Origin of the sequence: Chryseobacterium cheonjiense (assembly GCF_012927265.1) — a bacterium.
GTDB lineage: Bacteria > Bacteroidota > Bacteroidia > Flavobacteriales > Weeksellaceae > Chryseobacterium > Chryseobacterium cheonjiense.
On sequence record NZ_JABBGF010000001.1, the window covers coordinates 370,502 to 485,844 of the forward strand.

Genomic DNA, 115,343 nt, shown 5'->3' on the forward strand with positions numbered 1-115,343 from the left:
TATACATTCAACTGGGGTGGAGGAATCACGACAGAAGACAGAACAGGATTAGCCGCCGGAACGTATACCGTAACCATTACTGATGCTAACGGATGTACAGGTACAGTTAATGCAACTGTAACGCAGCCAGCAAGTGCAGTAAGCGGAACAACGGTAGTAACAAACGTAGCCTGTAACGGAGCTTCCAACGGAGCTATCAACTTAACTCCAGCCGGAGGAACAGCACCTTACACATTCAACTGGGGTGGAGGAATCACAACAGAAGACAGAACAGGTTTAGCGGCCGGAACGTATACCGTAACCATTACTGATGCTAACGGATGTACAGGTACAGTTAATGCAACTGTAACGCAGCCTGCCAGTGCAGTAAGCGGAACAACGGTAGTAACAAACGTAGCCTGTAACGGAGCTTCCAACGGAGCCATTAACTTAACTCCAGCCGGAGGAACAGCACCTTATACATTCAACTGGGGTGGAGGAATCACGACAGAAGACAGAACAGGGTTAGCGGCCGGAACGTATACCGTAACCATTACTGATGCTAACGGATGTACAGGTACAGTTAATGCAACTGTAACGCAGCCAGCAAGTGCAGTAAGCGGAACAACAGTAGTAACAAACGTAGCTTGTAACGGAGCTTCCAACGGAGCTATCAACTTAACTCCAGCGGGAGGAACAGCACCTTACACATTCAACTGGGGTGGAGGAATCACAACAGAAGACAGAACAGGATTAGCAGCCGGAACGTATACAGTAACCATTACTGATGCTAACGGATGTACTGCAACAGTTAACGCAACTGTAACGCAGCCAACGGCTCTTAGTGCTACTACTTCCCAAACGAATATCGCATGTAATGGCGGATCTACAGGAGTAGCAACAATCAACGTTTCAGGAGGAACAGCACCTTATACGTATTCATGGTCACCATCAGGAGGTACCGCTGGAACGGCTACGGGCTTATCTGCCGGAACTTATACAGTGACTGTTACTGATACTAACGCATGTACGTTAACAAGAACATTTACTATTACGCAATCAGCTCCGGTAGCTGCTCCTACAGGAACTTCACCTCAAAATTTTGCTCCGGGAAGTACATTGAGTGCTTTAGTAGTAACAGGTCAGAATATTAAATGGTATTCTTCATCTGTAAATGCACAGAACCATGTAAACAGCCTGCCGCTAAGCACAGCCTTGGTAAACAATACTACTTACTATGCTACGCAAACAGTAGGATCATGTGAATCAACGGCTTCTCTGGCAGTATTGGCAATCAATAGTACACTTAGTGTTGCTGATAATACAAAATCAAAATCTCAGCTTCAGATTTATCCTAATCCGGTAAGAGATATTTTGAATTTCAGCGGACAAGAAGTTATTACCAGAGCTATAATTATTGCTGCCGATGGTAGAAAAGTAACTGAAAAGAAAATGCAGTCAGGAGAAAGAAGCATTGATGTTCATGCATTGCCTCAGGGTATGTATCTGATTCAGGTATTTACAGATAATGGTATGCAAACTTTCAAGTTCATTAAAAAATAATTTTAAAACTTTTTTTAATAGATCTTATTACAGGGACTGTCTAATTTAGACGGTCCCTGTTTTTATTTACAGTTTAATTCCAAAAGATAACTGACGATTACGATATAACAGTGAATAATCTTGCTCCGTACAAAAAACAATTGCTAACTTTAATCATCTATTCATTTGATATGACTTACAATATACCTGAAAACTTAAAAGGACTTACGGAAGCTGAAGTTGAAATTTCCAGAAAAAAATACGGATACAACACTTTGGGAGATGTTCGGAAGGAGACATGGATCAATCTGCTTATTGGTATTTTGAAGGAACCGATGCTTATTTTATTGATCTGCGTCTCTTTTATTTATATTCTGATAGGTGATTATGGGGAAGCCCTGTTTATGTTTGCAGCTATTGTTGCTGTGACAGCTGTCTCTTTTTATCAGGACAACCGCAGTAAGAAAGCACTCAAAGAACTGGAAAAGCTTAATGAACCTTTAAGTAAAGTAATCAGAAATTCAAACATTATAGAAATTCCTACTTCTGAAATCGCTGTGGGAGATTTATGTATTACTGAAGAAGGAAGTCTGATTAATGCAGACGGAAAAATAGTGCACAGCAATGATTTTTCGGTCAATGAATCTTCGCTCACCGGGGAAAGCTACTCCGTATTTAAAGACGGCAGCTCGGAAGATAATGAAGTCTACAGCGGAACGGTTACCATTTCCGGTCTTGCAGTCTATAGGGCAGAACACATTGGTAAAGAAACTAAAGTAGGCAAAATAGGGCAGTCTATCATCAATATTAAAGAAGAAGAATCACCGCTGCAAATACAGATCAGGAACTTTGTAAAAGGGATGGCGATCATTGGAATCATTATTTTTCTGGGTGTTTGTATCTTCAGTTTCATTAAAACGGGAAATTTTCTCAGCAGCCTGCTGAACGGCCTTACCCTGGCTATGTCTGTACTTCCTGAAGAAATTCCGGTTGCTTTCACGACTTTCATGGCGCTGGGAGCCTGGAAGCTGATGCGGAGCGGCATTATTATCAAACGCAGCAGTATTGTGGAAACACTGGGAAGTGTAACGGTAATCTGCACGGATAAAACAGGAACAATTACCGAAAATGCCATGCAGCTAAAACACTTGTATGATTATCAGTCAGACACAGTGTACGATCAGGACGGGTTTAATTCGGAAAAATTAAGCCGGCTCATTAATTATGCCATGTGGAGCAGCGAACCTGTCCCGTTTGATCCCATGGAAATCACACTCCATAAAACCTATGAGCAAACCCAATTTACTGATGAAAGAAAAAACTACAAACTGTTTCATGAATACCCGTTGGAAGGCAAACCACCGATGATGACGCATCTTTTTGAAAATGAAAACAAAGAACGGATTGTTGCCGCTAAAGGAGCTCCCGAAGCCATCATCAGCGTTTCCACCCTTTCAGAATCCGAAAAAGATAAAATGCGCAAAGTGGTTAAGAAATTCGGAGAAGAAGGATATAGGGTACTGGGAGTAGCCATGTCCCGCTTCGAGGGAAATGATTTTCCCGACAGACAGCAGGATTTTATCTTTGATTTCCTGGGACTAACCGTGTTTTACGATCCTCCTAAAAAAGAAATAAAAAATGTACTCAAACACATTTACGACGCCGGCATAGAAGTAAAAGTCATCACCGGAGATAATGCTGATACAACGCGGGCCATTGCCTTGCAGGCCGGAATAAGAAACAGCACTGCCGCAATCAATGGAAGTGATATTGCAGAAGTTCCAGAAGAAGATTTAATAAAAATTTCTGAAAAGACAACCCTATTTACAAGGATGTTCCCCGAAGCAAAACTAAAAGTGATCACAGCACTGAAAAAACAAGGGCATATTGTTGCGATGCTCGGAGATGGCGTAAATGACGGGCCTGCCTTAAAAGCTGCCCACATTGGTGTAGCGATGGGTAATAAAGGAACGGAAATTGCAAAATCTGCCGCCGCATTGGTGATAATGAATGACGACCTGGAAAAGCTGGTCATCGGGATTGCCGCCGGACGAAGAATTTATGCCAATATTAAAAAAGCAGTTCAGTATATCATTTCCATTCATATTCCGATCATACTTACCGTTTCCCTTCCTCTGTTCCTCGGATGGGCATTTCCTTATATCTTCACTCCCGTGCACGTTATCTTTCTCGAATTGGTGATGGGACCCACCTGTTCCATTGTTTATGAAAATGAACCAATGGAAAAAAATACTATGAAAAAACCGCCAAGACAGCTTACAGACACGTTCCTGAACTGGAAAGAACTTGCCATAAGCATTATCCAGGGATTGGTAATAATGGCCGGATAATATGGATCTATCAGTATTCCGTATATCTTGGGAATGATGAGATAAAAACCCGCGCACTTGTTTTCAGTACCCTGATTTTTGCCAATATACTGCTCAGCCTCGTGAACAGATCTTTCTATTACAGCCTCATAGAAAGCTTTAAAAACCGGAATTTACTCCTTACCGGAATTTCCGTATTGGTATTAGTGCTGCTGGCCGTTATTTTATATATAAATCCTGTTTCCATGTTTTTTAAGGTGACCGATCTTACCATTCATGAACTTGGTTTGGCAATAGGTACAGCTGCAATTTCAGTACTCTGGTTTGAAATCTATAAGCTTTTTAAAAGAAAGTCTGATAATTTCTAAACACCATATTTGTTTGGTTAAAATTTAATACTAAAAGATGATAATTTTCAGATGTAAATCTTTGGCTTGTTGATATTTATTGCAGAAATTTGATATATGAAATTGATGGTAAATAGTAATCGAAAGATTATGCAAATAAGGATATCATTTTAAAATCATCTGCTCTCATCAATAAAAGTACCCGTTACAGGTTTTGTGGTTGATATTTTTATAGAGAAGTGTGCTCAATGTAATTAACAAATAATCATATCATGAGAACAATTGTTGTGCCTACAGACTATTCCGACCCTGCAAAAAATGCTGCTTTGTACGCTCTTCATCTTGCAAATGCACTCAAATCTGATCTTCACCTTTGTCATGCTTTCGGAATACCGATTGAAAGTCCTTTGTTGGGACAGACAGCATGGGCGCTGTACGAATATCCTGCCCTTCAGGAGGAAAACAGCAGGCAGCTGAAAAAACTGGGAACAATGCTTGAACATCAATCTAAACTCCTTTGGGGTGATGAAGCCTTTCCGTTTCATCCGGGCATACATTACGTATGTGAAGGCCGGGATGTTGTTCAGGTAGTCAATGATACGGCGGAAGAACAGAATGCTCTGCTTATTGTCATGGGAATGCATGGTACCGCGCCACTGACCCGTTTTTTCTTTGGAAGCACCAGCATTGCCATGATTAAAAATGCAAAACACCCTCTTCTTCTTATTCCTCAGAAACATCAGTATAAAGGTCTCAGAAAGATTGCTTTTGCAACAGAACTTCACAGGAAAGATATCAAAACGGCTCAGGCATTGTTGAATTTTGCCGCGTATTTTGATGCTGAACTTCTGATTACCCATATTATCCAAAGCAATAATGACGTAGTACAGGACCAAAAATATGAACATGAAAAAGAAGCGTTTCTAAAAGACCTTAACGGCAGATTCTGTTATGACTGTATCTACAGCGAGAATGTCGATTATGGACTTGACATACTTAAAAATAAAGATATTGATATGCTCATTATGGGTCATCACTACCGAAGTTTTTTTGAAAGCTTCACCACGAGCAGCCATGCCGTAAGACAGGCTGGGGAAATGGAAATTCCGTTAATGATTATCCCTGAAAACGGAGCCCTTAACTTTTAAGCTTTATCAATGTATGCTTAACCTGAATTGGCTTTTAGTTAATTGATCTTTACTATTATAAAAGATTCGGGCGGAACCTTTGGTTCCGCCCGAATCTTTTGAGAAATTTTTATTTCCCGAAAAATATTTTATCCTGTTTCCGCTGATCATCGTAGATCTGCTGAAAACTTACCGGCATATACTGATAAAGAAGCTTCCAATGATGTATTTTAGCATGTTTCTTAAAACTTTCAAAAGAACGTACAAAAAGATTTTCAATAATATCCCTTACATAAGAATTGCCGTTTCGGTAAATCAGGTGCATGAGTTTCATGTGGTGGGAAATGATGTTTATTTTTGCCTCCAGCAGAAGACTTTTCAAATAATTGATAGTGGCCTGAATAATGCCTGCGAAATTATCCTGTCCGGAAAGCTGGGAGATTTCGGTGCGCAATGGCGGGTAAAAAAACTTTAAATATTCAACAGCTATTTTTTGATCAATAGTTTGCATCTGTGCATTCATCATAATTAATCTAAGTGTTTTTGTTTACGCGAAAACTGTACCAAAGTTTACAGACATGCTGCAAAAATAAATACTCCGATAATCACGGCAATATGAGTTGCCAAAATCTCGAAATTATGTCTTTTTATCGTAGTTTTGCAGGTTTTCCAGTCAGATATTCTTCTTATTTTTGATTTCATAAATACTTGATTTTTAATAAATTGTTTTTCAGTGATTTTTGATTCGTTTGTAACGAAACAGCCTAAAAATGTAATAAATCAGATATTATGACTGTAAATCTGACGTACATACACTTCCTGAAGCGCCGGCGAAAGGTGACTGAAGATTAGATCACGGTATTCCTGACCGGAAAAAGCGGTGCAGCTGTCCAGTGAATACACAAAAGAATTTTCAATCGCATTCTTTATCATCTCATCACCGTCACTGTATAATTCATTCATTTTTCCGAGACATTTAAATAAGCATGTGGTATTATTCTGGCGGATCATGGTTTTCACCTTATCAGTTAAAAAGCCGATGATGTGATACGAATTCTGTATTCTAGTTTGCTGCAGATCGTTGCATATTTCCGGAATTGCAACAGATATTTCCTGGGTAGCTTGTAAATAGTTCATATAATTAGTGATTTGGTTGTGTTGTTTTAATTAATACACTTAAGTCCTCTGCCTCTGATTCCTGTTAATCTATTAAGGTTTTTAAGTCTATTGTCTGTCTGTAAATATTCACAACCATAATGCCAAATTCTGTTCCCGTGTGGGATGTTGGTGGTTATATTTTTGGTTATCAATATTTTATTTATAAGCCTTTAATAATTCAGAAAGAAAAAACCATCTCATATTGATGCGCTATTTATCAGAATGAAAGCGGTTGATTGTCTGATATAATTAATATCTTTGCAGTCCAAAAATATTCAGGAGATGTTTTCAAAAATTGTAGTACACAGAGTAGGAAATAAAATCAACGGAGAATCATTAATGCTTTCTCAGGAAGAGCTGCAGCTGGATGAGGGAATGGCAGAGCTGTTGGAAAATTATTTTCTGGGATCTTTCAAATCCGAAGAAACATTCCATTTTTACAGCGATTCTTACCTGGTAAACAATCCGGTGTACAGTTCCGTATCGGAAATTTTTGATGATAAGGCTAAATTTCTCTGGGAAGCGGAAAATATCGCCAAACATCTCTTTGAAGCAGCCGAAAATCCAAGGGTTCAGGGAGGAGAATTATTTATCGTTTATTTTGAAGACGAAAGGGAAGGCACCGAGAAAGTAGATAAAATCGGGATATTCAAAATGGAAAAAAGAGAATCTTTCCTTAAGATTTCTCCTCAGGATGACAGTTTCATAATCGAAAAAGATCAGGGAATCGGCCTCTCCAAAATAGATAAAGCAGCTCTGATTTACAATAACGATAAAGAAACCGGGTATGTACTTTCAGTAGTCGACAACAATAAAAATGGCGATATGTACTACTGGTTTGAAGATTTTCTGAAGGTAAAGCAGCGAGACGATGAATATTTTCACACTCAGGAAGCTCTGATGGTATACAAAGATTACATCACCAAACAGCTGCCTCAGGAATTTGAAGTCTCAAGAGCGGACCAGGCAGATTTCCTGAACAAATCAATCAATTTCTTCAAAGAAAAAGAAGAATTTAATCTTGACGATTTTAATAAGGAAGTGCTTCAGGACGAGCATGTTATTGAAAGCTTCGTAAATTTTAAAACCGATTACGAGCAGGATATGCAGATCAATATTGCTGAAGAATTCCCGATTAATGAAACGGCCGTAAAGAAAACCCAAAGGCATTTTAAAAGCATCATTAAATTAGATAAGAACTTCCATATCTATATCCATGGCGACCGCCAGAAATTGGCGCAGGGAGAAGATGAAAAAGGGAAGTATTATATGCTGTACTTCGAAAAAGAAGTTTAATTTTAAACCGGAAATTAATCAATAAACCACATTTTTATGCACGCTAAAATCGTAGATCTTTCAAAACCGATTCAGTATAATGCAGGAGATCCGTGGTTTATGAAAGTGAAAATAAAGCACAAATCCCATAAAAAATCGCATTGGCTGATCCGTCTGGCATTAGGACTTCCGGCCAGGCTGTTCCCAAAAAACTGGACGGGCTGGGCAGACGACAAAATCACAGGCATGGGCCTTCATGCAACAACGCACATCGATGCGCCGTGGCATTTTGGTCCGGTCGTAGAAGGCAAACCTGCCAAAACTATTGATCAGATCCCGCTGGAGTGGTGTTACGGAGAAGGGATCGTAATCGACTGTAGCCATAAGGAAGATTTTGTAGCTATTACCATTGATGACCTGAAAAACGATCTGGACAAAAACGGCATTTCCATTAAACCCGGAAATATTGTCCTGATAAGAACGGACCGCGATAAACTCATGGGCACCCCCGATTTTCCCAATAAAGGTACCGGGATGAGCCGGGAAGCAACAGAATGGCTGATTGATAAGGGAGTAAAAGTAATGGAATCGATCAGTGGGGATGGGATCTGCCGTTGAAATTTATGGCTAAAAAGGCCAAGGAAATCAATGACCCGGAATATTTCTGGGAAGCACACCGTGTAGGAATTGAGAAAGAATACCTCCACATAGAGCAGCTCACAAACCTTGCTGCACTGCCTCCTTCAGGATTTGACGTATGTGTTTTTCCCTTAAAAATTGTCGGAGGATCTGCTGCACCGGCGCGCGTGGTAGCTATTTTTAAATAAGTTAAATAAAAAGCCTTACGGCTATAAGTAAATCGATTATATTAAATCAGAGAGAGTTTTTTTAGTTTTTTGATTTTCGAATATTTTTTTATTTCAAAAATTTAATAACTTTTATGTGGTATTTGTTTCCCCCGAAAAAATACCACAACTTTAAAATTTTCTTTATATTTGATTGATCAAAGTATAATATGAATTTTGTAGAGTGTCATGAAGAGCCTATCCATATTCCGGGCTACGTACAAAGTTTTGGGTATCTGATTGGCATTGACGCAGAATCTCATTCCATCACTTTTTTCAGCAAGAATATTGAGGATATATTTAATATCGAGAGCCTGGAGCAGCTTTTCGGTAAGAAACTTATGGATTTTCCGGAAGTTTTCGGCAGTATTATCAGCTCTGATATTTTTAAATCCCTAGCTAACTTTACAAGAAGGGATAACGAAACTTTTTTTGATAAAATCTTCATCGGAAAAGAACAGTACCATCTATCCGCATTTAGAAATAAAGGCAATATTTTCCTCGAATTTGAAAAAGTTCTGGTAAATCCCCATAAGCAGATTTCTAATAAATATGATAATTTTTACATCGTAGAAAACGAACAGGAAATCTGGGATCAGCTTCTGAATATATTATCGAAAATCGTGAATTACGACCGGATGATGATTTATAAGTTCATGATGGACGGTTCCGGAAAAGTAATTGCCGAGAAAAACAATGACAATCTGGAAAGTTATCTGGGACTTCATTATCCCGAGTCGGATATCCCGATTCAGGCCAGAGAGCTTTACCTTAAAAAAAGAAAAAGAATTTTCAGCAATGTGTATGCGGAAACAGTACCCCTGCTAAGCAAAACACTTGAAAATATTGATCTTACATATTCAACTTCGCGCGGAATGTCACCTATTCACGGGCAGTACATCAAAAATTCGGGGGCTTCTTCAAGTTTCAGCGTTTCCATTATCATTGATGATTATCTGTGGGGTCTGGTAACCTGCCAGAACGCCGAACCGAAACATATTGATTTGGAAGACCGTGTACAGGCCGGAATCTTTACGGCATTGGCGTCCAATGCTTTTTCATCTTTCAAGGCCAAAAATGAACTGAATTACCGGCTTCAGCTTAACGAAGATGCTTTACGCTTAAAGGCCGAATTTTTAAAATATGACAGCCTGCTTGAATCTTTGACTGAAAACAAAACAGAGATTAGAAATTTTCTTGATGCCGACGGTCTTGCAGTTGTGGCGGAGGAACAAACCATAACAGATGGAAGTACACCCGATACAGCTACTATTGAAAAGATCACGAAATGGGCCCACGAAAACATTGAGGATCATATTTACCTCAGCAGAAGTTTTCTGAAAGACCACGGTAAAGAACTGGGACTGGATGAAAAGGCGGCAGGTGTTGTCATCTATTTCATGGAAAGAAACAAAAACAATATCCTGATCTGGTTCAGGAGAGAGTTTGATGAGCACATCAACTGGGCAGGAAATCCGGAGAAAAAAGTTGAAGTGGTAAATGACCATGGAGAAGAGAAGATGATGGTTTCACCAAGAACTTCTTTCAAAATATTTACGGAAGATATTAAAGGGAACTCCAGGAGATGGAACTCCAGAAATATCTTGGCTCTTCAGGCAGTTCGGGATCTTATTTTGGAAGCATTACACAAAGATTATAATACAATTAAAAGGCTCAATGACGAGCTTAAAAAGGTGAATGAAGAACTCGACAGTTTTTCCTACACCATTTCTCATGACCTCGGAACTCCGCTTACGGTAATGAAGCTGAATGCACAGATGCTCCTGAAAACTCTTATCGATGAGTCTGAGAAAAGCCGCAATAAGATCAATTCCATTATCGAAGAGATAGACAATATGGCGGAAATGATGCATGACGTTTTACAGCTGAGCCGTGCCAAGCACAGCGAAATTCAGCTTGAAAGACTTGAAACGGCACAGACTATCGAGAAAATTTGTGAAAATGCAAAAATTACTTTCGGTACTCCGACAAGTGAAGTCATCATCAAAGAATGTCCGGCAGTTCTTGCAGATAAAACCATGCTGCACCAGGTGTTTTTAAATATCATCAACAACGCGATCAAATATTCCTCCAAGCAGGATAAACCGGTAGTGAAGATTGAAGGAAATGCGAAGGGAGATATGGTCATCTACAGAATTTCAGACAACGGAATCGGTATTCCTGTAGAAAATAAACATAAAATGTTTAAAATTTTCAACAGAATGGATAATGCCAAAAAGTTCAAAGGAAATGGAGTAGGGCTATCAATTGTGCACAGAATCATGAAGAGAATTGGCGGAAATGTAGACTACGAAAGTTCCACAGAAGGCACTTCATTTATCCTAACTTTTAAAAAACCTTAATTATTTTAGTGGAATATCAAATCCTTATGACGGTATCAGAATATCTTAAACAAAATACGGCAGTGTATCATGATGCTGCAGAAAAGCTCTTCAACTCAGGTAAAATCTTTAATAAAACATTTACTCTTGAAGATTACAAAAAAATTATCCATACCAATTACCTTATGCTTCTGCATTCTGAAGACAAAATCTTTCACAAACTTGATAGGTACTCAGAGAAACTTCAGCTTAACAACAGGAAAAAGCTTCCTTTAATCGAAAAAGATCTTAAAAGTCTTTTGTTGGAAAAAACAGCAGCCGGTCATGAACTGGAATTGCTCAGCCATCATGAAGCATTGGGAGCCATGTATGTGATCGAAGGTTCTACTTTAGGAGGGAATGTCATTGCCAAACAACTTTCCAGGACAGAAGGCTTTGATGATGTTACATTCAATTTTTTCGGATGTTACCATGAAAATACGGGAGCGATGTGGAAAAATTTCAAAGAAACCCTGGATGCTGAAGTTCATGAAAACAAATATGATGAGGTATTATCCGGAGCCAAAAAACTCTATACTTTCCTGCTAAATGTCAATTAAGCAGCTTTTATATTCTAAATAACATTTTTAAAGATATTTAATTCCTGAAAGATTGCTCAATTTTTCAGGAATTGTTAAATTTGGGAGTTTTCAATTTTAAACTAAACAAATAAATTTAAAAGTTATATTATGAAACGATAAAGTTCCATAATATCTTTAAAAACAATAAATAAATATAAAAATATTATGAAAGTAACTGTAGTAGGTGCAGGCGCTGTAGGAGCAAGCTGTGCAGAATACATCGCTATGAAGAACTTCTGTTCAGAAGTGGTTTTGGTAGACATTAAAGAAGGATTTGCTGAAGGTAAGGCAATGGATTTGATGCAGACGGCATCTCTTAACGGATTCGATACGAAAATTACCGGAACAACAGGAGATTACAGCAAAACTGCAGGTTCTCATGTAGCCGTTATTACTTCAGGTATTCCAAGAAAGCCGGGGATGACGAGAGAAGAACTGATCGGTATCAATGCGGGAATTGTGAAAGAAGTTACTGAAAATTTAGTAAAACACTCTCCGGAGGTAATCATCATCGTGGTTTCTAACCCGATGGATACAATGGCTTACCTTGTACACAAAACTTCCGGTCTTCCTAAGCACAAAATCATCGGAATGGGTGGTGCGCTGGATTCTGCAAGATTCAAATACAGATTGGCTGAAGCTTTAGAAGCTCCGATTTCTGATGTAGACGGTATGGTAATCGCTGCTCACAGTGACACGGGAATGCTTCCTTTATTGAGCAAAGCAACAAGAAATGGGGTTCCTGTAACCGAATTCCTTGATGCTGAACAGCAGAAATATGTAATCGAAGAAACTAAAGTGGGTGGTGCAACACTTACAAAATTATTAGGAACTTCTGCCTGGTACGCTCCAGGTGCAGCTGTTTCTGTAATGGTTCAGGCAATCGCTTGTGACCAGAAAAAAATGATCCCTTGTTCATTAATGCTTGAAGGTGAGTATGGGCAAAACGATATCTGCCTTGGTGTTCCTGCAATTATCGGAGCAAACGGTGTGGAAAAAATCGTAAACGTAACGCTTACCGCTGAAGAGCAATTGAAATTCGCTGAAGCTGCAAATGCAGTGAGAGAGGTGAATGGAGATTTGAAGTTTTAATTAAACTTACCATAAAGAAAAGCCTGAAAATTATTTCAGGCTTTTTTATTTAAAATTTCCCTTGATTTTTAAAACTCTGTTTCTTTCCTGAACAGCAATTATTTTAATAAATTACTGTTTGTGTAGCCACAAGCTATAAAAATTGATATTTAATCTGCGATATAAAGATTCGTTTTATTGATCTTTAGCGCATTTCCATCGGTCGTATACCAATCAACAAATCTTTTATATTCCGCTTCATTCTTTTGTTTCCAGTCTGCAAACGCTTTTTCATTACCGATCTGAAAAACATAATGATTATAAGCATCGAAAACTTTATTGTCTTCCATTTTTTTGAAATAATCCATAAGAACGTTCGGATAATCTTTCTTAATCCGTGAAAGATACTCTTTTAAAAACTTATTTCTTATTTCAGCGAAACTATTAAGATTAAATTCTTTCTGACCGAGAGCCGAAAGCAGCATACTGGCTTCAAACATCATACACAAAGGCACTTTATTTCTATTGATTGAATTAACGTCTACAGAAATTACTTTGCATATCGAAATACTATTTGATTTTTCATCTTTTATATCAATTGCATCTTTATAGGTATTATATAATTTTTCACTCATTTCCTGGGTTCTTTTTGTTGTTCTTTCCAGGTTTACAAAAATTTCTCCGTACAGAAGACCGGGCAATTTATTATTGGATCTTAAATATAAATTGGAGGCTCTGTAGTAATTCGAGGGATATGTGGGATCCGCTTTAATGCCTTTCTCATAAATTATGATGGCTTCTTCAGGTTTATCGAATTCATACATTACTCCTTTTTCAAGATATAATCCGCCGGAATTGGGAAATTTTTTTAGGCCCTCTTCATACGTAGCAATGGCTTTTTCGGGATTATTATCATAGTCGTATGTATTTCCCAGAAGCTGATAATAATCTGCCTGGATTGAACTGTAATTTTTTATTTTTTCCAGCTGGGAAATCGCACTTTTATAATCTTTCTTCTTAAGTTGGGCGTACGCTATTTCATAAGGATACGTATAATCCGCAGGATCGATTTTCTCGCATTCTTTTAAAATCGCAATTCCTTCATCAAATTTTGAATCGTCAATTAATTTAACAGCATCGTACACTCTTTCACATTTAAAAGTTTTCTTCTGGGCGTTAAAAACCGGAGATGAAATTATTGAGATGATCAAAAATAAGGTATATTTCATGGATTTTACGGTTAGCTTTTATTTTTCAAAGATGCTGTATTTTTTTTAAAATTCATAGTTTCATAAACAAAAAAGAGCTGAAAAACAGCTCTTACTATATTGAAATTTTTACTTCATTTAAAATCAGACCCTAAACTTTTTGTCTTCCTACTTCCGATGGCGAAACTCCAAATTCTTTTTTAAATACAAAAGAAAAGTGGGAAAGGTCTTCAAAACCTAGGTCTATATAAATGTCAGTTGGTTTTTGATGTTGCTTATTTAAAAGAAAGTATGCTTCATCCAGTCGTTTTTTCATCAGCCATTTTCCGGGTGTCGTATTGAAAATTGCTTTAAATTCTCTTTTAAAAGTTGATAAACTTCTGCCGGTCATGAAAGCAAAACGTTCCAGACTGATATTGAACTTAAAATTCTGATTCATAAAATGTTCCAGATCAATTTTATGAGGAACATTGAAGTTGAAGAAGATATTTTTAAGATCAGGATTATTTTTAAGTAAGATCATCAGCAATTCTTCCCTTTTAATATCAACAAAAGCATCGTCGAGTTGCTCTGTCCCATTGTAGTAAGGCTCTAAAGAATGTACAAAATTATGGATCAGTTTATCTTCCTCGATAAATAAAAAAGAATCTGTATTCTCTGTCGGTTCTGCCTGATAAGGATGCCGCTCAAGAAATTTTTTTAAAAACTTTTCATCAAAAGCGATAATTACTTTTTCAAACTTCCCGTCGTCTTTGTATTTGGTGTACCGCACAAGATGATTCTTTCTTGCAATGCAGTAATCGCCGGGTTTCATTTCATAATGTTTGTAGCCGTCGTACGAAACCATTGAGCCTTTAAGTAAAAACAAAAAGAAATGCTCCGGAATAAACTGTTCCGGAGATATTTCGGGACCGAGATGACAGGATTGTATATTGTTGAATTTCAATTTTTAATAATATTATTAATCAAATTTATGATTTTTTCATCAAACTATCCGCGCTGGCCAATAACGCTTCGTCACGGCTTCTTGGGTTCCAGTTGAGAACGGTTTTTGCTTTTTCGTTGGACATTTCTTTGTAGAATTCCTTTTCGATGGGTTCCAGTTTTTGAATATTTTCTGTGTATTGAGGTCTTTCTTTTCTAAATAATTCGGCAACATCATAGAAGCTCATCACCCCTTCGGAAGTGGCAATAATACGTTCACCGGCAGCTTTTGGATTCACCATTGCTTTAAGATGAATATCTGCAACATCTCTTACATCAACAACGCCCATTGTGAAAGTCGGAGTATAGTTCAATGTTCCGTTCAGAATTCCTGTAACGGCAATATCTAAAGACGCAGAGGTAATTCCGCCAAGTGCAGGACCGAATATTCCTACAGGATTGATTACTGAAAGTTCCAGTCCGTTTCCTTCTTTTTCAATAAATTCCCAGGCTGCTTTTTCAGCTAGGGTTTTCGATTTGATATATGCAGGAAGTTCCGCATTTACATCCGTCCAGTCCTCTTCTGTAAAAACATGATTTTCTACATTGATGCTATAGCCGACTGCTGCAAAAGAAGACGTAAGAACCACTCTTTTTACACCGGCATCACGGGCAGCTTTCAGTACGCGCAAAGCACCATCTCTTGCGGGAATGATTAATTCATTTTCATCTTTCGGATCCTGAGCCGGAAATGGCGAAGCAGCATGAAGCACATAGTCACAGCCTTTTACAGCTTCACCCCAATTATCGTCACGGGTGAGATCTGCTTCAAAAAAAGTGAGCTTCGAAAAATCTGTAATTCCGCCTTCTTCAAGCGCTTTAATGATGTTGTCCTTTTTCGAAAGTGAACGAAGGGTTGTTCTCACTTCATACCCCTGCTGTAAAAGTTGCAGAATGGTGTGAACTCCCAAAAATCCGGTTCCTCCCGTTACCAGTACTGTTGTTTTTGTATTTTCCATTGTATTTAAATTTTACAATACAAAGTTGAGGTTTATCTAAAGTTTTCACTTTGTTGTAAAGTTCAAATTTTGTTTGTTGAAAAGTCCGGGTTTTTTAATGAATTATTCATGTATTAAAATATTCAGAAAAACTTTGGAGGAAAATATGAAATAAAGCTTCGATCACGAACAATAAAATTAGTTTCCAAAAGACAAAGCGCTTTCAGGCTAACAAAGAAATTGTTGCATAAGTCTTATTATACGGATTCGTAAAATTAATTAAGATAATTCAATACTCTTTCAAACTCAAGATCCCGGTTATCTAGAATATCCTGATCCTTGTATTTTATCAATTCGTTGATTCTGATCCCTATTTGCTGAGTTTGTGTATTATCAGGATAAAAGATTCCATTTCCGGTAAATTCCAGAAGGTAGTCTCCGGGAAGATTGATTTTAACCACATCTCCATCTGCACCTGAAGTTTGCTGTCCAATTGTTATAGATTGTGGAAAAATTTTCTGCAGGCTCATAGAATACCATTCACTAGCACTGCGCGTATCGGGATTTACAAGTATGAAGACTTTGCCGGAATAGGAATGTACGGTTTTATCTTTAATTTCAGGAAAATTATATTTTGGATCCCTGAGACTAAAGGTTCCTAAATTTTTCAAATTAGGTTCATAATATTTATAAAAATAATTTTCGACAGGCGAGAAGTATTTATAAACATAATGAAAAATAAAGCCACCCCAATCCGGATAACCACGCATATCAAATACAATAGCCTTATTACGGGAGGCATCTTCTAAAATACTGTCCATTTTGGCATCTAATTTATCATCATCAACATTCTCCATGAAATCCATCGTTGCATCAGTTTTAAAATAGGCAATATCCTTATTAATTAAACGCCGGTTTTTTATTTTATTGTATTTATTGTTGACATATTTAGAAATTACAGAAACTAATGATTTATCTGTAGCATTAATCAATTCAATTTGTGTGGAAAATCGTTTGGAACCGGATTGTACAGTTAACGTTTTTTTTGGAAGATTATCCGGCCAGATTAAATTGTATTCGTAGGTTGACAGAACGTATGTAAGCTTTTGATGATTGGAAACCGAGATCAGTTTACTTTTTTCCTTAATAATATCAGAGATGCTTTTTCCATTAATTTCCGTTATTTTATCTCCTGTTTTTATATGGGCCTTACCACATATCTCAGGAAAAATAAGATTCGTCACCAAAAGATGATTGTCTACAATCTGAAAATCAAATGGTGAATAATAAGAAACGTTGAATAATATCTTGTCTTTGTAATTCAGCTGACGGTAAAAAGAAAAAGCGTGACTGTCCTGAAATTGTGAAACTGCTTTGGCAAGAACAGTCTCAAAATCCTTTCGTGTCGGTGATTTTACAGCTTCCTCCAATAAAGTATTAAAATAAGAGTCAAAATTTTTATCCATTAAATATTTGTGTGGGAAAAGATAATCAACAGTGCCCTGTATTTTTGCCATTGTCAGCAGCCTGTATTTCAGCGGAAGGTTTTCTTCTTTTGAAAACGGATATTTTTTCTCATCATTGACTGATTTTCCTTCTTCTAAAAGCCCGTAATCAAAACGGTTCTTATAGATGTCATTCAGTAATTTCTTATTTTCAGGACTGATTTTCTTATTTTTTTGAAACCAGTCAAAATTTTGATTAACGGAAAGTATATCTTTTTGATCTTCAACAATAGGTTTTGAAGAAGTTTTGGTATCTAAATTTCGTGTCAGTAGGGTAATAATTTCGTTGAAATTTTGTTTCGGGCTTACGTTCTCTATGTTTACCAAGAATAAACTATCGGCATCTATTTTTCTGCTGGCAAGATCATGATGATAATATTTGATGAAATTCCATGTTTTAATGAAATCTGCATATTGATTTTTCTGGGCGAAAATAGATTGCTGAATTATTAAAAATAGTATAAAAAATGTTATTTTTTTCATGATAATAAGTAGTTTATAAATATAACATATATTTTTTGATTAAAAATATTTATTATCATTATCGGCTAACAGTTTCTATATCAATATATCAAAGCTCATGAACAAAGCCGTTTCCACAGAATCATTATAAAGCTTAGTGTTAATACCGGTTATTGCAAACCCTGCACGCTGAAAGAATTTTATAGTATGGAAATTGGTGTTCTGAGTTTCTAACTCTACCAGCCTGCACTTAAGATTTTTTGCTTCCCGGTTGATTGATTTTATAAGCATTTTACCCATATTCTGTCCCCTGAATTCTTCACGTACCATAAAGCTTTCAATAAACAGACTGTTGTTTTTCGGTCTGAAGTCGCAGATTGCCCAGGCTACAAGCAGATCTTCATGATAGACTCCGAAAGAGTGCCCCTGATTGATAATGGAATTCAGCCGGTCGAAATCTTCCTCACTGGTATGCCAGATTTTACGGTAGTGCTGTTTTTTTTCTCTTAAGCTGAATTCAAAAACGTTTCCGGTTTCAATAGCAGATACTACAAATATTTTGTCGGTATGGTAGCCGTTCAGTTCCCATTCAGGAATAAAATTGAGTGACAGTTTTTCAAGTTTTCGGATTTCCATTGATATCTTCAGGAATAGGTTTCTAATTTATGATTTATGCGAAGAAGAGCTGGAAGTTTTGGTACTGAACATATTACCGGCGGTAGCATATAGTAAAATCTGTAAAATAATGAGAACCGAAATAACAGCGACCCTGATCATCGCATTTTCAGCAAACCGATTCCTGATGGTTTCCATGTAATTGATCTTTTCGATTGCGAATTCTTTCAGACGGCTGATTTCTGTAAACTCGTTCACTTTTTCGATCTCTGAGCTGATTTCAGCTTCATTAAGCGTGGTAGCTACATTGATCAGGTTGATATTGCTGATAAAAAGCCAACCGAATAAAATGATGGAGACTAATAAAAGGAAAGGGCGGAGAAGTTTCATTTTCTGTCTATTAATAAGGATTTGATATTTTCAAATTTAAATAATTTGAAACAAATTCCATACAAATAGTATACCTTAAAGTTTTTTAAAACAATTATTTACAATTTCAATATCAGGAAAAATAGATATTATACACAATATTAAATAATCCGGGAATGAAATTTAAATAAAATTTCACATACCAAAAAATCAAAACCCGTAAATTTGCTCACAATAAAATGTTACTCAATGCTTAGGAAAATTTCGATTGCAGCAGCAGTTATTCTGTCTGTCACGGCAATCAACGCGCAGAAGATTAAAAATTCCCGGTTGGAAAGACCGAAATTGGTAGTAGGATTAGTGGTAGATCAGATGAGATGGGATTACCTGTACCGTTTTTACGATAAATACGGCAATGATGGTTTCAAAAGATTATTAAATACAGGCTATTCTCTGAATAATGTTCATATTCCTTATGTGCCTACGGTTACGGCCTTGGGACACACCTGCATCTATACGGGATCGGTTCCTGCCATTCATGGGATCGCCGGAAATGACTGGACCGATAAGGAAACCGGCAAAAATGTATATTGTACAACAGATGAATCCGTAAGACCGATAGGAACGACCAATGCAAAAGTAGGGAGCCATTCTCCGAAAAATCTTTGGTCTACCACCATCACCGACGAATTGAGAATAGCTACCAACTTTCAGGGAAAAGTAATCGGTGTTTCTCTGAAAGACAGGGCTTCCATTTTACCGGCCGGCCATACCCCGAACGGCGCCTTCTGGTTTGACGATTCTACCGGAGATTTTATCACAAGCAGCTGGTATATGAATGATCTTCCGCAATGGGTAAAATCTTTCAATGCACAGAAGATGCCGGAAAAGCTGGTTGCCAACGGATGGTCTACACTGCTCCCGATTGACCAGTATACAGAAAGTTCGCCGGACAATTCAGCATGGGAAGGATTACTGGGAAGCGCAAAAACACCTGTTTTCCCATACAGTAATTTAGCCGCAGATTATAAAGATAAAAGAGATAATATCCGTTACACGCCATTTGGGAATACATTAACCCTGAAGCTTGCCGAAGCGGCTGTAGAAGGAGAAAAACTGGGAAGCGATGATGTAGTGGATATGCTGGCGGTAAATCTTGCTTCAACGGATTACGCAGGACATAAATTCGGACCCAACTCCATTGAAGTAGAAGATGTTTACTTAAGACTGGACCAGGATCTTGCCCGGTTTTTCAGCTATCTGGATTCCAAAGTAGGAAAAGGGCAGTACACGGTTTTTCTTTCTGCAGACCACGGCGGGGCACATTCTGTAGGCTTTTTACAGGAACACAAAATTACCACAGGCTTTTTCGGTGATGGAATGGAAAAAAATATGAATGAAAAACTGAAAGAAAAATTCGGGGTTGATAAGCTTATTAATGCCATTGATAACTATCAGATCTATTTTGACAGAAAGCTTCTGAAAGAAAACAATCTTGATCTTGATGCTGTAAGAGATTTTACCGTTAAAGAAATCGAGAATGATCCAACTGATCTGTATGCTGTTTCGGTAGTAAAAGTACAGGAATCTACCATTCCGGAACCTATTAAACAAAGAATCATCAACGGAATCAACAGACAGAGAAGCGGTGATATCCAGCTGATTTCACATGACTCCATGCTGCCGCCTTATTCCAAAACTGGGACTACGCATAGTGTATGGAATTCCTATGATTCGCATATTCCTTTGATTTTTATGGGATGGGGAATTCAGCATGGTGAGAGCAACAAGCCATACTCAATGGCAGATATTGCTCCTACGGTTTCTTCTTTGCTGAAAATACAGTTCCCGAGCGGAAATATAGGAAATCCTATTACAGAGGCCATCGGAAAATAATTTTTTTGAAAAACTGTCTAAGCTTTTTACCGCAAAAGGTACAAAAGGATAATATAGTTTTAAAGCTTATCATTACGTAAGATTAAAAGAATCTCAAAGTTTTAAAATCTTTGGCTTTATTCTTTTGAAAGCTTTATTAGCGAAGATTTGCAATAACTTGTCTCTTTTGCGGTTAAAAATAAATTAGCATAAAAAATCCTTAGCATTTTTGTTAAGGATTTTTAATTCAAACAAATATTTTAGTGCCATCTATTTTCAGCATATTCTGTTTTTCCATCTTTTTAATGGCGCGGATGACGGTTTCTATCCGCATTCCCGTGAGTGAGGCAAGCTGTTGCCGGGTATAGGGAATATGAAAAGAAAATTTATCGTTAAATCCGAAATGATTCTTTACGTGATTCAGGATAAGGTGAAGCTTTGTCACAGGATCCTGAAAAGAAAACGGAGCAGAGGTAATGTGTTTGTACCGCATACGGTCTGCCGTATAAGAATACATATTAAAAATGAGCTGTGGTTTTTTCAGGAGAAGCTCAATCAGTTTATTCTTTTCCAGTTTTATAATTTCACAGTCGGTAACGGCAATTGCGCTCACCGCATATTTCCTGTCCTGAAAAAGGTAAGTCTCGGCTAGGCAATGACCATCGAAAGGGATCCCGTGGATAAACTCTTTGCCGTCTTCCAGGAAGCTGCTTATTTTTACGGTACCGGTTTTTATCTGCAAATAATACTTCGGAGTACTCTCTTCTTCAAAGATATAATCACCGGAATTATAATTTTGTTGTTCAGCGCCATGGGAAAACAAGAGGTTTTCGCATATGATCATAATCTAACTGTTATTTGTTTGAGATAAAATTAACAAATAAACATGTTGATTAAAAATTTATTAATACCACATACATGCCTTATACAGGGAGATACAGAGAATAACTCTAAAATTTATGACAATGATTATTAACGGTATGATAACAGGCTGTTTATACGAAAAGGCGAAAATTAAAAGCAGCATACAAACTTCTAAAATTCTGTATACTGCTGTTTATGTTGTGCTGTCTAATATCTTCCGAAATGATGTTTTAGACAATTATTCTTCCTGCTCTGCCTCATCCTCCTCATCGTCATACTGTTCCAGAAAATATGTAAAAGTAAACTCATCCATTTCATCTTCTGCATCCTCAAGTACCGTAAGAAGATCTTCGAAAATTTCAAGCTGATCTACGGTCATATTGACAAATTCAATATGCAGCGGCATTTCGAGCCCGCCGGTAATCACGTCCGAAAGAGCATCCAGATTATCACCGAAATGTTCCGGGAGCGGCAGCTTTTCTTTTAGCTGTGCATAGAAGTCCTCATAATCTCCTATGTCTGTAAAATCAATATATATTGTTTTCATATTCAACTGAATTTCCAGTTTTTATTAATTAAAATTTGCTTGCATTTTTCGCAAAAATCAGTTTCTTCATCCGTGGGGTTTTTGCCTTCCGCACTTCTCATGAAACACTTTTTTTCAGGGCAATGTTTCAGCCCCTGTGTATGTCCAAGTTCATGTATTGTAACTTTAAACAGCTGTTCATTGCTTCAGTCTGAAACTTGAAGCAACGCAGGACGTGCCTGGCCTGAACCCCAATCCCATAATACCGAAATCTTTTATATTCCCTTCGTGGTACTGATATCTTTCGTCGTTAGCCCGATCGTTACAAAGCTTTTCCTTGTATTTTTGCTTAAAAAAGAAATAATGGAATCTGCCCGGTAGCGATTTCTTGGCTTGTAATAACTTTTTGTAGGTAAATCAACAGGCTCAAGTACTTTTACTTTCGGATAAAGTTTTCTGATCTCTTTTGCCACCTCAGCTACATCTCCGGAATTTATATCTTTAAAAGGCTGAACCAGGATTGTAATCGCTTCTTCACCATTTATTACTTCTTCTTTTTTTTCTGAACACGAAGATAAAACATATATAAACAACAGATAAATTAAAACAATCTTAAATCTGAGAATTTCATTAACGCTGTTCATTATTTTTATTTGAAATTTACTGCTTTTCAAAACTTCTGTAATGGTTCTTTGTAAGATAAACATCACCGTTTTCTGTAAAAATAATGCGGTCGGCATTTCTGTTTCCGCAATGATAATTGACGTCTGCCTCGAAATAGGCTTGTCCTTCGGGCAATGCTTTTTCCCTGTTCCCGAATCGGTCTCCGCCAATTGCTTTTCCCGGTAATACTTCGCAGAGGTTTCCTTCAGAAGGATTCCAGCCCATTTTTCGGGCTTCATTTTTTGTAATATAATAATCGGGAAGTTGGTGATTTTGTTTTACGAAACGAATCACAGTACTTTGTTCTGTAAGTTGATCTATAGACTGCTGCTGAACGGGTGGCCTATTTACCGACGCCGGTTTAGCACTACTATACTCAATCACCGGCTTTGAAGCATCTGCTTGCTTATCTTCAATAAAATTCCGGTACACGTACATCACAGACATGCCGAAAAGAAGCCCGAGACAGATAAAAAACAGAGATCTTGTTTTACTGTTCATAGTTTTAATTTAAAAAATACAACAATCTAAGAATGTAACAATCTAACAATTAAAAGAGCTAATAATATTTAATAAAATAACTAAATATCTCAGAGTTTGAAAACTCACTTTATTACATTGGTAAACTGCTACATTGTTACATTATCAAATTGTTACATTAAATTATACTCTCCATTCTTCCGGAATATCACAGATTGGGATGGGCACCATTTTATGTTTAGCGGCCTTGTGCATTCTGTCAAAAATCATGAATACCTCCTTATCGCGGCCTTCATAATCTTCTGCTGTTTTTGTTCCGTATTCTTTCTGGATTTTTTCCAGTTCAGGATATGTGGCTCCAATTTGGTCTTCATCAGTTCTGTCTGCATCCCAAAGTCCGTCCGTAGGAATAGCATTCTGAATGCTTTCAATAAGATTCAGGGCTTTTGCCAGCTCATACACTTCAGTTTTATACAGATCAGCGAGAGGAGAAAGATCTACGCCTCCGTCACCATATTTTGTATAAAACCCGATTCCGAAATCTTCTACTTTATTTCCGGTACCGCAGACTAAAAGTCCATGAAGCTGCCCGAAATAATAAAGGGTAAGCATTCTGAAACGGGATCTTGTATTAGCTAAAGCAAGATTATTGCTCCATCTCCCTTCTACATGATCGTGAACGATTCCTTCAAAACTTTCAAAAACGGGTGTTAAATTGATAGTTTTTCCCTGTACGTTAGGGAATTTTCTTTTGAGATCTTCAATATGATCCTGTGCACGGTTTACCTGGTCTTCTTTCTGTCGGATCGGCATTTCAAGGAGTAAAACTTCCAGGCCTGTCATCGCGCAAAGGGTAGAGACCACTCCGGAATCCACACCTCCGGAGACACCGATTACATATCCTTTTACATTCGCTTTTTCCGCATAATCTTTCAGCCAGCTGACAATATGATCTATTACTTTTTGTGTCTGCATTGTTATATTTTTTAATCTGTTTATTTAAGAATTTTCAAAATTAAATGTTTTGAAAACATTATTAAAGATAATCTTTACGATTCAGCTCGTACCAGAAGCAGATTCCGTCGGGTTCGGAAAATTCTCTTGTTCTCCTGAATCCAAGTTTCTCCAAAATATGATTGGAAGCATGGTTTTCGGAATGAGCATGAGCGTAAATAATATCAATTTTTAAACCATTAAAGCCAAAATCCAGCGAAGCCTTTGCAGATTCTGAAGCATAGCCTTTTCCCCAGTATTCAGGCAGGAAACGATAACCGAGGTCATAAACATTTTTATAGCCGTTTACTTTTTGGGTGAGCAATTTCAGTCCGCTCCATCCGATCAGAAGTCCGCTTTCCTTTTCAATCACGGCAAGTCTTCCGATGCCATATTCTGCATATTGCTGCCGGATCATTTTGATATTATTTTCAGTCTCGAGAATGTCGGAAAGTGGAGGAACTCCGATATATTTCATTACTTCAGGATGAGAATCCATAAGAAACATACGTTCCGCATCAGTTTTTTCAAATTTTCTGAGGATTAATCTTTCGGTTTCGAGGTGCATGTTTATTGTTGTTGAAATCCAAAAATGGTCACGTCTTTAGCTCCTTTTTTAATATCGGTTTCCCGGATGGGATTTTGTTTTACATTTAAAGTTTCTAAATTTTGATTTTGAGAAATGTCCAGTTTCCGGATCTGATTATGTTCCAGGTTTAAGTGTTTAAGATTCTTAAGTCCGCTGATATCAATGGCTTTAATTTTATTTAAAGATACGGTTAATTGATTAATTGCAGGAGTAGATTTCAGCGAAATATTTTCAATATTGTTATTATCGAGGTATAGGGAAGTGAGGTTTTTGAGGTTTTCGGCAGTAAAGGTTGAAATTTTACAGTTGGTACAAGAAAAGAGTTGGAGGCGATCTGTATTTTTCACGGAAACTACCGGGATATTGTTGTCGTCCAGAACAATTATTTTCACATTTTTAAAATAACGCAGATCATCTGTTGCTCTGATGCCTTTCCCGACCAGGAAAAGGTTTTCAATACGGTCGGCTTCAGATTGAATGATGTTCCCGTCTTTGTTGAGGTCAAAATTTTCAATAACGGCTTTCTCAAAATTTTTGTCTTTGAATACAAGTTGTTGGGCATTAAGATACAGGAGTCCCCAAAAGAAAACCACAGAGGATATTATTTTATTTTTCATCATCATATTATGTTTAAATCACTATTTTTGTAGACTTAATTTCATGTAAAAATATGAAGATTTTCAGAATTATTGCACTTTCATTAGTATTCGTTTTAGGATTGGATTCCTGTAAAAAAGAGGCTGAAAATAAATGGAAAATTGAAGTGAAAAATCCTGCGGAAAAAGTAGAAATCACTGATATTTCCAAAAAGTTTTATGATCAGAATTTTCCTTTGGCACAGTTTCAGTCGGAATTTCCGTGGTTCCAGGGAACGGTAAGTGATGCTGATTTTGTTAAGCGCAGAGCAGATAAGGAAGAAATAAAAATTTATAAAGAAGCGATTGCCAAAATAGATGAGAAAAAGCTTCAGGCAGATCTTCAGGATCTTTTTTCTCATATAAAATATTATTTCCCGGCATTTAAAAGTCCTAAGGTTTTTCTCTTTTCATCAGCCTTACAGATGGTTCAGGATCCTATTTTTTATGATCCGAAAGGAAATCTTCTGTTCATTGATGTTACAGGTTTTATGGGAGAAGGAAATCCTAATTATAAAGGGCTTGAAATGTATTTCCAGAAATCAATGAACCCCAACAATATCGTTCCGAAAGTGGCGCAGATTTTTGCCGAAGGTTTTGTAAAAGAATCTCCCGACCATCAGAAATTTATCGATATGATCATCCTCAACGGGAAAATCATGATCCTGAAAGATGCCTTTCTGCCAACCTATCCGGATTATCTCAAAATGAACTATACCCAAAAGCAATATGAATGGGCGTCAGCCAATGAGGCCAATATCTGGAACTATTTTGTAGAGAACAATCTTATTTTCGGGGACGATCACCGACTGGAAGACCGTTTTATCGCTCCAGGACCCTTCTCGAAATTTTATACGGAAATCGATAATGAATCTTCACCACAGATCGGAATTTTTACGGGGTGGAAAATATGTAAAGAATATCTGAAACAAAAACAGGATGTTAAGCTTCAGGATTTTCTGAACACCGATGCTACGGTTATTTTTAATCAGTCCGGATACAAACCGAAATTATAAAAAACAACATAAACGAAGCCGGCAGATGTTCGGCGCATCAATATAAATTTTAGAAAACAGAACGTTATGAGAAAAACTCAGATTACCATAGATGTTGAGCTGGATGAAAACCATATCCCTGAAAATATCACATGGAATGCTCAGGATGGAGGAATTGAAAAAGAAGCAACAAAAGCAACCATGATTTCAGTGTGGGATGATAAAACAATGGAAGCATTAAGAATCGATCTCTGGACCAAAGAAATGCCGGTAGACCAGATGAAAATGTTTATCCATCAGATTTTAGTTTCTCTTGGAAATACCTATCAGAGAGCAACAGGTGAGGAAGACGTTGCACAATGGATGGAGGAAATAGCAGAAGAGTTTGCTGTAAAATCGGCGATAAAAATGTAAGAAAGCTATTAGCATTTGGCAATCGGCAATTGACTTTACTAAATGCATTATAAGATAATTATAAATTTTTGGTATTTGGTTTAATGCTAAATGCCAAAAGCAATAAGCTAAAAGCAAAATTATTATGAATTTCAATACAAAAGTAATACACGGTGGGCAACACCACGAATCGGCAACGGGATCTGTAAACGTTCCTGTATTTTTAACGTCCACTTTTGCTCAGAAAAGTCCAGGCGTACATTCGGGATACGAATATTCAAGAGCGGCGAACCCTACAAGACAGGCTTTGGAAGATTCTCTGGCAAGCATTGAAAACGGGGCAAGAGGCCTTGCTTTCGGGTCAGGTTTAGCGGCTATCGATTGTGTTTTAAAATTATTAAACCCGGGAGATGAGGTTATTGCAGTAGACGACTTATACGGTGGAACCTACAGGATGTTTACCAGGCTTTTCGAAAAATATCAGCTGAAATTTACCTTCGTGAATTTTGATGATGCTTCAAAAATTGCCGATGTCATTACTGATAAAACGAAGCTAATCTGGGTGGAAACACCAACAAATCCTTTGATGAAGCTGGTCGACATCAAAGCGGTGGTTGAACTCGCAAAAGGCAAAGATATTTTAGTAGCGGTTGACAACACTTTCGCAACACCTTACCTTCAAAGACCGATTGACATGGGTGCTGATATTGTAATGCACTCTGCAACCAAATATCTGGGAGGACATTCTGACGTTATTGCAGGTGCTTTGGTAGCGAAAGATGCTGAATTAGGTGAAAAACTTCACTTTATCCAGTTTGCGAGCGGTGGTATTTTAGGACCTCACGATTCTTATCTTGTATTAAGGGGAATCAAAACATTGGCATTAAGAGTTCAGAGACACTCGGAAAACGGAATGGCTGTTGCCAAATATCTTGAATCTCATCCCGCTGTAGATAAAGTGATTTATCCGGGCCTGGAATCGCACCCGCAATATGAGCTTGCCAAATCTCAAATGAAAGATTTTGGAGGAATGGTTTCTTTTACGTTTAAATCAGGAAAAAAAGAAGATGCGATTAAATTTTTAGAAAAAGTAAGAGTGTTCACATTAGCTGAATCATTGGGTGGAGTAGAATCTCTGGCCAATCATCCTGCTTTGATGACCCATGCTTCCATCCCTGCAGAAAAACGTGCAGAACTGGGAATAACCGATGATCTGGTACGTTTAAGTGTCGGAATCGAAGATGCGGAAGATCTTATCGCAGATCTGGAAAGAGCTTTTTCGTAAATTAAATTTTGTAACCACAGACTTTGTCTTCCTGAAAGATTTAATCCAGTGTTTGCACTGAATTTCTTCAGGAGGGCAAAGTTTTAAATTAAAAAAATGACAAGAAAAGCAACCATTCAGGATGTAAGGCAATTATCTGAATTGTTCGATCAATACAGAGTATTTTACCATAAAGAATCTGATATTCCTGCGGCCGAAAAATTCATAACGGAAAGAATCGAAAATAAAGATTCAGAAATTTTTGTTGCCGAACATGAAGGAGAAATGTTGGGTTTTGTACAGCTGTATCCTTTGTTTTCATCTACGAGAATGAAACGGTACTGGCTGCTGAATGATTTATATGTGAACGAAAATCATCGTGGAAACGGTTATTCTAAGCAATTAATTGAAGAAGCGAAGAAAATGGCGAAATCTTCTGATGCATGCGGAATTCTTCTTGAAACCGGGAAATCCAACGATATCGGAAATCAATTATACCCATCCTGTGGATTTAAAATCTACGATGAAGTGAATTTTTATGAGTGGACGAATGAATGAATTATGTAACAATGAAATAAATTGCTGCATTGATAAATTATAAACAATGACTAATTTTCAAAAATACATACAACGATATTTAGACTTAATTCCTTCCGAAAACTGGTTGGAAGAATTGAAAAAAACCGGAGAAGAAACGGCTGAACTTTACGCTCAGCTTTCGGAAGAACAATCTTCGTTTGCTTATGCAGAAGGAAAATGGACATTGAAAGAACTACTTTTGCATTTATCAGATACCGAAAGGGTATTTCAATATCGAACTTTAGCATTCTTAAGAGGTGATCAAAATGAGTTGCCGGGTTTCGATGAAGAACTATATGCGAGCCAGTCTTTTGCCAATGAAAGAACCATAAGCTCACTGTTGGAAGAATATCAGCTGATCAGAAAATCTTCCCAGATTTTACTGGAGACCGCTCATTTATCGGCATTGAAAAATGTTGGTACGGCAAATGGAAACCAAATTTCCGCAGAAACCATCGGAAAGTTAATTGTCGGACACAATTTGCATCACCTGAATATTATTAAAGAAAGGTATTGGCCGGGATTATGAGAAAGTTTTCACCAAAAGATGCATCCATTCTCATAAGCCTGATCATTTTTATATCTTCTCTTTTCTTTACTGCATTTAAAGTGATGGAACCTAAAGAAATTAGAGATTATCATTCTTTAGAACTTTTACTAGTAGGTAGTATTAGTTTTTTAGGTGGCGGGATTTTAGAATTTTTTATATGGTCTGCAAACATCTGGTTTATCCTGTCACTGACTTTCGCCTTTTTTAATAATTTTTTTATTTCCATTATTACAGGAATAATTGCATTATGTATTTCGGGATCTTTTATATTCTGGAATACAGTACTAGTATCAGAAAGTGGTAGAGAAGCTGAGATTTATAGCTTCGAAATGGGTTATTTTCTATGGTTAGCTTCAATCTTATTTTTAACTATTTCCTCAGTCTATTTCAAAATTAAAAATAACAGACCTAAAAGCATCAATAGCAACGGGCTTTAGCCCGTTTGCCTTTTCAATACAATTCCGAATGGCTTTAGCCTAAACTTAAAATAAATTTTTATTTTTGGCAAAACAACACAAATGCCTTTTATTAAAGTTTATATCCACGTCGTTTTCTCAACAAAAAACAGGATTCCTTATTTAAATACTACAGCATTAAGACTAAAAGTATGGAAGCATATTAAAGAAAATGCTTCAGAAAAAAGAATTTTTGTAGATGTTGTCAACGGTTATTCTGATCATTGTCACTGTTTAATTTCTTTAGGTTCAGATCAGAATATCGGAAAAGTTATCCAGCTCCTGAAAGGAGAATCTTCTTTTTGGATCAATAAAAACCAACTTACAAAAACTAAATTTGCCTGGCAGGAAGAGTATTTTGCAGTTTCCGTTTCGGAATCTATGGTTGATACGGTACGGAATTATATTATACATCAGGAAAAGCATCATCAAAAGAAAACATTTGCTGAAGAATGTCAGGAGTTTTTAGACAAATTTAATTTTAAATAAGCTTTGGCTGAAGCCAATTGAATTTTTATCTTTGGAAGACGGGCTAAAGCCCGCCCCTATTCATTATGGAAAAGATCATACAAATACTAAAATCAGGCGGTACCATATTATACCCTACAGATACCATCTGGGGAATCGGTTGTGACGCCACTAATATAGAAGCAGTCAATAAAATTTTTGACATTAAAAAACGGGAAAAGAACAAATCCATGATTATCCTGGTAGAATCTGAAAAGAGGCTGCAGGATCTCGTTGATGTACCGGAAATGGCTTGGGAAATCATCGATTTGAGCGAAAAACCGGTTACGATCGTCTATGAAAATCCAAGAGGTCTGCCAAAAGAACTGTTGGCAGAAGACGGCAGCATCGGGATTCGTCTCGTTAAAAATGATTTTTGTAAGAAGCTCATCACCAAACTCAATAAGCCATTGGTTTCCACCTCTGCTAATTTCAGTGGTGAAAAAAGCCCTTTAAAGTTTTCGGACATTTCACAGGAGATGATTGATCTGGTAGATTATGCAGTGGAAGAAGACAGGGAAAAAGTGTCTCAGTATTCAGGCTCTTCAGTTATCAAAATCTGGAGCGACAACAGAATAAAAGTACTTCGCGAATAAGAAAAAAGATTTAATTATCTTTGCAAAATCATTCAGCCATTAAGAAGTCGGAAACTTAGTTTTACACTAAAATCTGATTTCTTAGTGGTTTTAAATTAAATAATAGTTGAGCTTTAATCTATTATTGATCAATATCATCTAACATCTATAAAAATGTTCATTAACCTTAATCAAAATAAAAACCTTAAACTTTTTAAAATAATTTCTGAAGTCGCAGCAGGAAAGGAACAGTCGGTGTACATCGTTGGCGGTTATGTCCGTGATTTGCTGATGAAAAGAAAAGCTTCTACCGATATTGATTTTGTAACTGAACAGAGCGGAATTGAACTGGCCCAAAATGTCGGAAAGGAAATTGATCCGAAGATGAAAGTTTCCGTCTTTAAAACGTATGGTACGGCAATGATCAGGTACAAAGACCTTGAACTTGAATTTGTAGGTGCCAGAAAAGAAAGTTATACAGAAGACAGCCGGAAGCCGGAAGTGGAAGGCGGTACCATCGAAGACGATCAGAAGCGAAGGGATTTTACCATCAATGCAATGGCAATTTCTTTGAATAAAGATAATTTTGGTGAATTAATCGATCCGTTTAACGGAATGGAAGATCTGGAAAACGGAATTCTGCGAACACCGTTGGAACCTGCGCAGACATATTCTGATGATCCGTTACGAATGATGAGAGCCATTCGTTTTGCTTCTACTTTGCAATTCAGAATCGAAGAAAAATCACTGGAAGCCATTAAGCAGGAAGCAGAGCGTATTAAAATCGTTTCAATGGAAAGAATCATGGTAGAATTTAACAAAATCATGCTTTCCCAAAAACCTTCAGTCGGGCTCAGACTGATGGAAGAAACCGGTTTGATGAAACTGATTATCCCCGAACTGATCGACCTGAAAGGAATAGAAGAAATAGAAGGGCAGACTCACAAAGATAATTTTTACCATACCCTGGAAGTGGTAGACAATATTTCACAAAATACCGACAATCTATGGCTTCGTTGGGCGGCATTGCTTCACGATATCGGAAAAGCACCGACCAAAAAGTTTGTGGAAGGAACGGGCTGGACATTCCATGGGCACGAGTTTTTAGGTTCTAAAATGGTGAAAGCTTTATTTCAGAGACTGAAACTTCCTTTAGGTCCGGATATGAAATATGTTCAGAAAATGGTAAAGCTTTCTTCCCGCCCTATCGCACTGATTACGGATGATGCTTCAGATTCTGCGTTAAGAAGGCTCTTGTTTGATTCCGGGGAAGATATGGAAGATCTTTTTACCCTTTGCAAAGCCGATATCACAACGAAAAATTCTAAAAAGCAGGAAAAATTCAAAAAGAACTTTGAATATGTAGCGGTAAAAATTAAAGAAGTGGAAGAAAAAGATCAGGTAAGGAATTTTCAGCCGCCAATTTCCGGAGAAGAAATTATGGCTCTGTTTAACCTGAAACCCGGCCGTGAAATAGGAATTTTAAAAGAAAAAGTAAAAGAAGCTATCCTTGAAGGCGAGATTGAAAATGACAGCGAAAAAGCAAAGCAATTCGTCATTGCAGAAGGAGAAAAACTGGGCTTAACACTTGTTTAAATGTTTTTTGGACCATTTGATTATATCATACTGATAATCATTGTAATTTTCAACATTGTAGTTTGGAAATATGAAATTATAAAGAAACGCAATTGGATATTTTATTTGATTGCGTTTTTTCTTTTCGGCTTTATTATTCCTGTTTTTTCTATTTATTTCGAAGTTCAGAGAGCGATAAAAGGCCAGCCGTTTGTTGATAATTTTACATTGTTGTATACGTATTTCAGATTTCCGGTCTGGTGGCTGATAGGATTGCTTGAGGTAATTTGGTTAAAATTTTATCTTAAAATAAAAATCCGGGCGGTTTCGAAGAAACCGCCCGGAAAAAAACACAAATGATGAAAAAATAAATTGTATTGGTATATCAATACAAAGTTGTTAGTTCCAGTATGCTCCGTTGGTACCTTTACCCGCAGTAAACGTTTTCATTAGAGAACCGCTCGTAGAATAAACGCTGATTTTACTGTCCTGAGTAAATCCGTTGGCGTCAGAAACAAAAATTCTGTCGTTTACAACGCTGAATCCGTACAGATTAGAATAAGGATCAACGCTGTTGCTTACCGTAAACAATGGAGCAGTAGGCACGGTAGAAGCTGTTAAATCCATCGCATATACTTTTAGCCCTGAAGTAAAGTAAAATTTACCCTTTTCAATTTCAAGATTCGTAGCATCGGTAATTCCTGTTAAAGTAAACGTTTTAGTGATGTTTCCGGTATTGGAAATCTGGTAAATATAAGAATCTGCAGTTCCTGCGGCGATCGCATATACCGTTCCGTTGCTGGAGATCATCTTATTGATATTTCCGTTCGGTATCGTGATCGTAGACTGTATTTCGTTATTAGATGTTGTAATATAAGTGATTTTATTTCCGAAACCGAAAGAAGCATTTTGTACGAAAATATTATTTCCTGCTTCCACAACTCTTTCAACAGCGTCTGTGAAGTTGATTTTCTTAACAAAAGATAGGTCGGAAGCTTTATAAATGCTTACATATTTGTCACCTCCGTATTTGTCATTGGTTACGTAGATATTATTGTTGGCAAAAGCCATGAAACGGGGCGAATTCAGCTGAGCAGTAATTTCTCCCGTTCTCTTAAAGTTGAATCTGTTGACAATCTGAATTTTATTAGAGTTATTCAGCAACAGATAAGCATGATCTCCATTAAAGCTGATCATCTGTAAAACATCACCAAGGTTAGAATCACCATTGTTGGCAGAAAAAATATTATCCTGCTTCAGGGTCAGGTCAGAGGTAATATACGTTACATCTGCATTTGGTTTTCCGAAATTTCCCTCGTTGCTTAGTAAAAATCCGTTTCCGTAATACATTTCCTCGCTTATATTCTCATCACTGCTACAAGAAATATTGAAAAGCAATGCAAAAGCAAAAGCCAGGGTCAGAAGTTTAGTTATTTTCATAATATGTTAAATGTTAAAAATTAATATTGATGTAGATGCTGTAATTTCTTTTAGGTAAAGGATAATAAGAAACGGTCTGGTAAACAGTGTCGGTGAGATTATTTACCTTAAATCCTAAAGTATAATGATCTGAAAAATTTGCGGAAATTCCGGTATTCATTACAAAATACGGATCAATGGCATCAGCTTTCTTTTCGTCAGTCGTAGTATATGTAAGTCCGTTGAAAAGCCCTTGAACATACACACTCAGGAAACGGTAGCGGTAATCGATATTTCCGGTAGCTTTATGCAGCGGTACATACATCATCTGCATTCCAGTAAGCTTGTTGGTAGATCTGGAATACGTGTATCCGCCGTTAAACGTGAGATGATGATTCCCTAGGTTTTTACGATAAGTGACCTGTGAATCAACCCCATAAATTTCAACGCTGTAAGTGTTGAAAGCAGCCCAGAATCCTGCAGCCGTCGGAAGCCAGTTGATATAGTTTTTAATATCCATATAATACGGACTCACCGTCAGTCTGAAATCCCCAAATGTAAACTCATGATCCATATCAATATTCATGGAAGTCTCCGGAACCAGATCAGGATTTCCTCCCTGCCGCCAGTATAAATCGTTAAATGTCGGAAACTTAAAGTTTCTTGAAAGACTTGCACCCGCCTGATACCATTTTACCGGTTGCCATTTTCCTGAAAAGGAATATAAGACAGGGGAGGACAGGTTTTCCACAAAATCTTTTTTGATACCTGCTTCAAAGCGCAGATCAGAAGTCACAAAATATCGTACAAGTCCCGCTCCAGCTCCTACATTCCTGCTGATATCGCCAATGCCGGACTGATAGCCAATACCTTTATTTACCTGAAATTCGCCAATGGCATTGATATTGAGCTTCGGAGTAATGAAATAATTAAAATCATTTCTGAAAATATAATTTTTTCCCTGCGCGCCACTTTCTTTCGGCTTTTCAATATCTCCAAAATACTGGAAATTATCTTCTGTGTAAGCTGCTTTCAGACTATTGGAAAAATCATTTCTGGTAATATCCCATGAAATAAGGCTGCGCAGTGTCTGAGCGTTGTATTTAGTTTTATTGCCGTTTTCCGTAAAAATGGGGTAGTGCTGCGAACCGTCAAATAGTTGGTTTTGCCACGAAACCGTCTGGTGCGGTGCAATTTTATACGAAGCACCGATATTGATCGACGAATTGTAAAATCTGCCGTTTCTGTTAATATATTCCTTCTCGGGAACTTCATAATCATTTTGGCTGATGACATAATTTCCCGAAACCTTCACGCTGAATTTATCATTGCTGAAAGACGTTCTCAGAAAATTATTAAAGGTCCCGAACGATGCTGCTTCCGAATAAAGAAAAGCATGAGCACCCTTGTTAAACTCCAGATTATTATTAAGATGAATACTCCCTCCGATGGCAGAACTTCCATACTGTACACTTCCGCCGCCGGCTTTCACTTCAAGTTCATCATACCCGAAAAGCGGAATATTATTTACATCACCCTGTCCCAGAAAAGTGGAGTTAATATTGATGCCGTTCCATACAAAAGCAGTGTGTCCCGCGCTTGTTCCCCTGAAAGAAGGAGATGATACAGCACCGCGGCCATTTTCTTTAATATAAAGCTGGGATTGGAAACGCAAAAGCTCGGAAAGATTGGTGGCGTTTTTTTCGAAATCTTTCGGACGGATGGTATTGACGTTGTGAAAAAGCTTTACCTTATTCATCTGGTTGTCAAAGATGTAAACCGTGTCAATGGCTTTCTCCTGGGCAGAAAGAAAGTAGCCGTAAGCCGAAAAAATCAGTACTAAAGATTTTTTTATATCCATTCTATTGTTACTTTTCCTCCGAAAGCAATGTATTTAGTTACAATTCTGGCAGGTCTCCTGACTTTCGCTTTCTACACCTTCCCGTTTGCACAGTGGTTTGTCGTAGAAATTTTGTTTGCGATCTACAGTTGCGGGGACAGTCCGGGATTTACACCCGATTCCCTTTTCATTCCAAATGATTGGAAACCAAAATTTTTTGCAAAGATAAACTTATTCATCAAAAAAGCAAAAACAGAGAAATAATTAAAGTTTGATGACGATTTTGTAAAGGTTGTTTTATTTTTCAGGAGCCGGGAACCTGCTTTCCACTGCAATTCCTCATTCCGCGGCTTCGCCGCTCCATTCCGGGATTTTCGTTACAATCAGGGCTAGGTAGCAGATCAGGTGGCTTCGGCATGCTCAGCCACCACAGAAATACCAGTCTTTTTATGGTAATAGTTTACGGCAAATTCCCCTCACTTGGAGGGGTGGATTAATTTTCAGAGAAAATTAAGACGGGGTGTTTTAAAAAGCCAATCCAAAGTCAATTGTGAACGGTCAATTTGCTTCACTTGTCAATTTTTAAAATTCATCATTCACCCAGAACATCTACAAAAACGTCCCGTCAAAATAAAACGGCAACAGATCCTTAATCGAATGTACCTTCACCACCTCCTCATTCATGCTTGAGAAATAAAGATCAATGTTTTCATTTTGCTTGGTCTCAAATTCAATCAAACTTTGCCTGCAGGCTCCGCAGGGCGGAATAGGAGGGTTTTTCTCAGGAAATTCCCTGTGGCCTCCCACAATGAAAATCTTTTTAATTTTTACAGCCGGAAAATTAGCAGCTACCCAGAACATGGTCGTTCTTTCCGCACAAAGGCCTGAAGGAAATGCCGCATTCTCCTGGTTGTTCCCGGAATACATCTCGCCGTTTTCAAGAAGCACAGAACATCCTACCAGAAAGTTGGAGTAGGGAGCGTATGCATTTTCGCGCGCCTGTTTTGCTTTTTCAAATAATTCTTTTTCTATATCGTTCAGCTCGCTGCTATTCTTAAAATACTCGTAACTGATCTGAGTTTCTTTTTTCATATATTGTGGGTTAAAAAAAGGGGAATAAAATTACTTTTTTTTCACGAGGTGGGCAATAAAGGCCTGCTCTTTGCAATTCTCAATTTTTAAAAAATAAAAATAACATGTTATATACTCCAGTTACCTTCAGAAATGTTGAATTAAAAAACCGTTGGGTGATGTCGCCAATGTGCATGTATTCCAGTGAAGATGGACTTCCGAACGATTTCCATTTTGTTCATTACGGAAGCAGGGCACAGGGCGGAGCAGGGCTTCTTATCGTAGAAGCAACCGGTGTGGAACCCCGCGGCAGAATCACCAATCACTGTATGGGAATATGGAATGATGAGCAGGCCAAACAACTTCATAGAATTGTAGAATTTGTTCATAAACATTCAGAAAGCAAAATAGGAATCCAGCTTTCACATTCCGGCAGAAAAGGATCTACCTGGAATACCAAACAAATTTCTATTGAAGAAGGATGGGAAACCATCGCGCCAAGTCCTATTCCGTATCATCCGACGGAGAGAATTCCGCATGTTTTAACCTCAGAAGAAATCAAGGAACAGGTACAAAACTTTAGAGACGCCGCCAGAAGAGCAGTAGAGGCAGGTTTTGACGTTATTGAAATTCATGCGGCTCATGGCTATCTGATTCATCAGTTTTTATCTCCGCTTTCAAACATCAGAACTGATGAATACGGCGGAAGCTTTGAAAACAGAATTCGTTTTTTAGTTGAAATTGTAGATGCAGTAAATGAAGAACTGAATGACAATGTTGCCCTGTTTGTTAGAATTTCTGGCACTGAATATGCAGAAAACGGTTGGGAGATTACCGACAGTGTTGAATTGGCAAAGGTCTTAAAGAATCACTCTGTTGATCTGGTTGATGTTTCCAGTGGGGGAAATATTCACGGCGTAAAGATTCCTCTTTTCGATGGCTATCAGGTTCCGTTAGCTTCTCAGGTCAGAAATGAGGCTGATGTAAAAACAGGAGCAGTAGGACTGATTAAAAAAGTTTCCCATGCTGAAGAGATTCTTCAGAAAGGAGATGCCGATCTTATTTTTATTGCCAGGGAAATGTTGAGAAACCCTTATCTTGCAGTCCAGGGATCATTTGAAATGAATGAAGAATGCTTTTTCCCACATCAGTATCTGAGAGCGAAAATATAATCTTAATTTTTATATATTTGATCTACAAAAAATAAAATATGAAAGCAGAAGATTTCATGCTGCCTTGCCCTATCAAGAAATTCTTTGGTGTCGAATGTTTCGGATGCGGTACCCAGAGAGCGATTGTAATGGTTTTTGAAGGCAGATTTGCTGAAGCTTTTCATATGTTTCCTGCGATATACACACTTTTGCTTTTTTTTGCCACAGTGATTCTGAACTTTGTCGATAAAAAAAGAAATTACGGAAATCTGCTGATAATTTTAGCATCTTTGAATGCTGTAATTATGGTAATTTCATACTTTTATAAACATCATTTTAGCCATTAAACAACATATTAAATATTATAACTATGGAACAAAAATTGCCAAATGCACAAACGGTGCTTATTCTAGGAATTATTTCGGTAGTAGGTACCTGCTGCTGTTCAGGACTTGTCGGAATCATTTGCGGACTTATCGGTCTCAGCAAATATAAAAACGATAAAGTGCTTTATGATGCGAATCCCGGACAGTATTCTGATTTCGGGAATCTGAATACAGGACGTATACTATGTATTATAGGTCTTGTTTTAGGATGTCTTCAGGTTGTTTATTTCGTTTTCATGTTAGCAACAGTTGGCTGGGACGGATATATGGAGCAGATCAATTCACTTTCCAGAATGGGAGGAAGAGGATAAAAATAGGAGACCGCTGATGAAGCGGTCTTTCTATTAAATTGATACAAAATAAATCCTTCTTTAATCATAAGAAGGATTTATTATATAAGTGAGATTTATTTTATGATAAACTTCAATGCCGCACCATCCATTTTCAAAATATAAACTCCCGAAGGAAGATTTTTTATTCTGATAGAATTTCTGCTGTTCCTGAATGGCTGATCAAAAGACTGCATCATTTTCCCCTGAAGATTATAAATTTCAGCTTTTGTAATGTTCTTTGTTTCACCTTTTACAAAAATTTCATTATTTAAAATAGGATTCTGAGAAATCTGCAGCTCGTTTTGATGGGAAGCTGGTTCCGAATAAACATTCTGAATCTGTCTTGACGTTCCGGAATAACAGGTCCAGCTCAGGTTGTCGATGGCCACTCTGTTGCTGGATGAATTGTTTTCCAGAGTTATGGCTACGTTTCCGGAAATATTAATATTGCTGATCGTTGTAGTCGTTACATTGCTGCTGTAAGGCACTGTTCCAACTGTTGTTCCGTTTACTTTTACTGTTAAAGTTCCATTTGATCCGGTAAACTTCAATTGTTTGGTCACGGTTAATGATCCGATTCCGTTGGCTGAACTTCCGGATGTTAAAGCGCCGTCTCTGACTGTAATAGCTTTTGTAGAAATGGTTTGGTCGGTTCTGGCGTCAGTTGCCGTCCACGAAATTCCGCCGTTACTCCATGTTCTCGTTAAATAAGAAGCGGAACTTGCTGTCGGAATAGTTTCGAAAGTTTCATTCGCGCAGCCTGCTGATGTCGGAGGAGGAGTTGTTGTTCCTCCACCTCCTGTGGAAGATCCTGATCCCCAAATTAAATTCACATAATTAGGATTGTCAATAAACGGATTTCTGTTTCCCTGAAAAGTATAGGAAGCATTATTTCTGTTGATTTCAGCCTGGGATACCGGATCCTGGTTATGCCATGCCAGCAATACATTCAGCTCCCAGGTTTGTAATCCTGGAAAAGTAGAGCTTCCCAGCATATTTCCTGAAGAGAAAGTGGAAAGTTTGCTCTGATAGCGCGTTACAAAATAGAATATCATTCTTGCTACATCACCCTTGAATTCATCAATCGGTTCAAAAACAGTTCCTGAATATCCGGAAGAAATGGAATTTCCAAGTTTAGAACCGTTTTTAGAAGTAAAGGTTGCCGTGCCTACTTTTCCAAATGGATAATTAGAGCGCATACCGTTTACCTTTCCGTCTGTTGCCCTTATAAAATGAATATCGGAAACCATGGGCGATGATTCATTAAATAAGCTTTGAGGAACAATATGTTCTCTATTGTAGCAGTTACCTTCTACAGAATACGTTCCGCATTGGTTTGTGCCCGGAATGTATTTGTAAGGATCGGTACCGGTCGGTTTTTCGGAATAAATATCCAGAATTGAACCGTCATTTTCATAATTTTTGTCAATGTCCGTTGTTTTATAGCCGGTCCACAGTCCGTTATACCCTTTGTCCTGATGTCCGTTGGTAATGATTGAACTTAAAGCTGTTTTTAGTGAAGCTCCGGATAATCCGTTGGCCGAATTGTAATAGCCGGAAGGTGCCTGGGCATTTGCCAAAAGAGACAAAAATGCAAAGATGATTAGTGGTTTTTTCATTGTAATATTTTAGGTGATAAGATTAAAATAAATTTACGAATAAGAAATTACGGTATTATTAATTTTAAATCAATAGTAATAAAACGGTGAACTATTCATGTTGATAATGGTTTATTAAATATAATTTAAAAAATATTAATTGATATAAATCATGAAAATATAAATTAAAGATAAATGGAAAAGAACTACATTCGCAATTATTATTTTTATTTAGAATGATTAAAAATTTATATTTAAGATGTATGCCTATATTAGGCATTTTAGGTGGCATTTTCTCTATAAATGCCCAGTGTAATCCGGTAAGCAGCTTGTCTGAAAATTTTGATGCCTATTCCTGTTGCAACATGGGAGTAGTGCCTGCATGCTGGGACAGTGTGATTTTGGGCGGAGCAAGTCAGATTATTTCAAGTACACAGCCGGCTTCGGGAACAAGCCAGATTTATCAGACCGGCTATGGTACAGGAAAAATATCCATTGTTATTTTGCCAAGAATGAGTAATCTTTCGGATGGTACGCACCGTCTTCGTGTAAAAATGAAGTCAAACGGTGCAGGTTACCTTGAACTGGGATATATAAAAGATGCAATCCCTGATACTTTTGTATTGCTGCAACCGATTACGATTACAAATACATCTTATGATAATACCTCGGAGAGAATTTTTACCATACCAACAACGATTCCTGCTGGAATAAGACTGGCCATCCGTAATCCCGGAACTTCTTTTGCAAGACATTACTGGGACGATGTAGCTTGGGAGCCGATACCTAATCTGGCAACTCATGAAACAGGGAACCTTTCAGCAATACAGCTATATCCCAATCCTGTTCATGATAACCTGCATATTTCTGATATTAAAAATGTCGTAACATTTAAATTAACAGATGCGGTCGGGCGAATCTTAAAAAGTATTGATAAGCCTTCCAATACCATTTCATTGGGTGATCTTGAAAAAGGAGCTTATTTTGTCTCATTATATTTCAAAAGCGGAGAAGAAATATCATATAAAATAATCAAAGACTAGCGAATTTATTGAAACTCTTCAATAGTAGATTTAAATAACTATTTCAACATCAGTTTCACTGTATGCTGCTTTCCGCCATTGATGACCTTCAGTAGGAATATACCGTTTCTGGCTTTGTCGGAAATATCAATCTGCGTTTCATTTCCCGAAATAGATTTACTGAATATTTTCTGTCCGGTCATACTGTATACTTCTATTTCGGAATTTCCTGTAACCTGAGGAAGTTTTAGATTAAAAACACCGTTGGAAGGATTCGGATACGAATAGATATTATCTGCTTTTATTGTTTCTTCCTGCGTACCAAGAGTTGAAGTGAAACAGGTAGTTCCTGTAGAAGGAATCGTGATGGTAGTTCCCATTGTTATGTCATCTGTTTCTGGGGCACCATAGTATTCAACGCCAATATAGTAAGGAAACTGCGGCGTTCCGCTGGCGTCAATGGTTACAAAATAAGCATAGGTTCCGCCGGGGAATTCCGGGGTTACACAGTATCTGCCGTTATATTTATCAAGATCTCCTCCATTGGAAGCAAGCCATTCGTAATCTTCAATATACGTCCCTAAAGGATATGTTGTACTCACAGCAGGACCATAATTGGCAGAAGTTAAAGATACTCCGTAAGGTAAGGACGTTCGTGTGGTTATATTTCTGAGGCTATAGCCGGATTTCATTCTGGCAATGCCGCTTGATGCATTGAGAGGACTGCTGTATCCATAAGGTCCGTAAATAGGATATCCGTCAAAAGCCCAGCCTACGATGGGAGAATGAACGGTAGATGAAGTGCTGGAATACAATCGGTAAGGTTTTGCATGACTGTGATAGGCTCCCTGCTGTTGAGGATGAGCGCCCAAAGTAGCATCCAATACGAATCCTTCAGCCAAATATACTTCTACGTTCCAGGTACCTACACTATTGCCGTTGTTTCCGCTTCCGTTATAATAATGGGCATTAGACAATCCATATACAGGAACTCCATTCGTTAATAGCCCGATAGATCCCACTTTTGGGGAAATTGTTTTGGTTGTCGGTACGGTCTGTGTACGGGGAAACCGATAAGTATACCCTTGTGCGGAAGGTGCTCCGGGGTTAAGAAACTGTCCCATATTGGTAGTCATCCCTTCAGACTTCGTCCATACATAAGTAGAATTATAGCATACTTTAGTTACATTGGCTAATGCTGTTGAAGTATAGAAAACAAAGGTTGGACTGGTAGGGCTGCCGTTTGTATTCTGCCAGTAACTTGCATATTCACCGGCATTCATTATCCAGCTGGTTAAGACAGATTGCGAAAATAATACGTTTTGAGCGAGTAAAAAGACCAATAGTAATAAATTTCTTTTCATAAAAGTTCTTGTTTATCTATTTAGACGAAACTGTTTCTCAAATCCTTCGCTTTTATATAAAAAGTTTTTATTGAGGGTAGGAGAATTCGGGGTTTCTGATGAATTTCTCGTCGGTCAGTGTTTTTAAAAAAGCAATGAGATTGTTTTTGTCCTGTTCATTAAGGATGATTTTTTTTTGCAGGTGTTTTGATAAAGTTTTGCTTTTGTAGATGGTATTCGTGTAATGAAATAAAACCATCTGCAGGTTTTTAAACCTTCCGTCATGCATGTAAGGATAAGAAAGTTCGATATTCCGAAGAGTAGGAACTTTAAATTTAAGTGAATCATTTTTGTTCCGGGTAATCTTTATTCTTCCGCCATCTTTAAAAAAAGAATCAGGTTCCAAGCCGTTATTTTCAAATGATCCGTTGGTAAAAAGAGGTTCTGTATGGCATACTGCACAGGTTACTTTGAATAGTTCATAGCCTTTCTGTTCATATTCGTTAAATTTTTCCGCTTTGCGCATTACCTTATCGTATTTAGAATCGGAACTTACAAGCGTAAGCAGAAACTGTGAAATAGACTTTAAAGTTCTTTCACCTGTCGCTGTACTGTCTCCATACGCCTGATAAAAAAGCTTCCTGTATTTTTGAGAATGGTTAAGTTTGCTTACGACATGACTTAACTTTTCATCCATTTCCAGTGGATTTTCGATAGGAGAAATAGCCTGTGCATCAATATGATGAATAGAACCATCCCACATTAAATTTCTGCTCCACGCCAGATTTATGAGAACAGGAGAATTCCGGTTCCCGATTTTACCTTCAATTCCGTGGCTGGTTGTATGATCGATATGTGTAAATGAGGTATACTGGAGATGACAGCTTTCACACGAAATAGTGCCGTCCCTGGATAAAACAGGATCATAGAACAAGGTTCTCCCAAGAAATATTTTTTCTGCCGATAAAGGATTCTTTTTGAAATCATACACTGGTTTCGGCCAGTTTTCAGGAACCTTGAATAATGGATCTATTACATTTTTAAATCCATAAAAAATACAACAGACAAGAACCAATAGGGGATAGTATTTTTTCATCGCTCCGTTCTGAAAATGGTGGAAAGTATGCCGGAGAGCGCTACAGCTTCTTTGCCTGGAATCATTATGCTGTTTCTTTCGGCAAGATTTGCTTTTAAAATAAATTGATCCAGATCTATATTCAATAGTATGTTATCGGATGAAACCGGAAGGCTGATTTCCTGAATAGCATAAAAAGGATCGAAATACCCTCCCAGATGAAATCTGAATTCATGATTTCGGTCCGGAGAAAGACTGCTTTTGCCTTCGAGTTTAAAATTGATGTATCCCGTCTGCCACGCCCAGTACATTCCTTTCGTGGGATCGAGATCGCCGCCGTGTATGCCTTCATTATTGGTTTTTCGGTCTATTCCCAGATAAAATTTTATATGGTTGAATTTCAGATTTTCAGGAATTGAAAACATTATTTTCATTGATCTTTCATCAGAAGCATCAATCAGGTGATAACTGTTTTCTTCTGAAAAAACCAGCTTATCATCACGATAAAATTCAAAATGAGAGAGATAAAATTTAAGTTTTGAAATTTCTAATCCTTGCTGTTCATCCGCAACAAATGGCTTATCCTCAGAAATAGTCACTGGTTTTTCTTTGTATAAAGGCAGTACTTCCAGATTTACTGATTTCATACTCTGAGGAAAAAAGGATACTGAGAAAAGCAGAAAAAAATATGAAAATATCTTAAGCATTTTACCTGGGCCTTTTATGTGAAAATAATCTTCCAAGATCATGTGCAAGCGCTTTAAAGTCTTCTTGCTGATTACCTTTACAAAGCTTTTTAATATCCATAAAATGATTATAATTGATCATTTCCGCCTCTTCCTGTTTTTTTCCGATAAGTTTAACAAGAGAGTCTTTTTCTGTTGCATTTTCATTCAGGAGTGTTTCATATAATGCTGATTTTAAGGTCATCATTTCCTCTTCATTCCGCTGAATATTATTTCTGTGCTCATCAATCAGCTGCTGATACTCATCAATTTGTCTCTGGTCAAAATGCAGTCTTTCAATAATAATATTTTTCGGACCTTCTGGCCGGGGCGGCTTTCTCAGAAAAATAAAAAGAACGAGCAGGATATTGGAAATTACCAGCAGGATAATAATGAACTGTAGATATTTGAGATTCTTCATTTTTAGTTATATAAAGAATTATTCGGAATAATATTCATGTTTTCGGCCAGCTGACTAATGTTGCTTTCAGTCTTAAACTGATAAAGTATCGTGCCCACACTCAGCGCTAAAGCGCAGCCGGCAGTAATTCCGTACGTCCATAGCTGACGAATGGAGGGCTCATTCTTTTTCCGGCTTTCAATCACGGCTAAAATATTTTCATACACTGCATCAGAAACTTCCGTTTTCTGAATGGATGAAAGGAGATCGAGATTATTTTGTGAGTGTTTCATATTCAGTTAGACGACAATTTTAATAATTTCCTTTGGTTCTGATATTATTTTTTGCTCTCTGAAGCAGAGATTCTACTGCTTTCGGCGATAAATCCATAATTTCAGCGGTTTCTGAAACTGACTTTTCTTCTATTTTGGTAAGGATGATAACGGTCTTTTGCTTCTCATTAAGGGTATTTATAATCCCGAAAAGTTCCTGTAACGACTCTTTATGTTCCATCAGAACTCCCGGATGATCAAAATTTACCAGTTCACCTTTTGGAAGGTCAGGTTTTTCATCCCACAATGACGTTATGAAGCCAAAACGCTTCTTTGCTTTTTTAGCCTTAATAAAATCCAGACACTTATGAATAGTGATTTTATAGATCCATGTTGAAACTTTTGATTTGTTTTGAAAGGTGTCCAGTTTGTCATAAACACTTAGAAAAACATCCTGCGTAATTTCTTCCGCGTCTTCAATGTTCTGCACATACTGTAATGCAAGATTGTAGACGAGGTTTTTATTAGATTGATATATTTTTTCAAAAGTCAACTTGTGCAATAATTCCTGATTTATTAATTGCAAATTTGAAAATAATTTCTTAAAAAACGAATTTTTATATTGAATTTTTAATAAAATAATTTGTTTGTTGATTTATTTTAAAAAAAATATAATTAAAAAAAGCCGGTACATTTCTGTATCGGCTTTCATATATAATGATTAATTTAAATCTTATTTTCTCTGCGGCGGATAATTCTTCATGATTTCCCCCATAATCTCAGGAATTTGTTTTTGCTTTGCTTGCGGACGGTCTACCGAAATTCCGCTTCCGATTCCCTGCCAAACCAGTTTGTTGGTTCTTGCATCTACCATGTCTACAATAATGGCTCCTTCATTATAATTGCTGGTCCACGTTCTGTTCATACCGATTCCCCATCCGAAGGGTCCGCCCCATCCCCAGGCTCCGTAAGGGGAACTGGTGGTAATGTCCGTGATTTTCTTATGATTGGCTTTCACATTGATGATCACATCAGGATTTTCTCCCGACTGAAGACCTTTCATCTGAAGCTGTTTCGATAGTTCGTTCAATACTCTGTCTTTGTCGATGTCATTCAATTTCAGATCATCAATTCTGAGTTTATACGTTTTGTAGGTAGTAAAGTTTGCAGTATCTGCATAATCAGAACGTACATTAAAAGGACTGCAGGATGTTAAACCCATCGTAGCCGCGGCTAACAAAATAAAAATATATTTTTTGCTCATATTTTTAATATTTAGTCTATTGTAATCGCGAATCAGTGATTTCATTTTATTTATTTTTTTTATCGTTTTTAATAAATGTGTCCGTCTTTTTATCGTATCCGTAAGGACAATGTCTACAGCCACTTTTACAGCAATGCCCTCTTTTCAGATGAAATTTTTCTGTAAAAACCTTATACCCCTGTTCGTTGTAGTAAAAATCTTCACCTTCTTTGATGTCAAAAAGTGCCATAGGTTAAATCGCTAAGTCAAAAAACTTTATATTTGTTATCATGATAATTGTATGCCAGAAACCTTTAAAAATATTAAAAATCAGCGGCATTACGCTTTTTCCCTTTATCTTCATAAGGAACTCCGAAGATAAGAAAAATAAAATATTGATTAATCATGAAAAAATCCATTTAAGACAGCAAATGGAAATGTTAGTGATTTTCTTTTATATTTTTTATGTAATCGAATACTATTATTGGTTATTGAAAATAAAAAATCCTTATCAGGCCTATAGAAGAATTTCTTTTGAAAGAGAAGCTTACGCCAACGAGCATGATCTTAATTATCTCAAAAAAAGAAAATTCTGGAGCTTTAAAAAATATCTTTAAATTACTGTAACATTCGGAGAAGAGGCAAAATTTAAAGAATTTTAACGGGGTGGTTACATATATCATAAATTTCGGTGAAGGAATCTAACTAAAAAATTTAAAAGCAGTACTTTTGTACAATCATATTTCAGGCTAAAAATGGTATTACAGCTTCCCGCAGAAAAGATCCCGATTCAGGAAATTCCCATTGATAAAAAAATAAGGCTTTTCATCAAAAGAGAAGACCTCATCCATCCGCAGATTTCAGGAAATAAATATTGGAAACTGTTTTTTAATATTAATAAGTATTTAGCCGAAAAACCTGAAAAACCGTATGTAATTACTTTTGGAGGAGCTTTTTCCAATCATATTGCGGCAGTTTCCGCGGTAGGAAGTCTGGCCGGCATTCCAACTCTGGGTATGATCAGGGGAGAAGAGCTTAAAGACAAATGGCTTCAGAATCCCACTTTACTTTTTGCTAAAAAGAACGGGATGAATCTCCAGTTTGTCAGCCGCGAAGAATACCGTCACAAGGAAAAACTTACCGAATTCTTAAAGACTGAATTTCCTCATGCCCTTGTTGTGCCCGAAGGCGGAACCAATGAAGAAGCAGTAGAAGGGATAAAAATGATGCTCAATGACGATACAAAAGATTTTGATTATCTTTGCACCGCAGTAGGAACCGGAGGAACTATTTCAGGAATCTCAAAATTTTGTGAAGAAAATCAGAAGGTTATCGGTTTTAAGGCTGTGAGGGATAATTCATTAGAAGATAGCATATCAAAATTAACCAGAAGGAGAAATTTTGATCTAATAGATTCTTCCTTTGGAGGATATGGTAAAATAAATGATGAGAATATCCGTTTTATCAATGATTTTAAACTGAACTACGGAATTCCGCTGGAACCGATCTATACAGGAAAAATGATGCAGAAGATTTTCGAGTTGATCGAAGAAGGGTATTTTCCTGAGAACAGTAAAGTTTTGTGCTTCCACACCGGTGGATTACAGGGGATTGAAGGCGCAAATGTATTGCTGGAAAAACAGAATAGAAATTTAATTATATAAGTAAATTGAAAACATGAAACATTAAGTGTTCCATCTTTCATTTTAAAACAATAAAAATTATAAGATGAAAAGACTTTTCTTACTTGTAAGCCTTTTAGTTTTATCAAAATTCTCGGCTCAGACCTGGGCAACTGAAGATCAATACATCCAGAAATTTGCCAAATACGCTGTAGAAGAAATGGAAAAATATAAAATTCCTGCTTCTATTACTCTCGCTCAGGGACTCCTGGAAACGGGTGGCGGACAAAGCCGGCTGGCGCTGGAAGGCAAAAACCACTTCGGAATCAAATGTAAAGAAGACTGGACCGGAAAAACCATGAAGCATACCGATGATGCTCCCAATGAATGTTTCCGGGTGTACGACGATCCCCGCCAGTCTTACGAAGACCATTCTATATTTTTATCAACAAGAAAATACTACGCCAATCTTTTTAACCTCGATATGAAAGATTATAAAGCGTGGGCGACCGGGCTTAAAAAAGCAGGATATGCCACCAATCCGCGCTATGCTTCCATACTGATCGGTAAAATTGAAAGATACAGATTATACGAATTCGATAATACCAGTTCTAAAGAAGTACTGTACGCAGTATTGAAAATGTATCCGAATCTTAAGGACGACAGAACTTTCATGGCACAGCTGGAGACGGAAAAATATACCAAAAAAGTAAAAGATCCCGTAACGGTTGAAGTACCCTACAAGCAAACTTCTTACGCGCAGCAGCAGAAAAGAGTGGAAAGAATCAAAACCAAAGCGGAGGTGCTTAATTCTATTCTTATTAAAAGCCATCCAAACGACGGGTTGAAATATATTGTCATTCCTGAAGATACCAGTGTAGAATATATTGCTAAAAAATTTAAAATAAGCGAGAGCAAACTTATTAAATGGAATGAGCTGGAAGGCGAGGTTTTACACAAAAACGACATCGTCTTCCTCGAATCTAAAAACTCTGACGGTAATACCGCAACTTATAATGCCGAAGCCGGGGAAGATATGCATGACATTGCCCAAAAATTCGGTATTAAATTAAATAAATTGTACGCTAAAAACAGAATGGATGAAGGGCAGAAGCCTTCCGCCGGACAATTGATTTATTTAATTGATAAAAAACCCAGAAACTAATCGTTGACGGTTGATAGTTGTTGGTTGATTGTTAAACTGGCAACTATCAACTGGCAGCCAACAACTATATATGAAATACCAAAGAAGTTCAGCTTTATTTGATGAAGCGTACCAATACATTCCGGGAGGGGTAAACTCTCCGGTTCGTGCATTCAAATCTGTAGGAGGAGTGCCTATTTTTATGAAATCTGCTAAAGGGGCCTATCTTACCGATGCCGACGACAATACCTATATTGATTATATCAATTCCTGGGGACCGGCTATTTTAGGCCATACGCATCCGGAAGTTTTAGAGGAATTAAAAATACAAGCAGAGAAAGGATTCTCTTTCGGGGCACCCACAGAACTGGAGACCGAAATTGCAAAATTCATCGTGGAAAATGTTCCGAATATCGACCAGATCAGAATGGTTTCTTCGGGGACGGAAGCATGCATGAGCGCCGTAAGACTCGCCCGAGGTTTTACGGGTAGAGATAAAATTGTAAAATTTGAAGGCTGTTATCACGGACATTCAGATTCATTTTTAATAAAAGCGGGCAGTGGTGCTGCCACCTTCGGAAACCCAAATTCTCCGGGTGTAACGGCGGGTACTGCAAAAGATACTTTGCTGGCAAGATATAATGATTTTGAGCAGGTAGAAGATCTTTTCAGACATAATCCGGGTGAAATTGCAGCGGTAATTATTGAGCCTGTAGCCGGAAATATGGGCTGTGTGCTTCCTGAAAATGAATTTCTTCAGAAGCTGAGAACCATCTGTGATGAAAACGGAGCTTTATTAATTTTTGATGAGGTAATGACAGGTTTCAGGCTTGCTTTCGGGGGCGCTCAGGAACTTTTTAATGTAAAAGCAGATTTAGTAACATACGGAAAAGTAATCGGAGGTGGCCTTCCGGTAGGAGCGTTTGCAGGAAGAAACGAAATCATGGATCACCTGGCCCCGAAAGGAGGAGTTTATCAGGCAGGAACATTGAGCGGAAATCCTTTAGCCATGCGAGCCGGATTGAAAACCCTTCAGTTAATTAAAAATGATCCTGAGTTTTTCAGCAGATTGGCAAAAACAACCGAAAACTTAGATTTTGAAATCGGAAAAATTTTAAATGAAAAAGGAATTGCTCATAAAATTAACCGTAAAGGATCGATGATGTCTGTATTTTTCCACACCAACCGGGTGTCTAATTTTGATGAAGCTCAGGAAGCCAATCATGCATTGTTTAATAATTTCTTCCATCAGATGCTCACCAACGGAATTTATCTTCCGCCAAGCGGTTACGAAACCTATTTCATCAGTGACGCCATTAAAGATAAAGAAATTGATATGACGCTGGAATCCGTAAGAAAATTTGAGTATTCTTAAATTATAAAATGTAAAAAGGTGAAGTAAATACTTCATCTTTTTTATTTTAGCATATCTTAGTTATATTGGCCAAAGATCTTACTATATCAATACTTCTAATCATATTTCTTTTTTAATACCTCTCTGTTAAAGTATTGTATGGATTCCGATAGGTTACTGAACGTATATTTTGACGTCCGGAACGTCACGGTTGGGGATAATCACCACTGCGAAGAGGTATCTTACGTATCCGGATGGATAAATGATAGATCCGGATAGGTGTATTACGGATGCAACGGGTGCAGAACCTCACTGATGAGGTGTGCTATGGGTTTCTATACGTCATTCAACGTATATTTTGCCGTGCGGAACGTCACCGTCTGGGTTCATCACCGCAGCGAAGTGGTATTTTACGTCTCGAGAGGGGTAAATCATAGGTTCGGATAGGTGTATTACGGATGCAACGGGGTGCAAAACCTCACTGATGAGGTGTGCTATGGGTTTCTATATGTCATTCAACGTGTATTTTACCGTCCGAAACGTCACCGTCTGGGTTCATCACCGCAGCGAAGTGGTGTTTTACGTCTCCAGAGTGGTAAATCATAGGTTCGGATCGTTGTTTTAAAGGTCTGTTGGGGTTTAAGGCGTCTAAGCCGACGTTCTTAACGGATTCCGAGAGGTTAATCTACCTATATTTTGACGTTGGAAACGTTCCTTCTGGAGTTTCTTATCTCTTGAGCCGGTTGTTTCACGTATTCTGAAGAGGTTTTGAAAGGGTATTCAAAGCAGCGGCACCGGAAAATCCGGTGCCGCTGCTTGTTATCATTTAATTTAATTTAATTTACTGTAAAGTAGACCATCCGGTTGCCCAAGTTGGATTTCCCAGCTTGTTTCCAGCGCCCGTAGCATCTGATTTTTCGGTGTAGGTAGATGGCAGAATGGTTACGGCTGAACCGTCGGTTGCCTTGGCTGTCATCTTATTGGTAACATTGGTATCAAAAAATACATCTTTTATTTTGCTTTGACCGTTGATATAGGTTACTGTAGAATTACTTTCAAGACTGAAACCGTCTGTCCAGTTAGAAAGGACTACATTTTCAAAATTAGCATACGTTCCCGAATACAGTCTTATAGCCTGTGATTCTCCGGAAGTTCCGCCAAGAAGGGTAACATTTTTAAGGGTTGGGTTGGATCTCGGTGAAGCATCGGCATTTGCATTGTTGATTCCTTTAATCCCGGTATTTCCGGTACCGCTGGTTCTTCTTTTCGTAAACATATTAGTGGCTGTCCCAATCCATCCGTCTGTCCATACAAAAGCATCATCTGCATTGCTTATGGAAACAATATTGGAAATATTTACCGTTCCGCCATACATCTGGATGCCGTCTTCTGCACCGTTTACCACAGCGATATTTTCTACTTTGGTATCACTTCCCACTCCATAGAATGACAGACCGTTGAAATTTTTATCAGTCGCAAAATTAATCCCTGCATTTTCAATTCTTACATAGGTTAATGAACCTGAATTATCAGAAGCTGAAGTTCCTCCGTAGGCTGCATTTCCGACTTCGGAAGTAGCTGTTGTGCCGGTATTGATGGGTGCTTTACCGCATATCATAACTCCGCCCCAGCTTCCCGCAGTGGCAGCAGATGAATTAAACGTTACGGGCGAGGCCGGTGTTCCGTTGGCATAGATCTGGCCGCCCTGTTCTACCAAAAGGTAAGATTCTGCACCGGCTGTTGCTACAATTCTTGTTCCAGCCGGAATAACAAGCTTCCCGCCGGATTTCACCCGCACTGCACCGTTGAGCACATATACTTTTGTCGCGTCAAGCGTTACCACCTGTCCATTAGTAACTTCTCCTTTGAAATTAGCAGGATCCTGTGCAATTCCTACAACTGCAATAGTAGCTGTATCTTCATCTTCCGAACATGAATGTAAGACAAAAGGAGTGCTTATAATGACAGCTGCAATGAAGAGCTTCAGATATTTTTTTCTCATAATATTCACATTATTATGCTTAATAGAATTTTTAAATGCTGTTTTTGTTTCAAAAGACCAAATTACCATTTTTTCATGTATTTTCCATAATTAAAGATGGGGTGAGTGTATTATTATTTGATGAAATGCAAAACGGCACCGGAAAAAAATTCCGATGCCGTTTTTTAATTTGATATGAAGAAACTAATTACTAATTCATAGCGTCTGTAACGTCGAAGCTTGAAAGACCAGTCCATCCTTTAGCCCAATCTGGTAAAGCTGTTCCGCTTCCTGCACCTGTAGCAGAAGTATTTTCAGTATACACTGAGCTGATATCTACGGCTGTACCGGCAGTGTTTTTAGCTTTAGATTTTGTAGCAACGTTTACAAATCTTAAGTTTTTAAGATAAGAACCACCCTGGAACCACGTTAAGGTTCTGTCTGTTTCAAAATCAAGCCCTGTTGAAAAGTTTGCTAAAACGATATTGTCAAACTGTCCATTTGATCCGGCTCTTACTTTCATTCCCTGAGATTCAGAACCTGCAGTGTTTCCTAAGAAAGTTGCATTGTTAATTACTGGATTAGAAGCTCCGTTTCCGAAAGTAGTATTTGGGTTGGTATCCTGAGTATCTGCTTCAATACCTCTGTTTCCTGGTTCTGCAGCAGTTTGATAAGCTTTCATTCTTGCCGCATAGATATAATTTACAGTACCTCTGTATCCTTCTGTCCAGTCGAAAGAATCGTCACCAACACCAGTTACCACCACGTGATCAAGATTAACGTTTCCTCCGAAACACTCAACACCATCATCAGCACCTACAGTTACATATACATAAGAAATTGTAGTTCCGCTACCCACTCCGAAAAGAGAAAGTCCGTTGAATTCTTTTTCAGGATTATATTTGAATCCACTGTCTTTGATAACAAGATATTTAATAATACCTGAGTTATCACCAGTGTTTGTTCCTCCGTATGTTAAATCCCCTAATTCAGAAGTTGATGTTCCTGATGAAGTTCTGTTGGTAGGCGCGTTTCCTAAGATTACGATACCTCCCCAGTGTCCTTGTTTGTGAGAAGTACCTTCGAAAACTACCGGGCTTGAAGCAGTACCGTTAACAAAGATTTTTCCTCCTCTGTCTACGATCAGGTAATTGGCACCTTCTGCTACAGTAATTCTTGTTCCTGCAGGAATGATAAGGCTTGCACCGTTCTCCACCATTACTTTACCGGTGATTGTGTATACTTTTGACGGATCTAGTGTTACGGTAGTTCCGGCAGCAATATTTCCTTTAAAGTTGCTTGGGTCGATTGTAGAGATTGTATCTGTTGAATCGTCGTCATCAGAATTGCTACAAGAAACGGAAACTGATGAGAATGCTCCAACTAGTGAAAAGAAAAGAGCTGCTTTTAAGATTGTTTTTTTCATAACTTTTTATAGATTTTTATTTTTATTAAAATTTATATGACAGGTTTAATCCTAACTGACGACCTTTTGTATAGTCTTTGTGAATAAAAGTTTTAGTAGTATTTTCCTGTTCGATTTTGAAGTGAGGATTCAGTAAATTCTTTGCAGAAATTCCGATACCGATCTTGTTTAATGTGAAACTTAAGTTCATATCGAGTATTTCTCTTGGTACTTCATAAAAGTTTCCGATAAACCCTGTTCCTACAGAATAAAGGCTTCTGCCGATATGTGAATAAGAAACTACGAAATCTAAACTGTTTACATTATTCCATTTGTAATTGTATCCTAAGTTTACATTGGCAATAAGGTCTGCAACTCCTTGGATTTTATCTTTTTCAGTGTTGAATACAATGGTTTTGCCTCCGTTTTCTTTTGCGATTTCGTTTTCAGATTTAAATTCCTGTTCAGAATGCATGTAAGTAGCGTTCAGGAAAGTATAAACTTTTGAATTATTCCATGAATAAAGATCTTTTCTGAATTCAGCTTCCGCTCCTACAATATATCCCCAATCTGAAATGTTGAAATAGGTCATATCACTTGGAGCCGAACTCGCATAGCTTGTTCTGGCAATGGCATTCTGGATGTATTTTCCAAAAGCCGTTACTGAAATAACTTCACCGGATTTCGGGAACAATTCCCATTTTAGATCTGCATTGTAGTTGTCAGACGGATTAAGAAACTGGTTACCATAGGTATTTGTAGTTACATCATAATACGCAATAGGAATAATCTCCTTTGCCTGGGGTAAGGTATATGATTTAGAGAAAGCGAGTCTTAAATTCTGCTTATCGTTAATGCTGTATTTTGCATTTAAAGCAGGCAAGAATTTGTTGTACTGCTTATTCTTTTTACCATCCTGTGCAATTGGATCCAGCCATTTCATCTGCATGTCGATGTAATCAAAACGACCACCAACCTGAATGATGAATTTATCAGAAAGCGTAATATCTACATTGGCTAAACCAGACTGAATATTCTGTTTTGCGGTATAGTAAAAAGGATTGAATAATTTATCAGTCGGCTGGAAGGTGATATACGAGAATAATGAATTATTTCCGGCATTGATGTAACCGTCGATATTATTAGGATCTACCGGTACTACATTACTGAAGTTCATACCAATCGTTGTATTCTCAAATTTTCTGTCTTTGTATTGCCCATCGTAACCTACCGTTACTTTAAATTTTTCAAAAGTTTTGGTAAGGTATGCGTGTCCTAATACCGTATTATCTTTCAGTTCATCAAAATATCTGTGGTTATTGATAGCACTTCCTGCAATAAGCTGTAAGTTGGTAGCATCAATCGTGTTCTGAAGACGGTCTGGTCTTTTACTGTTTAGCATATTATAACCTAAAGCCCAGTCAGCTGACCATGTATCTCCCAGTTTGTGGGTCCCTAATAACTGGTTTACCCAAGTGGTTGTAATCTTATTGTCTCCTCTGTTGATGATCACATTTCTGTCTACATCATAAGAATATCCCTGGTAAATCTTTGCCGACTGATCAGAAGAATGGATGTAGTTTGATGTAAAGCTTATTCTGTGATTAGAATTGATTTTATATCCTAAATTAACTAAAGCCGTTGTGTTCGTCTTATAATTGAAACGTTCTACGTTTGTATAATTTTTGCTTGGTGTATTATCAAAGAAGTAGTATCCTTCCTGCCCCTGGCTGTATTCATAAGAGTTTTCAAATCCGGCATAGGCAAATAATGACAGCTTACCGAAAGTTGCCCCTCCTTCAATATTCATATCTGTATTGAAAGGATTTTGTGCATTCTTAAAGTTCCAGTTAGTTTGGAAAGGATATTTCTGATAAGGATTTCCTTTTGTGAAAGTAGTTTCTTTATATCCAAAGAATCCCGGTGCTCCGTCCTGTACCTTGAAATCTTTTTTGTCGAATGTCTGAAGATTGATGCTGCTTCCCAGGCCTATTTTAAAATAAGGTTTTCCTGTATGCTCTCTGGAAACGATATTCACATTCGCCCCGCCAAAATCTCCAAGCATTTTAGGGTTGTAGACTTTATCTAAGGAAATATATTCAATCATTGAAGTCTTGAAGATTTCAAGATTAATGTTCTTGTATTCCGGATCGTCAGAAGGAATGGGCAATCCGTTTAATGTAGTGCTGTTATATCTGTCGCCAAGACCTCTTACGAAAATTTGTCCGCTACCTTCTTGTTTAGTGGTTCCTGTAGCCTTTGTTACAGCGGTTGCCGCATCTCCGACTCCTTGTTTTGCAAGCTGTACAGAACCTACACGTTCTATTACCTCTACAGATTTCTTTTGCAAATTGATAAGGTTGGCTTCAGTTCCTTTTTTAGTAGATCCTTTAATGACTACACCTTCGATTTTTTTCTCTTTCTTTACGGTGTCGTTCTTGGTCTCTTGAGCGTAAAGTACAGTTCCCGATGTTGTTAAAAACAAAACTGCGATACTCAGTTTTCTAAAATTCATTTCTTTTTTACTATATAACTTTCGGTGCAAAGGAAGAAAGAATCTGTGGTGTAAATGGTTTAGGGAAATTTAATTTTTTCTTAACTAAACATTAAGAAAAGGATATAATTGTTAACTTTATGTGAACGATGTCCCTTTTATTAAACTGTGATTAAAATATTATTAACTTTGACTCGTAAAAATTAGAAATGAACCAAAAGAAAATCCTCTTAATAGACGATGAATTGGATATTTTAGAGATTCTGTCTTATAACCTGGAAAAAGAAGGCTATGATATCTATACAGCTACAAATGGTAACGAAGGTATCGACAAAGCAAAAGAAATTGTTCCGGATCTTATATTGCTAGATGTTATGATGCCGGAAAAAGACGGTATCGAAACATGCCAGGAACTCCGTAAGATTAAAGAACTTCAGAAAACACTTATCGTTTTTCTTTCTGCAAGAAGCGAAGAATTCTCTCAGCTGGCAGGTTTTCAGGCGGGAGCCAATGATTATATCGTTAAGCTCATCAAACCGAAAATCCTTATCTCCAAAGTAAATGCTTTATTACAGCTTACTTCGCAGGTTTCCGATAACTCCAAGCTGATCGAGATCGGCGATCTGATCATCGATAAGGACAATTTCCGTGTATCGAAAAGCGGACAGCAGTTCCTGCTTCCCAAAAAAGAATTTGACCTTCTTTATTTACTTGCTTCCAATACGGAGAAAGTATTCAAAAGAGAGGAAATCCTGGAAAAAGTATGGGGAAATGACGTGATCGTGGGAGAAAGAACAATAGACGTGCATATCCGAAGATTGAGAGAAAAATTAGGAATCAATACGATTCAGACATTAAAAGGAATTGGGTATAAACTTATTGTTTAATACTCAATTTCAATTTCTTACCTTTACATATCAACCCATAAAAATTGTAAAATTGAAATTTTACAGACTTACCCTCGTCGCCTCTTGTCTGCTGACATTGGTGATGTTTCTTTTAGTAATCATTTTCGATTCACTAAAAGATATCTATTACAGAACCCCTTTCTTTAAAATAGGGCTTTTCATTTGCCTTGTTCTTATATTTATAATTAATTATATCGTGTTAGAGCTGTTATTCAATTACTACGGTAAAAAACAGGTTCGAGGTCTTTCACAGCTGTTGCCTCAGGAAATTGTTCATGACAATGACGAGAATATTACCATTAAAGAATTGGGAGAAAGATTTTCAGATCTCAACCAAAAGAAAGTTACCGAGCTTGATATGATGAAAGAAATGGAAAGTTACCGGAAAGAATATATCGGGAATGTATCTCACGAGCTTAAAACGCCTCTGTTTTCCATTCAGGGATATGTGGAAACTTTAAGAGACGGCGGTGTGGATAATCTTACGATCCGTGACAAATACCTTGAAAGAATTGATAAGTCGGTGGAAAGGCTCATTGCCATCGTTACCGATCTTGATATGATCAACAGATTGGAAGCAGGAGAAATAAACCTTACCGTATCAAGATTCGATGTTAATCTTCTCATCAGGGAAATTTTCGATCTTCTTGATCTCGAAGCCGAAAAGCACAATGCTACCATGCAGATTCAGACGCTGCATCCGCAGATTTTTGTAGAGGCAGACAAACAGAAAATTTCACAGGTTTTTATTAACCTTATTTCTAATGCCATTCATTATGCCAACAGACAGGAAGCAAAAGTAGTGGTAAAAACAAGCGTCCTGAAAAATAAAGTACTGATCGAAGTAATTGACAACGGTATGGGAATAAAAGCCGAAAGCCTGCCAAGAATCTTTGAAAGGTTTTACCGCGTAGAAACCAGCCGCAGCAGAAGGGAAGGGGGTTCAGGATTAGGATTGGCCATTGTAAAACATATTCTTGAAGCCCATAACGAAAACATCACCGTGGAAAGCGTGTACCTTGAAGGCACGAAATTCAGTTTTATGCTTGAAAAAAGTAAATAATTTCTGCAAAATGTATGAAAAAAAAATATTTTAAAAAATCCTGAAATATTTTTTTGTCACATCTCATTTATTTTATATTTGCAACAGAGATTTATCATAATAACAAAGGCAAAAAAGTAATTTTAAACTGATGGTTTACAAAATCCGCGTAATATTAGATGCGAAAGAAGATATTTTCCGGGATATCGAAGTTAAAGGAAAACAGACGCTATGGAACTTACATTTAGGAATTAAAAGTGCGTTCAGCTTGCAGGGAGACGAGCTTTCAGCTTTTAATTTGCTGGAAGAAGACGGGACGATCGTAAAAAGTGTTCCGTTGGAAGATATGAGTGACGATGGCGATGGAGAGATTATGTCGGATGTGTATATCGATGAAGCTTTCGAAAGCACCGGTGATAAAGCTCAGTTTCAGTACGGACTTCTTGATCTGTGGGAGTTTTTCTGCGAATTGATTGAGATTATTGATGAGACAAAAGGCGTGAATTATCCGATCACCGTATATAGATTCGGAAATGTTCCTTTAAAAGCGCCAAGCAAAAGCGGAACGGGAGGATCTAAAAGAAAATCTGCCATGCCATTGCTGGATGATGATTTCAGTTTTGAAGAAGACTTCAATGTTAGCGGAAACTTTGCGGATGAGGATGATGACAACTTCGATGATGATGAAGAAGAAGATTACAATGACGATGTCTTTGATGATGAAGAAGATAACGAAGACGAAAGATAATTAAAGCAAATATTATACAGCCCTGAATGCCATTCAGGGTTTTTTGTGCGATGCAGCCAGAAATTTAGTGTCAGAATAATTGATGTTAAAATTAATTTTTTTTCAGGAGCTTTTTCGCGCTTTCCGCACTCGCTATTTTTAGTTTAGGTTTTGCGGCGGCTTCGCCGCCGCAAAACCTAAACTAAAAATGAGCTCAGACAATTGCTGCAATCGCGGCTAGGATCTCAGACATAGAGAAATGTCAGGTATTAAAAAATCAGTGAAGCATAACAGAAACAGCCAGGTATATTAACTTAGATGCTCAGCATTTTAAAATTAAACATTCACAGTTCACTTTTTCCAATCACAATTCCTATTTTTGTTAAAAGAGAAATATGAAAAAATTAATTTTATTAGCGATAATGGGCTTGGGAATTATTTCCTGCGCCACCCAAAATACAACAAAAAAAATGACGGAACAGCCTAAAGAATGGAAGCACACCACTAATATTTATGAAGTTAATGTAAGACAATATACAAAAGAAGGAACTTTCAGAGCGTTTGAAAAAGAAATGCCGAGGTTAAAATCGATGGGTGTGAAAACCCTTTGGTTTATGCCGGTTACTCCTATTGCACAGCAAAATAAAAAAGGAAGTTTGGGAAGTCAGTATGCCGCTGCAGATTACACTTCCATTAATCCGGAATTCGGAACGATGGATGATTTCAAACATATGGTCAACGAAGCACATCGTTTGGGATTTAAAGTCATCATCGACTGGGTGGCCAATCATACCGGATGGGATCATGTCTGGACAAAAACACATCCTGAATTTTACCTCAAAGATCCTGACGGAAGCTTTCACCGTGCTTCCGGAATGGATGATATTATAGAACTGGATTACAAAAATCAGGAAATGCGCCTTGCAATGATCGATGCCATGAAATTCTGGATCCGGGAAACCGGTATTGATGGATTCCGATGTGATCTCGCTTCGTGGGTTGAAGTAGATTTCTGGCAGCAGGCGCGCCCGGAGGTAGAAAAAATAAAACCACTATTCTGGATCGGAGAATATGATGAACTCGAAAACCCTGAATACGGAAAAGTTTTTGATGCCAGTTATTCATGGAAATGGATGCACAAATCTGAAGATTATTATAAGAAAAACCTTCCCATTCAGGAACTCAAAGATCTGCTCATACAGTATTCCAATATCGGGGACGGATCGATGAGAGCCTGGTTTACCTCAAACCACGATGAAAACTCATGGAACGGAACGGAATATGAAAAGTATGGAGTAATTACTAAACCAATGGCTGTTTTTTCAGCAACCTGGAACGGAATTCCTTTGCTCTACTCCGGACAGGAACTCCCAAACATGAAAAGACTCGAGTTCTTTGAAAAAGATCCTATACAATGGACCAATACTTACCAGATGGCGGAGTTTTATAAGACTTTATTAAACCTGAAATCATCCAATCCCGCTTTAAGGGGAGGAGATCCCAACGTAGGAACTTATCTCCTGAATACGACTGCCAACGATAAGATTTTTTCTTACTTGAGAAAAAACGGCAATTACGAAGTTTTGGTTGTATTAAATATGTCAAAAGATTCTGTTGATTTCAGTATTGAAGATGAACATCTGTCAGGATCCTTTAAAAATGTTTTTACCAAAATGAATCGAAACTTTGGAGAAGAAAAGAACTTTAATTTCAAGCCCGGCGATTATGCTGTATTTGAAAAGTAAATCCTTAGTTAAGAAGATAAACCTTAAAAAAGCCCATGCTGGAGGCATGGGCTTTATAATTATATTTAATGTGACCTAATTCACATAACCCTTTATTATATAATCATTACCAATATTATTACCGATATAAAAGTTTCCTGTACCTGAAGCACTATAATTAACAACTCTAAAACGTATAGTGGTAGAAGATGGAACATTTTGTAAAGCACTAATAAGGCTTAAATCAATGGTATATAAACTTACCGAAGTACTTATAGTAATGGCAGAACCTATATTATTATAAGTACTTCCACCATCTATACTATATTGTATTTGCGATAAAGTAGGCCCTGCACTGGTTCTGGTCGCATACATATCAATTGAACTTAATGATAAAGTGTTTCCGGTGTTGGCATTAATTGAATATGTAAAGAAATCATTAGTGCTAATAGCTGTATTTAAGACTGATGTTGTTGTCCAATTACTTCCTCCCCAAGTGCTGGAGGCACATCCTGTTGCAGATACCCCAGAACCTAAAGTGAATCCCCCAACTGAAATATTGGAAGCGATTGTTGCTGGTGCAAAAGGAGAGGTGCCACATAAGGAAAGTCCATTGGTATCCCATGCAGCCAGTGTAATAGGTGCAGCAACATCATTATCTGTTATTGTCAAAGTATTTGTAAGAATTCCTGAAGCATTAGCACTGTTATTATTGCCACCAGTTACATTTTGTAAACCAAACTGTATTGTTTCATTTCCTTCCACCAAGGAGTCATCAGTAACAGTAATTGTTACGGTCTGATTTGCCGAAGAACCAGCCGGGAAAGTTACGGTCTGTGTAGTATAGTTATTTATATCTGCTAAACTACCTGTTCCTCCGGAAATAAAGACATCCACGGAAGTTGAATTAGTGGTGCTGGGATTTGTAATTGATAATACCAGTGTAGTAGTTCCGACACCTTCAGAAACAGTAGAGGAAGCTGAACTGAATTGTACACTTGTTTGTGGTAATGAAGCTATAGCACCCGTAAATCCTGATCCTGTTTCTGTACCCATCAATGTTCCGGTAGCCGCTATTGGTGTAACATAAAACTTAATATACTTATTAATATCTGCAGCAGCTAGGATATAACTGGAACCTGTTGCTCCCGGTATAGTAGTTTCATTAGCTCCCGATGCATTATCAGAACGGGTCCATCTGAAAGTGGAAGTTCCCTGCACATTTCCTTCAGCATCATTATAAGTATAGGTTCCGGTAAGAGTTTGTCCTTGTATTGCAGTTCCTGTAATCGACACTCCGGAAGCGGTAGGAGCTTGGTTTGCGCCGACGGGTCCACCCCAGGCAGAACATTTTTGTAAACCCGGTGAGGCACCAACTAAAGACCCAGGTGTTACACAGAATTGAATGTATTTATTCAGATCTGCAGAGGTTGAAGTATAGTTTTGAGCTGTCGCAGAAGCGATTGTTACCATATTGGTTCCTGATGCATCATCTGCTCTTTTCCAGATTAAAGCAGTTGCATTATCCGGATTACTCTCCGCATCCGAAAACGTATAATTCCCTGTGAGTACAGAACCGCTTGTATAATTCCCACTAATTGTGACATTGGTTGCAGAAGGAACGGTATTAATTTCTTCATAACCCAGATTTTGCCACTTTGTGCCGTCCCAACCGATAAAGACTTTTCTGTCCTTATCAAATACAACAAGACCTTCACTTGCCGTTGCAGCAAGGGTATTAGCTGCTGCAGTGGTCAATCTTGGTACAACCAATCCTTTGGTGTCGGATTGTATGTCTAGAACAGAAGAAGGATGAGGAGTTTGTGTATTAATCCCAACTTGTGAAAAAAATAGTATAGGACAAGTCGTTAATAACGTAGTAAATAAATTTTTTTTCATAGTGTTTTTTTTAAATAAAAGACAAAATAGATGATTTATACTTTTGAAATTGAATAGTTTGTTAAATCAACAGTCAAATTTAGAAAATTTTCATATAATGGTGATAAAAATGTTTTTATGTTAAATTGTGATCTGTTTCAATAATAGCATCTAGAATAATAATAGCAATTAAATTATTAATACATTTGGAATCATTATGTTAAATGAATGTAGTATGGACAAATCAAAATTACTGGACACCGTAAAAACCAAACTTTCAGAGAAAATTCAGAAATTTGAAAAACTCATTGAAGATACCCGCGCTTCAAATAACGATACCAAAAGTTCAATGGGCGACAAGTACGAAACAGGAAGGGAAATGCTCCAGCAGGAAATTAATAATCTGCAGAGACAGTTGAATGAAGCACTGAGTCAGCAATCATTGCTGCGGAAAGTAAATACCGAATCTTCAGTAAAAGTACAGAACGGAGCGTTAATAGAGACAGACAAAGGGTTATTTTATATCGCTGCTTCCATAGGAGAAATCATATATGACAACCGGAAAGTGATGACTGTTTCCACAGAATCTCCTTTAGCAAAAGCTATGACAGGATTAATAACAGGACAAAGCTTTACAATCAACAATACATCTCAAACCGTTAAACAAATTTGGTAAAAAGATTTTGAATTTTCAGCCTTTTTCCCTGCAATACAGATGAATTTTTAACCAATATTTAAGAAAACTTTATTGCTTACTTTAGAAGCAATACGGAATATTTATTGTAAATTGTGGTATCCAATTAATAAATATAATATGGGAATTTTAGACAACAAAGTAGCGCTCGTAACAGGGGCAGGATCCGGAATCGGTTTGGCAGTAGCTCATTCGTATGCTAAAGAAGGAGCTAAAGTTATTGTATCGGATATCAATGAAGAGCATGGCAATAAAGCTGTGGAAGATATCAAAGCACAAGGCAGAGAAGCATCATTTGTAAAAGCAGATACTTCAAACCCTGAAGAAGTGGAAGCTTTAGTAAAAAGAACAGTAGAAATCTACGGAAGACTTGATATTGCATGTAATAATGCAGGAATTGGTGGCGAACAGGCTTTGACAGGAGATTACAGTCTTGAAAGTTGGAGAAAAGTTTTGAGCATCAATCTGGATGGCGTTTTTTACGGCTGTAAATATGAGCTGGAACAAATGGAGAAAAACGGAGGAGGAATTATCGTTAATATGGCTTCCATCCATGGGACTGTTGCGGCACCGCTTTCATCAGCTTATACTTCTGCAAAACACGCAGTGGTAGGACTTACCAAAAATATTGGCGCTGAATACGGGCAGAAGAACATTCGCTGCAATGCCGTGGGACCCGCATATATCGAAACACCGCTTCTCGAAAATCTTGACAGCGAAATGAAAAAAGCGCTCGTTGCAAAACATCCTATGGGAAGATTAGGAAAGCCTGAAGAAGTAGCCGAACTTGTATTATTTCTGAGTTCAGAAAAATCATCCTTCATGACGGGAGGCTACTATCTGGTAGATGGCGGCTACACAGCAGTTTAATAAAAATTGATTTCAACTATAGAAAGCGTTCATCAAAATGGACGCTTTTTTCATATAATTTTCAGAATAGTTTCTTTAAATTTGAACCTTAAAATCTTTTTCAGATGCAGAATTATTTAGACCTTTTACAGCATATTTTAGATAACGGAACAGACAAAACCGACAGAACCGGAACCGGCACAAGAAGTGTTTTCGGATATCAGCTGAGATATGACCTCTCAAAAGGATTTCCTTTGGTAACGACCAAAAAAGTGCACCTGAAATCTATTATCTACGAACTTTTATGGTTTCTAAAAGGAGATACCAATATTAAATATCTTAAAGATAACGGAGTTTCCATTTGGGACGAATGGGCCGATGAAAACGGGGATCTCGGACCTGTTTACGGAGCGCAGTGGAGAAGCTGGAACGGTGCCGACGGTAAAGTGATCGACCAGATTACAGACGTGATTGACCAGATCAAAAGAAATCCGGATTCCAGAAGACTGATCGTTTCTGCATGGAATGTTGCAGAAATTCCGAATATGGCGCTTGCCCCTTGTCACGCTTTATTCCAGTTTTATGTGGCCGATGGAAAATTATCTTTACAGCTCTATCAGAGGAGTGCTGATGTTTTTCTGGGAGTTCCCTTCAATATTGCCAGTTATGCTTTGCTGTTAATGATGGTGGCGCAGGTTTGTGATCTTGAAGTTGGGGATTATGTGCATACTTTCGGAGATGTTCATATCTATAACAACCATTTTGAGCAAGTGAAAAAACAGCTTTCCAGAGAACCGAGACCGCTTCCGACGATGAAACTTAATCCGGAAATAAAAGATCTGTTTGATTTTGATTTTGAAGACTTTACGCTGGAAAATTATGATCCGCATCCGGGAATTAAGGCACCGGTGGCGATTTAGTTTTAAAGAGAATTGATTAACTTTGATTTAAATTCATAAATTATGGAAATTAAAATCAGTTTAGACGAATATGCAGATGTTCCATTTATAAAAAAACTGTTATCTCAAATAAAAGGCGTTACAAATATTGAGATTTCTGAAAATGAGAAGCTATATTCCTGCAAAGAAATTGAAGATTCAGAATATTTTGCAAAAGTAATGGAGCAAAGTGAGAATGACTATAAAAATGGTAAAACACAGGAACTTACAGATGATGTACTGAATGAAATATTTGGAAGAAAATGAAAATAACAATTTCGGAAACTGCGAAAATATCGCTGAAAGAAATTATTGATTTTCTAAATATCAAATGGACAATAAAAGAAATTACTGTTTTAGAAAATGATATTAAAAAATTCAGACAAACTTTAAAAGATGATATTGTAAAACATCCATCCTTAGAACAATTTCCAAACATCAAGTATACACTGATCGTAAAGAAACAAGTACAGCTGATGTATGAAGTCAAAACAGATGAGATAGTTATTAAGTTATTTTGGCATTGCAGACGAGATCCAATAAAATTAAAACAAATTCTTACTGAAAATAAGCAGTAAAAGTGAAGCCTAAAACTTCACTTTTTTTGTAACATCTCCTGAAAATTTTCAACTTATCCGGTAAATCTCAAAATATGTTTAAAAAACTACTTTTCCTTTCAGCAATCGGTATTTCAGGCATGGTATTCTCTCAAAAAACAGTGAAAGATAAAATGTCTAATTACCTGGACTCTCTGTTTATACACCATAAAGTAATGGGAAGCTTTGCTTTAGCAGAAAATGATCGTCCTACTTTTATTAAAGTTATCGGATTTTCTGATGTAGAAAAAAATCAGAAGGCTAACGTAAATACGCAATATCGTATAGGCTCAATCAGTAAAACTTTTACTGCAGTTCTGATCATGAAGGCTGTGGAAGATAAAAAAGTCTCTTTAGACAAAAAACTGTCAGATTTTTATCCTGAAATTCCCAATGCAGAAAAAATCACCATCGAAAATTTGCTGCAGCACAGAACAGGAATTCACAATTTTACCGATGAAGCAGAATACGGAGAGTATTATACAAAATCTCAGACAGAAGAAAGTTTAATAAATATCATTAAAAAATACAAGAGTGATTTTGAGCCGGGGTCAAAACATCAATACAGCAATTCCAACTATGTTTTGCTGGGGTTGATTCTTGAAAAAATATATAAAAAGTCCTATGCAGAGCTGATTAAAGATAGAATTTCAAAACCTCTTAAATTAACGTTAACCGAAGTCGGGGGAAAAATAGACACTTCAAAAAATCAGGCAAAATCATATCAGTTTGTCAACGGAAAATACATCGCTTCTTCCGAAACGGATATGAGCATTCCTATCGGTGCCGGAAATATCATTTCTACCCCAAGAGATCTTTTAACTTTTATTCTTGCGCTGGAACAGGGAAAACTTATTAAAAAAGAAAGCCTTAAAAAGATGAAAAACTTTGTGGATGGTTACGGATACGGCCTGGTAAAAGTTCCGTTTGAAAAAGAATGGGGATTTGGTCATACCGGAGGAATTGATAACTTCAGCTCCGCATTGTACTATTTCCCGACGCTGAAAGTTGCCATTGCTTTTACGACAAATCAGTCGGCTATGGATACCAATGACATTTCGATTAAACTGATAGAAACAGCATTAGGAAAGGACTTTGAAATACCATCTTTCAAAACTGTTGAAATTAATGAAGGTGAACTGCAGAAATATACAGGAACCTATTCTTCTCCGGATGTGCCTCTGAAAATTAATATCTTTATCCAGGATAAAACGCTGATGGCACAGGCAACCGGACAAGGAGCATTTCCTCTCGAAGCGACTTCTGCTACCAGCTTTAAATTTGATATGGCAGGAATTGTCATCGACTTTTATCCGGAAAAAAAGCAGTTCATCATCAAACAGGGAGGAACAGAAAATACCTTCACAAAAGAAAAATAATATGAAATATTTAAAAATAAATATCGAAAAAAATGCCGACGTTGAAGTCCTCAAAACGGCTATACTTCAATTGAAAGGCGTTGATTCGGCTGAAATCATTGACGACGAAAATCCGGAAAGTGAACTTAAAAAAGCTTTTGCCAAAACAAAGGAACAGTTCAAAAAAGGGGATTACGAAACGTTAGTTAATGATATTTTTGATATTTTAACCAAGAAATAATTTTTAATCATAATGAAAAAAGTCATTTTATCGATCGCTCTTTTGGGAATTTTCTTTTCCACCAATGTAGCGGCACAAACTGAAACTTCCGGTAGAGAAAAGGTCTACAGAGCGACTCATACGAAAGTGACAGAACTTAAACATACCAAGCTAAAGGTAAATTTCGATTATCAGAAAGAGCAGATGAACGGGGAAGAATGGCTCACCGCATCACCGTTTTTTTACCCTTCCAACGAACTCACACTCGATGCCAAAGGAATGCTGATTCATGAAGTAGCTTTAGAGGGCAACGGTAAAAAATCTCCCTTAAAATACGATTATAAAGACGATGTTCTTAAAATCACTTTAGATAAAACCTACCAGAAAAACCAGGATTACACAGTTTACATTAAATATACTTCCCGTCCAAACGAAGTGAAGCAGGAAGGGAGCGCCGCCATCAATGATGCAAAAGGGCTGTATTTTATCAATGCACAGGGCAAAGATCCCGATATGCCTACACAGATATGGACGCAGGGCGAAACCGAATCTTCTTCAGCATGGTTTCCTACCATTGATAAACCGAATCAGAAAACAACGCAGGAAATCTACATGACGGTTCCTGATAAATATGTTACCCTTTCCAACGGAATCCTGAAAGATTCTCAGAAAGAATCCAACGGACTGAGAACCGATCACTGGGTGATGGATAAAAGACATTCTACCTACCTGTTTTTCATGGGAGTAGGAGAATATGCTATTGTAAAAGACAAATGGAAGAATATTCCTGTAGATTATTATATCGAAAAAGAATATGAGCCGTATGCGAAGCAGATTTACGGAAATACACCGGAGATGATTGAGTTCTTTTCTAAAAAACTAGGCTACGATTATCCTTGGGCAAAATATGCGCAGATCTCCGGAAGAAACTACGTCAGCGGCGCAATGGAAAATACAACGGCCACCCTTCACGGAAGTGATATCCTGCAGAAACCCGGGCAATTAATTGATGAAAACACCTGGGAAGATACCATTGCCCACGAATTATTCCACCATTGGTTTGGTGATCTTGTCACAGCGGAAAGCTGGAGCAATCTTACGGTAAACGAATCATTTGCCAACTATTCTGAGTATCTGTGGAATGAATTTAAGTATGGAAAAGATCAGGCCGATTACCACCAGATGACTGATGTCAATATGTACATCCACAATCCTACCGATTTCAAAAAAAATCTCGTACGGTTTGATTATGCTTCCCGCGAAGATGTTTTCGACCTCGTAACCTACCAGAAAGGAGGCGGAATTCTTCATATGCTCAGAAACTATTTGGGTGACGAGGCTTTCTTTGCCGGAATGCAGGATTATCTTAAAACCAACGAATACCAAAATGCGGAAGCGCACCAGCTGAGACTTTCATTCGAAAAAGTTTCCGGAAAAGACCTGAATTGGTTCTTCAATCAATGGTATTTCGGAAGCGGAAACCCGAAAATCAATTACTCGTACACTTTTGAACCCGTAAAAAAGCAGGTTGCAGTAACCATCGAGCAGACTCAGGAACAACCGTTCCAGTTTCCGCTTGCAATCGATGTTTATGAGAACGGAAAACCTAAAAGATACAACGTATGGGTAAATGCGGAAGCGAAAAACACATTCAACTTTGATGTTTCCAAAAATGCAGATTTGGTAAATATCAATGCAGACGGTGTTTTGCTGGCAGATATCAATGATACTAAAACTCCTGAGCAGTACCTGATGCAGTTTACCGGTTCCAAAGAATTCAAAAGCAGATACAATGCCTTAAACGGGATTAAAGATAAGGTAGGAAAAAATCCTGCCGCAACAAAATTATTATCTGCAGCGATCAAAGATCCTTATTTCAGAACAAGGATAAAAGCATTGCAGCTTATGGATCTGTCCAATGCAGAGCAGCTGAAGGCTTTAGGCTCAGATGTTGAAAAGTTAGCTTCCAATGATCCTAAAACACTGGTACAGGCAGCCGCAATTTCAGCATTGGCAAAAACAAAGGATAAAAAGTACATGCCGATTTTTGAAAAAGGAATTAATGCGGTCTCCAACGCCGTAAAAGGAAGTTCTGTGGGAGCTGTTGTTGCTATTGATCCTTCAAAAGCTGCTGCATATGCTGATAAAATTGATTTAGAGGGAGCTTCGGAAACACTGGCTGCACAAATGCTTCCGATTATCGTGAAGAATAAAGTAGCTTCCCAAATGGGCAATATTGCACAATTTGCTGCATTTTATCCCTTCATCAAATTCCAGAATCCTGAACTTGGAAAATCTGCAGAAGAAGGATTCAACTGGATTATGACTTCCGATAATATAAAAGCTACGGAAAGCATCACAAAAATTCTCGGCCAGGCAAAAGGTCAGATCGGTGAAAATCCTCAGGTAAAAATGATGATAACCCAGATGCTGAAGGATGGTCTGAATAAAAAAATGGAGCTTTTAAAACAGAATCCTCAAAGTGCGGCAAGCATTAATAAACAGATCGATCTGCTAAATAAAGCGATTGAAGATTTTAAATAATTCCCTACTAAATCCTTTAGTATTAAAAATATGATAACCGTTATTTTGAATAACGGTTATTTTTATTGGTTAAACGATTTAAGTTATTTTTTTAATATTAATATTTGAAAATATTTGATTTATTTGTTTTTATATTATAATTTTGTTATCAAATTAATATTAATATAATTGCCAATGAAAACAAATCTACTTTCTGAAAAAATTAAAAACCGATATGTATTTTCGGCTTTAACCATTTTTTCCGCCATTGGGCTTCATGCTCAAATTTCAACATTTCCCTGGACGGAAACTTTTGAAGATAATTCTCCCACACGATCCGCCTGGACACAGGTTTATGAAGCAAACAATATGTCATGGACATTTGCATCTTCTGCGACCACGGGAAGTAATGGTGTAACAGCTTTTGCGGGAACAAAATTTGCCAACTTTCCGGCTAACACTTCCGGTGCAGAAAAAACCAAACTCGTAACGCCGCCACTAAACTCTGCAGCACTTTCTTCACCCAAACTAAGCTTTTACCTTATCAATCCCCAACAGGGATCTAATGCAAACTGGGTGAGAATTTACTACCGGATGTCAGCTTCTGATCCATGGAGTACGGTGATGGGCTTTCAGCCGCCTTTCAGTTCGTGGTATTTCTTCGGAAATATCAATCTGCCACCGAATATTTATCAGGTTGCCATAGAGTGTGAAAATGCACAGGGATATTCTACATTGGTCGATAATGTGACGATCAGCAATGACGTTCTAAGTGTAGATGATGCAGCAGCTCCTTCAAAATCATCGATCACCTATTATCCTAATCCGGTTAAAAATGTTTTACATTATAATGCAAAAGTAAAAGTGAATGAGATGACCGTTTATGATGCGGCTGGAAAAAGAATTCAGACCCATAAAGTAAATTCACAACAGGGAAATATAGATGTTTCAGCTCTGAATAGCGGTTTATATATTATTTCAGGCAAAACGGAAAGCGGAACAGAATCCTTCAAAATAATTAAGAACTGATTGATTCGAATCAGCTAAGAATTATTTATTTAATTTAATAATTTACACGAAGGCATCTTTTTAAAAGATGTCTTTTTTATTAGACATATAAAAAATATGATGAAATTTAGCTGACTTCATTATTGATTAAACGTTTACATTTTTTAAATTCGTATAAAATTAAAGAATTATGACTTTTGGAATTGAGGCAGCAAGTTACTATGTGCCGTCATTATATTTGGAAATTAAAGAATTAGCGGAAAACAGAGGAATAGATCCTGCAAAGCTTGAAAAAGGGCTGGGTCTGCATAAAATGGGATTTCCCGATGTGCATGAAGATGCCGCAACTTTTGCGGCGGAAGCGCTTTTAAAATTAATTGAAGATTATCAGATCAACCCAAAAGAAATAGCCAGAATTTATCTCGGAACAGAAAGTGCCCTGGATGCTGCAAAACCCACCGCTTCCTACGCGATGCAGATGGCAGAAGAAGTTCTGGCAGCAAAATTCGGAGAAAGATGTTTCAGGAACTGTGATGTAGTAGACATGACTTTTGCATGTATCGGGGCAGTTGATGCGCTTCATAATTCACTAGATTTTGTAAGAGTAAATCCGGATAAAAAAGCAATTGTTATCGCAAGTGATTATGCAAAATACGAACTGGCGTCTTCCGGAGAATATACGCAAGGCGGAGGAGCGGTCGCCGTTCTGGTTTCTTCAAAACCGGATTTAATCGAAATTGAAAACAATTGGGGAGTGGCGACAGAATCTGTTTTTGACTTCTTCAAGCTAAGGCGTCATTTCAAAAAAGAAGATCTTACGAACGCTCCGGAAAATTTTCCCGATAAAATTGAAATATTTACCGATGAACCGGTGTTCGACGGGCATTATTCCAATCAATGTTATCAGGACAGAATCAAAGAGGCGTACAATCATTATAAAGAAATTACCGAAAAAAATAAACCTTATGAAGACTGGAAATACTTAATTTTCCATCTTCCGTATGCCTTTCACGGAAAAAGAGTTTTTACAGAAATTTACAGCCTCGAAAACGGACTAAGCTATACAACTCCGGAAGAGCAAAAAGCGGTTGCAAAATCTGAGGAGTATATTAAGTTTATTAATGATAAAATTGAAAAATCCCAACGCGCATCCTCAGAAATCGGAAATATGTACACGGCTTCCATTTTTATGGCCCTGCTTTCTGCATTACAGATTTCTTTCAATGAAAATGAAGAACTGGCAGGAAAGGAAATTGGCTTTTTAGGCTACGGAAGCGGTTCAAAATCCAAAGTTTTTGCCGGAAAAATTTCACAAAACTGGAAAGCGGTTGTTGCAAAATGGAATCTCTTCGAAGGATTAAAAAATAGAATGCCCATCAACTTTGCAACCTATGAAAAACTTCACAGAAAACAGCTGGAAAATTCTGTTAATGAAAACTACAAAGGATTCGGATTAAAATATGTGGAATTGGAAAACCCGGTCTTAAAAGGAGCAAGATATTATCATTATCAAAAATAAATTGACAAAAACACTCTATCTTTAGGGTGTTTTTTTTATTAGTATGCAATTAATCAGAGTTATAGAAGAATTTAGAAAAGAGGATGAATGCCTCGTTAAAGAATATATTGTAAATATTAGTGCGGAAAAGATTTTAGAAACCTTGGATGATCTGGTTTTATATGATGATGACTATCATGATGAAATATACGATTCTTATTTTCTTAGCGAAGATCAGCTAAAAAGAATATCTCCTTTTTTAACAGAAGAAATTAATGCGGATTTTAATACATATATTTATCAGCTTTCATGTTACGAAGATAATAAATGATGCTAAAGAAGTTAATCCAGGAAAGTATTTCTATCCTGATAACTTTTCGGCGTAACCCCTACCAGCTGCTTAAAAACTCTTGTAAAATAATTGGTATCAGAAAACCCTGTCTGGTAAGCAGTTTCTTTAATGCTGCTCCGGTTTCTTAAAAGTTCCTTTGCCCTGCTGATCCTTTCCTGAAGAATAAATTCATTCGGTGAAGTTCCCAGCTCGTCCTTAAACATCCTGAAGAAATTCGACTTGCTTACATATGCCATTTTTGCAATACTTTCGATAGACAATTTCTGATGAAGATTCTTACGGATATAATCTACTGCAAAACCTATTCTTGATTTATTTTTTACAATATTTTTTTCTACCATGCTTCTTGCCTGGGTCTGCATCAAACGGATCAGAAGTTCCTTCAAAGCAAAATCAGCCATAATATCTTTCTGCGAATTATCATCCATGGCAATACGCATAATATTGTTTGTGGCTGAAGCTAAAGATTGATTGTTGAAAAGAAAATATTCGTCCAGCTCAATATTCCATTGAGATGTTTCATCTGCTTTTGGAAGATGGTAATTAAGATGGTTTAAAGAATTTTCAATAAACTCAGGATTCAGGCTCAGTGAGATGCATTGCGAAGGTGTTTCATCCGCTTCAGGAAAATCGATGATCATGGTTTCGCCGGGAGCTACCAGAACAGATTCTCCTGGATAGTAGTCAAAATAGCCGGTTTTATTATCAAGCTTCATATGCTTTTTTCCGCGGAGCATTGCCGTAAAAGCAATTGTTTCGAAATGAAGTTTTACATCAAAAGCCGCTTTATGCGTTTCATAAATACTGAATTCACAATTGTTTAGATTGAATTTGGTCTGATTTTCAACCATGCTCAAAAGCTGGTTTTCCCTTTTCAGTTCAGGAGTTTTCAATAAAAATTTATGATCATTCATTTCTAAACAATTTATGTTTACACGTATCTCAAATATAAGAAAAATATGGTATTTGCTGACTGTTAATGAATTATAAAATTATTATTCTGTACGATTTTGAAGCTTTTTTGTACGATAATGCTATTCGAATATACAGGATAAATCTAACTTGGCTTTAGGAAAATTAAAAAATTGTACAAATATGAGCACAACAACCCAACAGCAATCAGCCACGTTACTTCAGTGGCCTGAATTCAAAAACAGATATGAAAATTATATTAACGGCCAGTTTACACCACCTGTAAACGGAGAATATTTTGATGTGGTTTCACCCATTGACGGCAGGAAGTTTACGCAGGCTGCACACTCTTCAAAAGAAGATTTGGAGATGGCTGTCAATGCTGCGGAAAAAGCATTCCAGACCTGGAAAGACACCTCTTCAACAGAAAGAAGTATTATTTTAAATAAAATTGCCGACAGAATCGAGCAGAATTTAGAATATATCGCAACCGTTGAAACCATTGATAACGGTAAGGCCGTAAGAGAAACATTAGCAGCAGACATTCCTTTGGCGATAGACCATTTCAGATACTTTGCTTCGGTTATCAGAGCTGAAGAAGGTTCGCATAACGAACTGGATAAAGACACCGTTTCCCTTATTGTTCATGAACCGCTTGGCGTAATTGCACAGATCATCCCGTGGAATTTTCCCATTCTTATGGCAGTATGGAAACTTGCTCCGGCCCTGGCTGCAGGAAACTGTGTCGTGCTGAAACCTGCAGAAAGTACTCCGATTTCAATTATGGTTTTAATGGAGCTCATTGGTGATCTTCTTCCCCCAGGAGTGGTAAATATCGTTAACGGTTTCGGAGCAGAACTAGGGCGCGCGCTTGTTACCAATCCAAAAGTTTCTAAAGCCGCTTTTACAGGATCTACCGCAACCGGTCGTCTCGTTATGCAGTATGCAACGGAAAACATTATTCCGGTAACCTTGGAATTAGGAGGGAAATCCCCGAATGTTTTCTTCAGTTCCGTGATGGATGCCGATGATGAGTTCTTGGATAAAGCCATTGAAGGAGCCGTTCTGTTTGCACTGAACCAGGGAGAAATCTGTACATGTCCTTCAAGACTGCTTGTTCAGGAAGATATTGCTGATGCATTCATCGCAAAAGTAATCGAAAGAGTAAAAGCCATCAAGGTTGGAAATCCGCTTGATAAAACCGTTATGATGGGTGCTCAGGCATCACAGATCCAGAAAGACAAAATACTTTCCTATATCAAACTCGGAAAAGAAGAAGGCGCAGAAGTACTTGTAGGAGGAGATGTTAATAATGTAGGCGAAGGGCTCGAAAACGGATACTACATTCAGCCGACAATCTTCAAAGGCAATAACAGGATGAGGATTTTCCAGGAAGAAATTTTCGGTCCGGTACTCGCTTTTACAACCTTCAAAGACGAAGAAGAAGCCCTTAAAATTGCCAATGACACCATTTACGGACTGGGAGCAGGAGTCTGGACAAGAGATGCCCATCAGCTTTATAATATCCCGAGACACATCCAGGCAGGAAGAGTTTGGGTAAACCAATACCACTCTTATCCGGCAGGAGCACCGTTTGGAGGCTATAAACAATCAGGAATCGGCAGAGAAAACCACAAAATGATGCTCGATCATTACCGTCAGACCAAAAATATGCTGATCTCCTACAACAAAAACAAATTAGGTTTCTTTTAGGCTAAATAAAGTTAGATCTAAAAGAAATCATATTCAAAGGAAAACGACATAGGAAGCGAAGGCGTTAATAAAATTAAAACTTAATTCGTTAAAAAATTCCCATTGTCTGAAGCGCGATAGAAATTTGAACCGAAGAATAAATCTTGAATTCGCGCAAGTTTGGGGATTTAGGATTAAGATTTAATTTTTAGCCGTAGTTTCCAAGTCTTGAACTTTTGGTTCTTTTGTTTCAAGACAAAAGAATATTGAAGAAGAATGATAGTAATTAAATATCAGGGCGTGCCCGTTTTCCCCGGCCAAGGCCGGGGAGAAACGGTCGGGCTATCCAGGGCTGCACTTCGTTTCGGTGCTCCGCTTCGCTCCGCACCGGCTCGTTCCTCGCCGCCCTTCCTATCCCTCACGCGACAACGCAGCATTGATATTATGACAGAGATTCAATTGTCAAAATAAATATTGCAAATGGGTGCGGAACTCTTTTAAAAAAACATAATGATCCGTGAAAATCTGCGAAATCTGCGGGAAATAAAAATATACACGAAAACAAAAGATTTGAAAAATTGGCTCCCGCGGATTTCACGAATTACACAGATAAATTCATTTGAATAGAAATTGAAGCAGACCAAGCTTTACTAATCATTTTTGTCTTTTAATTTTTACAAATAAATCTTTGTGCGAGATTTTAGAATAAGCATAATAATCTGCGAAATCTGCGCAATCCGCGGGAAATAAAAACAACATTTCATTACAAAATATCACAATATCCTTTCGCAGATTTACAACGATTTCCAATAAATAAAAACTAATTCAAAACTGAGAATATGATACCAAAAACAATGAAAGCAGCAGTTGTTCAGGGCTACGGACAACCATTAAAAATACAAGAAGTTCCCGTAAGAGAACCCGGAAGATATGAAGTATTGGTAAAAGTAATCGCCTGTGGCGTTTGTCATACAGATCTTCATGCCGTTGATGGCGATTGGCCGGCCAAACCCAAGATGCCCTTAATTCCAGGACATGAAGGCGTAGGAATTGTGGTAGCCTGTGGTCCGGAATCATACGTGAAAGAAGGAGATGCGGTAGGCGTTCCGTGGCTCTACTCAGCATGCGGATGCTGCGACTATTGCATTACGGGATGGGAAACCCTTTGTGAAGCACAAAAAAATGGCGGATACAGCGTGGACGGTGGTTTTGCAGAATATGTCATTGCAGATTCCAGGTATGTTGGGCATCTGAAAAACAATGTCAACTTTTTGGAGATCGCACCCATCCTTTGTGCGGGAGTTACCGTGTATAAAGGATTAAAAGAAACAGAAACAGAACCCGGAGAATGGGTAGCCATTTCAGGAATCGGAGGACTGGGACACGTAGCCGTTCAGTATGCGAAAGCAATGGGAATGCATGTGGCTGCTATTGATGTGGCGGATGATAAATTGGATTTGGCGAAAAAACTCGGGGCAGATCTGGTTGTCAATGCAAGAAACACGGATCCGGGAGAATACCTGCATAAAGAAGTTGGCGGAATGCACGGCGCGCTCATTACGGCCGTTTCTCCTATTGCTTTCAAACAGGGAATTGACGTTCTGAGAAGAAAAGGGACTATTGCGCTGAACGGCCTTCCGCCCGGATCATTTGAACTCCCGATTTTTGAAACGGTACTCAAGAGAATCACAGTGAGAGGTTCCATTGTCGGAACAAGAAAAGACCTTCAGGAAGCCCTTGATTTTGCCAACGAAGGTTTGGTAAAAGCAACCGTGACCCCTGCAAAATTGGAAGACATCAACGATGTTTTTGATAAAATGAAAAAGGGACAGATTGATGGAAGAATTGTTCTCGATATAGCCGGAAAGGCAAGCTGACATATTAATATTGGTTTCGGCAAAATGAAATTTCGCCGAAACTTTTTAAATTTATAAAAGCCTTAGGAAGGGTAGGCGTTAAGAAAATTAATTCTGTGAACGTTAAGAAAATTCTAGTGTTTGAAGCGCGAGAACCATATTGGAAAGAATAACAAATCCTGAATTCGCGCGAGTTTAGAATTTTTAGAGAACAGAACTAATTTTTAGCCGCAGCTTCCAGGTCTTGAACTTTGGTTCTTTTGTTTGACTACGTCGAAATAACATTCGTCGACTAAAAGGAGATAATCTTCGATTTCAAGACAAAAAGCAACTAATAAAAAAAGAAATTATGACATCCAAAATAACAAGACTCTCAGCTACAGAAAAAGCCTTAGAAGTCATCTGGGAGCTGGAGAAAAAATATGGGGACCTGATGTTCTACCAGGCAGGAGGCTGCTGCGAAGGAACACAGCCGCAATGCTTCGAAAAAGGCGGGTTTTACCCCAGAATGAACGATGCCATGATAGGAACCATCAATGGCCATGAATTCTGGATCGACCGTGATCTGTTCGAATACTGGCAATATTCTCATTTTACGCTCGATGTTACTGATGGTTTCGGACCGGGAGGATTTTCTTTGGAAACTCCACTGGGAAAAACATTTAAAGTTATTTATACACTCTTCACACCGGAAGAGCTGGAAAATTTAGAGCCGGTACAGCGCAGTGAATGAAAATTGATCAGGACTAGGTTCACTGAAATTACGTTTGGTCTCATGTTCACAATATAATATGGCTTTGTCTTCAGAATATGGGAAATAGTATAGATACCTCTTGCTGAATTGGATTCGTCAATTCGACTGTTTCTTCGTAACAAGGTAAAGAAAAAATATACCGGGAACAGGTTGTCTTTAAAATTGACAAACTTCTCGAGATAATTTTTTTCAGAATCTACCCGAAATGACGAAATGAATCAAAATACACAACGGTAATAGAAATATTTCTATTGGCTTGTAGATGTTTGTTTACAAAGGACTTTGGTATTAATTTTTTTTTTAAGTTTATCCCGTAATCTAAATAATTAACGCAAATGTCTATTAAATACACAGTGATTGAACGTGGTGAGCCAGGCGTAACTGGCGGAGGAACAAAAAGATGGTATGCACAGGTGAAAACCGATGGTGAAATGACTATTGATGACCTGGTGAAGGAAATCGAAAAATTTTCTGCCCTCAGTGAAGCAGATATCCGGGGAGTCATCATTGCTCTCGAAAACGTAATCCAGAAAGAGCTTGCCAACAGCAAAATCATCAGGCTCGACAAACTAGGGAGCTTCTATCCCAGTCTCAGCAGTGCAAGTGCCGAAAGTGCCGACAAATTTAATGTAAGTCTTATCAAAGGCGCAAAGGTAAACTACCGTCCCGGTAAGCGTATTACCGATGCCCTCAATACAGTTACATTTACCAAAGACAGGTAAGCGTACAAAACCTGCGCAGGTTTTACCCTAAACCTAAGCAGGAGTTGCCCCAAACCTGCGCACCTTTTGCATAAAAGCTGCGCAGGTTTTTTGTATAACCTGGGCTGGTTTCATTAATACATCAGTCAAATTTATCAGACTTTCACAAATCGGCTCACAAACATCGAAGCCACCAATTGTCCTACCGCATTCAGAACGGTTGCTAAAGGATCAACCAAAGTGCCGATAATCATCACTGCCGGAATTGCTTCCTGCGGCAGTTTATAAACTGAGATCATCAGCATTTCCCCGATATAGCCGCCATTGGGAATTCCGCCCGCTACAATACTCACAAAAACAGTGATCCCTAAAGCCAGGAGCAAATTCACAGGATCAAAAAAATCTCTCCCGATAATGAGAAACGCAACATAAATTTTAATGATCGATGACATCGAAGATCCGTTTTTATGAAGAGTAGTCCCGATCGGGATCACAATATTTGAAATCTGAGTTGGAATTCCGATTCTGGATGCAGCCTGTAAGTTGGCAGGCATGGTAGCGAAGCTGCTGCAGGTGCTCAGTGCCGTGGCTGTAGGATAAATAGCATTTTTCCAAAAACTTTTAACACCATTTGTCCCCGCGGCCATAAAAGCATAAATGGAAAAAAACAACAGGAAATAAATGACGCCCGCAATATAATAAAGCCCGAGCGGCTTGGCATAAAACCCAAAAAGCTGTGGTCCCAACGTGGCGACCTGGTAAGCAAAATAAGCCCCCAAACCAATGGGTGCAGCTTTCATAATCAATAATAAAAGCTCTTTCATCACTTCATACCCGGAAGCAATAAACATTCTGAAAGGATGTCCTTTTTCTCCCGCCTTCCTTGCGGAAAATCCTGTCATAAAAGCAAAAATGAGAAGCGCAAGCATATTTTGCCGTGAAAAAAGCTGGGTAAATTCGCCCACCGTAAAAAAGCTCACAATTCTGTTGCCCCAGCTCTCTTCCGAGGTAACTTCCACCAGCTCCTTACTTGCAGTAACTCCCGAAACCGGAAACAGATAGACGGCACAAATGGTGAAAACAGCTGCTGTTAAGATAAAAAATAAAAAAGTAAACGCCATCGTAACCATGATTTTTCCGAACTTCGACTGTTGCTCCAGCGAAGCGATAGAATTGGAGACCGCAAAAAAAACAAGGGGAACAACACTTACAAAAAGTAAATTCAGGAAAATATCTCCTAACGGTTTTATATAATTTACAATCTGGGGTGCGACAATTCCGATAATACTTCCGATAATGATTCCGAAAAGTAAAAGCAGAATTCCCGAGTAATTTTTCAATACGTCTTTCATAGGGCGCTTTTTACTCAAAGATAGCTTTATTTTTAACACTCCGTTATATGAATTTCCTTTCAAAAATTCTTAAATTTGAGTAAAACGTTTCTATGGCTTATATAGACTACTATAAAATTTTAGGCGTAGATAAAACTGCAACGCAGGAAGATATTAAAAAAGCCTATCGCAAACTCGCGAGAAAACTGCACCCCGATCTGAATCCCGATGATAAGGAGGCTGAACGCAAGTTCAAAGAAATCAACGAGGCGAATGAAGTTCTCAGCAATCCTGAAAACCGTGCTAAATACGATAAATACGGCGAACACTGGAAACATGGTGAAGAGTACGAAAAAGCCCAGCAACAGCAGCAAAGACAGTATCAAAATTACGGAAATGATCACAGTGGCGGATTTTCCGGAGCAGACTTCGGTGAGGGTGAAGATTTTTCAGATTTTTTCCAAAGTATGTTCGGTGGAGCGGGAGGTTTTGGACGGAGTTCCAGGGGAAGCTCTTCGGGGAAATTCAAAGGACAGGACGTTCATGCAGAACTGAACCTAAGCCTGCGTGACGCGGCAACTACCCATCAGCAGACTTTTGACATCAACGGAAAAAAGGTGAGAATTACTATTCCCGCAGGAGTATATGACGGACAGCAGATTAAACTGAAAGGACACGGCGGTCCCGGCCATAACGGAGGACCGAACGGTGATCTCTATATAACCTTCAATATTCCGGCAGATCCTAACTTTGAAAGAATAGGCGATGATTTAAAAACCAGCGTTACCATCGATCTTTATACGGCTGTTCTGGGCGGCGATGTAAAAGTAAATACATTAAATGGGAATGTAAACCTGAAGGTAAAGCCTGAAACACAAAACGGAATGACTGTAAGGCTAAAGGGAAAAGGTTTTCCTGTATACAAAAAAGAGGGCCAGTTTGGCGATCTCTTTGTGACCTACGATGTGAAACTGCCTGCCAATCTTACCGATAAGCAGAAGCAACTTTTTGAACAACTAAAAAATTCCTAAGCCATGAATGAAAGAATATCACGCGAAGAACTCGTAAAGATTTACAATATTGAGGTTACTTTTTTTGATGAACTTGTAGCTTCCGGTTTGCTGAATATCCATACTGAAAACGAGATCCGTTATCTCATGTATGAAGATCTGCCATCTTTCGAAAGGTTTACCAACTGGCATTATGATCTGGAGATCAATCTCCCGGGACTTGAAGTAATCCACGACATGCTGAATAAAATGGAAGAACTGAGGCAGAAAAACCGCGAGCTGATGAACAAACTTTCCATGATCGCCAAATATGATGAGGGTAACGTTAGAGAGTAAAAAGAGTTTTAGAGTTTTGAGGTGACCTGTAAAAGTGAGATGATAGAATGAAAAACTTATCTTTGCTGTAGAATTAATAAATATGACTGAAGAGAAAATAATCTTTCTGAAACCGAATAGAAAGGATTTTGAAGAAATATATTTTACAGGAAATCAGGGAAGCCTGTTTTTTTCGCCTACCACGCGAGGGAAAACGGTGACTACAATTATAATCGGTCTTATTCTGGTGATTTTATTTCTTTTCAAAGATGATTTCACTAAAGAAAAATCGGGAGTCCTGTATTTTGTGAGCTTTCTGTTTCTTCTTTGTGCTGTTTTTCTTTCCGTTAGCATTAATAAAGTTTCCAGATGGAAAAAACAGGTGGCACATTATTTAACTAAACTTGAAAGCTGCAAAATTTACGAAATCAGAATGGATGAAAACTTTTTTACCGTAAATATCGACGGTGATAAAGAAACCAGCGAATGGAAAGATTTTGATTTTTTCGACAGCAATAATGAGTTCATCAGCATTGAGGGTAAATATAACTACATGTTCCCTAGGAAATCAATGAGTGAAAAAGATTACAGTTTTTTAAAACAGGTTTTAAAGAAAAAAATTAAGGAATAAGAGTAACAGTAAATTTTTAAATTCAATATAAAATAAAAAAACTCAGAGCAAAATGTTCTGAGTTCTTTATTATTTAAGAGTGACCGATTAATCCAGCCATCCCATTTCTTTCATCCATTCGTCATTGTAGATCTTTCCGACATATCTTGAACCATGGTCGTGAAGAAGTACAACGATCACATCATCTTTTGTGAACTGATCTTTCATCTGAACCAAAGAAGCAATCGCGCTTCCTGCAGAATATCCGCAGAAAATTCCTTCTTCTTTTGCTAATTTTCTTGCATAAAGGGCACCGTCTTTATCCGTTACTTTTTCAAAATGATCGATTACAGCCATATCATAATTTTCAGGAATGATATCTTCACCGATTCCTTCCGTAATATAGCTATAAGCATGATCGTAATGAAGCTCGCCGGTTTCATGGTATTCCTTCAAAATAGAACCGTATGTATCTACACCAATCACTTTGATATTGGGATTTCTCTCCTTAAAGAATGTTCCGCAGCCTGTGATGGTGCCTCCTGTTCCTGCTCCCACCACAAAATGTGTCAGCTTTCCTTCTGTCTGTTCCCAGATTTCCGGAGCCGTAGATTCGTAATGTGCCGCTCTGTTGGATAAATTGTCGTACTGATTAACGTACCATCCGTTTTCAGTTTCTGCAGCCAGTCGTTTGGATACGGAGTAGTACGAACGCGGATCTGTAGGTTTTACGTCTGTAGGACAAACTATTACTTCAGCACCCACAGCGCGCAGAATATCGCATTTTTCTTTTGATTGTTTTGAGTTGGTTACAAAAATACATTTGTATCCTTTGATGATCGCTGCCAGAGCCAGCCCCATTCCCGTATTTCCCGAAGTTCCTTCAATGATGGTTCCTCCAGGCTTCAGTCTTCCGTCTTTCTCTGCATCTTCAATCATTTTCACGGCCATTCTGTCTTTTACGGAATTTCCTGGATTGAATGTTTCCACCTTTGCCAAAACCATTGCCGTAAAATCTTCACCTAAAACTTTATTCAGTTTTACCAGCGGAGTATTTCCTATGGTTTCGAGGATGTTATTTGCGTATTTCATAAATGTTTTTTAAGCACGGCAAAGATACGGCTTTAAATTTTATCAGGATGAAGATGCGATCAATTACATCTATTGTAATTTAGGTATTTGACAATTTGCCGTTCACTTTCCAATTAATTATATTTAATGGCTTTTACCGGAGAAATCTTGCTGATAAGATAGCTCGGAATAATAAGGGCAAGTCCTGAAATGATCAGAATACCTAATGAAATGGAAATGATCACCAGCGGATTAAGATCTACCGGAACAGTGCTTACGTAATAATTTTCAGGATTAAGTTTAATAATTCCGAAGAACTTCTGGATCAAAATCAATCCCAGACCGATTAGGTTTCCGTATAAAAGCCCGGGAATCATAATAATCAATGTATAATTGATAAAGGTTGCCCGGATCTGGCCATTGCTTGCGCCCAGGGTTTTAAGAAGACCGATGGAATTGGTTCTTTCGATAATCAGAATTAAAAGAACCATAATGATATTTATGACAACAACAATCAGCATGATAATGATAATGAGCGCAATATTGGTGTCGAAAATACTGATCCAGTCCGTAATCTGCGGAAATTTTTCAGTCGCTTTTTCAGCATAGTTTTTATACCCGATCAGCTTTTCAATTTCAGGAAAATCAGCATCCGCGTCATTTACGTTTTTAAAGAAAATATCAATTCCGCCAATTTCATCCGGCTTCATATCCTGTATTTTACGCACATGGTTAATATCTCCAATAACGAACTGATCATCAATCATCTTAATATCCGTTCTGTAAATTCCCAATACTTCAAATTTTCTGTAGATTGGCTGCTGGTCGGCCTTTGAAAATACCGTAACAATACTGTCTTTTACTTTGAGGTGAAGATCCCGCGCTGTTTTTTCAGAGATAACGACACCGTTGTTGTAGCCTTTCTCAGTGACCTGCGGTGTGGTTCCGGCAATCAGAAATTTCTTAAATCTAAGACTGTCGAAATCTTTTCCGATACCTTTAAAAATAATTCCTGCAAAATTATGCTCGTTTCGCATAATACCGGTAATCATGGCGTATTTCTGTACCGATTCCACATCGGAAATCTGGCGTATTTTTTTGACATCCAGGCCCTGGTTGTCGAGTACGGAAGTATTGTATGAAGAGTTTGATCTTGTGGATCTTACGGTAATATGGCCGCTGAAATCTGCCAGTCTTTCTTTGATTGCTTTTTTAGAACCAAATCCTGTAGATACGGTAATTAAAGAAACAATAATTCCAAGCGCTACAGAAAGTCTGCCAATGAAGATGATAACCCTTGAAAGGTTATTTTTGTTATCTTTGGAAAACGCTATTTTTCTAGAGAAATATAAAGGAAACTTCAAGCTTATGAATTTAGATTTCAAAATTAAAAATTTACTTCTGATTTGCCTAATTTTTTTAGGAGTATTCCATCAATATTATTCTCAGACTCAGGCTCCGAAAGGTTTTAAAACGGGGGCCGACCAGCCGGAAATATATTTACCGTTGTTAAAAGGTAAAACAATTGGCGTGGTGACCAATCAGACAGGATTGATGAGTGACAGAACCCATGTGGTTGATTTTTTAGTTAAAAACGGTATTAAAATTAAATCTATTTTTGCTCCTGAGCACGGTTTCAGAGGTGATGCCGATGCAGGTGAAAAAGTGAAAAACGGTATCGATATAAAGACCGGAATTCCTATTGTTTCATTATACGGAAACAATAAAAAACCAAAACCCGAACAACTGAAAGGAATTGATATTGTGGTTTTTGATATACAGGATGTCGGAGTGCGTTTTTATACTTACATCTCTACACTGACTTACCTTATGGAGGCTGGTGCGGAAAATAACGTTGAGGTTATGGTGCTCGACCGCCCGAATCCTCATGACGGCTATACTGACGGTCCTGTTCTGGATAAAAAATGGACAAGTTTCGTCGGAATGCATGAAGTACCCGTAGTGTATGGTCTCACCATCGGCGAATATGGAAAAATGGTCAACGGGGAAAAGTGGCTGGAAAAAGGAATTCAGGCCAAATACACCTTAATCCCAATGAAAAATTATCATAAAAGACTAAGGTATCCGATGCTGGATAAACCTTCACCCAATTTGCCTAATGATAAATCGATCAATCTGTATCCAAGCCTATGTTTTTTTGAAGGAACACAGGTTTCTGTAGGAAGAGGAACCGATCTGCCTTTTCAGGTTTACGGCTCGCCCTGGACCAAAAGTTTGCCGTATCAATTCACACCAAAACCTAATTTCGGAGCAAAAGATCCATTCTTAAACGGAAAACTCTGTTACGGAGAAAACCTGTCAGGCTATCCGAAAGATTTAACAGAACTCAATATGGAATGGGTTATTAAAGCTTATCAAAGTTATAAAAACCCAGATCTGGACTTTTTCCTTAAGCCTGCATCAGGTAAAAATTTCTGGTTCGACACCTTAGCCGGAAATGATACGCTGAGGAAGCAGATTGTTGCCGGAAAGTCTATTGCCGAAATCAAAGCCTCATGGAAACCCGGACTGGAAAGGTTTGAGAAAATCAGAAAGAAGTATATTATTTATGAAAACTGACAAGTGAATCGTCAATAGTAATCAGTTTTAATTCACAAGTTTAGCGGCTTCCTGATTGACAATTCACATTTTAGTCAAAATCCTGCGGCGGTGTTTTGTCATTCTTGCCTTTATTCATAATCAATAAACCGATAGATAAACCGATTACCCCTGCACCACCAATCATTAAGGCTCTTTCCAGCTTATCAGCCTGGTCATTGCCCAGGTAATTCATAAGAAAAAGGATCATGAAAGTAATGGCACAAAGGATCAGATGATTTTTTCCGAATAATTTCATTAGAATTTATTTTAATTTATAAGAAATCATGACACCTCCTCTGTAAGGAAGAATTTCACCACTTCTGTTGAACTTGTTATCTTTTCTGTCGTAGCGCTCTCCGGTAGTTCTGTCGTACCCTTTGTAAAAGTCCTGTGAGCTTCCCAGACTTCCGTACACATCAATATTCCATCTGTCGGAAACCTTGAACTGATACCCTAAAGTAACACCTAATATGAGCGAGTAACCTTTCTGGTAAAGATTGGAACTTGTAAAAACTTCTCCATAATCATTATAATAGGGTTCGTCCGGCCAATAATTCCATTTTTGCAAGGTAAAAGCTGAGGTTGCAATATTAGCTCCCACATAAAAATGTCTGAATGCTTCGTTGAAATAATATCTGCCTTCTGCCGATACCGAATAATATTGCAACTCGTGTCCGTCAAAAGATTTCCATGGAGATATAAAAACATCTCCCTGTACGGTAAATTTCTTGCTAATCTGATGCTCAACTGCAAGATTTACGATTCCGATAGGAATGAAAAGTGCATTGCCTTTTATATAAACGCTTTTTTCATTACTGTTTGCCTGCTCCTGGGCATTTAAACTTCCTAATATAAAAAGAGTAAGAAACCCTGCTAATAGTCTGATCTTCATTATTTCTTATTAATTTCTTGTAACAATGCATCTGCCAACGCAGAATCTTTCTGTGCCTGTGATGCTATATTTTTGGACATTTCTGCATATGTTTTTGCCTGCTCCTTATTGCCGGTCAGGAAATAAATTTTTGCCAAAATGTAAGTGTTTTCAGAGGTCTCACCTCTCATTACAGACTTTTCAGCCCACTCAGCTGCTTTTTTCAATGATGAGGGAGTGGTGATATGCTCGGAAAATATCCATGCCGCTTTCAGCAGTTCATTAGGTTCAAAAGCTTCTGAATTTCTATAGTAGGCAAGTGCCGCTTTTTCGTATTCCGGAAAATTGGCGTTCTGCTCGTAGTAGCTTAATTTGGTCTGGTTGAGTTTTATTTCTGCATCATGCTTTCCTACAAGAGGTTCGGCAGTCTTCATGAAATAATCATCATTAATTCTTTTATTCTGGTTGTCAATAGACTGTTCAACAATTTTTCCCAGCTTGATCTGGTTATTAAACTCCCGGTACGTTTCTTCAGGTAAAAATTTAATGATTTCTGATTTTCTTTCGGTGAATACTTTATAATTTTTGTCTTCAGGCGATTTAAGGAAATAAAGTAAAAAACCCACATCATCTTTTGTAAATTCGGATGTTTTGCTTTTATTTTCAAAATATCTTTCTGAAGCTTTTTTAGCGAAATTAAAATCCGAAGAAGAGTTAAGTCTCATAATATTGATCAGGAATTCAGGATCTTTTTCCCCCTTTTCAAAACGTTCTTTTAGAGAACCCTTTTTATTGTTGGGTGAACTTACGCCCTGTGCCATGGTGAGAAACATGCTTTCTTCCATATATCCGTAATTTTGGGAGACAAGCTCTCCGTCACCATTCAGGAAAAGATAAGTAGGATAGGAGCGTACACCGTATTTTGAAGCAATTTCCCTTCCTTCGCCCTTTTCCATGTCGAATCTGGCATTAACAAAATTAGCATTAAAATAATCTCCGACTGATTTTCTAGTGAATGTATTCTTCTCCATCATCTTACAGGGACCGCACCATGAAGTGTATGCATCAATAAATACGAGCTTGTTTTCTTTTTTTGCCTTTAAAATAAGATCTTTAAACGGCAGTTCCTGAAACTGAATGGCCTCCTGGGCAAATGCTGTAATGACTGAAAATAAAAATAAAACGGAAACAATCTTCTTCATTTTTCAATAAAAATTTGAGAAGCGAATATACTTATTTTCAGCGTAAGAATGGTGAGAAAACAAAAAAGTCATCTCGATTGAGATGACTTTTGTAGTGGTTTCTCCAGGAATCGAACCAGGGACACATGGATTTTCAATCCATTGCTCTACCAACTGAGCTAAGAAACCATTTAATTTTTGCTTCTTTTTTTGAAGTGGTGCAAAAGTAATAATAATTATCACATCCTGCAAATTATTTAAAACATTTGGAAAATAAAACCACCTTTTTTTGAAGGTGGTTTTTGTGGTTTCTCCAGGAATCGAACCAGGGACACATGGATTTTCAATCCATTGCTCTACCAACTGAGCTAAGAAACCATTCTTTTACTTCGTTGTTTTAAAGTGATGCAAAAGTAGTAAGTTTTCGTATATGAAGCAAGTATTAATATTACTTTTTTTAACAAAACTTAAAAACCTATTGATTTTCAACCGAATTATTTTCCTGTTCTCTTCTAATCTGCTCGCTCATCTCCTCCAATACCGGTTTTATCGTGTTTTCAGGAAGATCGCTGATTCTGATGTACATCAATCCGTCGATCGCATCATTGAAGTTGGGATCTACGTTGAAAGCAATAACTTTAGCATTTTGCTTAATATATTTCTTAATCAACACGGGCAGCCTCAGTTCAGGTTCCAGATCATCGATGATTTTATCAAGTTTATTTAAATCCGATTCCATTTCTTCGAAAAAAAGATGCTTATCCCGGTCACGAAGTTTTACTTTATATTCATTTCTAGGTGTAATGTACTGAGCTACGGCAGAATCATAATAATTGGAACGCATAAACTCAATCATCAGCGATTTCGAAAACTCTGAAAACTTATTGGAAATACTTACTCCTCCCATCAGGAATTTATGATCCGGATTTCTAAGGCATACATGTACAATTCCTCTCCAAAGAAGGAAAAGAGGAAGTGGTTTCTGCTGATATTCCTGGCAGATGTAGGCACGCCCCATTTCAATCACTTTTTTAAAGAAAGGATGAATGTCCTGTTCAAATTCAAATAAAGAGCTGGTATAAAATCCTTTGATCCCGGATTTTTTCATTACTTCTCTTCCTAACGCCATTCTGTAGGCGCCCACAAGCTTTTCTTCGGCATTGTCCCACAGGAAGAGGTGATGATAATGTTTGTCATATTCATCAAGATCGAAAGGAAGGTTGCTGCCTTCTCCTACGGCCCGAAAGGTAAGCTCCCGCTGTCTGCCGATTTCCCGCATGATAGAGGGAATTTCTTCGTATTTGGTAAAATAAACCTCATAGTTTCCGTTGCTGAAGAACATTTTGTCGGTACCCTTCAGTTTTCGGATGTCTTTTAGAATATCTTCTTTAGGTGTTTCGTCGATAATATTCTGAACAATATTCTCTTCCTTCAGCAATGGAAATTTTACCGAAAGATTTTTAAGATTAATGCTTTGGGCAAGTGATTTTCTTTTCTCATAGTAAGATTTCATCATATACACCTTCCGTTTCAGAAAATCACCAAGCTCTTCAGTGTTTTCCATATCTTCCATTGCTTTTACGGCAATAGGCCTTCCGATACGTATTCTGATAGGTTTTTCCCTGTCGTTCATCATTTCTGCCGGAAGCATAAGGGTCTGTAAGCTCGGATGGATTTTGGCCATCTGGTAAAACATTCTGCTGTTCTTGGCATGGAAATACATAGGAACGACCGGCACTTTAGCCATCCTGATGAGCTTAAGGGCCGGTTTTTCCCATTCTTTATCTAAAATTTCTCCGTACGGATTGTTTTTATTGGATACTTCTCCAGCCGGAAAAATACCTACACAGCCTCCATTTTGTAAATGCTTTAATGTTTCCCGCATTCCGGATGAGCTGCTGTATGCGTCTTTCCTGTTTTCGAAAGGGTTTACGGAGATGACATACGGCTCCATGGGTTTTATTTTTTCCAGCAGGAAATTCCCCATAACTTTAAAATCCGGACGCACCTCTGAAAGAATTTTGCACATCAAAATGCCGTCTATGGCACCAAGCGGATGATTGGAAACAAGAATAAACGGACCCGTTTTAGGGATTTTTGCCAGATCTTCTTCAAAAGCTATATAGCTGAGGTTCCGCTCTCTCACAAATGAATCGAAAAAGTCTTTACCTTCCTTATCTTTTAGCTTATCGTATAGTTTGTTTACTTCATTTATTTTAGCAATGCTCATCACAGCAGATGCCACAGGATTTTTCAGAAATCCTATTTTATGTAAGCCGGAAGCCTTTATCAAATCGTTTTTCGATATTAAACTCATGTGTGTTTAGTCGCAATTAGTTTTATTGTGTTACCATTTGAAGCGTATTCTTCGAAATTTGCTCCAATAATACACTTTTTTCCTGGTAAAATTTATCAATATGATCCATCTTCGCATTCCTTACCGTAAATAAAGATACATTTTTTATCACTTCTGTACGGAATACTTTCTGAAGTTCTTCGTTCAGTTCATCAATATTGTGGAACTTATCTTCCAGACACAGAGCCAGTGAAATAGCAGAATTCTGCATCAGAGAAACCTTAATCTTATTTTTGGATAAGTATCCGAAAATTAAGCTCATATGATCTTCCGCGATGAATGAAAAGTCTCTTGTTGATATTTTTAAAAGTGTCTGATTTTCCTTTAAAATGTAAGTTTCTTCACTCTGATTTTTCTCGGAAGCGCCCACTTTAGTCCCTTCTTTAGTGGGATCTACAAAAGATTTTACATAAAAAGGAATATTTTTTTGCTGAAGAGGCTGCAATGTTTTCGGGTGAATGACACTTGCTCCGTAATAAGCCATTTCAATAGCTTCTTCATAAGAAATATTGGAAAGAAGCGTTACATCTTTGAATTTTCTCGGATCTCCGGTCATTACCCCCGGAACATCTTTCCAGATGGTCATGGCTTCTGCGTTTAAGCAATAGGCGAAAATAGCAGCCGAATAATCCGACCCTTCTCTTCCCAATGTTACGGTAAAATTATTTTCATCCGAACCGATGAAACCCTGAGTAACGTAGCAGATTTCTTTATTTAAATTTGAAATGAATTCTTCGGTTTTTACCCAATCTACCACACCTTCCCGGTAAGAATTGTCGGTTTTTATATAATCTCTCGCATCAAGCCACTGATTGGTAAACTGTATTTCGTTCAAATATTCGCTCACAATTTTTGTAGAAATCATTTCTCCACAACTTACTACCTGATCGTAGACAAAATTGTAATTTGGAGATTTGTTCCTTCTTAAAAACGAATCAATATCATCAAAAAATAAGTTGATTTCCGAAAATACGGCATGATTTTCAGAAAAAAGGCCTTCTGCAATTTCGATGTGTTTTCGTTTTATTTTTTCAATTTCAGTTTGATAGTTGTCTTTCCTGAAATAAAGTTCCACCACTTTTTCCAGCTCATTTGTTGTCTTGCCCATTGCTGAAATTACCAACAGACACTTTGCAAATCCCTGGCTTTGTAATACCATGGCTACATTTTTTACGCTTTCGGCATCTTTTACCGATGCTCCACCAAACTTGAAAATTTTCATTAAATTGTTAATAATAAAATTGTTAGATAAAATTTGTGGGAATATTTTACGGGTGACAAAATTATAAATTTACAACGAGATATGAAATAGCGTTGGATCACAGAGAACTTAAGATTTCATTAAAATCACCAATTGGTAGAATTTTTAATGATATCCTTCGGTAATTCGGGAGCTGTTTTTTATGATAAGATACGGATAACAATATGAGGTGACGCTGTATGATGTTGATAAACAAATGATAAGCTCTTTTCTTAATAATTCTTTCAAATTGTGATAAATTTTACGAAATTTGAGGAAAACGTAAAAAGGAAAATATGTCAGAAAGACCATTACAGACTTTAGGAGAATTTCTTATTGACAGACAAGATGATTTTCAGTATTCTACCGGGGAATTTTCTCGTCTTCTGAGCGCGATAAGACTGGCTTCGAAAGTAGTAAACAGAGAAGTAAATAAAGCCGGGATTGTAGACATTGCAGGTGCTGCCGGAAACCAGAATATTCAGGGAGAAGAGCAGCAGAAGCTTGATGTTATTGCCAACGAAATTTTTATTACCGCTCTGTCTCAAAGAGAAGTGGTTTGCGGAATTGCCTCTGAAGAAAATGACGATTTCATCGATATCAAATGCGGCGAAAATGGTCACTTAAGTAAATATGTTGTATTAATTGATCCGTTGGACGGTTCGTCAAATATTGATGTCAATGTTTCCGTGGGAACTATTTTTTCTATTTACAGAAGAGTTACCGAGCCCGGAACTCCGGTACAGCTTCAGGATTTTTTACAAAAAGGGGTCAACCAGATTGCTGCCGGATACGTGATCTACGGATCTTCGACAATGATTGTCTATACTACCGGAAACGGAGTAAACGGTTTTACACTTGATCCTTCTTTAGGGACGTATTATCTTTCTCATCCGAATATGATGTTTCCTAAAACAGGTAAAATTTACTCCATTAACGAAGGAAATTACATCAAATTCCCGCAAGGGGTAAAAAATTACCTTAAATATTGCCAGATGGAAGAAGGCGACAGGCCCTATACCTCTAGATATATTGGTTCTCTTGTAGCTGATTTCCACAGAAATATGCTGAAGGGCGGGATTTATATTTATCCTTCATATTCACAGGCGCCGAATGGAAAATTGAGATTGTTATATGAATGTAATCCTATGGCATTCCTTGCAGAGCAGGCCGGAGGTAAAGCGACAGACGGATTCAGAAGAATTCTCGAAATTGAACCGACAGAGCTGCATCAGAGAATTCCTTTTTTCTGCGGAAGCGTTGATATGGTAGAGAAAGCGGAAGAATTTATGCGAATCGACAGTGTAAAATAATGACAGCAGAATATTTTAGATATATATTAAAATTCAAACGCCCGAGTGGAACATCTCGCGGCGTTTTGTTTGAAAAAGAGACTTTTATTCTCGAAATTTCAGAAAATGGAAATAAAGGAGTAGGAGAATGTGCGGTATTCCGAGGATTGAGCTTTGACGACAGACCGGATTATGAAGATAAGCTTCAATGGCTTTGCGAAAATATTGATCAGGAATATGATTTTTTAAAGGAAAATTTAAAAGAATTCCCATCAATTTGGTTTGGTTATGAGCAGGCGGTGCTCAATGTAAAAAATGGTAAAAACCTTTATTTTCCGGGTGAATTTACGGAAGGTAAAACTCCGATTGTAATCAATGGTTTGATTTGGATGGGAGGTGTAGGGTATATGGAAGAACAGATTCAGGATAAGCTGGATCAAGGATTTCATTGTATCAAATTAAAAATTGGAGTCGACTGGAAATCAGAACATGAAATTCTTCAGAAATTAAGACAGAAATTTTCAAAAGAGATGTTGGAGCTGCGTGTTGATGCCAACGGAGGCTTTTCAAAACATGAAGCCAAAACTGTTTTGCAGCAGCTGGCAGATTTACATATTCATTCGATAGAACAGCCCATAAAAGCAGGAAACTGGCACGATATGGCAGAATTGTGTGCGGAAACTCCTACACCTATTGCTTTAGATGAAGAGTTGATAGGAATTGTTGATTTGGATAAAATGATCAATCTCCTGGATAGGGTAAAGCCTCAGTATATTATTTTAAAACCATCGCTGATCGGAGGATTTTCAGGTTCTGACGAGTGGATTTCATTAGCTCAAGAGCGTAATATTGATTGGTGGATCACCTCTGCGCTGGAAAGTAACATTGGACTGAACGCTATCGCGCAGTACACTTTTACCAAAAAAAATCCGATGCCACAGGGTCTGGGTACCGGATCATTATTTGTGAATAATTTCGAATCCAATCTTGATTTGAGAGGAGAATTATTATATTTTAAAATGTAGTTGTAAGATTGGAGCCAGTCAGATTACTCTTTTACATTTATCCTTCAAATAATATTAGGATAAATAACATTGTCCCTGAAATTTCTTTTTTCTAGATAACATCTTCTACGAAAATTGCCTTTCTGATGTATTCTAAAAATGAAGAAAACGTTCTTTTAACCTTTTTCATAATAATATTATTTAGTATTGTGTGCGCTTAGTTGGTTGCAATCTTTGTGCCATAACATGGTATCTCCGGCATCTTCGGGTATGATATATTTCATAGAATATTTTAAATGCCTGTTTAAGAAGAGATTGGCTGTTTTTGCTCTTTTTTCCTTAACGGAAAATTAAATTACGGTTAATCTTAGACTTAGAAATTAAATATGGATTCTTTTAAGATAGAAGTCTCTTTGAATATAGAAGAGTTTGGACATAATGTATAATTTTAGCTCTGGTTTTAGTTAGTGCGAAGATAAGTTAAAATATCGAATAAGCAGTCTTATAAACCCTTAAATTATAATTTCCGTAGAACTTTAAATTTTCCTAAATTTGCAAATTGTCGTATATACGGCATTCTAAAGCGAATTTCAATGGAAGAAGAAAAAAAATCACTCAATTTTATTGAGCAAATTATCGAAGATGATTTGGCAAACGGACTGAAAAGAGATCAGATCCGTTTCCGTTTTCCGCCTGAACCCAACGGTTATCTGCATGTAGGTCATACAAAAGCGATCTGCATCAACTTTGGGCTTGGCGAAAAATACAATGCTCCCGTGAACCTTCGTTTCGACGATACGAACCCTGAAAAAGAAGAACAGGAATTCGTAGATTCTATCATGAAAGATGTTGAATGGTTAGGTTTTAAATGGGATAAAGTATTGTATGCTTCCGATTACTTCCAGCAGCTTTACGATTGGGCTGTTCAGATGATCAAAGAAGGTAAGGCTTATGTAGATGAGCAGCCATCTGAAGTCATTACCGAACAGCGGAAAAACCCTACTGAACCAGGTGTTGAATCTCCATACAGAAACCGCCCGGTTGAAGAATCCTTAGACTTATTCGAAAGAATGAAAAACGGAGAGTTTGAGGAAGGCTCTATGTCGCTCCGTGCAAAAATAGACATGACGTCTCCGAATATGAACATGCGTGACCCTGTGATGTACAGGATCCTAAGAAGACCTCACCACAGAACGGGAACAGCCTGGAAGATCTACCCGATGTATGATTGGGCGCACGGAGAATCTGATTATATCGAACAGATTTCGCATTCTTTGTGTTCTTTGGAATTTGAGAATCACAGACCGTTGTATGACTGGTATCTGGATCAGGTATATGATGAAACAAAAGTAAGGAATAAGCAAAGAGAATTCGCAAGAATGAATGTCTCTTACATGATCACTTCTAAAAGAAAACTTCAGAGGCTGATTGCTGAAAAAGTAGTGAACGGCTGGGATGATCCCAGAATGCCTACCATTTCAGGAATGAGAAGAAAAGGATATACGGCAACAGCGATCAGGAATTTTATTGAAAAAGTAGGAGTTGCCAAAAGGGAAAACCTTATTGAGATTCAGTTGTTGGAATTCTGCGTTCGTGAAGACTTAAATAAAGTAGCAAAACGTGTCATGACCGTTGTTGATCCCGTAAAACTAATTATTGAAAACTATCCGGAAGGAAAAGAAGAATGGCTGGAAACGGAAAACAATCCGGAGCAGGAAGATGCAGGAACAAGAGAAATACCTTTCTCAAGAGAGCTGTATATTGAACGTGAAGATTTCAAGGAAGAAGCCAACAATAAATTTTTCAGACTGAAACTGGGAGGAGAAGTCCGTTTAAAATCTGCGTATATCATTAAGGGTGAAAGAGTAGAAAAAGATGAAAACGGAAACATCACCACCATCTATGCAACCTACGACGAAAAGTCCAAGTCGGGCAGCGGAACGGAAGAAAGCTTAAGAAAAGTAAAAGGAACCATTCACTGGGTTTCTGCCAATCATGCGATTCCTGTAGAGATCAGGAATTACGATAAACTGTTTACCGTAGAACAGCCGGATGCAGAAAAGGATGTTGATTTCCTTAATTTCATTAACCCGGAATCCGTAACCGTGGTAAAAGGATTCGCAGAGCCAAACCTTAAAGATGTGGAAGTAGGAGCACCGCTTCAGTTCCAGAGAATTGGCTACTTCACAAAAGATCAGGATTCTACCGAAGACAATTTGGTCTTCAACAGAACTGTGACCTTAAAAGACTCTTATAAGCCGGAGTAATAAATTATTTATATTAATATAAATGAAACAGGGCTTAATTTTTTAAGTCCTGTTTTTTTGTTTAAACAATGATAATAGTAAAGAAAATAGTCCCGAAGAGACGATATAAACCAAAATAGGATAAAGTCCTATTAAAATATAAAATCATGAAAATTATATATTTATATACAAACTCATTCAAAGGGCTTTCAAAAGAAAGCTGGATGCTGGCGCTGGTGATGCTCATCAACCGGGCCGGCTCGATGGTACTTCCTTTTTTGGGAGTTTACATGACCAATCATCTGCATTTCAGCATAGAAAATACAGGAATTGTGCTGAGCTTTTTCGGAATAGGCTCCGTTATCGGTTCCTGGTTAGGCGGATTCATCACAGATAAGATCGGTGAGTACAAAGTGCAGTCTTTCAGCTTATTGCTGAGTGTTCCTTTATTCTGCCTGATTCCTATTTTCAAAACAGAAATAGGTGTTGCAGCTATTATATTGGCGCAAAGTATTGTGAGTGACGCTTTTCGTCCTGCTAACTCTGTAGCCATCACCAAATATGCAAAACCCGAAAACATTACGCGGGCATTTTCATTAAACAGGATGGCCGTCAATTTGGGATTTTCCATTGGTCCTGCTTTGGGTGGAATCCTGTCGGCTATTTCTTACGAATTCCTGTTCTTTGCTAATGCTTTAACAGCTTTATCGGCGGGTATTCTATACATTATATTTTTTAAAAAACGGAACAAAATCGCCAGACTGAAAGCTAAAAAAGTAAAAGAAATAATCGAAATTAAAAAAGATAGTTCGCCGTATCGCGATGGCAAATTTTTAATATATTGTTTTTTCTGCATGCTTTTTTCCATCTGTTTTTTTCAGTTATTCAGTACATTAACTATTTTTTATAAAGACACCGCTCATCTCAGCCAGCAAAGTATTGGTTACATTCTTGGCTATAGCGGATTTCTGGTGGTTTTGCTGGAAATGGGTCTCGTTCAGGTTGCTGAAAAATATTTCAGCCTGGCCGTAACAATGTTTCTGGGAACTTTTATCTGCGGACTTTCCTATGCAATGCTGGGATTTGATCATAGTATTATTACGCTGGTTATTTCCATGAGCCTGCTGTGTGTCGGTGAAATCTGGGCACTGCCGTTTATGTCAACCATTACCGCACTGCGGTCCGGGAAGAACAACAAAGGTGCGTACATGGGACTGAACGGTATTTCTTTTTCCATCGCATTTATCGTTACCCCTTATTTGGGAACTTTAATAGCGGAAAAACTTGGATTTACAACATTATGGATCGGGACCGGGATTTTGGCAACAGTGATTGCTGTTGCATTTTACTTTATCGTTCCGTGGATGGTGGGCGACAGAAAGCAGGCTGACTAGATTTTGGGCGTGTCCCTCATTCAAAGCTAAACCTCATAGGTTTTAAAAACCTATGAGGTTTCCCCTGACAATTCGGGTCGGGCTGCTTTGGGGTACGCTTCGCTTCCGTACTCGCTCGTTCCTCGCTCGCACCGGCTCCTTCGTCGCCGCCCGCCGCATCCCTCACGCGAAGGTGGCAATTCAAAAAAAGCTTTTCAGATATAAATTTGATAACAGTGAACTATTTTATAATTTCCCACAGATTGCACAGATTAAACAGCTCACACAAATAATTATGTATTATTTCTTCCTGCGTGTAAAATACAGTATAAAAAATCTGCGCCATCCGTGAAATCTGCGGGAAAATCAAAATATTACATCATCAACCCAACACATTTCATTCCTAAGCATCTCAACAATTTTTAACATAAGCTTTTAGGATAAAATAATCTGCGCCAATCCGTGGAAATCTGTGGTAAAAAAATCACAAGACCACCATAAAATTTTAAAAATATTAGAATAAAAAGAACAATTTTTGCTTACACAACAGCAATGAAAAAAATCTACATTCTTCTGCCAACAATTTTTACAGCTTTATTATCGGCACAGAAAAGAGACTCTGCAGAACTGATCTCAGAAGTGCAGATTGATGCCTACAAAAAGCCGGCAGCTTTTATTTCTTCCACTAAATCAGTGTCTGTCGTTTCAGAAAATCTGATCAACCAGAATCCACCGGAAAGAATGCTGGAATCTATCAACCAGATTGCCGGTGCAAGGATGGAAGAACGCTCTCCCGGAAGTTACCGCATTTCTCTTCGCGGCAGCACCCTCCGTTCTCCGTTCGGTGTGCGGAATGTAAAAGTGTATCTGGATGATTTTATTTTTTCAGATGCTTCGGGAAATACCTATTTTAATGTGATTTCTCCGGAGCTCATCAAAAGAATGGAAATTTATAAAGGACCTGAAGGTGGCGATTACGGAGCCGTTACAGGCGGAACCGTACTCCTGAAAACCACAAGTTCCGAAAATACGTCCGCTAATCTCGCGGTGGGAAGCTATGGAACTTTTAATCAAAGCTTTAACCTTTCCAGACAATTGGGAAAACATTTTGTTGAAATTTTTCAGAATTATTACCAGACAGATTCCTACCGCGAACAGTCTAAAGTTTTACGAAAACAAATATTCCTGAAAGATAATTTTCAATATTCAGAGCAAGGTCTTTTAAAAGCCATGATTTTGTATGCTGATCTTGATTACCAGACGCCGGGCGGACTCACTTTAGAGCAGATGGAACTCAACAGGAAGCAGGCAAGACCCGCTACAAAAACAGTTCCCGGTGCTAAAGATCAGGATGCAGGAATTCGTAATAAGATGATTTTAGCAGGGCTTTCAAACGAGTATAATTTTAATAGGAATTTTTCACATTTCATTCTTGTTCAGGGATCTTACGTAGATTTTGAAAATCCGTTTATCACCAATTTTGAAAACCGTTTTGAGAAAAATATCGCTCTGCGTACTCACTTTAATTATGAGAAAAATTGGACAAATATCTCTTTGGCGTACCGTCTCGGTTTTGAAGGAGGAATCAATGATATTCAGGTTAAGAATTATGATAATAATCGCGGAACAGAAGGTAATCCACAGAATTTCGATAAGATTAAAAATACCTCCGGATTTTATTTCCTTTCGCAAAAGCTCAATATTGCCGGCAAACTTTTCACTGATATTTCTTTAAGCCTGAACTCAAATGCTTATGAATGGGAAAGAACGTTTCCCCGTCCCGAAAACGGAAGGGTTCAGTTTAAAAACCAATGGCTGCCTAACTTCGGATTAAATTATCTTATAGGAAAAGGCTTTTCGGTGCGTGCAAAAATAGGGAAGGGTAATTCTGCACCGACCAATGAAGAAATACGTGCATCCGATCAGCAGTTTAACGTAGATCTTATGCCGGAATACGGGTGGAATAAAGAATTCGGAATACGGAAACAGTTCGGAAATTCAATTTTCTTGGAAGGAAGTTATTTTGATTTCAGGATGAAAGATGCCATTGTTAGACGACAGAATGATGCTGGTCAGGAATTTTTTGTTAATTCCGGAGAAACTGTTCAGAAAGGTATAGAGTTGTTGTTGGAATCTAAAAGTTTTAATCTTAAAAATAATATTTTCAGCTTTTTTAAATTCAGAATGTCGGGAAGTTTTTACCGGTTTACCTTTGAAAATTACCGCCAGAACGATGCTGATTATTCAGGAAATGATCTGACTGGTGTCCCAAGGACGACTGTAAACAGCCTGCTGAACTTTGTTTTGTTTAAAAAACTTGCTGTAGATTATTCACATTTTTACACCTCAAAAATCCCACTGAACGATGCCAATTCCGTGTGGTCGGAACCCAGTCTTGTGGGAAATATACAGTTCAGATTTCCATTTGAGCTTGACAGAACAAGACTAAATTTGTTCCTGCAGATACAAAATCTTTATAATGAAGATTATGTTTCCGGCTTTGATATCAATGCTTTCGGGAATCGCTATTATAATCCGGCTGCTAAAAGGAATTTTATTTTCGGAGTAAAGATGGATTTTTAATTACACAAACAGTTTTAAGTCAGAAAATCTGAGTGATTTGTGTAATTTGCGGAAGCTTTTTGCTTGAACTACTTTGAGAGAATATCCCCAATAATCATTTCCGCATGAATTCTGGAATTTTCAATAAACCAGAGATGCGTGTCTTTTCCTCCGCATACAACCCCGGCAAGATATAAATTCGGAATATTGGTTTCCATTGTTTCATTATTGTACAAAGGGTTGAGACATTCTCCCTGTAGCTCAATTCCGGAATTTCTCAGGAAGTCAAAGTCGGGAAGATAGCCCGTCATCGCCAGCACAAAATCATTTTCGATTTCATTAATTTTACCCTTTTCGTCTTTAAAAATAACCGTTTTTTCCTTGATTTCCATTAATTCAGAATTGAAATGAGCGCTAATACTTCCTTCTGAAATCCTGTTTTCAATATCAGGCTTTACCCAATATTTTACACTCTTGGAAATTTCAGAATGCCGGATAATCATCGTTACTTCAGCGCCCTTTCTGTATGTTTCCAGGGCAGCATCAACCGCAGAATTGCTGGATCCAACGACAACGATTTTCTGTTTTGCGTATGGGTAAGGTTCGGTATAATAATGTTTTACTTTAGGCAAATTTTCTCCCTGAATATTCATCATATTCGGAATATCGTAAAACCCTGTTGAGATGATGACGTTTTTAGCCGTATATTTTCCTTTGGTTGTTTCAATATTGAAAAACTCTTCTTGGCGAATTATTTTTTCTACTTTTTCATAAAGATTGATGTTGACATCCCTTTGCCTTGCAATGCCTTGGTAATATTCCAATGCTTCCTGTCTTCCGGGCTTCGGGGCTGTAGAAATAAAAGGAATTCTACCGATTTCAAGCTTCTCGGCAGTGGAGAAAAACCGCATATACAAAGGGTAGTTATATAGCGAGTTAACAATTGTTCCCTTTTCGATAATAACATAGCTGAGATTATTTTTCTGGGCCTCCAGCGCACAGTTCAGTCCTATCGGGCCACCTCCGATGATGAGAATATCCAACGTTTCCATAACACAAAATTACAAAAATGAAGCAGGAAAACCGGTCTTAGAACTCACAAAAAACAATACTTCCGATATTTAATATCTATCCGAATTTGTATAATGAGAAACTGCCTAATCTGAAAGGTGGTATTGTTTTTGGAGAATTCAGAAAGACATTTTTAAAATCATGAAAAAGATATTCTTTTTGATCATTATCCTAAGTTCGGTAGCCTGTAAGAAAAACCCTCAGAAATTTGTCAATGATCATACAGATTCTTCCGGAAAAGTTACTGACAGTGCCAAAAACACAATCCTGAATAATGCCTTGGTAAGCAAAGAAGAATCGCTCAAAAAGTTGAATGAGGGAATTATTCATTCTCTGAAAGAGAAAAATTACAACAATTTTTCAGAATATATACATCCTCAGAAAGGAGTTCGTTTTTCCATGTATGCTTTTATAAATCCTGCAGAGGATAAAAAATTTTCTAAGGCTGATTTTAAAAAATATCAGCCTGGCAAAACCATTTTTACGTGGGGCTCTATGGACGGGAGCGGAGATCTGTACAAAACCACCATTAATGATTATCTCGGAAAATGGGTCTATTCAACAGATTTTGCGATGGGACAATTTTCATTAAACGAATTTCAGGGCAGTGGAAACTCACTGAATAATTTAAAGAAAATATATCCTGACGCTGATTTTACGGAAAATTTTATCAAGGGTTCCGAAGCAAATGCAGGCATGGACTGGAAATGTCTCCGTCTTGTTTTTGAAGAATATCAGGGCAAATATTATCTGGTCGGGGTTATTAATGACCAGTGGACGATTTAAAAATTAGGTATAACTTTAACCTTAATCTTAGCCTTAATTAAATCTTAGCCTTATTCCAAAATCTCAGCCAGCCTCTTCGTAAGATTCCTTCTGGAAAACTGCTCAATGTTTGTTGTATTTTCAGAAAGATTCCCATTTTTCCAAAGCTTGAATTTTTCCAGTATAAAATCTTTGATTGTATCGGTATCATCATAACTGAAATGCATTCCTGCCTGAGTTTCATTTAATATTCTTGAAACATCCGCATCATCCGGACCAAAAGAAATAATCTGTTTTCCGGTTGCAAGATATTCAAAAATTTTCCCCGGAATGATTCCCTTAGATGATTCGTTCGGGAAATTGGTAATCAATAAAATATCGGAGGTCTGCATTTCTTCGATTGCTTTATCGTGCGACAAATAACCAAGATTCAGGATATGATTTTTTAAGGCTGAATTTTCTATATCAGTTAAAATTTTATCATCAATTCTTCCTGCAAATTTCAGGACAAAATTTTTGGCAAAATCTGCATTCTGACACACAAGATCATTAAGCGCTTTCCAGAGATTTTCCGGATTTCTCAGTTGTTCGAGCACACCGATATAACTCAATGTGAAAGCTGAAGTGTTTGAGGGGCAGATCGGTTTAGAGTCTGAGCTTATTGTTTGTGAATCGGTTTCATCAAATCCATTCGTAATACAAAACGAATTGGCTCCGTTTTTCCTGAAATTTTCTGCGTCGGTGTAACTTGTAGCCAAAGTAATATCTGCATTCCTGAAAACTTCACTTTCCAGTTGGCGATGCTTCCGGTCGGAGCTTTTGGTTAATTTCAAATGTTTGTAATAGGAAATCTCGGTCCACGGATCTCTGAAATCGGCGATCCATTTTAGGTGGGGAAGCTTTTTTTTGAGGTTTAAACCAATCAGATGAAGCGAATGCGGCGGTCCCGAGGTTACAACGACATCTATTTTGTTTTCTTTTAAATAATGTTCTAAAAATTTAACGGAAGGTTTCACCCAGAAAACCCTTGCATCCGGAATGAAAAAATTACCTCTTACCCAGATCGAAAGCTTAGACTTCCAACTCTGGTTTTTACCGACGTCAAATTGCCCGGCTTTGAATTTTTTATTGCTTTTGTTGAGTTTTTCGGCAAGCTGGTAAGGCTCCCAGATTTTTGTTTTTACGATTTCAAGATCTTTTGGAACATCCTTCATTAAGCTGTCATCCAATAAAGGATAGCTCGGGTTTTCCGGAGTGTAGACCACTGGTTTCCACCCGAAATCAGGGAGATATTTCGCAAATTTCAACCATCTTTGCACACCAGGACCTCCCGCCGGCGGCCAGTAATAGGTGATGATGAGTATTTTTTTCGGAGAGTTCATTTATAATTATTTTTAACCGCAAAAGATGCAAAAGATGCAAAAGATGCTTGTTGTTTTAGTGTTCAAAAGAGAGCAAAACTCAAAGAATACATTTTGCAAACTTTTGAATAAACTTTTCAATATTATCTTCTTTTGTTTCTTTTGCGGTTAAATGATATATTATTTTTTAGTCATATTGATCAAAGTACTTATTTATAAATGTCTCCTGACCAAAATGATAAATATTTAACATTAAAATTTACAAGAATTCCTTTTGGAGCTTTTAATAAATTGATGTAATTTATAACCTGAGCTTTATGTATTTCCAAGATAGATGATACGGATTTTATTTCCAGAACAATTAAATCTTCAATTAAAAAATCGCATTTAAAATCACAATTTAAATTTTCATTTTTGTAAACCACAGGAATTTGAAATTCAGATTTGTATTCAATATTTCTTAATTTAAATTCCTTTTCCAAAGCTCTATGATACACAATTTCTGCCAGTCCTGCACCCAAGATCTTATGAACCTCAATGCAGGCTCCGTTAATTCTATAGGTAAGATCGGTTATGTACTTTTGGGTAATCATCAATATACAGCTTTTCAGAATTTAAACCTCTAAAATACTAAATAGCCTCAACTTGTCTTTTGTCTCTTTTGTTGTAAAGAACATAAATTCCGACTCCACTCAAAAGAATAAACAATCCGAAGCAAATTAATGAAATCCACTTACCTTTTTCTATGACTTCCGGTTCGAAAAACATCCTTATGTTGTGGTTTCCTGCAGGAACATGTACCGCACGGAGAAGATAATCTGCCTTGATATACGGAACTTCTTTTTCATCAATTAAGAATTTCCATCCATGAGGATAATAAATCTCTGAAAATACAGCGAGCTGCGGTGTCTTTGATTGAGATTTAAATTCCAGTTCGTTCGGTTGGTATTTCGTTAAATTGATATAAGCTGTAGAGTCTGGCTGAACCGTTTTTCCGTCAAAATATTTTTTATCAGATGAAGCAATAACTGCGGTTTTCTTACTGTCGATTACACCAATTGATTTGATTTCCTGATTGGGCGATTCTACAAATTTAAGGTCGCTTACAAACCATGCGTTGCCGTTGGCCTTCGGGTTTGGAATGGCCTGTGGCTGCTCCGGACCACCCAACACCAGATATTTTGCATTCAGAAGATTCAAGATATTCGGAACTTTTACAGAATCCATAATCTGGAAATATTCATTGATCACATCATCATACCTTCTCAGTTTCACTGCGTGATATCCACCGATGGAAGATTTAAAGTAAGAGGTATTGGTTTCGCTGAACGTTCCTAAAATATTATTGAAAATTCTGTAATGCGTTTTGTCTTTTTCAGCAATGGTTTCCAATGTCTTGTTGACGTTTACATTTGCCAGGATCGGTTCAAGATTCGGATTTCCCTGAACTTTGTCTGCCATAAGGTCTGAGCTTTCCGTCTGAAAAGGATTTTCTGCAAATATTTTATCAACATAATTATCATCATTAAGGTAACGTTTGTTGACGGTCCAAAGATCAAATAAACTTACGATTCCAATGATTACCAAAGCAATATTCTGATTGAGTTTCTGCTTTAAAACCATAAATAAAGCACCTACAGCAATTGCAACATAAATAAAGGCTTTAATGGCATCAATCCTGAATAGTTTGAACCGTTCTTCAACCAGATAATCCAGTAGGAAAGGGGGAAGATATGTTTTTTCATTCTCGGTATGGAATCCTAATAAAGATTTACCAAAAATTAGTAAAATCAGTACAAAACCAAGCGTTCCGCCTCCAACATAAAGAAGAATTTTCTGCTTGTATTCCTGGGTTAATTCATTGTCTTTAAAAAATCTGTACAATCCGATAATTGCAATTAAAGGAAATAAAAGCTCTACAACCACCAAAATAGATGACGGAGCCCTGAATTTATTATAAAAAGGAACGAAGTCAATAAAAAAGTCGGAAAGCGCCATAAAATTGCTTCCCCAGGCTAAAAAGATCGTCAGAACCGTTGCTCCAAGAATCCAGTAACGGTATTTTTTCCAGGCAAAGAAAAAACCTAAAAGCGCTAAAAAGCAGACAATTGCTCCCTGATAGGCAGGTCCTGAAGTTCCCGGCTGGTCCCCCCAATAGGTAATGCTTCCGAAACCTTTGGAAATTCTGTCCATCTCAGCCTGAGAGCCGACATTTTCCTGAACAAGCTCCTGTACTCTGGTCATCATTTCCTTTCCTTCCGGCTCCTGGCTTCCGCCGCCCATCAGTCTCGGAATGAAAAGGTTCAGGGTCTCCAGTTTTCCGTAGCTCCACATCAGCATACTTTCTTTATCCATCCCCGAATTTCCTCCGGTGTTGCTGTCGTTTGTTAAGATCTGCTTTCCTCGAACTGTTTCTTTCACATATTCGGAGTTGGCCATGATTCTCTGGGAGTTCATTCCGACACCGATAATGCATGCAGCAGCGATAATTCCTGATGAAATCAGAAAATGTTTCATCGGAATTTTTTTCTGAATGGCGCGAATTAATTCAGACAAGAATAAAAATCCTAACGCCAGGAACAGATAATACGTCATCTGTGGGTGGTTCGCTGCAATCTGAAGTCCCATAAAAAGGGTAGTTACAATGAATCCCCAGATATATTGTCTCCGGATGTAGACGAGTAAAATTCCGGCAAGAAGCGGCGCAAAATATTCAATGGTATTTATTTTACCGTTGTGTCCTGCCGCAATGGCGATATAAAAATAGGTGGAAAGACCAAAAAAAGACGCTCCCAAAAGAGCATATTTCCAGTTTCTGACGGCAACCATTCCTAATAAGAAAAAGCCGGCGAAAAGCATAAAAATATAATTGACCGGCCTCGGGAAAAAGTTGAGGGCAGAATCTATATTTTTAATAATATCTCCTTTAAAACGGCTTCCCATCTGATAGGTAGGCATCCCTCCAAACATAGAGTCGCTCCAGTAGGTTTCTTTTCCGGTGTCGGCTCTGTAATCAATAAGTTCTTTTGCGCCACCTCGATATTGCACGATATCATGCTGGAAAAGCTGTTTTCCCGTAAAAACAGGAGTGGAGTATAAAAATGCTAAAACTATAAATGCAATTATTGAAATCGCAATATAAATCAAGTTTTTATTTTTCGCCATGTGATGGTTATTATCTTTTATTTTCGGAATTACCTTTATCAGTGCTGTCTTTTACTTCTTCGTAATCTACGGTTTCAGCATCCCAGTTGATATTGTTTTTATTTGAGTTTTGTATATCCTGCTGCTTATTATTTTGATTGTTATTATTAAATCTATAACTATAAAATGTTTTAAAGAATATCCTTTTAAGAATATTCCATACAAAGAAAATAATAATGGCGGCCAATACCAGCTCAAAAATATATTTCATAATAATTAAATGTTTTGGGTTCAAGGTTTAAAGTTTTATTTACAGAATTGAAAACTTAAACCTCGAACCTTGAATTTGAAACTTTTATTTTGCAGACGGATTTACCATCACAGAAGAATTGGAAACACTTTTCATGGATTGGGATTCTTTACCGTTTGAAATGGTTTCGATCTGTGTTGTTTTCACAGAAATATTCTGATTACTGATCCATCCTGTATTCTGGTCAAACTTTATGGTTCCGCTCTGGCTGAGTTCACTGCTTAAACTGTGCGTTACCTCACCCTGATTCTGCTTTTCTACTTTTTTAGGAATCCCTCCGGTTACGGCAATTTCAGCAATACCGTTGCCTACGCTTTTTAGTACATAGTTGGAGGTTACTTTGATTTTGCCCTGTGCATCGGCATTTTCACTGTTGGTCCATTTTTCTCCAACTTTTACTCCTTTTTTCGGAATGATGGTAAGGTTTTTATTGAACTGGTCTTTCAGAACCTTTTCGTTGAATGATTCTTTAAGACTTTCAATAATGCTTTCTTTCTGGTTTTTATCTTTTACAAGTGTTCCTACAGAATTACCTACTTTGTTGTAAACCGCATCAAAGCCTGTGATTGAAATAACGTTTCCTTTGGTATCCATCTTCATGCTCAGCTTATTTCCGGTAAGCGCTCTGTTGATATTCCAGATCATTTTCAGGTCGTCTTCTTTCGGTATCGGCAATTTGGTGTCGACAACGATTGTTTTTCCCTGTGAGGTCTGAGAGTTTCTTTTTGAAATCAGGTTCAGGGTAATATCATACACATTTCCTTTGATATCGTTTACGGTAAAAGACATTTCATCTGTTGCCTCACTGGTTCCGTTCAGCGTTTTCCCTGTAGGGTCAGTCATGGTTTTTGTATCTCTCTGGTAAGTAGTCAAAGGATAAGTTTTCCCTTTTTCCAGTTTAAACGTCTGCTTGTAAATTCCTGCAGAATCTTTTATCGCCGGATTTTCTTCCACTTTTGCAACCGAATCGGCAGGAACTTCCACTGTAATTGTTTTCCCGGTTTTAGGATCTATTTTCGTGATTTTTGCCGTTTCTTTTTTATTACAAGAAACCAAAGCTATTGTTGAGATCAGCGCTAATGCTGCTATATTTTTCATTGAATTTTTTTTAAATTTTACTACTTTCATATAATTTGCTATAGTCCTGCTTTTGCAGTCATTTTCTGTCTTACCGCTTCATACAGGATCGCTCCACAAGCCACGGAAACATTCAGCGACTGGGTTTTTCCCTCTATCGGTAATTTTATTTTCTCATCTGAATGATGAAGTACTTCTTTTGAAATTCCTGTTTCCTCATTACCCATCACGACTGCACAAGGCTCTGTAAAATTAACATCATAAATTAATTTTTCTGCTTTTTCACTAGCTGCAAATACGGATATGCCGCTCTGTTGAAGAAAATCTACCACATGAGCAAGATTGGGTGCCTTACATATTTTTACGTTGTAAAGAGCTCCTGCAGATGTTTTTATCGCATCGGAATTAATTGGTGCTGCTCCTTTTTCAGGAATGATTACGGCATCTACTCCCACACATTCTGCCGTTCTGCAGATGGCCCCGAAATTTCGGACGTCCGTTAACCGGTCTAAAATCAATAGGAAAGGCGTTTTCCCTTCTTCAAATAATTGAGGAACAATATCTTCCACTTTATGAAAAGGCACATCTGAAATAAAAGCCACCACACCTTGATGGTTTTTTCTGGTAAAACGGTTCAGTTTTTCAACCGGAACATAATTGGGACGGATTTTATTTTTGGCTAAAATGGCTTTAAGCTCAGCATAAATAGGCCCTTGAAGTGCATTCTGCACAAAGACCTTGTCAATTGTTTTTCCCGCTTCAATAGCTTCAATTACGGGACGCAGCCCGAAAATAAAATCGTCTTTTTTATCTGTCATTTTGATATTTTAAATTGTGAAATGTCATTGTCAATCTGCTTCTTAGTCGGTGTTAGAAAAAATTCACTATTTACCATTCACTGCGAAGCAATTCACCTTAACTATCTTCCTTTTTCTCCTAAAATTGCTCTTTTTTGTGCCATTGTATAGCCGTAATGCAGGCTTTCGTGCATATTGTTGAAAATGATGGCATCCTGAATGCTTTTAAGATCCATTCCGAAACTTGTGGTGTACGGAGTGTAATCCGAAAAGAAATCGCTGTCATAATCCCTCATTAAAATCTTTGAAGTCTCTGTCAAAAGAAATTCAAGATCTTCAACTTCCGACTTCTGAACATTCAGATTTGGTAAAGTTCCTTTTTTGTAGGTTTCGATCCAATATTTATCAATTCTGAAAGGGTTACCGCTCAGGTAGTAATGCAGAAGCTGCTGAGTAGCAACGGTATGCGCAATGTTCCAGTAAATATTGTTGTTGAAGCCGTCCGGAATCAGCAAAAGATCTTCATGAGAAGTATTCTGTAAAATATCCAGAAGGTTCTTCCGCACTTGTCTGTGGGCCTGAAAATGATAATTCACTTTGCAAAATTTTTAATCACCAAAAATAGTTTAATAAACTGGAAATGACAATTTTTGAACAGATGATTCCACCAAAATTTATATATTTTTATGAAAATCTATTTTATTATTACCTTTAATTACGGTTTCATTTATTTTCAATCTCGCAGTAATGCCGGAATATTTAACAAACTTTAACTCAAAAATAGCATTGTTTGGGTTGATTTATGCAAGTATTTATTAGAAATTTACCAATTATTTTAATTAGACTATGTCAGATACATATCAAGCAGAAGATATTCGTCAGCTAACCGAGCAGGTAAGAGAAGCCAACTTCCATTTTTCCCGTCTCCGCGAAGAAATCAATAAAGTAATCATCGGTCAGGAATATATGATAGACCGTCTTTTGGTCGGTCTTTTAGGGAATGGACATGTTCTTTTGGAAGGTGTTCCCGGATTAGCGAAAACACTTGCCATAAAAACACTTGCAGATGCTGTTGATGGTGAATTTTCAAGAATTCAGTTTACTCCGGATCTGTTGCCTGCCGATGTGGTGGGAACCATGATTTACAATGTTAAAGAAAATGATTTTTCCATAAAAAGAGGTCCTGTTTTTGCCAATTTCGTACTGGCAGATGAGATCAACCGTGCACCTGCGAAAGTTCAGTCTGCTCTTTTAGAGGTAATGCAGGAAAAGCAGGTAACCATTGGTGACGAAACGATGAAGCTGCCGAAGCCGTTCCTGGTATTGGCAACCCAAAACCCAATTGACCAGGAAGGTACTTATCTTTTGCCGGAAGCACAAAGCGACCGTTTTATGCTCAAATGTACGATCGACTATCCTAAATTTGAAGATGAAAGAATGGTAATGAGAATGGTATCAACCTCTCATCAGCCTACCGTGAAACCGGTTATTTCACTTGAACATATTGTTGCCGCAAAAGAACTGATTAACCAGATTTACCTTGACGAGAAGATAGAAAAATACATTCTGGATATGGTTTTTGCAACCCGTTTTCCTGAAAATTATGGTCTTTCGGAACTTAAAAATTACATCAGTTTCGGGGCATCGCCGAGAGCATCAATTAATTTGGCTATCGCTTCAAGAGCGTATGCATTCCTTAAAGGAAGAGCTTTTGTCATTCCTGAAGATGTAAAATCATTGGCAAAAGATGTTTTAAGACACAGAATCGGTCTTACCTTCGAAGCGGAAGCGGAAGAAATTTCATCAGAAGAAATCGTCAACAGAATCTTAGCGAAAATTCAGGCTCCGTAATGGATGATGTGATTATTAGAAAGGCAGTTCCGGAAGATTGTCATTCTATGCTGAAACTTATCAAAGAACTTGCGGAATATGAAAAAGCATCGGGTGAAGTTATCCTCACACTAGATCAGTTCATCGAAGACGGGTTTGGGGCATCTCCTGTCTGGGGAGCTTTTGTGGCTGAACATAATAGTGAAATTGTAGGAATTTCACTCTATTACGATAGGTATTCAACATGGAAAGGACGAAGACTTTATCTTGAAGATCTGGTGGTGACCGAAAGGTGCAGAGGAAAACAGGTGGGGAGAAAATTATTTGAAGCTACGATGGAATATGGAAAGTCCGGTCGCTACTGCGGAATGGTCTTTCAGGTTTTAAATTGGAATGAGCCGGCGATTAATTTCTATAAAAAGTACAGCCCGAAATTTGATGATGAATGGTTTAATGTTTCAATCGAGTTTAAGGTTTAATGTTTTAGATTTAAAGTTTATTGATGCCATTAAGCCAATTTAAATTTTTAATAAAATGGAATATTTTAAACCAAAAACATTGAACCAAAAACCTTAAACAATTATATGCAGATAAAAGATATTGTAAAAAAAGTCAAACAAATAGAAATCCGTACCCGAAAGAAGACGGAAGCTACTTTGATGGGGCAATATCACAGTGCTTTTAAAGGACAGGGAATGACTTTTTCGGAAGTGCGCCCTTATCAGTTCGGAGATGAGATTCGCAGGATCGACTGGAACAAGACAGCCCGTTTCCGTGAACCTTTCGTGAAAGTAATGGAGGAGGAGAGAGAACTCACCATGATGCTTTTGGTTGATATTTCCGCTTCAATGGATTACGGAACAAAGAATCAGCTGAAACGTGAATATGTGGCAGAAATTGCGGCAAGTCTTGGCTTTTCAGCCGCGGGAAATAATGATAAAGTAGGATTAATTCTTTTTGCTGATAAAGTATACAGGGTAATTCCTCCTCAAAAAGGGAGAAAGCATATTCTTTCAATCATCAGTACGATTCTTACAGCGGAATATATTCCGGCAACAGCAAAAATCGATAAAGCGTTAGAGTATATGATGGGTATTTTTAAAAGAAAATCTCTGGTTTTTATGTTCTCCGATTTTGAAGATGAATATGATTCCAAAATGCTGAAAGCGGCAGCCAAAAAGCATCAGCTGCTGGGCATGAGGATTTTTGATCAAAAAGATAATGAAATTCCGGATGCGGGATATATGCTGTTGTATGATGCTGAAACCGGGCATCAGGTCTGGGCGAATACATCAAATGCAAGATGGAGGTATAATTTCGCAGAGGCTCAGAAGCAGAAACTGAGAGCTTTGGAAGATGATTTTGCCAACAGCTCAGCCAGTTTTCTTAATATCGATACAGGTTCCGATTATTCGAAATTACTGTACAATTATTTTCAGAAAAAATAAATTAAAAGCTAAAATTAAATGTCTATGAACCTTTAATTGAACTTTAAACTTTGAATCATTAAATTGAAATTGAAAAAATTATTATTTATATTTTGTTTTTTACTCTGTGCAAGCGCTTTTTCACAGATTCTTTCTTCCAGTGTGGAGAAGAAAACCATTGCGCTCGGGGAGGTAGATCATATTGTAGTGACCATTAATGATCTGAAGAGCGAGAAAGTTTCTGCAGCTGCGGAAAATGAGTTGCTGCCTTTTCATTTTGAAGAAGTGAAAGACAGTATCTCGCAGACTCAGGATGTGTATTACAGAAGGATAGAATTTGCTGTTTTTGAAGAAGGAAAATTTACTATTCCTGCGCTTGAATTCAAGGTCGGAGGCAAAATACTGAAGACAATTCCTTATGAAATTGATGTCATCAATGCCGCTCAGAAAGATGATCCGATTAATGATATCATGAATAATAAAGAAGTAAAGCTTGAAGTTACCGATTATTGGCAGCTCTATAAGTTTTATATTCTCGCAGCCATTGCGGTTATTGCGCTGATCATTGCTGTGGTGATGTTTATAAAATACGGAAGGAAATCAAAGGACTCTCCGGTTGTAGCAACCAATCAGACGCTTAAGGAGCTTGATTCTCTTCAGAAGAAAAAATACGTGGAAACCGGAAATTATCGTTCTTTTTATGTAGAATTGATCGATATTTCGAGAAAATTCATTGCAAAACAATACCGTTTACCGGCAGATGTTTTATTAACGGATGATCTTGTGGACCTTATGAAGAAAAACAATACCATTTCTCAGGAAAATGAAAGGGTAGTAGAAGATGTATTTGTGAGAGGTGATCTTGTGAAATTTGCGAAAACATTCCCGGATAAAGAAACAATGGAAAAAGACCTTGCTGATATAAGAGAATTTGTAAAGCGCTCATCAAAAGATTTGGAATTCGAAAATTTGAGAAAAGATGTTTGATTTTGAGTTTTACAGTCCGTGGTTTTTGCTGCTTTTCCTATTGTTGATCCCTATTCTGATCAGGGATATCAGTACCCAGAAAAGAAAAGGAATTAAAGTTCCAACCGTTAAAAATATGGGCGAAAGCGGAGGAATCCGGGTCGTAATGTTTTTGCTGAAAATTTCAAAGTATATTATCCTTTCTGCATTGATTATTGCAATGGCAAGGCCCAGAACCTTTACCATTTCTCAGGATCGCGACGATACAAAAGGAATAGACATTATGCTTTCGGTGGATGTTTCATTGAGTATGCTTACAAAAGATCTTACTCCGGACCGTATTACAGCTTTAAAAGATATTGCCGTTAAATTTGTCCAGAAAAGACCCAATGATAGAATCGGGCTGGTAACCTATTCCGGAGAAGCCTTTACAAAAGTTCCCGTAACATCCGATCATCAGGTGGTTATCGATGAGCTGCAAAATCTTAATCTTCAGGAGCTGGAGCCGGGAACGGCCATTGGAGAGGGGCTTTCGGTAGCCGTAAATCACCTGAAAAACAGCAAAGCCAAAAGTAAGATCATTATTTTAATGACCGACGGAGTCAATACCATTGAAAATGCAATGCCTCCTCCTATTGCTGCAGAGCTGGCAAAAAATAACAACATTAAAGTATACACTATAGGAATCGGAACCAACGGATATGCATTGATGCCTACACAGATTGATATTTTCGGTGATCTTGTTTTTACCGAAACCGAAGTTAAGATTGACGAACCTGTTTTAAAAGAAGTAGCGCAGATGACCGGCGGAAAATACTTCAGGGCAACATCAAACACAAGTCTGGAAGAGGTTTACGATGAAATTAATCAGCTGGAAAAATCTGATGTAAAAGTGGCTAAACTGTTTAATTATCAGGAATATTTTAAAATCTTTCTGTGGATTGCATTGGGAATGCTGTTTCTGGATGCATTGTTGAGATGGGTATTATATAAAATTTTAAGTTAATGGATTGGTATTTAGGGAATTATTGGTATTTACTACTGCTGCTGCTGTTACCGCTGCTGGCAATTTTTCTGGTCCGTTACCTAAAGTGGAAGAAGAAAAAAAGGGAACTTTTTGCAGACAGTCAGTTCCATCAGCATCTTTTTGAAAAAAGCTCAGGTTTCACTAAGTTTTTTCCGGCGTTGTATCTGTTGGGAACGCTTTTTCTTATCTTTTCCACTATTGACCTGCTGAGCGGTTCCGAAGAAATCAAAACCAATCAGAAACTGAATAATGTAATATTCATGCTGGATGTTTCCAATTCGATGAATGCTGAAGATATTGATCCGAGCCGTCTTACGGAAGCAAAAAATCTGATAATCCAGACCATGCAGCGAATGAAAAATGACAAGGTGGGAATTGTAATGTTTGCGGGACAGGCGACTTCTATTATGCCGCTTACCACAGATTATACTTCGGCGGAAACGTATGTTGGCGCCATTGAAACCAATTCCATGCAGATTCAGGGAACCGATTTTCTCAATGGAATGAAAGTCGCTGTTCAGAAATTTAAAAATGTAAATAAAGATGCCCGGAAAGTCGTTTTATTAAGTGATGGAGAAGATAATGAAGGGAATGATGATGCAGCAATAAGACTGGCTAAAAAAGAAGGGATTATGATCACTTCCGTAGGAATAGGTTCCGATGAAGGGGCTCCGGTTCCGGAATATGCATTTGGGCAGCTGATGGGGTATAAAGCAGATATGTCCGGACAAACGGTAATATCCAAAAGACAGACTGAAGCTCTGAAAAAAATGGCAGAATCTACAGGTGGAACGTATATCGACGGAAATAATATTAATGAAGCTCCCGAAAGAATCATCGATGCTCTGAAAAAGAAAACGGGATCTTCCGAAACGATGGTAAAATCACAGAATGCCAATCACTACTATCAATATTTTCTGGCAGTTTCGCTATTTTTCTTCTTTTTGATCTATATGTTTAATCCGAAACGAGACTTCAATGTCTAAACCAAAAAGTAAAGCTTGTCCAAACGCCTACTTTAACCCAATTTTAACAAATAAGGCGCTGTTTATTAACATATAAAGGAATAATTTTGCATCTGATGAATACTAAAATCATTTTTTTGTCGTTTATTACTGCCTTCTTAAGCTCAGGACTTCTTTTTGGGCAGAAAAATTACCGTACACTCGTGTACGAAGGCAATGAAAGATTTAACGGCAAAGATTATGATGGGGCATCCGCAAAATACATGGAAGCCATAAAATCTAATGATAAAGATTTTGCAGCACATTACAATTTAGGTAATGCACTTTATAAAAGTAAAAAATACGAAGAAGCAAAAGCGGAATTTGAAAAAGCCCAGAGACTTTCTCAGACAATTCCCGATAAAGCAGCGGCACTTCATAATTTAGGTAATGCTTATATGCAGATGAAACAACCGGAAAAAGCAGCAGAATTTTATAAACAATCTCTGAAACAAAATCCTTACAGCGAGGCTACTAGAAAAAATTATGAGATAGCCAAACTGAAGGAAAAAGAAAACCAGCAAAAAAAACAACAACAAAATAACTCCGGCAAAGGAGGCGGTGGCCAAAACCAGCAGAAAAATGATGATCAAAAAGGTCCCAAAGATCAAAAACAGGATCAGGGGCAAGGGCAGCAGAATCAGGGAAAAGGACAGGGCAACAATCCTGATCAGAAACCTGATAATGAAGGAAAAATCCCGAAAGGACTTGAAAATCAGATACTCAATAAAGTAAGCGATAAAGAGAAAGAAACCGCCAGAAGAATTTTAAATAAAAATTCTTATTCGATGCCCGAAAGCAACGAGAAAGATTGGTGATGCAGAGCAGACTTACCTACATATTGTTCCTATTAATATCCATAATCTCTTATGGACAGGTAAATCTTAGTGTTACTTCCGATAAAGCCTCTTATACTGCAAAGGATGTTATCAACCTCACCATTGTCCTGGAAATTGAAGGCAGTGAATACAACAGCCAGCAGACGAAGCTGAGACTCCCTGATTTCTCGAAATTCAATCTTATCGGTACAGGTTCCATAACCAATGGTTTTATGGACCCGGAAACCAATACAGTCATTTCCCAGTCCGTGACCCGTCTTGCCTTGGAGCCAAAGCAAAAAGGAAAAGTAAAAATCGGTTCGTTCCTGATTACCATTAAT

The 115,343-nt window shown here is 37.7% G+C and carries 113 protein-coding genes, 2 tRNA genes, 1 pseudogene and 1 riboswitch (1 of these 117 cut by a window edge); of the genes and pseudogenes, 64 read left to right on the forward strand and 52 right to left on the reverse strand.

The genetic code is table 11. The features are described from left to right. The 3 genes and pseudogenes from HHL20_RS01765 to HHL20_RS01775 all read left to right on the forward strand — a co-directional run. The coding region (locus tag HHL20_RS01765) for a T9SS type A sorting domain-containing protein (protein WP_169229480.1) at positions 1-1,542 on the forward strand (1,542 nt) is incomplete at its 5' end. Positions 1,543-1,712: 170 nt separating this feature from the next. Then, positions 1,713-4,219, forward strand: a pseudogene (locus HHL20_RS01770) (cation-translocating P-type ATPase). A gap of 251 nt (positions 4,220-4,470) precedes the next feature. Then, on the forward strand, positions 4,471-5,346 hold the full coding sequence (locus HHL20_RS01775; RefSeq protein ID WP_169229481.1) for a universal stress protein: 876 nt from the start codon (positions 4,471-4,473) through the stop codon (positions 5,344-5,346). Positions 5,347-5,455: 109 nt separating this feature from the next. Here the strand turns inward: HHL20_RS01775 and HHL20_RS01780 are convergent, their stop codons facing one another. From HHL20_RS01780 to HHL20_RS01785, 3 genes are all read right to left on the reverse strand, one after another. Next, the gene (locus tag HHL20_RS01780; protein WP_169229482.1) at positions 5,456-5,851 is read right to left on the reverse strand and encodes a DUF7674 family protein; all 396 of its coding nucleotides are present in this window, start codon (positions 5,849-5,851) and stop codon (positions 5,456-5,458) included. Between the two features lie 44 nt (positions 5,852-5,895). After that, positions 5,896-6,027, reverse strand: coding sequence for a hypothetical protein (locus HHL20_RS19610; protein WP_262888397.1), 132 nt, complete (start codon positions 6,025-6,027; stop codon positions 5,896-5,898). A gap of 78 nt (positions 6,028-6,105) precedes the next feature. Further along, complete coding sequence (locus HHL20_RS01785) at positions 6,106-6,462, reverse strand: DUF7674 family protein (RefSeq protein WP_169229483.1); 357 nt, start codon at positions 6,460-6,462, stop codon at positions 6,106-6,108. Positions 6,463-6,765: 303 nt separating this feature from the next. Here HHL20_RS01785 and HHL20_RS01790 point away from each other — a divergent pair, with 303 nt between their 5' ends. From HHL20_RS01790 to HHL20_RS01810, 6 genes are all read left to right on the forward strand, one after another. Next, a complete protein-coding gene (locus HHL20_RS01790) occupies positions 6,766-7,779 on the forward strand; it encodes a nucleoid-associated protein (protein ID WP_169229484.1) in 1,014 nt (337 codons plus the stop codon). A gap of 36 nt (positions 7,780-7,815) precedes the next feature. Further along, positions 7,816-8,376 (forward strand): cyclase family protein, encoded by a 561-nt coding sequence (locus tag HHL20_RS01795; RefSeq protein WP_228463071.1) that lies wholly within the window; start codon positions 7,816-7,818, stop codon positions 8,374-8,376. Positions 8,377-8,381: 5 nt separating this feature from the next. Further along, positions 8,382-8,585 carry a cyclase family protein gene (locus tag HHL20_RS19490; RefSeq protein ID WP_228463072.1) on the forward strand — a complete coding sequence of 68 codons (204 nt, stop codon included), beginning with the start codon at positions 8,382-8,384 and terminating at the stop codon, positions 8,583-8,585. A 188-nt stretch (positions 8,586-8,773) separates the two neighbouring features. Beyond that, positions 8,774-10,966 carry an ATP-binding protein gene (locus HHL20_RS01800; RefSeq protein ID WP_169229485.1) on the forward strand — a complete coding sequence of 731 codons (2,193 nt, stop codon included), beginning with the start codon at positions 8,774-8,776 and terminating at the stop codon, positions 10,964-10,966. An 8-nt stretch (positions 10,967-10,974) separates the two neighbouring features. Beyond that, positions 10,975-11,544 (forward strand): biliverdin-producing heme oxygenase, encoded by a 570-nt coding sequence (locus tag HHL20_RS01805; protein ID WP_317165922.1) that lies wholly within the window; start codon positions 10,975-10,977, stop codon positions 11,542-11,544. Positions 11,545-11,730: 186 nt separating this feature from the next. Continuing rightward, positions 11,731-12,657, forward strand: coding sequence for a malate dehydrogenase (locus HHL20_RS01810; protein WP_029294870.1), 927 nt, complete (start codon positions 11,731-11,733; stop codon positions 12,655-12,657). Between the two features lie 149 nt (positions 12,658-12,806). Here HHL20_RS01810 and HHL20_RS01815 read toward each other — a convergent pair whose 3' ends face one another. The 6 genes from HHL20_RS01815 to HHL20_RS01840 all read right to left on the reverse strand — a co-directional run bounded on the left by HHL20_RS01815 (position 12,807) and on the right by HHL20_RS01840 (position 18,738). Then, complete coding sequence (locus HHL20_RS01815; protein ID WP_169229486.1) at positions 12,807-13,865, reverse strand: tetratricopeptide repeat protein; 1,059 nt, start codon at positions 13,863-13,865, stop codon at positions 12,807-12,809. 130 nt (positions 13,866-13,995) lie between these two features. Continuing rightward, positions 13,996-14,790 carry a helix-turn-helix domain-containing protein gene (locus HHL20_RS01820; RefSeq protein WP_169229487.1) on the reverse strand — a complete coding sequence of 265 codons (795 nt, stop codon included), beginning with the start codon at positions 14,788-14,790 and terminating at the stop codon, positions 13,996-13,998. A 25-nt stretch (positions 14,791-14,815) separates the two neighbouring features. Further along, positions 14,816-15,787 (reverse strand): SDR family oxidoreductase, encoded by a 972-nt coding sequence (locus HHL20_RS01825; RefSeq protein ID WP_169229488.1) that lies wholly within the window; start codon positions 15,785-15,787, stop codon positions 14,816-14,818. 254 nt (positions 15,788-16,041) lie between these two features. Continuing rightward, positions 16,042-17,754, reverse strand: coding sequence for a S41 family peptidase (locus HHL20_RS01830; protein WP_169229489.1), 1,713 nt, complete (start codon positions 17,752-17,754; stop codon positions 16,042-16,044). Between the two features lie 75 nt (positions 17,755-17,829). After that, a complete protein-coding gene (locus HHL20_RS01835; protein WP_169229490.1) occupies positions 17,830-18,369 on the reverse strand; it encodes a GNAT family N-acetyltransferase in 540 nt (179 codons plus the stop codon). Positions 18,370-18,396: 27 nt separating this feature from the next. Then, on the reverse strand, positions 18,397-18,738 hold the full coding sequence (locus HHL20_RS01840; protein ID WP_169229491.1) for a hypothetical protein: 342 nt from the start codon (positions 18,736-18,738) through the stop codon (positions 18,397-18,399). A 228-nt stretch (positions 18,739-18,966) separates the two neighbouring features. On the opposite strand from HHL20_RS01840, the gene pafA reads away from it, so the two are divergent. Beyond that, a complete protein-coding gene (pafA, locus tag HHL20_RS01845; protein ID WP_169229492.1) occupies positions 18,967-20,613 on the forward strand; it encodes an alkaline phosphatase PafA in 1,647 nt (548 codons plus the stop codon). Positions 20,614-20,839: 226 nt separating this feature from the next. Here the strand turns inward: pafA and HHL20_RS01850 are convergent, their stop codons facing one another. From HHL20_RS01850 to HHL20_RS01885, 8 genes are all read right to left on the reverse strand, one after another. Then, a complete protein-coding gene (locus tag HHL20_RS01850) occupies positions 20,840-21,436 on the reverse strand; it encodes a Crp/Fnr family transcriptional regulator (protein WP_169229493.1) in 597 nt (198 codons plus the stop codon). A 258-nt stretch (positions 21,437-21,694) separates the two neighbouring features. Further along, a complete protein-coding gene (locus tag HHL20_RS01855) occupies positions 21,695-22,003 on the reverse strand; it encodes a barstar family protein (RefSeq protein WP_169229494.1) in 309 nt (102 codons plus the stop codon). 2 nt (positions 22,004-22,005) lie between these two features. Then, positions 22,006-22,176, reverse strand: coding sequence for a matrixin family metalloprotease (locus tag HHL20_RS19720; protein WP_169231095.1), 171 nt, complete (start codon positions 22,174-22,176; stop codon positions 22,006-22,008). An 81-nt stretch (positions 22,177-22,257) separates the two neighbouring features. Next, positions 22,258-22,626, reverse strand: coding sequence for a hypothetical protein (locus HHL20_RS01865; RefSeq protein ID WP_169229495.1), 369 nt, complete (start codon positions 22,624-22,626; stop codon positions 22,258-22,260). A 16-nt stretch (positions 22,627-22,642) separates the two neighbouring features. Then, positions 22,643-23,146 carry a ribonuclease domain-containing protein gene (locus tag HHL20_RS01870; RefSeq protein ID WP_169229496.1) on the reverse strand — a complete coding sequence of 168 codons (504 nt, stop codon included), beginning with the start codon at positions 23,144-23,146 and terminating at the stop codon, positions 22,643-22,645. A 162-nt stretch (positions 23,147-23,308) separates the two neighbouring features. Further along, positions 23,309-24,100: an NAD(+) synthase gene (nadE, locus tag HHL20_RS01875; RefSeq protein ID WP_169229497.1), complete on the reverse strand. Its 792-nt coding sequence runs from the start codon at positions 24,098-24,100 to the stop codon at positions 23,309-23,311. Positions 24,101-24,161: 61 nt separating this feature from the next. Further along, positions 24,162-24,686, reverse strand: coding sequence for a GNAT family N-acetyltransferase (locus HHL20_RS01880; RefSeq protein ID WP_169229498.1), 525 nt, complete (start codon positions 24,684-24,686; stop codon positions 24,162-24,164). A 2-nt stretch (positions 24,687-24,688) separates the two neighbouring features. Next, positions 24,689-25,324 (reverse strand): leucine-rich repeat domain-containing protein, encoded by a 636-nt coding sequence (locus HHL20_RS01885; RefSeq protein ID WP_228463073.1) that lies wholly within the window; start codon positions 25,322-25,324, stop codon positions 24,689-24,691. A 53-nt stretch (positions 25,325-25,377) separates the two neighbouring features. Between HHL20_RS01885 and gldB the strand changes: the two genes are divergently transcribed. The 9 genes from gldB (at position 25,378) to HHL20_RS01930 (ending at position 32,256) form a co-directional block, all read left to right on the forward strand. Continuing rightward, positions 25,378-26,358: a gliding motility lipoprotein GldB gene (gene gldB / locus HHL20_RS01890; RefSeq protein WP_185194788.1), complete on the forward strand. Its 981-nt coding sequence runs from the start codon at positions 25,378-25,380 to the stop codon at positions 26,356-26,358. 66 nt (positions 26,359-26,424) lie between these two features. Next, on the forward strand, positions 26,425-26,751 hold the full coding sequence (gene gldC / locus HHL20_RS01895; RefSeq protein ID WP_169229500.1) for a gliding motility protein GldC: 327 nt from the start codon (positions 26,425-26,427) through the stop codon (positions 26,749-26,751). Positions 26,752-26,875: 124 nt separating this feature from the next. Beyond that, positions 26,876-28,015 (forward strand): cystathionine gamma-synthase, encoded by a 1,140-nt coding sequence (locus HHL20_RS01900; protein WP_169229501.1) that lies wholly within the window; start codon positions 26,876-26,878, stop codon positions 28,013-28,015. Between the two features lie 96 nt (positions 28,016-28,111). Continuing rightward, positions 28,112-28,552, forward strand: coding sequence for a GNAT family N-acetyltransferase (locus tag HHL20_RS01905; RefSeq protein WP_169229502.1), 441 nt, complete (start codon positions 28,112-28,114; stop codon positions 28,550-28,552). A gap of 46 nt (positions 28,553-28,598) precedes the next feature. After that, entirely contained in the window at positions 28,599-29,102 is a 504-nt protein-coding gene (locus HHL20_RS01910) for a DinB family protein (RefSeq protein ID WP_169229503.1), read from the forward strand. A gap of 83 nt (positions 29,103-29,185) precedes the next feature. Then, entirely contained in the window at positions 29,186-29,560 is a 375-nt protein-coding gene (locus HHL20_RS01915; protein ID WP_169229504.1) for a hypothetical protein, read from the forward strand. An 81-nt stretch (positions 29,561-29,641) separates the two neighbouring features. Beyond that, positions 29,642-30,067 (forward strand): IS200/IS605 family transposase, encoded by a 426-nt coding sequence (tnpA, locus tag HHL20_RS01920; protein WP_169229505.1) that lies wholly within the window; start codon positions 29,642-29,644, stop codon positions 30,065-30,067. Between the two features lie 65 nt (positions 30,068-30,132). After that, positions 30,133-30,681, forward strand: coding sequence for an L-threonylcarbamoyladenylate synthase (locus tag HHL20_RS01925; protein WP_169229506.1), 549 nt, complete (start codon positions 30,133-30,135; stop codon positions 30,679-30,681). A 153-nt stretch (positions 30,682-30,834) separates the two neighbouring features. Continuing rightward, entirely contained in the window at positions 30,835-32,256 is a 1,422-nt protein-coding gene (locus HHL20_RS01930) for a CCA tRNA nucleotidyltransferase (RefSeq protein ID WP_169229507.1), read from the forward strand. 378 nt (positions 32,257-32,634) lie between these two features. Here HHL20_RS01930 and HHL20_RS01935 read toward each other — a convergent pair whose 3' ends face one another. The 3 genes from HHL20_RS01935 to HHL20_RS01945 form a co-directional block, all read right to left on the reverse strand. Then, positions 32,635-33,675, reverse strand: coding sequence for an LVIVD repeat-containing protein (locus tag HHL20_RS01935; protein ID WP_169229508.1), 1,041 nt, complete (start codon positions 33,673-33,675; stop codon positions 32,635-32,637). Positions 33,676-33,688: 13 nt separating this feature from the next. Continuing rightward, positions 33,689-35,515 (reverse strand): TonB-dependent receptor plug domain-containing protein, encoded by a 1,827-nt coding sequence (locus tag HHL20_RS01940; protein WP_169229509.1) that lies wholly within the window; start codon positions 35,513-35,515, stop codon positions 33,689-33,691. 30 nt (positions 35,516-35,545) lie between these two features. Continuing rightward, positions 35,546-35,721, reverse strand: a riboswitch (cobalamin riboswitch). 382 nt (positions 35,722-36,103) lie between these two features. After that, complete coding sequence (locus HHL20_RS01945) at positions 36,104-36,586, reverse strand: cytidine deaminase (protein WP_169229510.1); 483 nt, start codon at positions 36,584-36,586, stop codon at positions 36,104-36,106. A gap of 104 nt (positions 36,587-36,690) precedes the next feature. Here HHL20_RS01945 and namA point away from each other — a divergent pair, with 104 nt between their 5' ends. The 3 genes from namA to HHL20_RS01960 are packed head-to-tail and all read left to right on the forward strand — an operon-like array spanning position 36,691 to position 38,413. Then, on the forward strand, positions 36,691-37,737 hold the full coding sequence (gene namA / locus HHL20_RS01950; RefSeq protein WP_169229511.1) for an NADPH dehydrogenase NamA: 1,047 nt from the start codon (positions 36,691-36,693) through the stop codon (positions 37,735-37,737). A gap of 38 nt (positions 37,738-37,775) precedes the next feature. Then, complete coding sequence (locus HHL20_RS01955; protein WP_169229512.1) at positions 37,776-38,063, forward strand: DUF2752 domain-containing protein; 288 nt, start codon at positions 37,776-37,778, stop codon at positions 38,061-38,063. A 23-nt stretch (positions 38,064-38,086) separates the two neighbouring features. Beyond that, entirely contained in the window at positions 38,087-38,413 is a 327-nt protein-coding gene (locus HHL20_RS01960; protein ID WP_169229513.1) for a CCC motif membrane protein, read from the forward strand. Positions 38,414-38,508: 95 nt separating this feature from the next. Here the strand turns inward: HHL20_RS01960 and HHL20_RS01965 are convergent, their stop codons facing one another. Further along, entirely contained in the window at positions 38,509-40,053 is a 1,545-nt protein-coding gene (locus tag HHL20_RS01965) for an endonuclease (protein WP_169229514.1), read from the reverse strand. Positions 40,054-40,295: 242 nt separating this feature from the next. Here HHL20_RS01965 and HHL20_RS01970 point away from each other — a divergent pair, with 242 nt between their 5' ends. Beyond that, a complete protein-coding gene (locus HHL20_RS01970; protein ID WP_169229515.1) occupies positions 40,296-41,075 on the forward strand; it encodes a T9SS type A sorting domain-containing protein in 780 nt (259 codons plus the stop codon). Between the two features lie 38 nt (positions 41,076-41,113). Here HHL20_RS01970 and HHL20_RS01975 read toward each other — a convergent pair whose 3' ends face one another. The 8 genes from HHL20_RS01975 to HHL20_RS02010 all read right to left on the reverse strand — a co-directional run bounded on the left by HHL20_RS01975 (position 41,114) and on the right by HHL20_RS02010 (position 46,362). Next, positions 41,114-42,418 (reverse strand): YHYH protein, encoded by a 1,305-nt coding sequence (locus tag HHL20_RS01975; protein ID WP_169229516.1) that lies wholly within the window; start codon positions 42,416-42,418, stop codon positions 41,114-41,116. A 67-nt stretch (positions 42,419-42,485) separates the two neighbouring features. Then, positions 42,486-43,493, reverse strand: coding sequence for a cytochrome-c peroxidase (locus HHL20_RS01980; RefSeq protein ID WP_169229517.1), 1,008 nt, complete (start codon positions 43,491-43,493; stop codon positions 42,486-42,488). Further along, positions 43,490-44,119, reverse strand: a complete 630-nt coding sequence (locus HHL20_RS01985) for an MbnP family protein (RefSeq protein WP_169229518.1) — start codon at positions 44,117-44,119, stop codon at positions 43,490-43,492. Before HHL20_RS01985 ends, HHL20_RS01980 begins: the two co-directional genes overlap by 4 nt. Positions 44,120-44,180: 61 nt before the next feature. Next, entirely contained in the window at positions 44,181-44,618 is a 438-nt protein-coding gene (locus HHL20_RS01990; RefSeq protein ID WP_169229519.1) for a hypothetical protein, read from the reverse strand. A gap of 2 nt (positions 44,619-44,620) precedes the next feature. Then, positions 44,621-44,890 (reverse strand): hypothetical protein, encoded by a 270-nt coding sequence (locus tag HHL20_RS01995; RefSeq protein ID WP_169229520.1) that lies wholly within the window; start codon positions 44,888-44,890, stop codon positions 44,621-44,623. A 19-nt stretch (positions 44,891-44,909) separates the two neighbouring features. After that, positions 44,910-45,431, reverse strand: coding sequence for an RNA polymerase sigma factor (locus HHL20_RS02000; protein ID WP_169229521.1), 522 nt, complete (start codon positions 45,429-45,431; stop codon positions 44,910-44,912). Between the two features lie 171 nt (positions 45,432-45,602). After that, positions 45,603-46,178: a DUF4136 domain-containing protein gene (locus HHL20_RS02005; protein WP_394352911.1), complete on the reverse strand. Its 576-nt coding sequence runs from the start codon at positions 46,176-46,178 to the stop codon at positions 45,603-45,605. A 1-nt stretch (position 46,179) separates the two neighbouring features. Further along, a complete protein-coding gene (locus HHL20_RS02010) occupies positions 46,180-46,362 on the reverse strand; it encodes a DUF5522 domain-containing protein (RefSeq protein ID WP_029294953.1) in 183 nt (60 codons plus the stop codon). Between the two features lie 40 nt (positions 46,363-46,402). Between HHL20_RS02010 and HHL20_RS02015 the strand changes: the two genes are divergently transcribed. From HHL20_RS02015 to hemL, 4 genes are all read left to right on the forward strand, one after another. Further along, on the forward strand, positions 46,403-46,729 hold the full coding sequence (locus HHL20_RS02015; protein ID WP_169229522.1) for a hypothetical protein: 327 nt from the start codon (positions 46,403-46,405) through the stop codon (positions 46,727-46,729). A 138-nt stretch (positions 46,730-46,867) separates the two neighbouring features. Further along, a complete protein-coding gene (locus tag HHL20_RS02020; protein WP_169229523.1) occupies positions 46,868-47,776 on the forward strand; it encodes a 1-aminocyclopropane-1-carboxylate deaminase/D-cysteine desulfhydrase in 909 nt (302 codons plus the stop codon). A gap of 64 nt (positions 47,777-47,840) precedes the next feature. Beyond that, positions 47,841-48,899 carry a glucosaminidase domain-containing protein gene (locus HHL20_RS02025; RefSeq protein WP_169229524.1) on the forward strand — a complete coding sequence of 353 codons (1,059 nt, stop codon included), beginning with the start codon at positions 47,841-47,843 and terminating at the stop codon, positions 48,897-48,899. A 70-nt stretch (positions 48,900-48,969) separates the two neighbouring features. After that, on the forward strand, positions 48,970-50,253 hold the full coding sequence (hemL, locus tag HHL20_RS02030) for a glutamate-1-semialdehyde 2,1-aminomutase (protein WP_169229525.1): 1,284 nt from the start codon (positions 48,970-48,972) through the stop codon (positions 50,251-50,253). Between the two features lie 820 nt (positions 50,254-51,073). Here the strand turns inward: hemL and HHL20_RS02035 are convergent. The 3 genes from HHL20_RS02035 to HHL20_RS02045 form a co-directional block, all read right to left on the reverse strand. Further along, entirely contained in the window at positions 51,074-52,234 is a 1,161-nt protein-coding gene (locus tag HHL20_RS02035) for a hypothetical protein (protein ID WP_169229526.1), read from the reverse strand. Between the two features lie 190 nt (positions 52,235-52,424). After that, on the reverse strand, positions 52,425-53,639 hold the full coding sequence (locus tag HHL20_RS02040; RefSeq protein ID WP_169229527.1) for a hypothetical protein: 1,215 nt from the start codon (positions 53,637-53,639) through the stop codon (positions 52,425-52,427). Positions 53,640-53,664: 25 nt separating this feature from the next. Further along, the gene (locus HHL20_RS02045) at positions 53,665-56,133 is read right to left on the reverse strand and encodes a TonB-dependent receptor domain-containing protein (RefSeq protein WP_169229528.1); all 2,469 of its coding nucleotides are present in this window, start codon (positions 56,131-56,133) and stop codon (positions 53,665-53,667) included. 188 nt (positions 56,134-56,321) lie between these two features. Between HHL20_RS02045 and HHL20_RS02050 the strand changes: the two genes are divergently transcribed. From HHL20_RS02050 to HHL20_RS02065, 4 genes are all read left to right on the forward strand, one after another. Beyond that, positions 56,322-56,999 carry a response regulator gene (locus HHL20_RS02050; RefSeq protein WP_072885369.1) on the forward strand — a complete coding sequence of 226 codons (678 nt, stop codon included), beginning with the start codon at positions 56,322-56,324 and terminating at the stop codon, positions 56,997-56,999. A 52-nt stretch (positions 57,000-57,051) separates the two neighbouring features. Further along, the gene (locus HHL20_RS02055; protein ID WP_169229529.1) at positions 57,052-58,083 is read left to right on the forward strand and encodes a sensor histidine kinase; all 1,032 of its coding nucleotides are present in this window, start codon (positions 57,052-57,054) and stop codon (positions 58,081-58,083) included. Between the two features lie 130 nt (positions 58,084-58,213). Further along, positions 58,214-58,810, forward strand: coding sequence for an IS1096 element passenger TnpR family protein (locus HHL20_RS02060; RefSeq protein ID WP_169229530.1), 597 nt, complete (start codon positions 58,214-58,216; stop codon positions 58,808-58,810). A 374-nt stretch (positions 58,811-59,184) separates the two neighbouring features. Next, positions 59,185-60,534 (forward strand): alpha-amylase family glycosyl hydrolase, encoded by a 1,350-nt coding sequence (locus HHL20_RS02065; protein ID WP_169229531.1) that lies wholly within the window; start codon positions 59,185-59,187, stop codon positions 60,532-60,534. A 75-nt stretch (positions 60,535-60,609) separates the two neighbouring features. Here the strand turns inward: HHL20_RS02065 and HHL20_RS02070 are convergent, their stop codons facing one another. Next, positions 60,610-62,412, reverse strand: coding sequence for a Calx-beta domain-containing protein (locus HHL20_RS02070; protein WP_169229532.1), 1,803 nt, complete (start codon positions 62,410-62,412; stop codon positions 60,610-60,612). Positions 62,413-62,626: 214 nt separating this feature from the next. Between HHL20_RS02070 and HHL20_RS02075 the strand changes: the two genes are divergently transcribed. From HHL20_RS02075 to HHL20_RS02125, 11 genes are all read left to right on the forward strand, one after another. Beyond that, the gene (locus HHL20_RS02075; protein ID WP_169229533.1) at positions 62,627-63,067 is read left to right on the forward strand and encodes a hypothetical protein; all 441 of its coding nucleotides are present in this window, start codon (positions 62,627-62,629) and stop codon (positions 63,065-63,067) included. A 138-nt stretch (positions 63,068-63,205) separates the two neighbouring features. Then, a complete protein-coding gene (locus HHL20_RS02080) occupies positions 63,206-63,955 on the forward strand; it encodes an SDR family NAD(P)-dependent oxidoreductase (RefSeq protein ID WP_169229534.1) in 750 nt (249 codons plus the stop codon). A 104-nt stretch (positions 63,956-64,059) separates the two neighbouring features. Further along, entirely contained in the window at positions 64,060-64,854 is a 795-nt protein-coding gene (locus tag HHL20_RS02085; protein ID WP_169229535.1) for a thymidylate synthase, read from the forward strand. Positions 64,855-64,896: 42 nt separating this feature from the next. Next, positions 64,897-65,139 carry a hypothetical protein gene (locus HHL20_RS02090; RefSeq protein ID WP_169229536.1) on the forward strand — a complete coding sequence of 81 codons (243 nt, stop codon included), beginning with the start codon at positions 64,897-64,899 and terminating at the stop codon, positions 65,137-65,139. Beyond that, a complete protein-coding gene (locus HHL20_RS02095; RefSeq protein WP_169229537.1) occupies positions 65,136-65,450 on the forward strand; it encodes a hypothetical protein in 315 nt (104 codons plus the stop codon). The genes HHL20_RS02090 and HHL20_RS02095 overlap by 4 nt, the downstream gene beginning before the upstream one ends. A 74-nt stretch (positions 65,451-65,524) precedes the next feature. After that, entirely contained in the window at positions 65,525-66,847 is a 1,323-nt protein-coding gene (locus HHL20_RS02100) for a serine hydrolase domain-containing protein (RefSeq protein WP_169229538.1), read from the forward strand. Position 66,848: 1 nt separating this feature from the next. After that, the gene (locus tag HHL20_RS02105) at positions 66,849-67,067 is read left to right on the forward strand and encodes a hypothetical protein (protein ID WP_169229539.1); all 219 of its coding nucleotides are present in this window, start codon (positions 66,849-66,851) and stop codon (positions 67,065-67,067) included. Positions 67,068-67,079: 12 nt separating this feature from the next. Further along, positions 67,080-69,590, forward strand: coding sequence for a M1 family metallopeptidase (locus tag HHL20_RS02110; RefSeq protein ID WP_169229540.1), 2,511 nt, complete (start codon positions 67,080-67,082; stop codon positions 69,588-69,590). A gap of 174 nt (positions 69,591-69,764) precedes the next feature. Next, positions 69,765-70,598 (forward strand): T9SS type A sorting domain-containing protein, encoded by an 834-nt coding sequence (locus HHL20_RS02115; RefSeq protein ID WP_169229541.1) that lies wholly within the window; start codon positions 69,765-69,767, stop codon positions 70,596-70,598. 169 nt (positions 70,599-70,767) lie between these two features. Continuing rightward, positions 70,768-72,096: a hydroxymethylglutaryl-CoA synthase family protein gene (locus tag HHL20_RS02120; protein WP_169229542.1), complete on the forward strand. Its 1,329-nt coding sequence runs from the start codon at positions 70,768-70,770 to the stop codon at positions 72,094-72,096. Positions 72,097-72,139: 43 nt separating this feature from the next. Then, complete coding sequence (locus HHL20_RS02125) at positions 72,140-72,406, forward strand: DUF7683 domain-containing protein (protein ID WP_169229543.1); 267 nt, start codon at positions 72,140-72,142, stop codon at positions 72,404-72,406. A gap of 11 nt (positions 72,407-72,417) precedes the next feature. Here HHL20_RS02125 and HHL20_RS02130 read toward each other — a convergent pair whose 3' ends face one another. Further along, entirely contained in the window at positions 72,418-73,341 is a 924-nt protein-coding gene (locus HHL20_RS02130) for a helix-turn-helix domain-containing protein (protein ID WP_169229544.1), read from the reverse strand. Positions 73,342-73,522: 181 nt separating this feature from the next. On the opposite strand from HHL20_RS02130, the gene HHL20_RS02135 reads away from it, so the two are divergent. From HHL20_RS02135 to HHL20_RS02150, 4 genes are all read left to right on the forward strand, one after another. Further along, positions 73,523-75,052, forward strand: a complete 1,530-nt coding sequence (locus HHL20_RS02135; RefSeq protein WP_169229545.1) for an aldehyde dehydrogenase family protein — start codon at positions 73,523-73,525, stop codon at positions 75,050-75,052. Between the two features lie 818 nt (positions 75,053-75,870). Then, positions 75,871-76,908, forward strand: coding sequence for an alcohol dehydrogenase AdhP (gene adhP, locus HHL20_RS02140; RefSeq protein WP_169229546.1), 1,038 nt, complete (start codon positions 75,871-75,873; stop codon positions 76,906-76,908). Positions 76,909-77,236: 328 nt separating this feature from the next. Beyond that, the gene (locus tag HHL20_RS02145; protein WP_169229547.1) at positions 77,237-77,620 is read left to right on the forward strand and encodes a DUF779 domain-containing protein; all 384 of its coding nucleotides are present in this window, start codon (positions 77,237-77,239) and stop codon (positions 77,618-77,620) included. Between the two features lie 356 nt (positions 77,621-77,976). Further along, positions 77,977-78,363 (forward strand): HU family DNA-binding protein, encoded by a 387-nt coding sequence (locus tag HHL20_RS02150; RefSeq protein WP_169229548.1) that lies wholly within the window; start codon positions 77,977-77,979, stop codon positions 78,361-78,363. Positions 78,364-78,497: 134 nt separating this feature from the next. Here HHL20_RS02150 and HHL20_RS02155 read toward each other — a convergent pair whose 3' ends face one another. Then, positions 78,498-79,694, reverse strand: coding sequence for a dicarboxylate/amino acid:cation symporter (locus tag HHL20_RS02155; protein ID WP_169229549.1), 1,197 nt, complete (start codon positions 79,692-79,694; stop codon positions 78,498-78,500). 92 nt (positions 79,695-79,786) lie between these two features. On the opposite strand from HHL20_RS02155, the gene HHL20_RS02160 reads away from it, so the two are divergent. From HHL20_RS02160 to HHL20_RS02170, 3 genes are all read left to right on the forward strand, one after another. Continuing rightward, positions 79,787-80,704, forward strand: coding sequence for a DnaJ C-terminal domain-containing protein (locus tag HHL20_RS02160; RefSeq protein WP_169229550.1), 918 nt, complete (start codon positions 79,787-79,789; stop codon positions 80,702-80,704). A 3-nt stretch (positions 80,705-80,707) separates the two neighbouring features. After that, on the forward strand, positions 80,708-81,019 hold the full coding sequence (locus HHL20_RS02165) for a chaperone modulator CbpM (RefSeq protein WP_169229551.1): 312 nt from the start codon (positions 80,708-80,710) through the stop codon (positions 81,017-81,019). Between the two features lie 82 nt (positions 81,020-81,101). Further along, entirely contained in the window at positions 81,102-81,629 is a 528-nt protein-coding gene (locus HHL20_RS02170; protein ID WP_169229552.1) for a hypothetical protein, read from the forward strand. 87 nt (positions 81,630-81,716) lie between these two features. On the opposite strand, the gene HHL20_RS02175 is transcribed toward HHL20_RS02170, so the two are convergent. Together HHL20_RS02175 and HHL20_RS02180 are read right to left on the reverse strand one after the other, a co-directional pair. After that, complete coding sequence (locus HHL20_RS02175) at positions 81,717-82,700, reverse strand: PLP-dependent cysteine synthase family protein (RefSeq protein WP_169229553.1); 984 nt, start codon at positions 82,698-82,700, stop codon at positions 81,717-81,719. Positions 82,701-82,813: 113 nt separating this feature from the next. Continuing rightward, positions 82,814-84,043 (reverse strand): ABC transporter permease, encoded by a 1,230-nt coding sequence (locus HHL20_RS02180; RefSeq protein WP_169229554.1) that lies wholly within the window; start codon positions 84,041-84,043, stop codon positions 82,814-82,816. A 4-nt stretch (positions 84,044-84,047) separates the two neighbouring features. Between HHL20_RS02180 and HHL20_RS02185 the strand changes: the two genes are divergently transcribed. Next, the gene (locus HHL20_RS02185) at positions 84,048-85,259 is read left to right on the forward strand and encodes an exo-beta-N-acetylmuramidase NamZ family protein (protein ID WP_169229555.1); all 1,212 of its coding nucleotides are present in this window, start codon (positions 84,048-84,050) and stop codon (positions 85,257-85,259) included. A gap of 70 nt (positions 85,260-85,329) precedes the next feature. Here the strand turns inward: HHL20_RS02185 and HHL20_RS02190 are convergent, their stop codons facing one another. The 7 genes from HHL20_RS02190 to HHL20_RS02220 all read right to left on the reverse strand — a co-directional run bounded on the left by HHL20_RS02190 (position 85,330) and on the right by HHL20_RS02220 (position 90,910). Further along, on the reverse strand, positions 85,330-85,536 hold the full coding sequence (locus HHL20_RS02190; RefSeq protein WP_169229556.1) for a hypothetical protein: 207 nt from the start codon (positions 85,534-85,536) through the stop codon (positions 85,330-85,332). 6 nt (positions 85,537-85,542) lie between these two features. Next, on the reverse strand, positions 85,543-86,172 hold the full coding sequence (locus HHL20_RS02195) for a DUF3575 domain-containing protein (protein WP_169229557.1): 630 nt from the start codon (positions 86,170-86,172) through the stop codon (positions 85,543-85,545). Beyond that, positions 86,172-87,353 carry a thioredoxin fold domain-containing protein gene (locus HHL20_RS02200; RefSeq protein WP_169229558.1) on the reverse strand — a complete coding sequence of 394 codons (1,182 nt, stop codon included), beginning with the start codon at positions 87,351-87,353 and terminating at the stop codon, positions 86,172-86,174. Before HHL20_RS02200 ends, HHL20_RS02195 begins: the two co-directional genes overlap by 1 nt. A 95-nt stretch (positions 87,354-87,448) precedes the next feature. Next, positions 87,449-87,521 (reverse strand) — tRNA-Phe (locus HHL20_RS02205). A gap of 116 nt (positions 87,522-87,637) precedes the next feature. Beyond that, positions 87,638-87,710 (reverse strand) — tRNA-Phe (locus HHL20_RS02210). Positions 87,711-87,807: 97 nt separating this feature from the next. Next, positions 87,808-89,649, reverse strand: coding sequence for a lysophospholipid acyltransferase family protein (locus HHL20_RS02215; RefSeq protein WP_169229559.1), 1,842 nt, complete (start codon positions 89,647-89,649; stop codon positions 87,808-87,810). A gap of 22 nt (positions 89,650-89,671) precedes the next feature. Further along, positions 89,672-90,910, reverse strand: a complete 1,239-nt coding sequence (locus tag HHL20_RS02220) for an aspartate kinase (protein WP_169229560.1) — start codon at positions 90,908-90,910, stop codon at positions 89,672-89,674. 314 nt (positions 90,911-91,224) lie between these two features. Between HHL20_RS02220 and fbp the strand changes: the two genes are divergently transcribed. The 5 genes from fbp (at position 91,225) to HHL20_RS02245 (ending at position 99,426) form a co-directional block, all read left to right on the forward strand. Next, positions 91,225-92,241 (forward strand): class 1 fructose-bisphosphatase, encoded by a 1,017-nt coding sequence (gene fbp, locus HHL20_RS02225; RefSeq protein ID WP_169229561.1) that lies wholly within the window; start codon positions 91,225-91,227, stop codon positions 92,239-92,241. Continuing rightward, positions 92,241-93,245: an o-succinylbenzoate synthase gene (locus HHL20_RS02230; protein ID WP_169229562.1), complete on the forward strand. Its 1,005-nt coding sequence runs from the start codon at positions 92,241-92,243 to the stop codon at positions 93,243-93,245. Before fbp ends, HHL20_RS02230 begins: the two co-directional genes overlap by 1 nt. Positions 93,246-93,817: 572 nt before the next feature. Continuing rightward, a complete protein-coding gene (locus tag HHL20_RS02235) occupies positions 93,818-95,491 on the forward strand; it encodes a glutamine--tRNA ligase/YqeY domain fusion protein (RefSeq protein WP_169229563.1) in 1,674 nt (557 codons plus the stop codon). Between the two features lie 146 nt (positions 95,492-95,637). After that, positions 95,638-96,864 (forward strand): MFS transporter, encoded by a 1,227-nt coding sequence (locus HHL20_RS02240; RefSeq protein WP_169229564.1) that lies wholly within the window; start codon positions 95,638-95,640, stop codon positions 96,862-96,864. A 531-nt stretch (positions 96,865-97,395) separates the two neighbouring features. Continuing rightward, complete coding sequence (locus HHL20_RS02245; RefSeq protein ID WP_169229565.1) at positions 97,396-99,426, forward strand: TonB-dependent receptor; 2,031 nt, start codon at positions 97,396-97,398, stop codon at positions 99,424-99,426. 68 nt (positions 99,427-99,494) lie between these two features. On the opposite strand, the gene HHL20_RS02250 is transcribed toward HHL20_RS02245, so the two are convergent. Continuing rightward, positions 99,495-100,457 (reverse strand): YpdA family putative bacillithiol disulfide reductase, encoded by a 963-nt coding sequence (locus tag HHL20_RS02250; protein WP_169229566.1) that lies wholly within the window; start codon positions 100,455-100,457, stop codon positions 99,495-99,497. Between the two features lie 160 nt (positions 100,458-100,617). On the opposite strand from HHL20_RS02250, the gene HHL20_RS02255 reads away from it, so the two are divergent. Beyond that, entirely contained in the window at positions 100,618-101,262 is a 645-nt protein-coding gene (locus HHL20_RS02255; RefSeq protein ID WP_169229567.1) for a hypothetical protein, read from the forward strand. Between the two features lie 50 nt (positions 101,263-101,312). Here the strand turns inward: HHL20_RS02255 and HHL20_RS02260 are convergent, their stop codons facing one another. From HHL20_RS02260 to HHL20_RS02290, 7 genes are all read right to left on the reverse strand, one after another. Next, complete coding sequence (locus HHL20_RS02260) at positions 101,313-102,623, reverse strand: glycosyltransferase family protein (RefSeq protein ID WP_169229568.1); 1,311 nt, start codon at positions 102,621-102,623, stop codon at positions 101,313-101,315. Positions 102,624-102,811: 188 nt separating this feature from the next. Continuing rightward, positions 102,812-103,195 (reverse strand): GxxExxY protein, encoded by a 384-nt coding sequence (locus HHL20_RS02265; protein ID WP_228463074.1) that lies wholly within the window; start codon positions 103,193-103,195, stop codon positions 102,812-102,814. 37 nt (positions 103,196-103,232) lie between these two features. Continuing rightward, complete coding sequence (locus HHL20_RS02270; protein WP_169229569.1) at positions 103,233-105,767, reverse strand: hypothetical protein; 2,535 nt, start codon at positions 105,765-105,767, stop codon at positions 103,233-103,235. A 10-nt stretch (positions 105,768-105,777) separates the two neighbouring features. After that, a complete protein-coding gene (locus tag HHL20_RS02275; RefSeq protein WP_169229570.1) occupies positions 105,778-106,017 on the reverse strand; it encodes a hypothetical protein in 240 nt (79 codons plus the stop codon). Between the two features lie 84 nt (positions 106,018-106,101). Beyond that, positions 106,102-107,154, reverse strand: a complete 1,053-nt coding sequence (locus HHL20_RS02280; RefSeq protein WP_169229571.1) for a DUF6263 family protein — start codon at positions 107,152-107,154, stop codon at positions 106,102-106,104. A 38-nt stretch (positions 107,155-107,192) separates the two neighbouring features. Next, complete coding sequence (gene rlmB, locus HHL20_RS02285; RefSeq protein ID WP_169229572.1) at positions 107,193-107,951, reverse strand: 23S rRNA (guanosine(2251)-2'-O)-methyltransferase RlmB; 759 nt, start codon at positions 107,949-107,951, stop codon at positions 107,193-107,195. Between the two features lie 101 nt (positions 107,952-108,052). Next, positions 108,053-108,526: a DinB family protein gene (locus HHL20_RS02290; protein ID WP_169229573.1), complete on the reverse strand. Its 474-nt coding sequence runs from the start codon at positions 108,524-108,526 to the stop codon at positions 108,053-108,055. 250 nt (positions 108,527-108,776) lie between these two features. Between HHL20_RS02290 and HHL20_RS02295 the strand changes: the two genes are divergently transcribed. From HHL20_RS02295 to HHL20_RS02330, 8 genes are all read left to right on the forward strand, one after another. Next, positions 108,777-109,781, forward strand: a complete 1,005-nt coding sequence (locus tag HHL20_RS02295) for an AAA family ATPase (protein ID WP_169229574.1) — start codon at positions 108,777-108,779, stop codon at positions 109,779-109,781. Further along, positions 109,781-110,239: a GNAT family N-acetyltransferase gene (locus HHL20_RS02300; RefSeq protein WP_169229575.1), complete on the forward strand. Its 459-nt coding sequence runs from the start codon at positions 109,781-109,783 to the stop codon at positions 110,237-110,239. Before HHL20_RS02295 ends, HHL20_RS02300 begins: the two co-directional genes overlap by 1 nt. Positions 110,240-110,344: 105 nt before the next feature. Then, complete coding sequence (locus HHL20_RS02305; protein ID WP_169229576.1) at positions 110,345-111,208, forward strand: DUF58 domain-containing protein; 864 nt, start codon at positions 110,345-110,347, stop codon at positions 111,206-111,208. Between the two features lie 69 nt (positions 111,209-111,277). Continuing rightward, positions 111,278-112,174: a BatD family protein gene (locus HHL20_RS02310; RefSeq protein ID WP_394352912.1), complete on the forward strand. Its 897-nt coding sequence runs from the start codon at positions 111,278-111,280 to the stop codon at positions 112,172-112,174. Continuing rightward, positions 112,167-113,159 (forward strand): VWA domain-containing protein, encoded by a 993-nt coding sequence (locus HHL20_RS02315; protein ID WP_169229578.1) that lies wholly within the window; start codon positions 112,167-112,169, stop codon positions 113,157-113,159. Before HHL20_RS02310 ends, HHL20_RS02315 begins: the two co-directional genes overlap by 8 nt. Beyond that, positions 113,159-114,166, forward strand: a complete 1,008-nt coding sequence (locus HHL20_RS02320; protein WP_169229579.1) for a vWA domain-containing protein — start codon at positions 113,159-113,161, stop codon at positions 114,164-114,166. The genes HHL20_RS02315 and HHL20_RS02320 overlap by 1 nt, the downstream gene beginning before the upstream one ends. A 95-nt stretch (positions 114,167-114,261) precedes the next feature. Further along, on the forward strand, positions 114,262-115,002 hold the full coding sequence (locus tag HHL20_RS02325) for a tetratricopeptide repeat protein (protein WP_169229580.1): 741 nt from the start codon (positions 114,262-114,264) through the stop codon (positions 115,000-115,002). Beyond that, positions 115,002-115,343 carry the beginning of a BatD family protein gene (locus HHL20_RS02330; protein WP_169229581.1) on the forward strand. Its footprint extends 1,401 nt past the window's final position, so 342 of the gene's 1,743 nt are visible here — the first part of the coding sequence; its start codon is at positions 115,002-115,004; its stop codon lies beyond the right edge, outside the window. Before HHL20_RS02325 ends, HHL20_RS02330 begins: the two co-directional genes overlap by 1 nt.

What these genes read in the sequence shown, in the direction of transcription:
- HHL20_RS01880 (WP_169229498.1), bottom strand. Translation starts at nt 24,686, where the DNA reads ATGCACCTCGAAACCGAAAGATTAATCCTCAGAAAATTTGAAAAAACT.
- HHL20_RS02135 (WP_169229545.1), top strand. Translation starts at nt 73,523, where the DNA reads ATGAGCACAACAACCCAACAGCAATCAGCCACGTTACTTCAGTGGCCT.
- HHL20_RS01990 (WP_169229519.1), bottom strand. Translation starts at nt 44,618, where the DNA reads ATGAAGAATCTCAAATATCTACAGTTCATTATTATCCTGCTGGTAATT.
- HHL20_RS01775 (WP_169229481.1), top strand. Translation starts at nt 4,471, where the DNA reads ATGAGAACAATTGTTGTGCCTACAGACTATTCCGACCCTGCAAAAAAT.
- HHL20_RS02255 (WP_169229567.1), top strand. Translation starts at nt 100,618, where the DNA reads ATGAAAAAGATATTCTTTTTGATCATTATCCTAAGTTCGGTAGCCTGT.
- HHL20_RS01915 (WP_169229504.1), top strand. Translation starts at nt 29,186, where the DNA reads ATGGAACCTAAAGAAATTAGAGATTATCATTCTTTAGAACTTTTACTA.
- gldB (WP_185194788.1), top strand. Translation starts at nt 25,378, where the DNA reads ATGAAGATTTTCAGAATTATTGCACTTTCATTAGTATTCGTTTTAGGA.
- HHL20_RS02070 (WP_169229532.1), bottom strand. Translation starts at nt 62,412, where the DNA reads ATGAAAAAAAATTTATTTACTACGTTATTAACGACTTGTCCTATACTA.
- HHL20_RS02245 (WP_169229565.1), top strand. Translation starts at nt 97,396, where the DNA reads ATGAAAAAAATCTACATTCTTCTGCCAACAATTTTTACAGCTTTATTA.
- HHL20_RS02100 (WP_169229538.1), top strand. Translation starts at nt 65,525, where the DNA reads ATGTTTAAAAAACTACTTTTCCTTTCAGCAATCGGTATTTCAGGCATG.
- HHL20_RS02320 (WP_169229579.1), top strand. Translation starts at nt 113,159, where the DNA reads ATGGATTGGTATTTAGGGAATTATTGGTATTTACTACTGCTGCTGCTG.
- HHL20_RS01835 (WP_169229490.1), bottom strand. Translation starts at nt 18,369, where the DNA reads ATGGAAATCCGAAAACTTGAAAAACTGTCACTCAATTTTATTCCTGAA.
- HHL20_RS02005 (WP_394352911.1), bottom strand. Translation starts at nt 46,178, where the DNA reads ATGAAATCACTGATTCGCGATTACAATAGACTAAATATTAAAAATATG.
- HHL20_RS02190 (WP_169229556.1), bottom strand. Translation starts at nt 85,536, where the DNA reads ATGAAATTATTCGGAAAAAATCATCTGATCCTTTGTGCCATTACTTTC.
- HHL20_RS02115 (WP_169229541.1), top strand. Translation starts at nt 69,765, where the DNA reads ATGAAAACAAATCTACTTTCTGAAAAAATTAAAAACCGATATGTATTT.
- HHL20_RS02315 (WP_169229578.1), top strand. Translation starts at nt 112,167, where the DNA reads ATGTTTGATTTTGAGTTTTACAGTCCGTGGTTTTTGCTGCTTTTCCTA.
- HHL20_RS01885 (WP_228463073.1), bottom strand. Translation starts at nt 25,324, where the DNA reads ATGAAAAATAAAATAATATCCTCTGTGGTTTTCTTTTGGGGACTCCTG.
- HHL20_RS02265 (WP_228463074.1), bottom strand. Translation starts at nt 103,195, where the DNA reads ATGATTACCCAAAAGTACATAACCGATCTTACCTATAGAATTAACGGA.
- HHL20_RS01785 (WP_169229483.1), bottom strand. Translation starts at nt 6,462, where the DNA reads ATGAACTATTTACAAGCTACCCAGGAAATATCTGTTGCAATTCCGGAA.
- HHL20_RS19610 (WP_262888397.1), bottom strand. Translation starts at nt 6,027, where the DNA reads ATGAAATCAAAAATAAGAAGAATATCTGACTGGAAAACCTGCAAAACT.
- HHL20_RS02270 (WP_169229569.1), bottom strand. Translation starts at nt 105,767, where the DNA reads ATGGCGAAAAATAAAAACTTGATTTATATTGCGATTTCAATAATTGCA.
- HHL20_RS02090 (WP_169229536.1), top strand. Translation starts at nt 64,897, where the DNA reads ATGGAAATTAAAATCAGTTTAGACGAATATGCAGATGTTCCATTTATA.
- HHL20_RS02250 (WP_169229566.1), bottom strand. Translation starts at nt 100,457, where the DNA reads ATGGAAACGTTGGATATTCTCATCATCGGAGGTGGCCCGATAGGACTG.
- gldC (WP_169229500.1), top strand. Translation starts at nt 26,425, where the DNA reads ATGAGAAAAACTCAGATTACCATAGATGTTGAGCTGGATGAAAACCAT.
- HHL20_RS02305 (WP_169229576.1), top strand. Translation starts at nt 110,345, where the DNA reads ATGCAGATAAAAGATATTGTAAAAAAAGTCAAACAAATAGAAATCCGT.
- HHL20_RS01870 (WP_169229496.1), bottom strand. Translation starts at nt 23,146, where the DNA reads ATGAACAGTAAAACAAGATCTCTGTTTTTTATCTGTCTCGGGCTTCTT.
- HHL20_RS02050 (WP_072885369.1), top strand. Translation starts at nt 56,322, where the DNA reads ATGAACCAAAAGAAAATCCTCTTAATAGACGATGAATTGGATATTTTA.
- HHL20_RS02240 (WP_169229564.1), top strand. Translation starts at nt 95,638, where the DNA reads ATGAAAATTATATATTTATATACAAACTCATTCAAAGGGCTTTCAAAA.
- HHL20_RS02150 (WP_169229548.1), top strand. Translation starts at nt 77,977, where the DNA reads ATGTCTATTAAATACACAGTGATTGAACGTGGTGAGCCAGGCGTAACT.
- HHL20_RS02260 (WP_169229568.1), bottom strand. Translation starts at nt 102,623, where the DNA reads ATGAACTCTCCGAAAAAAATACTCATCATCACCTATTACTGGCCGCCG.
- HHL20_RS02035 (WP_169229526.1), bottom strand. Translation starts at nt 52,234, where the DNA reads ATGAGAAAAAAATATCTGAAGCTCTTCATTGCAGCTGTCATTATAAGC.
- fbp (WP_169229561.1), top strand. Translation starts at nt 91,225, where the DNA reads ATGTCAGAAAGACCATTACAGACTTTAGGAGAATTTCTTATTGACAGA.
- HHL20_RS01830 (WP_169229489.1), bottom strand. Translation starts at nt 17,754, where the DNA reads ATGAAAAAAATAACATTTTTTATACTATTTTTAATAATTCAGCAATCT.
- HHL20_RS02165 (WP_169229551.1), top strand. Translation starts at nt 80,708, where the DNA reads ATGAATGAAAGAATATCACGCGAAGAACTCGTAAAGATTTACAATATT.
- HHL20_RS02125 (WP_169229543.1), top strand. Translation starts at nt 72,140, where the DNA reads ATGCAATTAATCAGAGTTATAGAAGAATTTAGAAAAGAGGATGAATGC.
- HHL20_RS02200 (WP_169229558.1), bottom strand. Translation starts at nt 87,353, where the DNA reads ATGAAGAAGATTGTTTCCGTTTTATTTTTATTTTCAGTCATTACAGCA.
- HHL20_RS02025 (WP_169229524.1), top strand. Translation starts at nt 47,841, where the DNA reads ATGAAAAGACTTTTCTTACTTGTAAGCCTTTTAGTTTTATCAAAATTC.
- HHL20_RS02215 (WP_169229559.1), bottom strand. Translation starts at nt 89,649, where the DNA reads ATGAGTTTAATATCGAAAAACGATTTGATAAAGGCTTCCGGCTTACAT.
- HHL20_RS01840 (WP_169229491.1), bottom strand. Translation starts at nt 18,738, where the DNA reads ATGAAACTTCTCCGCCCTTTCCTTTTATTAGTCTCCATCATTTTATTC.
- HHL20_RS01955 (WP_169229512.1), top strand. Translation starts at nt 37,776, where the DNA reads ATGAAAGCAGAAGATTTCATGCTGCCTTGCCCTATCAAGAAATTCTTT.
- HHL20_RS02145 (WP_169229547.1), top strand. Translation starts at nt 77,237, where the DNA reads ATGACATCCAAAATAACAAGACTCTCAGCTACAGAAAAAGCCTTAGAA.
- HHL20_RS01825 (WP_169229488.1), bottom strand. Translation starts at nt 15,787, where the DNA reads ATGGAAAATACAAAAACAACAGTACTGGTAACGGGAGGAACCGGATTT.
- HHL20_RS01940 (WP_169229509.1), bottom strand. Translation starts at nt 35,515, where the DNA reads ATGGATATAAAAAAATCTTTAGTACTGATTTTTTCGGCTTACGGCTAC.
- HHL20_RS02275 (WP_169229570.1), bottom strand. Translation starts at nt 106,017, where the DNA reads ATGAAATATATTTTTGAGCTGGTATTGGCCGCCATTATTATTTTCTTT.
- HHL20_RS02170 (WP_169229552.1), top strand. Translation starts at nt 81,102, where the DNA reads ATGACTGAAGAGAAAATAATCTTTCTGAAACCGAATAGAAAGGATTTT.
- HHL20_RS01910 (WP_169229503.1), top strand. Translation starts at nt 28,599, where the DNA reads ATGACTAATTTTCAAAAATACATACAACGATATTTAGACTTAATTCCT.
- HHL20_RS02010 (WP_029294953.1), bottom strand. Translation starts at nt 46,362, where the DNA reads ATGGCACTTTTTGACATCAAAGAAGGTGAAGATTTTTACTACAACGAA.
- HHL20_RS02045 (WP_169229528.1), bottom strand. Translation starts at nt 56,133, where the DNA reads ATGAATTTTAGAAAACTGAGTATCGCAGTTTTGTTTTTAACAACATCG.
- HHL20_RS02105 (WP_169229539.1), top strand. Translation starts at nt 66,849, where the DNA reads ATGAAATATTTAAAAATAAATATCGAAAAAAATGCCGACGTTGAAGTC.
- HHL20_RS02075 (WP_169229533.1), top strand. Translation starts at nt 62,627, where the DNA reads ATGGACAAATCAAAATTACTGGACACCGTAAAAACCAAACTTTCAGAG.
- HHL20_RS02195 (WP_169229557.1), bottom strand. Translation starts at nt 86,172, where the DNA reads ATGAAGATCAGACTATTAGCAGGGTTTCTTACTCTTTTTATATTAGGA.
- rlmB (WP_169229572.1), bottom strand. Translation starts at nt 107,951, where the DNA reads ATGACAGATAAAAAAGACGATTTTATTTTCGGGCTGCGTCCCGTAATT.
- HHL20_RS01980 (WP_169229517.1), bottom strand. Translation starts at nt 43,493, where the DNA reads ATGAAAAAATACTATCCCCTATTGGTTCTTGTCTGTTGTATTTTTTAT.
- pafA (WP_169229492.1), top strand. Translation starts at nt 18,967, where the DNA reads ATGCTTAGGAAAATTTCGATTGCAGCAGCAGTTATTCTGTCTGTCACG.
- HHL20_RS01965 (WP_169229514.1), bottom strand. Translation starts at nt 40,053, where the DNA reads ATGAAAAAACCACTAATCATCTTTGCATTTTTGTCTCTTTTGGCAAAT.
- HHL20_RS01995 (WP_169229520.1), bottom strand. Translation starts at nt 44,890, where the DNA reads ATGAAACACTCACAAAATAATCTCGATCTCCTTTCATCCATTCAGAAA.
- HHL20_RS02080 (WP_169229534.1), top strand. Translation starts at nt 63,206, where the DNA reads ATGGGAATTTTAGACAACAAAGTAGCGCTCGTAACAGGGGCAGGATCC.
- HHL20_RS01855 (WP_169229494.1), bottom strand. Translation starts at nt 22,003, where the DNA reads ATGAAAACAATATATATTGATTTTACAGACATAGGAGATTATGAGGAC.
- HHL20_RS02130 (WP_169229544.1), bottom strand. Translation starts at nt 73,341, where the DNA reads ATGAATGATCATAAATTTTTATTGAAAACTCCTGAACTGAAAAGGGAA.
- HHL20_RS01865 (WP_169229495.1), bottom strand. Translation starts at nt 22,626, where the DNA reads ATGAACAGCGTTAATGAAATTCTCAGATTTAAGATTGTTTTAATTTAT.
- HHL20_RS02120 (WP_169229542.1), top strand. Translation starts at nt 70,768, where the DNA reads ATGACTTTTGGAATTGAGGCAGCAAGTTACTATGTGCCGTCATTATAT.
- HHL20_RS02230 (WP_169229562.1), top strand. Translation starts at nt 92,241, where the DNA reads ATGACAGCAGAATATTTTAGATATATATTAAAATTCAAACGCCCGAGT.
- HHL20_RS01970 (WP_169229515.1), top strand. Translation starts at nt 40,296, where the DNA reads ATGCCTATATTAGGCATTTTAGGTGGCATTTTCTCTATAAATGCCCAG.
- HHL20_RS01905 (WP_169229502.1), top strand. Translation starts at nt 28,112, where the DNA reads ATGACAAGAAAAGCAACCATTCAGGATGTAAGGCAATTATCTGAATTG.
- HHL20_RS01815 (WP_169229486.1), bottom strand. Translation starts at nt 13,865, where the DNA reads ATGAAATATACCTTATTTTTGATCATCTCAATAATTTCATCTCCGGTT.
- HHL20_RS01935 (WP_169229508.1), bottom strand. Translation starts at nt 33,675, where the DNA reads ATGAAAATAACTAAACTTCTGACCCTGGCTTTTGCTTTTGCATTGCTT.
- HHL20_RS02110 (WP_169229540.1), top strand. Translation starts at nt 67,080, where the DNA reads ATGAAAAAAGTCATTTTATCGATCGCTCTTTTGGGAATTTTCTTTTCC.
- nadE (WP_169229497.1), bottom strand. Translation starts at nt 24,100, where the DNA reads ATGCAGACACAAAAAGTAATAGATCATATTGTCAGCTGGCTGAAAGAT.
- HHL20_RS02060 (WP_169229530.1), top strand. Translation starts at nt 58,214, where the DNA reads ATGGTTTACAAAATCCGCGTAATATTAGATGCGAAAGAAGATATTTTC.
- HHL20_RS02085 (WP_169229535.1), top strand. Translation starts at nt 64,060, where the DNA reads ATGCAGAATTATTTAGACCTTTTACAGCATATTTTAGATAACGGAACA.
- HHL20_RS01790 (WP_169229484.1), top strand. Translation starts at nt 6,766, where the DNA reads ATGTTTTCAAAAATTGTAGTACACAGAGTAGGAAATAAAATCAACGGA.
- HHL20_RS01900 (WP_169229501.1), top strand. Translation starts at nt 26,876, where the DNA reads ATGAATTTCAATACAAAAGTAATACACGGTGGGCAACACCACGAATCG.
- HHL20_RS02280 (WP_169229571.1), bottom strand. Translation starts at nt 107,154, where the DNA reads ATGAAAAATATAGCAGCATTAGCGCTGATCTCAACAATAGCTTTGGTT.
- HHL20_RS01780 (WP_169229482.1), bottom strand. Translation starts at nt 5,851, where the DNA reads ATGATGAATGCACAGATGCAAACTATTGATCAAAAAATAGCTGTTGAA.
- HHL20_RS02040 (WP_169229527.1), bottom strand. Translation starts at nt 53,639, where the DNA reads ATGAAAAAAACAATCTTAAAAGCAGCTCTTTTCTTTTCACTAGTTGGA.
- HHL20_RS02220 (WP_169229560.1), bottom strand. Translation starts at nt 90,910, where the DNA reads ATGAAAATTTTCAAGTTTGGTGGAGCATCGGTAAAAGATGCCGAAAGC.
- HHL20_RS01945 (WP_169229510.1), bottom strand. Translation starts at nt 36,586, where the DNA reads ATGAAAAAAGAAACTCAGATCAGTTACGAGTATTTTAAGAATAGCAGC.
- HHL20_RS02295 (WP_169229574.1), top strand. Translation starts at nt 108,777, where the DNA reads ATGTCAGATACATATCAAGCAGAAGATATTCGTCAGCTAACCGAGCAG.
- HHL20_RS01925 (WP_169229506.1), top strand. Translation starts at nt 30,133, where the DNA reads ATGGAAAAGATCATACAAATACTAAAATCAGGCGGTACCATATTATAC.
- HHL20_RS01850 (WP_169229493.1), bottom strand. Translation starts at nt 21,436, where the DNA reads ATGATCATATGCGAAAACCTCTTGTTTTCCCATGGCGCTGAACAACAA.
- HHL20_RS02015 (WP_169229522.1), top strand. Translation starts at nt 46,403, where the DNA reads ATGATAATTGTATGCCAGAAACCTTTAAAAATATTAAAAATCAGCGGC.
- HHL20_RS01985 (WP_169229518.1), bottom strand. Translation starts at nt 44,119, where the DNA reads ATGAAATCAGTAAATCTGGAAGTACTGCCTTTATACAAAGAAAAACCA.
- hemL (WP_169229525.1), top strand. Translation starts at nt 48,970, where the DNA reads ATGAAATACCAAAGAAGTTCAGCTTTATTTGATGAAGCGTACCAATAC.
- HHL20_RS19490 (WP_228463072.1), top strand. Translation starts at nt 8,382, where the DNA reads ATGGCTAAAAAGGCCAAGGAAATCAATGACCCGGAATATTTCTGGGAA.
- HHL20_RS02300 (WP_169229575.1), top strand. Translation starts at nt 109,781, where the DNA reads ATGGATGATGTGATTATTAGAAAGGCAGTTCCGGAAGATTGTCATTCT.
- HHL20_RS01960 (WP_169229513.1), top strand. Translation starts at nt 38,087, where the DNA reads ATGGAACAAAAATTGCCAAATGCACAAACGGTGCTTATTCTAGGAATT.
- adhP (WP_169229546.1), top strand. Translation starts at nt 75,871, where the DNA reads ATGATACCAAAAACAATGAAAGCAGCAGTTGTTCAGGGCTACGGACAA.
- HHL20_RS01810 (WP_029294870.1), top strand. Translation starts at nt 11,731, where the DNA reads ATGAAAGTAACTGTAGTAGGTGCAGGCGCTGTAGGAGCAAGCTGTGCA.
- HHL20_RS01795 (WP_228463071.1), top strand. Translation starts at nt 7,816, where the DNA reads ATGCACGCTAAAATCGTAGATCTTTCAAAACCGATTCAGTATAATGCA.
- HHL20_RS02325 (WP_169229580.1), top strand. Translation starts at nt 114,262, where the DNA reads ATGAATACTAAAATCATTTTTTTGTCGTTTATTACTGCCTTCTTAAGC.
- HHL20_RS01975 (WP_169229516.1), bottom strand. Translation starts at nt 42,418, where the DNA reads ATGAAAAGAAATTTATTACTATTGGTCTTTTTACTCGCTCAAAACGTA.
- namA (WP_169229511.1), top strand. Translation starts at nt 36,691, where the DNA reads ATGTTATATACTCCAGTTACCTTCAGAAATGTTGAATTAAAAAACCGT.
- HHL20_RS02235 (WP_169229563.1), top strand. Translation starts at nt 93,818, where the DNA reads ATGGAAGAAGAAAAAAAATCACTCAATTTTATTGAGCAAATTATCGAA.
- HHL20_RS02065 (WP_169229531.1), top strand. Translation starts at nt 59,185, where the DNA reads ATGAAAAAATTAATTTTATTAGCGATAATGGGCTTGGGAATTATTTCC.
- HHL20_RS02160 (WP_169229550.1), top strand. Translation starts at nt 79,787, where the DNA reads ATGGCTTATATAGACTACTATAAAATTTTAGGCGTAGATAAAACTGCA.
- HHL20_RS02095 (WP_169229537.1), top strand. Translation starts at nt 65,136, where the DNA reads ATGAAAATAACAATTTCGGAAACTGCGAAAATATCGCTGAAAGAAATT.
- HHL20_RS01800 (WP_169229485.1), top strand. Translation starts at nt 8,774, where the DNA reads ATGAATTTTGTAGAGTGTCATGAAGAGCCTATCCATATTCCGGGCTAC.
- HHL20_RS02185 (WP_169229555.1), top strand. Translation starts at nt 84,048, where the DNA reads ATGAATTTAGATTTCAAAATTAAAAATTTACTTCTGATTTGCCTAATT.
- tnpA (WP_169229505.1), top strand. Translation starts at nt 29,642, where the DNA reads ATGCCTTTTATTAAAGTTTATATCCACGTCGTTTTCTCAACAAAAAAC.
- HHL20_RS02175 (WP_169229553.1), bottom strand. Translation starts at nt 82,700, where the DNA reads ATGAAATACGCAAATAACATCCTCGAAACCATAGGAAATACTCCGCTG.
- HHL20_RS01930 (WP_169229507.1), top strand. Translation starts at nt 30,835, where the DNA reads ATGTTCATTAACCTTAATCAAAATAAAAACCTTAAACTTTTTAAAATA.
- HHL20_RS02155 (WP_169229549.1), bottom strand. Translation starts at nt 79,694, where the DNA reads ATGAAAGACGTATTGAAAAATTACTCGGGAATTCTGCTTTTACTTTTC.
- HHL20_RS02020 (WP_169229523.1), top strand. Translation starts at nt 46,868, where the DNA reads ATGGTATTACAGCTTCCCGCAGAAAAGATCCCGATTCAGGAAATTCCC.